Annotated in this window: 123 protein-coding genes, 1 tRNA gene and 14 pseudogenes (2 of these 138 cut by a window edge); 50 read left to right on the top strand and 88 right to left on the bottom strand. The window is 58.0% G+C overall.

Translation table 11 applies throughout. The features are described 5' to 3' along the window. The 8 genes from phaC to BLR63_RS16125 form a co-directional block, all read left to right on the top strand. A protein-coding gene (gene phaC, locus BLR63_RS16090; protein WP_042946539.1) for a class I poly(R)-hydroxyalkanoic acid synthase crosses the window boundary here: on the top strand, positions 1–385 show its 3' portion. 1316 nt of this gene lie to the left of the window's left edge; only the last 385 of its 1701 coding nucleotides appear in the window; its start codon lies beyond the left edge, outside the window; its stop codon occupies positions 383–385. A gap of 26 nt (positions 386–411) precedes the next feature. Further along, positions 412–1485 carry an HlyD family secretion protein gene (locus BLR63_RS16095; protein ID WP_003464255.1) on the top strand — a complete coding sequence of 358 codons (1074 nt, stop codon included), beginning with the start codon at positions 412–414 and terminating at the stop codon, positions 1483–1485. Continuing rightward, complete coding sequence (gene rbbA / locus BLR63_RS16100) at positions 1482–4226, top strand: ribosome-associated ATPase/putative transporter RbbA (protein WP_010563425.1); 2745 nt, start codon at positions 1482–1484, stop codon at positions 4224–4226. Before BLR63_RS16095 ends, rbbA begins: the two co-directional genes overlap by 4 nt. Position 4227: 1 nt before the next feature. Next, a complete protein-coding gene (locus tag BLR63_RS16105) occupies positions 4228–5343 on the top strand; it encodes an ABC transporter permease (protein ID WP_003464260.1) in 1116 nt (371 codons plus the stop codon). 65 nt (positions 5344–5408) lie between these two features. Further along, a complete protein-coding gene (locus BLR63_RS16110; RefSeq protein ID WP_003464262.1) occupies positions 5409–6860 on the top strand; it encodes a TolC family outer membrane protein in 1452 nt (483 codons plus the stop codon). After that, positions 6857–7072 carry a YgdI/YgdR family lipoprotein gene (locus BLR63_RS16115; protein WP_010563423.1) on the top strand — a complete coding sequence of 72 codons (216 nt, stop codon included), beginning with the start codon at positions 6857–6859 and terminating at the stop codon, positions 7070–7072. Before BLR63_RS16110 ends, BLR63_RS16115 begins: the two co-directional genes overlap by 4 nt. Positions 7073–7213: 141 nt before the next feature. Then, positions 7214–8641, top strand: coding sequence for an arginine-ornithine antiporter (gene arcD / locus BLR63_RS16120; RefSeq protein WP_010563422.1), 1428 nt, complete (start codon positions 7214–7216; stop codon positions 8639–8641). Between the two features lie 131 nt (positions 8642–8772). After that, the gene (locus BLR63_RS16125; RefSeq protein ID WP_003458619.1) at positions 8773–10146 is read left to right on the top strand and encodes an IS1182 family transposase; all 1374 of its coding nucleotides are present in this window, start codon (positions 8773–8775) and stop codon (positions 10144–10146) included. Between the two features lie 123 nt (positions 10147–10269). Here BLR63_RS16125 and BLR63_RS16130 read toward each other — a convergent pair. Next, positions 10270–10827, bottom strand: a pseudogene (locus BLR63_RS16130) (IS21 family transposase); the annotation flags it as partial. A gap of 311 nt (positions 10828–11138) precedes the next feature. Here BLR63_RS16130 and BLR63_RS16135 point away from each other — a divergent pair. Continuing rightward, positions 11139–11423: a helix-turn-helix domain-containing protein gene (locus BLR63_RS16135; RefSeq protein ID WP_010567750.1), complete on the top strand. Its 285-nt coding sequence runs from the start codon at positions 11139–11141 to the stop codon at positions 11421–11423. Between the two features lie 81 nt (positions 11424–11504). Here the strand turns inward: BLR63_RS16135 and BLR63_RS16140 are convergent, their stop codons facing one another. From BLR63_RS16140 to BLR63_RS16150, 3 genes and pseudogenes are all read right to left on the bottom strand, one after another. Continuing rightward, on the bottom strand, positions 11505–12059 hold the full coding sequence (locus BLR63_RS16140; protein WP_231998079.1) for a DUF6088 family protein: 555 nt from the start codon (positions 12057–12059) through the stop codon (positions 11505–11507). A 46-nt stretch (positions 12060–12105) separates the two neighbouring features. Further along, positions 12106–12267, bottom strand: coding sequence for a hypothetical protein (locus tag BLR63_RS16145; RefSeq protein WP_156791905.1), 162 nt, complete (start codon positions 12265–12267; stop codon positions 12106–12108). A gap of 166 nt (positions 12268–12433) precedes the next feature. Further along, positions 12434–12799 (bottom strand): annotated as a pseudogene (locus tag BLR63_RS16150) (group II intron reverse transcriptase/maturase); the annotation flags it as partial. Between the two features lie 650 nt (positions 12800–13449). On the opposite strand from BLR63_RS16150, the gene BLR63_RS16160 reads away from it, so the two are divergent. Next, positions 13450–13824, top strand: a complete 375-nt coding sequence (locus BLR63_RS16160; protein ID WP_130926154.1) for a hypothetical protein — start codon at positions 13450–13452, stop codon at positions 13822–13824. Between the two features lie 109 nt (positions 13825–13933). Here the strand turns inward: BLR63_RS16160 and BLR63_RS16165 are convergent. Beyond that, positions 13934–14188 (bottom strand): annotated as a pseudogene (locus tag BLR63_RS16165) (transposase); the annotation flags it as partial. Positions 14189–14393: 205 nt separating this feature from the next. Here BLR63_RS16165 and BLR63_RS16170 point away from each other — a divergent pair. The 4 genes and pseudogenes from BLR63_RS16170 to BLR63_RS16185 form a co-directional block, all read left to right on the top strand. Further along, positions 14394–14892, top strand: a pseudogene (locus BLR63_RS16170) (transposase); the annotation flags it as partial. Then, a pseudogene (locus BLR63_RS16175) lies at positions 14875–15162 on the top strand (ATP-binding protein); the annotation flags it as partial. The pseudogenes BLR63_RS16170 and BLR63_RS16175, both read left to right, overlap by 18 nt. A gap of 336 nt (positions 15163–15498) precedes the next feature. Beyond that, on the top strand, positions 15499–16515 hold the full coding sequence (locus tag BLR63_RS16180; protein ID WP_010567757.1) for a hypothetical protein: 1017 nt from the start codon (positions 15499–15501) through the stop codon (positions 16513–16515). 84 nt (positions 16516–16599) lie between these two features. After that, complete coding sequence (locus tag BLR63_RS16185) at positions 16600–17145, top strand: hypothetical protein (RefSeq protein WP_010567758.1); 546 nt, start codon at positions 16600–16602, stop codon at positions 17143–17145. A 187-nt stretch (positions 17146–17332) separates the two neighbouring features. Here the strand turns inward: BLR63_RS16185 and BLR63_RS16190 are convergent, their stop codons facing one another. Both BLR63_RS16190 and BLR63_RS16195 read right to left on the bottom strand, forming a co-directional pair. Further along, positions 17333–19126 (bottom strand): UvrD-helicase domain-containing protein, encoded by a 1794-nt coding sequence (locus BLR63_RS16190; RefSeq protein WP_010567759.1) that lies wholly within the window; start codon positions 19124–19126, stop codon positions 17333–17335. Next, complete coding sequence (locus BLR63_RS16195; protein WP_010567760.1) at positions 19126–21264, bottom strand: ATP-dependent nuclease; 2139 nt, start codon at positions 21262–21264, stop codon at positions 19126–19128. The genes BLR63_RS16190 and BLR63_RS16195 overlap by 1 nt, the downstream gene beginning before the upstream one ends. 631 nt (positions 21265–21895) lie before the next feature. Here BLR63_RS16195 and BLR63_RS16200 point away from each other — a divergent pair. The 3 genes and pseudogenes from BLR63_RS16200 to BLR63_RS16210 all read left to right on the top strand — a co-directional run. Then, positions 21896–22140, top strand: a pseudogene (locus BLR63_RS16200) (hypothetical protein); the annotation flags it as partial. A 66-nt stretch (positions 22141–22206) separates the two neighbouring features. Further along, positions 22207–22506 (top strand): MbcA/ParS/Xre antitoxin family protein, encoded by a 300-nt coding sequence (locus tag BLR63_RS16205; RefSeq protein ID WP_010567761.1) that lies wholly within the window; start codon positions 22207–22209, stop codon positions 22504–22506. Positions 22507–22675: 169 nt separating this feature from the next. Continuing rightward, positions 22676–23170: a hypothetical protein gene (locus tag BLR63_RS16210; protein ID WP_050901356.1), complete on the top strand. Its 495-nt coding sequence runs from the start codon at positions 22676–22678 to the stop codon at positions 23168–23170. A gap of 109 nt (positions 23171–23279) precedes the next feature. Here BLR63_RS16210 and BLR63_RS16215 read toward each other — a convergent pair. The 3 genes and pseudogenes from BLR63_RS16215 to BLR63_RS16225 all read right to left on the bottom strand — a co-directional run. Further along, positions 23280–23534 (bottom strand): annotated as a pseudogene (locus BLR63_RS16215) (transposase); the annotation flags it as partial. 186 nt (positions 23535–23720) lie between these two features. Then, on the bottom strand, positions 23721–24896 hold the full coding sequence (locus tag BLR63_RS16220; RefSeq protein ID WP_042947785.1) for a hypothetical protein: 1176 nt from the start codon (positions 24894–24896) through the stop codon (positions 23721–23723). Positions 24897–25177: 281 nt separating this feature from the next. Next, a pseudogene (locus tag BLR63_RS16225) lies at positions 25178–25900 on the bottom strand (SOS response-associated peptidase family protein). Between the two features lie 99 nt (positions 25901–25999). Here BLR63_RS16225 and BLR63_RS16230 point away from each other — a divergent pair. Then, positions 26000–26431 (top strand): LexA family protein, encoded by a 432-nt coding sequence (locus tag BLR63_RS16230; RefSeq protein ID WP_042947787.1) that lies wholly within the window; start codon positions 26000–26002, stop codon positions 26429–26431. Further along, positions 26418–27695 (top strand): Y-family DNA polymerase, encoded by a 1278-nt coding sequence (locus BLR63_RS16235; protein ID WP_010567767.1) that lies wholly within the window; start codon positions 26418–26420, stop codon positions 27693–27695. Before BLR63_RS16230 ends, BLR63_RS16235 begins: the two co-directional genes overlap by 14 nt. Positions 27696–27836: 141 nt before the next feature. Here the strand turns inward: BLR63_RS16235 and BLR63_RS16240 are convergent, their stop codons facing one another. The 3 genes from BLR63_RS16240 to BLR63_RS16250 all read right to left on the bottom strand — a co-directional run bounded on the left by BLR63_RS16240 (position 27837) and on the right by BLR63_RS16250 (position 29070). Then, positions 27837–28109, bottom strand: coding sequence for a hypothetical protein (locus BLR63_RS16240; protein ID WP_010567768.1), 273 nt, complete (start codon positions 28107–28109; stop codon positions 27837–27839). A 106-nt stretch (positions 28110–28215) separates the two neighbouring features. Further along, positions 28216–28497, bottom strand: a complete 282-nt coding sequence (locus tag BLR63_RS16245) for a hypothetical protein (RefSeq protein ID WP_010567769.1) — start codon at positions 28495–28497, stop codon at positions 28216–28218. A 339-nt stretch (positions 28498–28836) separates the two neighbouring features. Beyond that, on the bottom strand, positions 28837–29070 hold the full coding sequence (locus BLR63_RS16250; RefSeq protein WP_010567770.1) for a hypothetical protein: 234 nt from the start codon (positions 29068–29070) through the stop codon (positions 28837–28839). 202 nt (positions 29071–29272) lie between these two features. Here BLR63_RS16250 and BLR63_RS31900 point away from each other — a divergent pair. Then, positions 29273–29362, top strand: a pseudogene (locus BLR63_RS31900) (tyrosine-type recombinase/integrase); the annotation flags it as partial. 420 nt (positions 29363–29782) lie between these two features. Here BLR63_RS31900 and BLR63_RS32200 read toward each other — a convergent pair. The 18 genes and pseudogenes from BLR63_RS32200 to BLR63_RS16355 form a co-directional block, all read right to left on the bottom strand. Further along, positions 29783–30079 (bottom strand): BPSL0761 family protein, encoded by a 297-nt coding sequence (locus tag BLR63_RS32200; protein ID WP_081480409.1) that lies wholly within the window; start codon positions 30077–30079, stop codon positions 29783–29785. A 424-nt stretch (positions 30080–30503) separates the two neighbouring features. After that, positions 30504–31712 carry a tyrosine-type recombinase/integrase gene (locus BLR63_RS16260; RefSeq protein ID WP_010567771.1) on the bottom strand — a complete coding sequence of 403 codons (1209 nt, stop codon included), beginning with the start codon at positions 31710–31712 and terminating at the stop codon, positions 30504–30506. Continuing rightward, positions 31705–32184: a hypothetical protein gene (locus BLR63_RS16265; RefSeq protein WP_010567772.1), complete on the bottom strand. Its 480-nt coding sequence runs from the start codon at positions 32182–32184 to the stop codon at positions 31705–31707. The genes BLR63_RS16260 and BLR63_RS16265 overlap by 8 nt, the downstream gene beginning before the upstream one ends. Continuing rightward, positions 32177–34435 (bottom strand): helix-turn-helix domain-containing protein, encoded by a 2259-nt coding sequence (locus BLR63_RS31645; protein ID WP_170245521.1) that lies wholly within the window; start codon positions 34433–34435, stop codon positions 32177–32179. The genes BLR63_RS16265 and BLR63_RS31645 overlap by 8 nt, the downstream gene beginning before the upstream one ends. Beyond that, positions 34432–36513 (bottom strand): hypothetical protein, encoded by a 2082-nt coding sequence (locus tag BLR63_RS16285; RefSeq protein ID WP_010567776.1) that lies wholly within the window; start codon positions 36511–36513, stop codon positions 34432–34434. Before BLR63_RS16285 ends, BLR63_RS31645 begins: the two co-directional genes overlap by 4 nt. A gap of 71 nt (positions 36514–36584) precedes the next feature. Next, positions 36585–37489: pseudogene (locus BLR63_RS16290) on the bottom strand (IS30 family transposase); the annotation flags it as partial. A gap of 99 nt (positions 37490–37588) precedes the next feature. After that, positions 37589–38635, bottom strand: a complete 1047-nt coding sequence (recA, locus tag BLR63_RS16295; protein ID WP_010567777.1) for a recombinase RecA — start codon at positions 38633–38635, stop codon at positions 37589–37591. Positions 38636–38648: 13 nt separating this feature from the next. After that, positions 38649–38939, bottom strand: coding sequence for a recombinase A (locus BLR63_RS16300; protein ID WP_010567778.1), 291 nt, complete (start codon positions 38937–38939; stop codon positions 38649–38651). Between the two features lie 83 nt (positions 38940–39022). Next, positions 39023–39523: a CinA family protein gene (locus BLR63_RS16305; protein ID WP_010567779.1), complete on the bottom strand. Its 501-nt coding sequence runs from the start codon at positions 39521–39523 to the stop codon at positions 39023–39025. Positions 39524–39665: 142 nt separating this feature from the next. After that, positions 39666–40223, bottom strand: coding sequence for a glycoside hydrolase family 19 protein (locus tag BLR63_RS16310; RefSeq protein WP_010567780.1), 558 nt, complete (start codon positions 40221–40223; stop codon positions 39666–39668). Between the two features lie 21 nt (positions 40224–40244). After that, positions 40245–40841, bottom strand: a pseudogene (locus BLR63_RS16315) (hypothetical protein). A gap of 9 nt (positions 40842–40850) precedes the next feature. Next, positions 40851–41063 carry a tail protein X gene (locus BLR63_RS16320; RefSeq protein WP_010567782.1) on the bottom strand — a complete coding sequence of 71 codons (213 nt, stop codon included), beginning with the start codon at positions 41061–41063 and terminating at the stop codon, positions 40851–40853. Continuing rightward, positions 41056–41439 carry a phage tail protein gene (locus BLR63_RS16325; protein ID WP_010567783.1) on the bottom strand — a complete coding sequence of 128 codons (384 nt, stop codon included), beginning with the start codon at positions 41437–41439 and terminating at the stop codon, positions 41056–41058. Before BLR63_RS16325 ends, BLR63_RS16320 begins: the two co-directional genes overlap by 8 nt. Then, a pseudogene (locus tag BLR63_RS16330) lies at positions 41439–41930 on the bottom strand (hypothetical protein); the annotation flags it as partial. The gene BLR63_RS16325 and the pseudogene BLR63_RS16330, both read right to left, overlap by 1 nt. A 142-nt stretch (positions 41931–42072) precedes the next feature. Next, positions 42073–42217, bottom strand: a pseudogene (locus BLR63_RS16335) (phage baseplate assembly protein V); the annotation flags it as partial. Between the two features lie 3 nt (positions 42218–42220). After that, positions 42221–42736 carry a hypothetical protein gene (locus BLR63_RS16340; RefSeq protein WP_010567786.1) on the bottom strand — a complete coding sequence of 172 codons (516 nt, stop codon included), beginning with the start codon at positions 42734–42736 and terminating at the stop codon, positions 42221–42223. A 21-nt stretch (positions 42737–42757) separates the two neighbouring features. Further along, complete coding sequence (locus BLR63_RS16345) at positions 42758–43102, bottom strand: phage holin family protein (RefSeq protein ID WP_010567787.1); 345 nt, start codon at positions 43100–43102, stop codon at positions 42758–42760. Positions 43103–43696: 594 nt separating this feature from the next. Then, entirely contained in the window at positions 43697–44431 is a 735-nt protein-coding gene (locus tag BLR63_RS16355; protein WP_078833449.1) for a LexA family transcriptional regulator, read from the bottom strand. 1033 nt (positions 44432–45464) lie between these two features. Here BLR63_RS16355 and BLR63_RS31520 point away from each other — a divergent pair. Together BLR63_RS31520 and BLR63_RS16360 are read left to right on the top strand one after the other, a co-directional pair. Beyond that, complete coding sequence (locus BLR63_RS31520; protein WP_010567789.1) at positions 45465–45635, top strand: hypothetical protein; 171 nt, start codon at positions 45465–45467, stop codon at positions 45633–45635. Between the two features lie 15 nt (positions 45636–45650). Continuing rightward, complete coding sequence (locus BLR63_RS16360; RefSeq protein WP_010567790.1) at positions 45651–46154, top strand: type II toxin-antitoxin system death-on-curing family toxin; 504 nt, start codon at positions 45651–45653, stop codon at positions 46152–46154. Positions 46155–46346: 192 nt separating this feature from the next. Here the strand turns inward: BLR63_RS16360 and BLR63_RS16365 are convergent, their stop codons facing one another. The 50 genes and pseudogenes from BLR63_RS16365 to BLR63_RS32205 form a co-directional block, all read right to left on the bottom strand. Beyond that, a complete protein-coding gene (locus tag BLR63_RS16365) occupies positions 46347–46853 on the bottom strand; it encodes a lysis system i-spanin subunit Rz (protein WP_010567791.1) in 507 nt (168 codons plus the stop codon). Then, positions 46853–47260, bottom strand: coding sequence for a DUF6527 family protein (locus BLR63_RS16370; RefSeq protein ID WP_010567792.1), 408 nt, complete (start codon positions 47258–47260; stop codon positions 46853–46855). Before BLR63_RS16370 ends, BLR63_RS16365 begins: the two co-directional genes overlap by 1 nt. After that, the gene (locus tag BLR63_RS16375) at positions 47257–47790 is read right to left on the bottom strand and encodes a glycoside hydrolase family 19 protein (protein WP_010567793.1); all 534 of its coding nucleotides are present in this window, start codon (positions 47788–47790) and stop codon (positions 47257–47259) included. Before BLR63_RS16375 ends, BLR63_RS16370 begins: the two co-directional genes overlap by 4 nt. A 57-nt stretch (positions 47791–47847) precedes the next feature. Next, positions 47848–48234 carry a hypothetical protein gene (locus tag BLR63_RS31650; RefSeq protein ID WP_010567794.1) on the bottom strand — a complete coding sequence of 129 codons (387 nt, stop codon included), beginning with the start codon at positions 48232–48234 and terminating at the stop codon, positions 47848–47850. A gap of 2 nt (positions 48235–48236) precedes the next feature. Beyond that, entirely contained in the window at positions 48237–49697 is a 1461-nt protein-coding gene (locus BLR63_RS32565) for a phage tail protein (RefSeq protein WP_456239021.1), read from the bottom strand. A 33-nt stretch (positions 49698–49730) separates the two neighbouring features. Then, a pseudogene (locus tag BLR63_RS16385) lies at positions 49731–49994 on the bottom strand (hypothetical protein); the annotation flags it as partial. A gap of 63 nt (positions 49995–50057) precedes the next feature. Further along, complete coding sequence (locus tag BLR63_RS16390; protein WP_081480353.1) at positions 50058–50711, bottom strand: hypothetical protein; 654 nt, start codon at positions 50709–50711, stop codon at positions 50058–50060. 337 nt (positions 50712–51048) lie between these two features. After that, a complete protein-coding gene (locus BLR63_RS16400; RefSeq protein WP_010564205.1) occupies positions 51049–54681 on the bottom strand; it encodes a host specificity protein J in 3633 nt (1210 codons plus the stop codon). A 53-nt stretch (positions 54682–54734) separates the two neighbouring features. Next, positions 54735–55322, bottom strand: coding sequence for a tail assembly protein (locus BLR63_RS16405; protein WP_010564204.1), 588 nt, complete (start codon positions 55320–55322; stop codon positions 54735–54737). Beyond that, positions 55319–56101 carry a C40 family peptidase gene (locus tag BLR63_RS16410; RefSeq protein WP_010564203.1) on the bottom strand — a complete coding sequence of 261 codons (783 nt, stop codon included), beginning with the start codon at positions 56099–56101 and terminating at the stop codon, positions 55319–55321. The genes BLR63_RS16405 and BLR63_RS16410 overlap by 4 nt, the downstream gene beginning before the upstream one ends. 2 nt (positions 56102–56103) lie before the next feature. Then, positions 56104–56808, bottom strand: coding sequence for a phage minor tail protein L (locus BLR63_RS16415; RefSeq protein ID WP_010564202.1), 705 nt, complete (start codon positions 56806–56808; stop codon positions 56104–56106). Positions 56809–56856: 48 nt separating this feature from the next. Then, positions 56857–57207, bottom strand: coding sequence for a phage tail protein (locus BLR63_RS16420; RefSeq protein ID WP_010564201.1), 351 nt, complete (start codon positions 57205–57207; stop codon positions 56857–56859). Continuing rightward, positions 57207–60644, bottom strand: a complete 3438-nt coding sequence (locus BLR63_RS16425; protein ID WP_010564200.1) for a tape measure protein — start codon at positions 60642–60644, stop codon at positions 57207–57209. Before BLR63_RS16425 ends, BLR63_RS16420 begins: the two co-directional genes overlap by 1 nt. 56 nt (positions 60645–60700) lie before the next feature. Further along, complete coding sequence (locus BLR63_RS16430; protein WP_010564199.1) at positions 60701–61165, bottom strand: hypothetical protein; 465 nt, start codon at positions 61163–61165, stop codon at positions 60701–60703. 49 nt (positions 61166–61214) lie between these two features. After that, on the bottom strand, positions 61215–61424 hold the full coding sequence (locus BLR63_RS16435) for a hypothetical protein (protein ID WP_010564198.1): 210 nt from the start codon (positions 61422–61424) through the stop codon (positions 61215–61217). 41 nt (positions 61425–61465) lie between these two features. Further along, positions 61466–61795, bottom strand: a complete 330-nt coding sequence (locus tag BLR63_RS16440) for a hypothetical protein (RefSeq protein ID WP_010564197.1) — start codon at positions 61793–61795, stop codon at positions 61466–61468. Positions 61796–61834: 39 nt separating this feature from the next. Continuing rightward, positions 61835–62332 (bottom strand): hypothetical protein, encoded by a 498-nt coding sequence (locus BLR63_RS16445; protein WP_010564196.1) that lies wholly within the window; start codon positions 62330–62332, stop codon positions 61835–61837. A gap of 55 nt (positions 62333–62387) precedes the next feature. Next, on the bottom strand, positions 62388–62774 hold the full coding sequence (locus BLR63_RS16450; protein WP_010564195.1) for a DUF3168 domain-containing protein: 387 nt from the start codon (positions 62772–62774) through the stop codon (positions 62388–62390). Further along, positions 62767–63270 (bottom strand): HK97-gp10 family putative phage morphogenesis protein, encoded by a 504-nt coding sequence (locus BLR63_RS16455; protein WP_010564194.1) that lies wholly within the window; start codon positions 63268–63270, stop codon positions 62767–62769. The genes BLR63_RS16450 and BLR63_RS16455 overlap by 8 nt, the downstream gene beginning before the upstream one ends. Before the next feature lie 3 nt (positions 63271–63273). Further along, positions 63274–63444, bottom strand: a complete 171-nt coding sequence (locus BLR63_RS31525) for a hypothetical protein (RefSeq protein WP_010564193.1) — start codon at positions 63442–63444, stop codon at positions 63274–63276. A gap of 9 nt (positions 63445–63453) precedes the next feature. Then, on the bottom strand, positions 63454–63786 hold the full coding sequence (locus BLR63_RS16460) for a phage head closure protein (protein WP_042946600.1): 333 nt from the start codon (positions 63784–63786) through the stop codon (positions 63454–63456). After that, positions 63786–64085 (bottom strand): head-tail connector protein, encoded by a 300-nt coding sequence (locus BLR63_RS16465; protein WP_010564191.1) that lies wholly within the window; start codon positions 64083–64085, stop codon positions 63786–63788. The genes BLR63_RS16460 and BLR63_RS16465 overlap by 1 nt, the downstream gene beginning before the upstream one ends. Next, the gene (locus BLR63_RS16470; RefSeq protein WP_010564190.1) at positions 64086–64286 is read right to left on the bottom strand and encodes a hypothetical protein; all 201 of its coding nucleotides are present in this window, start codon (positions 64284–64286) and stop codon (positions 64086–64088) included. It abuts the gene before it with no gap. A 52-nt stretch (positions 64287–64338) separates the two neighbouring features. After that, positions 64339–65547, bottom strand: coding sequence for a phage major capsid protein (locus BLR63_RS16475; protein WP_010564189.1), 1209 nt, complete (start codon positions 65545–65547; stop codon positions 64339–64341). Then, entirely contained in the window at positions 65544–66185 is a 642-nt protein-coding gene (locus BLR63_RS16480; RefSeq protein WP_010564188.1) for an HK97 family phage prohead protease, read from the bottom strand. The genes BLR63_RS16475 and BLR63_RS16480 overlap by 4 nt, the downstream gene beginning before the upstream one ends. Further along, positions 66172–67380 (bottom strand): phage portal protein, encoded by a 1209-nt coding sequence (locus BLR63_RS16485; RefSeq protein WP_042946598.1) that lies wholly within the window; start codon positions 67378–67380, stop codon positions 66172–66174. Before BLR63_RS16485 ends, BLR63_RS16480 begins: the two co-directional genes overlap by 14 nt. A gap of 7 nt (positions 67381–67387) precedes the next feature. After that, positions 67388–68929, bottom strand: coding sequence for a terminase large subunit (locus BLR63_RS16490; protein WP_010564186.1), 1542 nt, complete (start codon positions 68927–68929; stop codon positions 67388–67390). After that, positions 68929–69405, bottom strand: a complete 477-nt coding sequence (locus BLR63_RS16495) for a hypothetical protein (protein ID WP_010564185.1) — start codon at positions 69403–69405, stop codon at positions 68929–68931. The genes BLR63_RS16490 and BLR63_RS16495 overlap by 1 nt, the downstream gene beginning before the upstream one ends. Positions 69406–69584: 179 nt before the next feature. Further along, the gene (locus tag BLR63_RS16500) at positions 69585–69899 is read right to left on the bottom strand and encodes an HNH endonuclease (protein ID WP_010564184.1); all 315 of its coding nucleotides are present in this window, start codon (positions 69897–69899) and stop codon (positions 69585–69587) included. Continuing rightward, a complete protein-coding gene (locus tag BLR63_RS31230; RefSeq protein ID WP_156791906.1) occupies positions 69899–70060 on the bottom strand; it encodes a hypothetical protein in 162 nt (53 codons plus the stop codon). The genes BLR63_RS16500 and BLR63_RS31230 overlap by 1 nt, the downstream gene beginning before the upstream one ends. After that, positions 70060–70284 (bottom strand): hypothetical protein, encoded by a 225-nt coding sequence (locus BLR63_RS16505; RefSeq protein WP_010564183.1) that lies wholly within the window; start codon positions 70282–70284, stop codon positions 70060–70062. The genes BLR63_RS31230 and BLR63_RS16505 overlap by 1 nt, the downstream gene beginning before the upstream one ends. Positions 70285–70286: 2 nt before the next feature. Next, positions 70287–70463, bottom strand: a complete 177-nt coding sequence (locus BLR63_RS31530) for a hypothetical protein (RefSeq protein WP_162830758.1) — start codon at positions 70461–70463, stop codon at positions 70287–70289. 54 nt (positions 70464–70517) lie between these two features. After that, positions 70518–70844, bottom strand: coding sequence for a phage holin, lambda family (locus BLR63_RS16515; RefSeq protein WP_010564181.1), 327 nt, complete (start codon positions 70842–70844; stop codon positions 70518–70520). Between the two features lie 35 nt (positions 70845–70879). Next, complete coding sequence (locus tag BLR63_RS16520; RefSeq protein ID WP_010564180.1) at positions 70880–71704, bottom strand: hypothetical protein; 825 nt, start codon at positions 71702–71704, stop codon at positions 70880–70882. A gap of 220 nt (positions 71705–71924) precedes the next feature. Further along, a tRNA-Tyr gene (locus BLR63_RS31235) sits at positions 71925–71999 on the bottom strand. 255 nt (positions 72000–72254) lie between these two features. Next, positions 72255–72638 carry an antiterminator Q family protein gene (locus BLR63_RS16525; protein WP_010564179.1) on the bottom strand — a complete coding sequence of 128 codons (384 nt, stop codon included), beginning with the start codon at positions 72636–72638 and terminating at the stop codon, positions 72255–72257. Beyond that, positions 72635–72922, bottom strand: a complete 288-nt coding sequence (locus BLR63_RS16530; protein ID WP_010564178.1) for a hypothetical protein — start codon at positions 72920–72922, stop codon at positions 72635–72637. Before BLR63_RS16530 ends, BLR63_RS16525 begins: the two co-directional genes overlap by 4 nt. A 158-nt stretch (positions 72923–73080) precedes the next feature. Further along, positions 73081–74517: a replicative DNA helicase gene (locus BLR63_RS16535; protein WP_010564177.1), complete on the bottom strand. Its 1437-nt coding sequence runs from the start codon at positions 74515–74517 to the stop codon at positions 73081–73083. Beyond that, on the bottom strand, positions 74514–75335 hold the full coding sequence (locus BLR63_RS16540; RefSeq protein WP_010564176.1) for an ATP-binding protein: 822 nt from the start codon (positions 75333–75335) through the stop codon (positions 74514–74516). Before BLR63_RS16540 ends, BLR63_RS16535 begins: the two co-directional genes overlap by 4 nt. Continuing rightward, positions 75322–76113, bottom strand: coding sequence for a helix-turn-helix domain-containing protein (locus BLR63_RS16545; protein ID WP_010564175.1), 792 nt, complete (start codon positions 76111–76113; stop codon positions 75322–75324). The genes BLR63_RS16540 and BLR63_RS16545 overlap by 14 nt, the downstream gene beginning before the upstream one ends. After that, positions 76110–76337 carry a hypothetical protein gene (locus BLR63_RS16550; RefSeq protein WP_083365956.1) on the bottom strand — a complete coding sequence of 76 codons (228 nt, stop codon included), beginning with the start codon at positions 76335–76337 and terminating at the stop codon, positions 76110–76112. Before BLR63_RS16550 ends, BLR63_RS16545 begins: the two co-directional genes overlap by 4 nt. Next, positions 76334–76858, bottom strand: coding sequence for a hypothetical protein (locus BLR63_RS31655; RefSeq protein WP_010564173.1), 525 nt, complete (start codon positions 76856–76858; stop codon positions 76334–76336). The genes BLR63_RS16550 and BLR63_RS31655 overlap by 4 nt, the downstream gene beginning before the upstream one ends. Further along, positions 76855–77160, bottom strand: coding sequence for a hypothetical protein (locus BLR63_RS16560; RefSeq protein WP_010564172.1), 306 nt, complete (start codon positions 77158–77160; stop codon positions 76855–76857). The genes BLR63_RS31655 and BLR63_RS16560 overlap by 4 nt, the downstream gene beginning before the upstream one ends. Then, positions 77157–77894 (bottom strand): Rha family transcriptional regulator, encoded by a 738-nt coding sequence (locus BLR63_RS16565; RefSeq protein WP_010564171.1) that lies wholly within the window; start codon positions 77892–77894, stop codon positions 77157–77159. The genes BLR63_RS16560 and BLR63_RS16565 overlap by 4 nt, the downstream gene beginning before the upstream one ends. Next, positions 77891–78397, bottom strand: coding sequence for a hypothetical protein (locus tag BLR63_RS31245; protein ID WP_130926082.1), 507 nt, complete (start codon positions 78395–78397; stop codon positions 77891–77893). Before BLR63_RS31245 ends, BLR63_RS16565 begins: the two co-directional genes overlap by 4 nt. Continuing rightward, the gene (locus BLR63_RS16575) at positions 78394–78684 is read right to left on the bottom strand and encodes a hypothetical protein (RefSeq protein WP_010564169.1); all 291 of its coding nucleotides are present in this window, start codon (positions 78682–78684) and stop codon (positions 78394–78396) included. Before BLR63_RS16575 ends, BLR63_RS31245 begins: the two co-directional genes overlap by 4 nt. Continuing rightward, the gene (locus tag BLR63_RS16580) at positions 78677–78970 is read right to left on the bottom strand and encodes a hypothetical protein (protein ID WP_010564168.1); all 294 of its coding nucleotides are present in this window, start codon (positions 78968–78970) and stop codon (positions 78677–78679) included. Before BLR63_RS16580 ends, BLR63_RS16575 begins: the two co-directional genes overlap by 8 nt. Beyond that, a complete protein-coding gene (locus BLR63_RS16585) occupies positions 78967–79272 on the bottom strand; it encodes a hypothetical protein (RefSeq protein WP_010564167.1) in 306 nt (101 codons plus the stop codon). The genes BLR63_RS16580 and BLR63_RS16585 overlap by 4 nt, the downstream gene beginning before the upstream one ends. A gap of 125 nt (positions 79273–79397) precedes the next feature. Further along, entirely contained in the window at positions 79398–79952 is a 555-nt protein-coding gene (locus BLR63_RS16590; protein ID WP_010564166.1) for a KilA-N domain-containing protein, read from the bottom strand. Continuing rightward, complete coding sequence (locus BLR63_RS32205) at positions 79952–80254, bottom strand: Cro/CI family transcriptional regulator (RefSeq protein WP_050901321.1); 303 nt, start codon at positions 80252–80254, stop codon at positions 79952–79954. The genes BLR63_RS16590 and BLR63_RS32205 overlap by 1 nt, the downstream gene beginning before the upstream one ends. 104 nt (positions 80255–80358) lie before the next feature. On the opposite strand from BLR63_RS32205, the gene BLR63_RS16600 reads away from it, so the two are divergent. The 14 genes from BLR63_RS16600 to fdxA all read left to right on the top strand — a co-directional run bounded on the left by BLR63_RS16600 (position 80359) and on the right by fdxA (position 89981). Continuing rightward, complete coding sequence (locus BLR63_RS16600; RefSeq protein WP_010564165.1) at positions 80359–81129, top strand: XRE family transcriptional regulator; 771 nt, start codon at positions 80359–80361, stop codon at positions 81127–81129. A 132-nt stretch (positions 81130–81261) separates the two neighbouring features. Continuing rightward, positions 81262–81585: a helix-turn-helix domain-containing protein gene (locus tag BLR63_RS16605; protein ID WP_010564164.1), complete on the top strand. Its 324-nt coding sequence runs from the start codon at positions 81262–81264 to the stop codon at positions 81583–81585. Positions 81586–81617: 32 nt separating this feature from the next. Beyond that, complete coding sequence (locus BLR63_RS16610; RefSeq protein WP_010564163.1) at positions 81618–81893, top strand: hypothetical protein; 276 nt, start codon at positions 81618–81620, stop codon at positions 81891–81893. Between the two features lie 23 nt (positions 81894–81916). Further along, positions 81917–82588: a Rha family transcriptional regulator gene (locus BLR63_RS16615; protein WP_042946597.1), complete on the top strand. Its 672-nt coding sequence runs from the start codon at positions 81917–81919 to the stop codon at positions 82586–82588. A gap of 76 nt (positions 82589–82664) precedes the next feature. After that, positions 82665–83264 carry a hypothetical protein gene (locus tag BLR63_RS16620; RefSeq protein ID WP_010564161.1) on the top strand — a complete coding sequence of 200 codons (600 nt, stop codon included), beginning with the start codon at positions 82665–82667 and terminating at the stop codon, positions 83262–83264. Between the two features lie 45 nt (positions 83265–83309). Continuing rightward, positions 83310–84044, top strand: coding sequence for a hypothetical protein (locus BLR63_RS16625; protein ID WP_010564160.1), 735 nt, complete (start codon positions 83310–83312; stop codon positions 84042–84044). Further along, on the top strand, positions 84041–84322 hold the full coding sequence (locus BLR63_RS16630) for a hypothetical protein (RefSeq protein WP_010564159.1): 282 nt from the start codon (positions 84041–84043) through the stop codon (positions 84320–84322). Before BLR63_RS16625 ends, BLR63_RS16630 begins: the two co-directional genes overlap by 4 nt. Further along, positions 84319–84486, top strand: coding sequence for a hypothetical protein (locus BLR63_RS31535; protein WP_010564158.1), 168 nt, complete (start codon positions 84319–84321; stop codon positions 84484–84486). The genes BLR63_RS16630 and BLR63_RS31535 overlap by 4 nt, the downstream gene beginning before the upstream one ends. Then, positions 84479–85156, top strand: a complete 678-nt coding sequence (locus BLR63_RS16635) for a hypothetical protein (protein WP_010564157.1) — start codon at positions 84479–84481, stop codon at positions 85154–85156. The genes BLR63_RS31535 and BLR63_RS16635 overlap by 8 nt, the downstream gene beginning before the upstream one ends. A 2-nt stretch (positions 85157–85158) precedes the next feature. Further along, on the top strand, positions 85159–85353 hold the full coding sequence (locus BLR63_RS16640; protein WP_010564156.1) for a DUF4224 domain-containing protein: 195 nt from the start codon (positions 85159–85161) through the stop codon (positions 85351–85353). Between the two features lie 11 nt (positions 85354–85364). Continuing rightward, entirely contained in the window at positions 85365–86363 is a 999-nt protein-coding gene (locus BLR63_RS16645) for a tyrosine-type recombinase/integrase (RefSeq protein WP_010564155.1), read from the top strand. Continuing rightward, a complete protein-coding gene (locus BLR63_RS16650; RefSeq protein ID WP_010564154.1) occupies positions 86364–86900 on the top strand; it encodes a hypothetical protein in 537 nt (178 codons plus the stop codon). A 35-nt stretch (positions 86901–86935) separates the two neighbouring features. Beyond that, positions 86936–89515, top strand: coding sequence for a DNA mismatch repair protein MutS (gene mutS, locus BLR63_RS16655; protein ID WP_010564153.1), 2580 nt, complete (start codon positions 86936–86938; stop codon positions 89513–89515). Between the two features lie 142 nt (positions 89516–89657). Beyond that, positions 89658–89981 (top strand): ferredoxin FdxA, encoded by a 324-nt coding sequence (gene fdxA, locus BLR63_RS16660; protein ID WP_010564152.1) that lies wholly within the window; start codon positions 89658–89660, stop codon positions 89979–89981. A gap of 497 nt (positions 89982–90478) precedes the next feature. Here fdxA and apbC read toward each other — a convergent pair whose 3' ends face one another. Beyond that, entirely contained in the window at positions 90479–91573 is a 1095-nt protein-coding gene (apbC, locus tag BLR63_RS16665; protein ID WP_010564151.1) for an iron-sulfur cluster carrier protein ApbC, read from the bottom strand. 172 nt (positions 91574–91745) lie between these two features. On the opposite strand from apbC, the gene metG reads away from it, so the two are divergent. The 8 genes from metG (at position 91746) to BLR63_RS16705 (ending at position 98570) form a co-directional block, all read left to right on the top strand. Beyond that, positions 91746–93797: a methionine--tRNA ligase gene (gene metG / locus BLR63_RS16670; protein WP_010564150.1), complete on the top strand. Its 2052-nt coding sequence runs from the start codon at positions 91746–91748 to the stop codon at positions 93795–93797. A 102-nt stretch (positions 93798–93899) separates the two neighbouring features. Then, positions 93900–94472 carry an Rnf-Nqr domain containing protein gene (locus BLR63_RS16675; protein ID WP_042946595.1) on the top strand — a complete coding sequence of 191 codons (573 nt, stop codon included), beginning with the start codon at positions 93900–93902 and terminating at the stop codon, positions 94470–94472. Beyond that, entirely contained in the window at positions 94469–95617 is a 1149-nt protein-coding gene (gene rsxB, locus BLR63_RS16680; RefSeq protein ID WP_010564148.1) for an electron transport complex subunit RsxB, read from the top strand. Before BLR63_RS16675 ends, rsxB begins: the two co-directional genes overlap by 4 nt. After that, positions 95604–96563 (top strand): RnfABCDGE type electron transport complex subunit D, encoded by a 960-nt coding sequence (locus BLR63_RS16685; RefSeq protein ID WP_010564147.1) that lies wholly within the window; start codon positions 95604–95606, stop codon positions 96561–96563. Before rsxB ends, BLR63_RS16685 begins: the two co-directional genes overlap by 14 nt. Further along, positions 96560–97129 (top strand): RnfABCDGE type electron transport complex subunit G, encoded by a 570-nt coding sequence (locus tag BLR63_RS16690; protein ID WP_010564146.1) that lies wholly within the window; start codon positions 96560–96562, stop codon positions 97127–97129. Before BLR63_RS16685 ends, BLR63_RS16690 begins: the two co-directional genes overlap by 4 nt. Further along, positions 97122–97616 carry an Rnf-Nqr domain containing protein gene (locus BLR63_RS16695; protein WP_010564145.1) on the top strand — a complete coding sequence of 165 codons (495 nt, stop codon included), beginning with the start codon at positions 97122–97124 and terminating at the stop codon, positions 97614–97616. Before BLR63_RS16690 ends, BLR63_RS16695 begins: the two co-directional genes overlap by 8 nt. A 25-nt stretch (positions 97617–97641) precedes the next feature. Beyond that, positions 97642–98280: an endonuclease III gene (gene nth, locus BLR63_RS16700; protein WP_010564144.1), complete on the top strand. Its 639-nt coding sequence runs from the start codon at positions 97642–97644 to the stop codon at positions 98278–98280. Positions 98281–98387: 107 nt separating this feature from the next. After that, positions 98388–98570, top strand: coding sequence for a PA3496 family putative envelope integrity protein (locus tag BLR63_RS16705; protein WP_010564143.1), 183 nt, complete (start codon positions 98388–98390; stop codon positions 98568–98570). Between the two features lie 84 nt (positions 98571–98654). On the opposite strand, the gene BLR63_RS16710 is transcribed toward BLR63_RS16705, so the two are convergent. The 3 genes from BLR63_RS16710 to BLR63_RS16720 all read right to left on the bottom strand — a co-directional run bounded on the left by BLR63_RS16710 (position 98655) and on the right by BLR63_RS16720 (position 102169). Beyond that, positions 98655–99287: a response regulator transcription factor gene (locus BLR63_RS16710; protein WP_010564142.1), complete on the bottom strand. Its 633-nt coding sequence runs from the start codon at positions 99285–99287 to the stop codon at positions 98655–98657. Between the two features lie 626 nt (positions 99288–99913). Then, on the bottom strand, positions 99914–101131 hold the full coding sequence (locus BLR63_RS16715; protein ID WP_010564141.1) for an argininosuccinate synthase: 1218 nt from the start codon (positions 101129–101131) through the stop codon (positions 99914–99916). Between the two features lie 129 nt (positions 101132–101260). After that, positions 101261–102169: a flagellar protein MotY gene (locus BLR63_RS16720; protein ID WP_010564140.1), complete on the bottom strand. Its 909-nt coding sequence runs from the start codon at positions 102167–102169 to the stop codon at positions 101261–101263. A gap of 156 nt (positions 102170–102325) precedes the next feature. Here BLR63_RS16720 and pyrC point away from each other — a divergent pair, with 156 nt between their 5' ends. Together pyrC and rnt are read left to right on the top strand one after the other, a co-directional pair. Further along, entirely contained in the window at positions 102326–103372 is a 1047-nt protein-coding gene (gene pyrC, locus BLR63_RS16725) for a dihydroorotase (protein WP_010564139.1), read from the top strand. Further along, on the top strand, positions 103369–104040 hold the full coding sequence (rnt, locus tag BLR63_RS16730; RefSeq protein WP_010564138.1) for a ribonuclease T: 672 nt from the start codon (positions 103369–103371) through the stop codon (positions 104038–104040). Before pyrC ends, rnt begins: the two co-directional genes overlap by 4 nt. Before the next feature lie 68 nt (positions 104041–104108). Here rnt and BLR63_RS16735 read toward each other — a convergent pair whose 3' ends face one another. After that, complete coding sequence (locus BLR63_RS16735) at positions 104109–104711, bottom strand: peroxiredoxin (RefSeq protein ID WP_003172097.1); 603 nt, start codon at positions 104709–104711, stop codon at positions 104109–104111. A gap of 243 nt (positions 104712–104954) precedes the next feature. Here BLR63_RS16735 and BLR63_RS16740 point away from each other — a divergent pair, with 243 nt between their 5' ends. Both BLR63_RS16740 and bfr read left to right on the top strand, forming a co-directional pair. Next, on the top strand, positions 104955–105173 hold the full coding sequence (locus BLR63_RS16740) for a bacterioferritin-associated ferredoxin (protein WP_010564137.1): 219 nt from the start codon (positions 104955–104957) through the stop codon (positions 105171–105173). Between the two features lie 200 nt (positions 105174–105373). Then, entirely contained in the window at positions 105374–105844 is a 471-nt protein-coding gene (bfr, locus tag BLR63_RS16745; RefSeq protein ID WP_010564136.1) for a bacterioferritin, read from the top strand. 171 nt (positions 105845–106015) lie between these two features. Here the strand turns inward: bfr and grxD are convergent, their stop codons facing one another. Together grxD and BLR63_RS16755 are read right to left on the bottom strand one after the other, a co-directional pair. After that, positions 106016–106354: a Grx4 family monothiol glutaredoxin gene (grxD, locus tag BLR63_RS16750; protein ID WP_010564135.1), complete on the bottom strand. Its 339-nt coding sequence runs from the start codon at positions 106352–106354 to the stop codon at positions 106016–106018. 86 nt (positions 106355–106440) lie between these two features. Further along, the gene (locus BLR63_RS16755; RefSeq protein ID WP_010564134.1) at positions 106441–108549 is read right to left on the bottom strand and encodes a molybdopterin oxidoreductase family protein; all 2109 of its coding nucleotides are present in this window, start codon (positions 108547–108549) and stop codon (positions 106441–106443) included. Between the two features lie 433 nt (positions 108550–108982). On the opposite strand from BLR63_RS16755, the gene argF reads away from it, so the two are divergent. Both argF and BLR63_RS16765 read left to right on the top strand, forming a co-directional pair. Next, complete coding sequence (gene argF, locus BLR63_RS16760; RefSeq protein WP_010564133.1) at positions 108983–109903, top strand: ornithine carbamoyltransferase; 921 nt, start codon at positions 108983–108985, stop codon at positions 109901–109903. Continuing rightward, a protein-coding gene (locus BLR63_RS16765; protein ID WP_010564132.1) for an ABC transporter ATP-binding protein crosses the window boundary here: on the top strand, positions 109900–110415 show its beginning. 591 nt of this gene lie beyond the right edge of the window; the window shows 516 of its 1107 coding nt (coding positions 1–516); the start codon lies at positions 109900–109902; its stop codon lies beyond the right edge, outside the window. The genes argF and BLR63_RS16765 overlap by 4 nt, the downstream gene beginning before the upstream one ends.

The following is a 110415-nucleotide window of genomic DNA, read 5'->3' on the forward strand; positions in this document are numbered from 1 at the left end:
GGTCAAGCTGGATCTGCGCTCCATAGAGGCGCCAGCCTACCTCCTCGGAACCCACGATGACCACATAGTCCCATGGCGCAGTGCCTATGCCAGCACGGCTCTTCTTGGGGGATCGAAACGCTTCGTCCTCGGATCTTCTGGCCACATCGCCGGAGTGATTAACCCACCAGCAAGCAACAAACGCCATTACTGGGTAAACGAGCACATCACGCCGATTGCTGACGACTGGCTACAAAGCGCTCAACAACACGCAGGTAGTTGGTGGGTCGATTGGTTCGCCTGGCTGGCCGGGCATGCCGGCGAGCTCCGGCCCGCCATCACGCGGATGGGCAATGCCGAATACCCTCCCCTAGAACAAGCGCCTGGGCGCTACGTGAAGCAATGACCGCCCGAAGTTTAGGAAAACCCTCGATGAAGCCACAACAGAAGAAAACCCTGATCCACACGGCCTCCGCCGTCGCCCTGGCCGCCGTGGCCGCACTGGTCTGGCTGGAACTGCGCCCGAGCGGCCTGGGTTCCGGTTTCGCCAGCGCCAATGGCCGGATCGAGGCAACCGAAGTGGACGTCGCCACGAAACTAGCTGGCCGTCTGCTGCAGATCGACGTCGACGAAGGCGATTTCGTCGCCGCCGGACAAGTACTCGCGCAAATGGACATCCAGGTGCTCACCGCCCAGTTGAGCCAGGCCCAGGCCCAGGTTCGCCAGGCGCAGAACGCCACCCGCACGGCCCATTCCCAAGTTTCCCTGCGCATCAGCGAGAAAGCCACCGCCGAAGCCGTTGTGCACCAGCGTCAGGCCGAGCTGACTGCGGCGCAGAAGCGCTACGCCCGTACCGAGACCCTGGTCAGACGCAATGCCTTGCCCCAGCAGAAACTCGACGATGACCTGGCCGCCCTGCAAAGCAGCCAGGCCGCACTCAGCGCCGCCCGTTCCCAGGTTCTGTCGAGCCAGGCCGCCATAGATGCTGCGCAATCGCAGGTGATCGAGGCCGAATCCAGCGTGGAGGCAGCCCAGGCCAGCGTCGAGCGGCTGCAAGCGGATATCGAGGACAGCCGGCTAAAGGCGCCCCGAAGTGGCCGTGTGCAGTATCGCGTCAGCCAGCCAGGCGAAGTCTTGGGTGCCGGCGGCAAGGTACTCAATCTGGTCGACCTCAACGACGTGTACATGAACGTCTTCCTGCCGGCGCAACAGGCTGGTCGAGTCGCCCTGGGCGCGGACGTGCGACTGATCCTGGATGCCGCACCGCAATATGTAATTCCAGCCAAGGTGACCTTCGTCGCCAGCGTCGCACAGTTCACCCCCAAGACAGTGGAAACCGCCAACGAACGGGAAAAACTGATGTTCCGGGTCAAGGCCCGAATCGATCCAGAACTGCTGCAAAAACACCTCGAACAGGTCAAGACCGGGGTTCCCGGCATGGCCTACCTGAAACTTGACGCCGCCGCCGAGTGGCCCGAAAGCCTGCACGTGCGAATCACACCATGACAGCGAACGACCCCAGCGTGGTGCAACTGATCGAGGTCAGCCTGCGCTACAACAAAACCTGCGCGGTGGACGCGGTCACCCTCGACATCCCCGCCAACCGCATGGTCGGCCTGATCGGCCCAGATGGCGTGGGCAAGTCCAGCCTGCTGGCCCTGATCGCCGGGGCGCGTAGGATGCAGGACGGCACGATACGGGTGCTCGACGGCGACATGGCCGATGCCGGCCACCGCCGCGACGTCTGCCCGCGCATCGCCTACATGCCCCAGGGCCTGGGCAAGAATCTCTACCCGACCCTGACCGTGTTCGAGAACCTCGACTTCTTCGGCCGCCTGTTCGGCCAGGATGAGCAGGAGCGCAGGGCGCGGATTGCCGACCTGACGCAAAGCACCGGCCTGGCGCCGTTTGTCGAACGCCCGGCGGGCAAGCTGTCCGGCGGCATGAAACAGAAGCTCGGCTTGTGCTGTGCGCTGATCCACGATCCGGATCTGTTGATCCTCGACGAACCCACCACCGGCGTCGACCCGCTGGCGCGCAACCAGTTCTGGGAATTGATCGAGCGCATTCGCAAGCGCCGCCCCGGCATGAGCGTGCTGGTCGCCACCGCCTACATGGACGAAGCCCAGCGTTTCGACTGGCTGGTGGCCATGGACGACGGCAAGGTGCTGGATATCGGAACCCCTGGCGAACTGCTCGAACGCACCGGCACCGACAATCTGGAAGAAGCCTTCATCGCCCTGTTGCCCGAAGCCAAGCGCAGCGGCCACCATACCCTAGTGATTCCACCGCGCCCGGCGGCCAGCGGCGAGAATGCGGTGGCCATCGAGGCGCACGGCCTGACCTGCCGCTTTGGTGATTTCGTCGCCGTCGATCATGTAGATTTCCGCATCGAGCGCGGGGAAATCTTCGGCTTCCTCGGCTCCAACGGCTGCGGCAAGTCGACCACCATGAAGATGCTCACCGGGCTGCAGCCGGCCAGCGAAGGCGAAGCCTTCCTGTTCGGCAAACCGGTCGACCCAAGGAACATCGACACCCGCCGCCGGGTCGGCTACATGTCCCAGGCGTTCTCGCTGTACAGCGAGTTGAGTGTGCTGCAGAACCTCGACCTGCATGCCCGGCTGTTCGAAATCCCGCCGCAACGGCGTCCCGCGCGCATTCAGGAAATGCTCGACAGGTTCGATCTTCAGGGAGTCGCCGAGCAGTTGCCGGAGGATCTGCCCCTGGGGGTGCGCCAGCGCCTGTCGCTGGCGGTGGCGGTGATTCACCAGCCGGAGATCCTGATCCTCGACGAGCCGACTTCCGGCGTCGACCCGGTAGCCCGCGACGGCTTCTGGGAGCTGTTGATCGACCTGTCGCGCAATGACGGCGTGACCATCTTCATCTCCACCCACTTCATGAACGAAGCGCTGCGCTGCGACCGCATGTCAATGATGCATGCCGGCCGAGTGCTGGACAGCGACACGCCTCAGGCACTGATGGACAAGCGCGGCCTGTCCACCCTGGAAGAAACCTTCATCGCCTACCTGCGCGATGCCACTGACGACAACGACACACCGACAGACACTTCGCAGGCGGCCCTGGAGGAGACGGCATTCGCCCAGACCAACGCAGTGAAATCACGTTTCAGCCCTAGGCGTCTGTACAGCTACGCCCAGCGCGAAGCCATGGAACTGCGCCGCGATCCTGTTCGCGCCACCCTGGCCTTGATCGGTACGGTTCTGCTGATGTTCATCATGGGCTACGGCATCAACCTGGATGTCGAGGACCTGAGCTACGCGGTGCTCGATCGCGACCAGACCACCACCAGCGCCGCCTATGCCGAGACCCTTACCGGCTCGCGCTATTTCCAGGAAAAACCGCCACTGCGCGACTACGACGAACTCGAACGGCGCATGCGCCAGGGCGATATCAGCCTGGCCGTGGAGATTCCGCCAGGCTTCGGTCGCGAGCTCAAGCGCGGTGACACACCACAGATCGGCTTCTGGGTCGACGGCGCCATGCCAACCCGCGCTAACACGGTCAAGGGATACGTACAGGGCATTCACCAGAGCTACCTGCAAGATCTCGCCGAACAGGCTCCGCAGGGCGCAGCAGGCACAGCGTTCGATGTCGCCCTGCGCTACCGATACAACCCCGATGTGCAAAGCCTGCAAGCCATGGTGCCAGCGGTGATCCCGATTTTGTTGATGATGATTCCGGCAATGCTCACCGCCTTGGGCGTGGTGCGTGAAAAGGAACTGGGTTCGATCACCAACTTCTACGTCACACCGGTGACCCGCCTGGAATTCCTGATCGGCAAGCAGTTGCCTTATATCGCCTTGGGCATGGCCAACTTTTTCATGCTGGTGGCATTCTCGGTCTGGGTCTTCGACGTGCCAATCAAGGGCAGCATGCTGACCCTGACACTCGGCGCACTGCTCTACGTGACCTGCGCCACCGGTCTCGGCCTACTGATCTCCTCGGTGCTCAACAGCCAGATCGCTGCAATCTTCGGCACCGCCATTGCCACTCTGGTGCCGGCCACGCAATTCTCCGGTCTGATCTACCCGGTATCGGCCTTGGAAGGCGCCAGCGCCTTGATCGGCAACCTCTACCCGACCAGCCATTTCCTGATCATCAGCCGTGGCGTGTTCTCCAAGGCGCTGGGCCTGGCCGAACTCTACCCCTACTTCATTCCCTTGCTGATCACCATCCCCACACTGACCCTGCTCAGCGTCGCCGGCCTGAAGAAGCAGGAGCAATAAGATGCGCAAACTGAACAACATCCTGCAGTTGGGCATCAAGGAACTGCGCAGCCTGTATCGCGATCCTGCCCTGTTGCTGCTGATCCTCTACGCCTTCACCCTGAGCATTTACTCCCAAGCCAACAGTGTGCCGGAGTCGCCGCACCGGGCCAGCATTGGCGTGCTCGACGAGGATCGCTCGCAACTGTCGACGCGCATCGTCGGCGGCTTCCAGTTGCCCTACTTCATCAAGCCCGCGGCCATCGACCTGGAAACCATGGACAGCGGCATGGACGCCGGGCGCTATACCTTCACCCTGAACATCCCGCCGCAGTTCCAGCAAGATCTGCTAGCCGGACGCCAGCCAACCATCCAGCTCAATGTCGATGCCACACAAGTCAGCCAAGCGTTCACGGGGGCTGGACATATCCAGCAGATCATTAATGACGAGGTCGGCGAGTTCCTCAGGCGCTTTCGTGGCGCCAACGCGGTACCCGTCGAAGCGGTGGTACGCATGCAGTACAACCCCAACCTGGTGCAATCCTGGTTCGGCTCCGTCAACGCAATCGTCAGCCAGATCACCATGCTATCGATCATCCTCACCGGCGCCGCACTGATCCGCGAACGCGAACACGGCACCATCGAGCACCTGCTGGTGATGCCCGTCACGCCGTTCGAGATCATGTCGGCCAAGGTCTGGTCGATGGGCCTAGTGGTGCTGGCCGCCACCGCCCTGTCCATGCGCATCATCATCGAGGGCTGGCTGGCCGTCCCCATTCCCGGCTCCGTGCTGTTGTTCCTCGGCGGTGTCGCCCTGCACCTGTTCGCCACCACCTCGATGGGCATTTTCTTCGGCACCGTGGCCCGCTCGATGCCACAGCTGGGCCTACTGATCATTCTCGTGCTGTTGCCTCTGCAGATTCTTTCCGGCGGCATGACCCCGCGCGAAAGCATGCCGGAAGTCGTACAGAACGTCATGCTGGCGGCACCCACCACGCACTTCGTCGAGCTAGCCCAAGCCATTCTCTTCCGTGGCGCCGGCCCGGCTGTCGTCTGGCCGCAAATGCTGGCCCTAGGCGCCATCGGTAGCGTGTTTTTCATCGGTGCCTTGTCGCGGCTGCGCAAATCCCTGCATTGAGAAGACCATCCACGCGGTGCCATTCGAATAGACATGCAAGACAGACCAAATAAGGAAACTAATACGTGGAGATAACCACAACCGCTAGGTTGGCCCTGGTGACAGCCATCTGCCTGGGCATCCCAGCACAGGGCTGGGCAACCTCCCTACCCACCCCGGCCAAAACCGACCTGGTCACCGTGTACAAACAAGCAGCGAAGAACAACGCCGATATCGCTGCCGCTCGCGCCGACTACCAGGCGCGTCGCGAAGTGGTGCCGCAGGCGCGTGCCGGGCTGCTGCCCAACCTGTCGGCGGGGGCCAATTATGGCGATACCCGCACCGAGCTCGATTCGCCGAGTAACACCCTGTCGCGCAGCGGTCTGGTGTATCAGGCCAACCTGAGCCAGCCACTGTTCCGTGCCGATCGATGGTTCCAGCTGCAGGCTGCCGAAGCGACCAGCGAACAGGCAGCGCTGGAGCTGTCGGCGACCGAGCAGAGCCTGATTCTGCAGAGCGCCGAAACCTATTTCGCCGTGCTGCGCGCGCAGGATACCCTGGCGTCGACCCGTGCCGAAGAGGCAGCGTTCAAGCGCCAGCTGGATCAGGCCAACGAGCGTTTCGATGTTGGTCTCTCCGACAAAACCGACGTGCTCGAGGCACAGGCCGGTTTCGATACCGCCCGGGCTAACCGCATTCTCGCCGAGCGCACTGTGGATGACGCCTTCGAGGCCTTGGTGGCGCTGACCAATCGCAGCTACACGGCAGTCGAAGGTATTGTGCATACGCTGCCGGTATTGGCGCCGACGCCGAACGACGCCAAGTCCTGGGTCGATACCGCCGCTGCGCAGAACCTCAATCTGCAAGCCAGCTTCTTCGCGGTCGATGCTGCCGAGGAAAACCTGCGCCAGCGCAAGGCCGGCCATGCGCCGACCCTGGATGCCGTGGCCAGCTATCAGAAGGGCGACAATGACAGCCTGGGCTTTACCAACTCTGCTGCGTCACCCACTACATACGGTGGCGATGTTTCGCAGCGCTCCATCGGCCTGCAACTGAATATCCCGCTGTACAGCGGCGGCCTGACCAGCTCGCAGGTGCGTGAGGCCTATCAGCGCCTGGGGCAGACCGAGCAGTTGCGCGAAAGCTTGCGCCGCCAGGTGGTGCAGAACACCCGTAACCTGTTCCGTGCGGTGAATACCGACGTGGAGACCGTGCAGGCGCGCCGCCAGTCGATCATCTCCAACCAGAGCGCGCTGGAAGCCACCGAGATCGGCTACCAGGTCGGTACCCGCAATATCGTCGATGTGCTCGATGCCCAGCGTCAGCTGTACAGCGCGGTGCGCAACTACAACGACGCGCGCTATGACTACATCCTCAACAACCTGCGCCTGAAGCAGGCCGCCGGCACCCTCAGTCCGGCTGACCTGGAAGCGCTGGACAGCTTCCTCAAGCCTGACTACAACCCGGACAAAGACTTCCTACCGGAAGAAACATTAGAAGCCAACTTTACTGACGACAACTTAGGAGCATCATCATGAAAAAAATCTGCCTTGTACTTTCCGCTCTGACTCTCAGCCTGCTTGCTGGCTGTTCTACCCCCTCGCTGATCGTGCTCAACAGCGGTCAGGAAATCCAGACACTAGACGAACCCAAATACGATGCAAAAAGTGGTTTCTACGAATTTAAGCAACCTGACGGGAAACCCCAACGTATAAATAAAGATCAGGTGAATACCATCAGGACGCTCTGATTCAGCAATGACAGCGGTTTCGTGATACCACCTTCAAACTTTCTAACCCCATTTATCACGACTGCATTGAACTTGTTAAACATTAGGAAAACTCCGAAAGAGTCTGCCCGGTAGTTATTACTAGACCAAGGAGGTCTCGCTATGTCTGACTCGACTCAAAAACTGCGCCTCGGCGCGTTGATCGCTCTGGTTGTTGGTTCAATGGTTGGCGGCGGGATCTTCTCCCTGCCGCAGAATATCGCCGCCAGTGCCAGTGCCGGCGCCACCCTTATTGGCTGGCTGATCACCGGTGTCGGCATGCTCACCCTGGCTTTCGTCTTCCAGACCCTGGCCAACCGCAAACCCGACCTCAATGGCGGGGTGTATGCCTACGCTAAGGCCGGCTTCGGCGACTACATGGGTTTCTCCTCGGCTTGGGGTTACTGGATCAGCGCCTGGATCGGCAACGTCAGCTACATGGTGTTGCTGTTCTCCACCCTCGGCTACTTCTTTCCGGTATTCGGCGAGGGCAACACCCTGCCGGCGATCATCTGCGCCTCTATCGTGCTCTGGCTGCTGCACTTTCTGGTGCTGCGCGGGATCAGGGAAGCGGCCTTCATTAATACCATCACCACCATCGCCAAGATGCTGCCGCTGGCGCTGTTCATCGTCATCGCCGCCGTCGCCTTCAAGATGGACGTGTTCACCTCGGACTTCTGGGGCAGCGGCAACAGCGAACTGGGCAGCGTGATGGATCAGGTGCGCAACATGATGCTGGTCACCGTCTGGGTGTTCATCGGTATCGAGGGTGCGAGCATCTTCTCCGCCCGCGCCGAGAAACGCAGCGATGTCGGCAAGGCCACCGTCATCGGCTTCATCGGCGTGCTCCTGCTATTAGTGCTGGTCAACATCCTCAGTCAGGGCATCCTCGCCCAGGCCGAACTGGCCGGACTGAAAAACCCGTCGATGGCTGCCGTGCTGGAACAGGTAGTCGGCCCCTGGGGGGCGCAACTGATCTCCATCGGCCTGATCATCTCGCTGGCCGGGGCGCTGCTGTCGTGGACACTACTGTGCGCCGAGATTCTCTTCGCCAGCGCCAGTGACCACACCATGCCGGAGTTCCTGCGCAAGGAGAACGCCAACCAGGTCCCGGCTAACGCGCTGTGGCTGTCCAACGGGCTGATCCAGCTGTTTCTGATCATCACCCTGTTCAGCGAGTCCACCTACCTCAGCCTGCTGTATCTGGCCACCTCGATGATTCTGGTGCCGTACTTCTGGTCGAGTGCCTACGCCGTGCTGCTGGCCTTGCGCGGCGAGACCTACGAAAACGCCGCCGGCGAACGCAACAAGGATCTGCTGATCGCGCTGATCTCCACGCTGTATGCGGTGTGGCTGGTGTACGCCGCCGGCGTGCAGTACCTGCTGCTCTCCGCGCTGCTCTATGCCCCTGGCGCAATCCTGTTCGCCAAGGCCAAGCGCGAGCTGGGCCAACCGGTGTTCACGGGCGTCGAGAAGCTGATCTTCATCGCCGTACTGATCGGCGCCGGCATTGCCGCATTCGGCCTGTATGACGGTTTCCTGAGTTTGTAAAAGTGCCGCCCCGGACCTTCCGGGGCCACGTTCCACGAGAAGGAGTTTGACATGTCCAAGAAAGCCCTAGCAGCCTGTCGGACTTTTCCCCTCGCCGGTAGAATTGCGCATCGCTCCTGGAACCTGACTGTATGAGCCGCTTTCGACCGATAAACCGCGAAATCGACTACTTGCTCCCGCCGTCGGTGCAGGACTGGCTGCCCGAGTCACATTTGGCGCGCTACGTGGTGGAGGTCGTAGAGGGCCTGGATCTGTCGAAGCTGGAGAGCGTCTATGCGGGCCGTGGCAGCGCTGCCTACCATCCGGCTATGTTGCTGTCGTTGCTGATCTACGGCTATGCCACGGGTGCGTATTCAAGCCGCAAGATCGAGCGAGCCAGCTATGACTCCCTGGCGTTCCGGTTTATCGCCTGCGACCAGCACCCGGATCACGACACCCTGGCCAGCTTCCGCCGTCGCCACGGAGAGCAGTTCGCCGCGACCTTTGTGCAGGTACTGCAAATCGCGCGCGAGAACCAAGTCTCGCGTTTTGGCACGGTCAGTCTGGACGGCACCAAGATCCACGCCAATGCCTCGCGGCACAGCGCCCTGTCCTATGCTCACGCCGAGAAGATCGAGGCCCAGCTAAAGGCCGAGGTCCAGGAGATGCTCAAGCTGGCAGAAGCGGCCGATCAGAGCGACCTCCCCGACGGGGTCAGTCTGCCCGACGAGATCAAGCGGCGCGAAGACCGCCTGGCCGCCATAGCAGAAGCCAAGACCAAGATCGAAGCGCGGGCCAAGGAACGCCTCGAGCGCGAGCAGGCCGAGTATCAAGCCAAGCTGGACAAGCGCGAGGCCAAGGAAAAGGCCAACGGCAAGAAGCCTGGAGGCAAACCGCCGAAGCCGCCGCAGGTGGGCCCGCGCCCGGACGACCAGATCAACCTGACCGACGAAGAGTCGCGCATCATGAAGGTGGCTGGTGGCGGCTTCGAGCAGTGCTACAACGCCCAAGCGCTGGTCGATAGCGAATCCATGTTGGTCATGGCGCCGCATGTGACCCAGGCGGGCAACGACAAGGAACAGGTCGTACCGATGCTGGCCAAGCTTCAAGCGCTTCCCGAGGAGCTGAACCAGCCGGAGAAATTCCTGGCCGATAGCGGCTACTTCAGCGAGAAGAATGTCGAAGCCTGCGAGGCCGCCAGGATCGAGCCCCTGATTGCCGTGGGCCGCGACGCCCACCATCGGCACTGGCGCGAGCGTTTCGAAGAGCCGGCAGCGTCATCGGAGCCGACCAGTCCGGTCGACAAAATGAAGCACCGACTCAAGACCAAGGCCGGGCGCGCGGCCTATGGGCAGCGCAAGCAGACGGTGGAACCGGTATTCGGAATCATCAAGTCGGTGATGGGCTTCCGTCAGTTCCTGCTGCGCGGTCTGGCGAATGTCCAGAACGAATGGACCCTGGTGTGCCTGGCGTGGAACTTGAAACGCATGGCCACGTTGCGCCCGCATTCCGTTCAAAATGCGTGAACAGAGGCTGAATCCGCTCGAATTCAGGAAATTCAGGGCAACAACCGGTTAAAAACGCTCAAATAGTGGGCAATTCGCTTTGTCTTTGTCGCGCTCTGTCCATTTATGAATTCAAGTCCGACAGGCTGCTAGCCAGTCCGGCAGCTGCTGCGACCAGGTGGCTTCGGCGAAGGTGTAGCTGGACGCGCCGAGCACCGCGACGAACACCTGCGCCTGGCGGATCTCGCCGCTGTGGCGATCGATAACCGGCACCGTCTGGCCGGCATAGTCGACGAACAGCTTCTCGCCGACGCGGTGCTCCTGACGCATCACCACGTCCAGCTTGCCCTGCCAGGCCCGGTAGTGCTCACAGAACCAGCTGTACTGAAAGCCCTGCGGCTGGCTCAGGCGGTACTCCTGCCAGAGCAGCGCCAGGGTCACCCCGGGGCGGCGCAGTTCGGCATGCACCCATGCCCAATCGGGTAAAGGCCGCTTCTCGCTGGCAACCGCCGGGGCCGGCGGGAACAGTTGCTGCTCCAACTCGGCATCGGACAACGAACAGGGCCAACTGAGACCACTGGCGGCAAAACGATTGAGGTAGTCGCCGACGGTGACACGACCGACCTGCACGCTGACCGCAATCTGGCGAGCTGATAGTCCGACCTCGAACTTGAGACGTAGTACTTCGCGAATCTTACGCATGGATAAACGCTCCACGACGACCTCTCTGCTTCGAAAAAGAGGTCGATGGTAGTGAAGAAATCCTGCGTAGCTGCCTGCCCGGTTGAGTGGCCGGATGGCCGTGGAATCAGTGGCCGGATGCGCGTGGAATGGGTGGCCGGATCAGCGTGGAATCGGTGGTCAGATGCTCATGGAATGGGTGGCCAGATGACCGTGGAATCCGCACCGGTACGTCATGAACATAGCAATCCCCTCAAAAATATTAACAATAGTTAATGGTTATCTGAGGTTCAAGGCGGCTTCATCATCTCTTTTGCGGGGAAGAAAAAGAGATGGAGCTGAAGCGCGCATTTGGCATCGCACTAAGAGACTCGAGAAAAGCTCGCCATCTCAAGCAAGAAGACTTCGGGGGCGTCAGCAGCCAAACGTACTTGAGCCAGTTGGAGGCCGGCGCAAAGGGACCTACCCTTGAAAAGACGCATGACCTTGCCTCTGTAATGGGCGTCCACCCATTGACGATCCTGGCACGCTGCTACCTTCTAATGGATGACACGCTCACGCTGGATCAACTGTTTGAGCGCGTGCGTGCAGAGATTGTCGGAAATTCACACAGTTGAGCGACTGGACGACAGAGAAAGGGGCCTTGAGGTTCTTCCAGAATGGGGTACAGGCCACTCCGGCTTCACTTGCGCAATTGACTACTCAAAGATTTCGCGCATCCATTTGGGTATATGACTTGCCATTAGCAGCTTCAGTTCTGCTGGCGTGAGCTGTTTCAGGATGGAGGAGCCAACTCCTGGACTGGTTGCCTCCTCCTTGCCCATGTAGAAGAGGGCAGTAATTACCAGCCCAACCTTCGTCCCCACATGCTGCAGATTCCTCATGGGCATATGGACAAGGCGAACTGTCGCTTGACCGATCTGAATGACACGACTCGGCCCACTAGTGTAATAAATCGGTGTCACCTGCATCTGCGTACTCAGCCCAAGCCTCCTCACTGCTTCAGCACCATGGAACTGGAGCTTGTGGCCGTTATCCTTGGCAAGCACACGTGCCACGGCTTCAGGGGATGCTCTTACTCGCCCCACGAGGCGTGAAGTCTTGGGACGCATATAGACACCCCGATACACCCTCTCCAACTCGCCAGACTCAACCATCCTAGCAATGGCTTTTTCAACACTTCCTCGCGCTGTCGCTCCGAGTATGACGAATCGCTTGAGGGTAAATGGGCACCCTTTCGGATAGCGCTTCACGCGCCTCCTAACCGACCCCGCAATGGTAATCCCAGTCCCCATACGTTCACCCAATCAACATGCGGAGGGCTTTCCAGGCATTGATCAGCGCATCATTCAGCTGGGCTTGCTGATTCTCTGCATGGATCAGATAGGCCAGCGTGGATGTCAGAAAATCGAGCGTGTCCTCGATGCTTTCCAGCAGCTCCAAGCATTGACTGTGAGTCATACCCTGCGATTCCGCACTCGGAAATAACATGACAATACCTCATGCAATCCTCAAGAAGCGTGCGTAATTGCATCGCACTTGACCAGTACGCGCCGAAAAGGTGCACGCAGTGACCATAGCCAAGGGAAATTGGCGGCCATGAGGATTACAATTTCGCAGCCAAGACGGGCTTGGGAATTTCGACGGCGCGTACACCTTGCGGGTGATACTCGTCGGCCAGCAACCGAGCCTTGAGGGTTGGCCAATACTGTTTCACGTAGCCCGCCAATTCGTCGACCGTCATGCCATCGGCACCCGGCGCGCCCTTGTTGCTGACCACGCGGTGATACGCACGCTTGAGGTTGGCCGGTGCAAGCACCCGCTCCATCAGCGTGTCCGGCTCCGCTTTCGTCCACGCCACAGACGCCATCGATGCCTGTGCACTGCCAGCCGTCATCCGCGGATTCTGTCCGGAACTAAGGGTCACAGTTCTCCCTCGGAGAAATTTCTGCTTTTCGACATTCGATGAGACTCTGACGCCTACTGGCGGCATAACCTGTTCGGCCCTTGGTGACGCGGTCATTCGTCACTTACTACGGCTTCGGCTGACTTCTGCACGTTCATCCCTTCGCCTCACGACGCTCGGTAGCCCAGTGGCAAACGTGCAGATCTCCCAGGGTAATTCGCGCGACCTTCCTGCTTATGCCTGTCGGATTTACGCCGTAGTGCTCCGTGCAAGTATTGGGCTTTGGCTGTCATTGCGACCTCACCCCACTACGACGCCTCTATCCGCTTCCTATACGTCAGGCCAGCATTTTGCCTCGGGCATCCTTCAGATTCGCGGTCACCCGCGACACCCTTGCCTCTGGCTAACACTTCCCCTTGCCGGGTGTGTAGAGGACTTTCACCTCCAAGTCACCAGCGAGGCCACCACAGCCAAGCTGGTTGCGCTTGCGCGCAACGCGCCATGCCTGGCGCACAATGACAAAGGCGGCCTCAAAGAGACCGCCTCAAACCATGTTTCGTCACCGGTAAAAACACCCGGGAGAGGAAGCTCATGGGCAGCCTGCACAGCATACCACTGACCGAGGCCGTACGGCGACGAGGTAGGCCTACGCCTACCGTTTCAATTCAAGTGCTCGACCAACTCGCCTGGCCAAGCCGGCACCCCTGGAGCAGCTCCATAGCGTGGTGCGCCCGCCGTTGATCATTAAGCAGCAGGGGGATGATCTAATGCTGTGGGGCGGCTGGGGCACGGTGGCCGGTTACGAACCACCTGGAGTGAATGCAGTTGAGATCCGCTGCAACCGCGGCAGCGGCAGATGCCTGGAGGCCTATGCCTCAATCCTCCACCACGACGAAGGGGAAGACCTGGAAGCCCAGGTGTTCAACTACGAGGTGGTGGAGTGGACGGAGCAGATTCTGCATGCCACCGGCGTGATGCCCCATGCCGACTGCGTGACGCTCAGCCTGGTGGTGGCGCTGCCGGATGGCTCCGCTTCCCTGGAGCTGTTGCCGAAAGGCGATGACTGCGAATTCGAAGCCAGCGCCACCATGTTGGTGGGTAACCCGCTTTAGCCCTGACAGGAAGCAGCCACCTTGAAAATCACCGTTGACAGGAGGCTCGGCGGATCAAAAAACGACCAATTATTATTGCTTTAATAATTCCAAATAATTTCAACAATCGCTGTCTTATGCGTCGGCTGGACTGGATGCGATTGATGTAACCGTGGATGTAGATCTTCAACAACACTGCGGGGTGATAGGACGGCCGCCCGGTTACAGCAGGGACCACCCCGTCGAACTCCAGGGTCGCCAGGTCGAGTTGTTCGACGAAGGCCTCAACCACCCGGATTGGGTTCTCTTCGGCGACGAAGTCATCCAGGCACTCTGGCAGCAAACTAACTTGTGTCCGGCTCGCCTCTTCGATGAATCGCTTCATTCGTCGCCCCAGCTGACGTTCCTTCAGCAACTCTAGGCGAGACTGGTGTTATCACACAGCCTGGGCTGTTACCTGCCAGTCGCAAATGGCCGAAGTCGACCCGGAGCAGGTGGTAGTCACCGGCAGAAATCGGCCCAGGCTGTGTAAAAACGTTGGCATCGACCTTGCTATGACTTGATGGATTCGAAATTAGCGGGGGACGCCAGTGAAGCGTTTTATCCAGGGAGAGCATCGAGGCCAAAGCGCGCTGCTTCCCGAGAGTCTGGATGACTATGTGGCGGACACCAACCCGGTGCGGGTGGTCGATGTTTTCGTCGATGAACTCGACCTTGGTCAACTGGGTTTCGACGGTGTCGTCCCGGCTGAAACCGGCAGACCGGCCTACCATCCTGCCGACCTCCTGAAGATCTACATCTACGGTTACCTCAATCGCATCCAGTCCAGTCGCCGTCTTGAACGCGAGGCTCAGCGCAACGTTGAGTTGATGTGGCTGATCGGACGTTTGATGCCGGACTTCAAGACCATCGCTAACTTCCGCAAGGATAACGGCAAGGCAATCCGCGGCGTCTGTAGGCAGTTCGTGGTGCTGTGCCAGCAGCTTGGCCTGTTCTCTGAAGCGCTTGTGGCCATCGATGGCAGCAAGTTCAAGGCGGTCAACAACCGCGACCGCAACTTCACCAGTGCCAAGCTTCAGCGGCGGTGCCCTGCTGTTTCACCTGCTGTCCAAGCTGTACGAGCACACCAGCGTCGTGATCACGACCAACCTGAACTTCGCAGAATGGTCGCGCGTGTTCGGCGACGCCAAGATGACCACTGCCCTGCTGGATCGGCTTACGCACCACTGCCACATCGTCGAAACGGGCAACGAGTCCTACCGCCTGCAACACAGCAGCTTGGCGGCTCAGGCAAAGATCAAGTCACGGGAACGAAAACGCAAGGACGATCAGAAGCCGGTGGACGACGAACCGTTTTGATTTTAGGGAAAGGATGGCCTGCTGCATGACGACATGTGGCAGGTCAACAGTCGCTGTTTTGGATGATCGAAAGGAAGGGATTCAAAAGCAGCTCCGTTGCTAAACTTATCCACAATTGCTGATGCTGAAATCAGCAATCCGCCCTGGGTCAAATTTCAATCGGCAGGGTGGGTCAATTTTCCATCAGCGCCAACAGCAAAGGGACTTTTTCAACAGAATCGGCCAGAAGCAGCCAGTCTGAAGTACCGAAACTGGATGCGCCAAAGCGGTAGACGGAAGTGATATGGTCGAAAACCGCGAAGAACGTGGCGCATAGCGTCGGCTACAGGAGAGCATATGGGACGCGAGCAATCCAGCAGTGACGATGCAGCTGAGCCTACCTCCACCGCTCCGCCTTCATTTTCAGTACAGGCTCGGGGATTTGTCGAGGCCGAAACGGCGACCCGACTTGCGACCCTCGTAGGCGAGATCATTCGAGCGCTTGGGAGGCACATAGGACTCCAGACGCTAGACGGAGTGACTGTTGCTTTTGACTACGATCAGGCACTTCTGGAACTCGATAGAGGCTATGACTCGCCCCACCAGTTGCAAGCTACCAAATCCCACGTATATGGCGTAGCCATGACGCCTTCGGTGATCCGTGAAGGTGAGCTGAAGTCACATATACTTGTGCGAGCGCCTATTTTGCTGCCTTTGCTTGATGACGCAGACGAGGAAGGCATCCGCATCGCCGTCCATGTACTCGCTCACGAATGCGGTCATGTGGAGGTTACGAAGCAGTTCGACCGATGCTTTCCCAATGTGATTTTGCAACGTCAGTTACCACTGCTCGATACCCTACGCTGGAACACCATTTTTGCCGTGTGGGATGAGTATGCGGTGACCTGGATTGCGGCCCCTTTTGGCGCCGATCAAACTGATGGATACAACCAGACTTTCCTTGCCGACCTCCAGACTCTGGATGACCGTAACAACGAGCTGATCCGCGCCTATCGCATCCACGGGAATGTTGAGCAAATTTTGTCAGAGATCTATCGTAGTTGTGGAAATCTCCTGAAGTTCGGCGGCTACTGCATAGGGAATTTGCGAGGCAGAGACATCCACTGGCGGGAGCGCGATGATTTGACCTCCGTAATAGTGGGCCACTGGTTTGAGCCATTTTTCCAAAGTCTCAGCGAGGCGTGCAGCGGGCTTGCCGACAGGTATGGTGAATGGACAGACATGGACGCCTTTTTATCCATCAGCAGCATTTTAGACGAGCTCGTTTGCCGAGCGGGATTGAATGTGACTGCGCAACCTGATGGAGGCGCTTATGTCGATATACCCTTTACCATTCAAACGATGCCTGAATAACCACGCTGACGATTAGGTGACGCATTGCCTCGGAAATTGTAGGTTAATCGACCCAAACGGCCTCTATCAGACGAAGGATTAAACATGGCGGACGATGACAAAGAAAGCTCGGAGCTTCCAGGTGCAGGCGAGCCTGCACGCAAGCCCAGCGGCACGGCAAACCTGCTTCACAACTACACCAATTACATGGCCATAGAAGAGGAGTACGACGCCGACGTGGCATCTGGTCTTCTGCGAAAGTCATTGGAGCGAAAAGGTGTGGAGCAGAGCCAGGAGGGCGTCAAAAGCTGGGCTGCGATCAGTAAAGCGATGGTCACGAGCGACGTAGATGTTGGCCAAGAATTCACGGACGCGAAGGCAAAAACTGACGCTCTCGTGGATAGAATGTTCACCTCCACGGTCAAGCAGGCTTCGAGTGAACCTGAGCTAAGCAGTTCGCTTGACGCTCGAAGCACGCCTGGTGGCGACACGGAAGAAGCTCATATGGATGATGACTTCGATGATGAAGAGGTTGAGGTCGAAGACGACGAGCTTGATACGCTCCAAGAGATCTTCGGCACTGACGATGAGGACGATGCGTCCGAGCAAGCCTACGATCACATTCTCAAAATGATGGAGAAGGTCGACTGAGCGCCGTGCCGAAGAGGGACAAATTTATTTGCTGCTGACCGGCTGCTTCTGGCCCAGGCTGTGTAAAAACGTTGGCATCGACCTTGCTATGATTTGTCCGCCAGCCTGACCTGCCTTGTTGGTTCAACTAACCACGTCAGTTCTGGTCGCGCGAGGGTCAAAGTCAACTCATTCTCTTTTCCGCGTCTCATACGTCGTCGTAGTTGAATACGCAGGCCGCTAGCATTCGCGTGGGCACATACACGTTGTATCTCCCCCTTTTACGGCCGGTCTCCGAAAAAAGATGTAGGTTCTTTCTGGCACGCGAGCCCACGACGTAGAGCAGCTTCTGCGCGCTCGTATCCCCGTCCGCGTCATTGAAGTGCGGCACCATTCCTTCCAGCAGCGCATACGCAATAACGACATCAAACTCGGCACCCTTCACACCATGAATAGTAGACACGGTGATTCCTGTGCGGTTTTGGAATACTTTCCTGAAGAAAGCAATGTCCCCAATTGCGTCAACCCCTTCCGCTTCGAGCTTCGCAATGCGCGATTCAGAGCTTTCGAAGAACGCTTGATGGTGCTCCTGCAACTGCGCGAAATCGCTGATCTGAATACCAAGTCGCTCGAACAAAGTTGCAAAGAAGCGCCGCAGGTAGGCCAAACCGTTGTCCTCGTCGATGGGAATCGCATTGCACTCCCTAAGGAAGGACTTTCGCGATAGTCGTGAGGTCTCAATGCCTGCGTCCTTCATCTCACTGATCACCTCTCCCGCCCAGCGAAGCCGGCGAACATAGAGGGACGGTGACGGCTCCGTAAGGGCAAGTCTCGACAGCTTGTACCAGAAGTTTTCGATGTCTCTGGCAAACGGCACCATACCTGGACCATCGAACTGGTAGTCAGGCATATTGACGACAAGCTGTCGGGTCATAGAGGCTAAATGGAGCCACTGCGGAGCAAGTACGCAAACCTCGCTCGGCGGTATTCCTAACGTCTCAACGTTGTGCCGAATGAGTCTGACAATTTCGTGTACCAGATCATCTCGGGTAACCCCACTGTCGTACGAAACAAGGCTCGGGTAGACGCGCCCGTCGCCTGCAGCCGCTATCGCCGTGCTGTACACATTGAAATTGCCGAAATAGTCGATGATGCGGCTGGACGACCGATAGTTCTGCGACAACTGCTGCTCAGCAATCCGAACTTCGGTCAGCCTCCTCAGCTCGCCAATTTCAATCGGGTAGCCACCCAACGAACCATAGATTGCCTGATTCGGGTCGCCCACCATGAAAAGCCGCGTTGCGCCTGCCCCCGCACGAAGAATTGACCCCAAAATACTGTACTGAATCTGCTTCGTATCCTGATACTCGTCGACAAGAATGAGTGCGAAGAGCTTCGACAACAGCACACTGATCGCCGGATTCAGGTCGATCAGCTGGCTGGCATGCCACAGGATCAGCTCAAAGTCTATTTGCCTGTTCTCGGCCAGAATCCTGAAATACTCAGCCAAAACCCGATGAATGATTGCGTGCTTTCCCGCGTTCGGGCAGCCCAGGTAGTAGCCGTCAGTGGTGAAGAAATAATCGCAATCGTAGTGAGAGACTCGTTGAGATGCGTATGGCGCGCATAACCGCTCCAGCAACTTCTCTCGTTCATGCTGATCGATTACCCGGTACCCGGGCGCAAGCTCAGGCGCATAGATGCCATATGGTTTGATGATCCATTCCAGGCAGAAAGAGTGAATCGTGCCGATCCAGAGCCGCGACGTATCCACCCCGAGATCTTCAATGCGCTCCTGGATTTCGTCCGCCGCCCGGTGCGTGTAGGTGATGGCAACGATGAATTGCCTGTCCGACTCCAGGCGTGAGAGCTCGTATGCAATCTTGTAGGTTAGGGCCCTCGTCTTTCCGCTGCCAGGACATGCCACCAGAAACACACTTCCGGGCAGCAGGACCGCCTCGCTCTGCTCGGCGTTCAGCTCCCGGCTCGTCCAGGTGAACATCACTCCACGTCGGCCAGGATGGCGTGAATCTGGTCGTTGCGGAGCGCAGGTCCCATAGCTGCCTTGAGCGCCACTAGGTCAAGCGTGCCCTGCCTATAAGCGTTGAGCCGTGCTGTCGCAACATCTGCCACAGCCTGCGGGATGTCCCCTCCCGAAAGCGCGCACTTGACTCTGTAGCTGTAGATATTGAAGAAGAGCTCCACGGTCAAGCTCTCCCGCGCAAAGAAGATGGCCTTACTTATGTACCCGGGAAGGACCGTCTTGTGATTGATGTGCTCGCCAAGAAGAATCGCGAACCAGCCTTTGCCCTGATTCGCCGCCATCGTAAGCACTCGCCTGCCGTACTGTGCCTTGTCCCCCGACATAAGCTCCGCAATGGCGGTCGCCTTAGTGGCCGCTTGCGTATAGACAAGCGGTACAATCGAAGCCATTTGACGTCCATTGCCGGCTGAAATGAAGTCGACCTCCAGCGTGTGGTCTGCGTAGTGCACCGAGAGCCAATCGTTGCCATTCGCGAACGCATCGAGCGCAACCTTGCGTGCAGCACCAACCACTTGTGATGCTAGGCATTTCGCTTTGAACTTTGCTTCAGCTTCTGGCTCGCCGGGAATGGGGGTCGTGTCCACAATCGCTGCGTCCAGGTCGGTGATGATGCTGCAGCGCTTCCTGATTCTCGTGTCGTGGAAGAGGACCGCTACGTTCTGGAAACCCGTACTGCGAATGTTGATCAAACTGACTCCGAGCTCATCCAAGCTTAGGCCGACAACTTTCTTGAACAGAATCGGGATTAGGATTTCCTCTGCGTCACCCTCAACTAGGACAACGCTTTTGGCAAACAGTAGGTTGCTACGAACGGCGTCGAGATAGCGCTGAATATTCCCGATCTCGCTAGGCGACAGGCCTGTTGCCGGCTGATAGGCCTCGCATGCAACGCCGCGACGACCAAGAATGTTCACGTTCTGGACGCTGCTGACCTCAGAGATATGCGTTGAATGCGTTGAATAGATGATCTGAGTGTCGTCGTAGGCAATGCGGTCAAAGAGCGTCTTTTGGATGTGGGTGTGGATATGTGCTTCCGGCTCCTCGATGACGAGAAAGTTCGCTATGGATTGGTGCGCCTTCTGATACTTGAACTCAAGCAGCTTCAGCGTCAGAAATATGAGGTTTGCGCCCCCCAGGCTCAGTTCGTGAATCCCGCCTTCGTAGCCCTCGGCCGACTCACCGACAAAGAGCTTGAGCGACTGAAAGAGCTTGTCCGCTTCGTCCGAAAGATCGGATTTGATCGACAGCGAACTCGGAGAGTAGGTCTCCCCTGCCGCATCTTTGATCGTGTCGCGAATGTCCGTCCGGACCGTTTGCACGTCCTCAAGTGCCTCAATCGAATTGTTCAACGCCAGCACTTGCGCCACTATCGGCGCCATTGTGGCGGGTGCTATCTCACCGCTCTTGCTCTTGAGCAGTGTGAGTAGTGGGTTCGTCCGATTGTTGTGGAACTCGGCGACGACGTCGCGGAGAGCCTGAATGAAGGTAAAGGAGACCTCCTGACTCACCGACAAGAACACAGGCAAACGCGATCCAATTCGAGGATCGTCAACCTCCCCACTGAATACGCAGTTATCAAAGTCGCCCACAAGACTCTTGTAGACTACCTCGTTACCGAAGTTAGCCTCGCTCCTGCCAGTGAAGAGTGTCTCATAGTCAGCAATAGTTATGGCCTGTCGGATAGCGGCCAATCCGGCCAAATCGCCATCATCCAGACTTGCCAGCTTTAGGCGCACTTCTTTCTTCGGCCGAAAGATAAGGTTGTAGGTTGCCCGGCCAACGGCAGCATCCCCTATAACCCCAGCGCCATGCAGGAATAGCGCCTGGATTGCCTCGTCAGGCCCTATTTCATCGAACTCCAGGCTGATGATGATCCAGTGGCCCCGCCACTGCTCGAGTCCCCGGTGAAAGTCCGACTCATCCAGCTTGAACGCCGCGCGGACCATGTTGTCATCCAGCAGCAGGCGTATAGCGCGAAAGAGATTGGTCTTACCAGATCCATTCTCGCCAATGATCGTGTTAACGCCTTTGCTGAGCACGAGTGTCGTATTGGCAAAGTTGCGGTAGTTGACTACCGACAGTTTCGATATGTGCATGGCGCGATGTCCTCCCGGTGTCCACTGCACTTCGCTACTGCAGGCTCCGCCCATGCTATCGAAACGCTACTCATGTTGAAACCTCGGGTTTGCCTTGTACCTCAGCGCTCGCTCGGTCGCCTTGCCTGCTCGTGCCTTATCGGTTCCAACTAGCAACGCTCGGGGCAACGCACCGAACTAGCATTGAGTCGCCGACATGACCTCCATCCCGCCCTCGGTCGCCTTCATCTACCTGGCTGTGGTCATCCACGGATGGAGCCGGCACGTGATCGGTTGATCGGGGACCGTTTTAGGCACAGCAGGCGGCGACGGAAGATAGTTTCAAAATTGCAAGTTGCCATCTGTGGAGTTTCTACTGCTCAACCTTCGCATCCTGCATGACCGACACAACGGAGAAAGTGAACAGCAAGCGTCAACTCACGGCTGAAAGCTGCTGATGGCGACAGGCAGCTTTTGGCCTGTTGTTGTCTGTCGCGACCGGCTGGTTTGGATCGGTTCCCGCCGGTCGCAGCGGACTGGTTCAGATCCTCTCCGGCCGATCAGAGATCGGTCGGGTGGTTCCTCGGTGTCAAGGGGGCAATCAGCGCTGCCCCGGTGTTTTTCACGTTACCCACCGCCATGCGGATCTGATATCCGCTGTTACAACCATGAGCACCACCACAGCCGCATCCGCTTCGTGACCCCGGCGCAGCAGCATCGCGATGAGGATCATCAGGTGCTGGCCAGGGATTATGCGCTGTACCAGCAAACTCGCCATAAACACCCGCATCGCTGGCAGGTGCAACGCGAAATTGGCAACCTGTCGGTGCCGTCACACTCAACCTAGAGAGGGAGCAAACGGCACTGAAAAGCACGACTGACGCGACACTACCTTGAGAAACACCGGGGACACGGGGCGATTCGTGGCGTATCTTTTCCCTGTTGCCCAGGGAGATCGCATCAGTGGATAAGCCGGCCGAAGATCGAAGCGTCACAGTACTCAAAGGGCTGATCAAGAAGCCCGAAATCCCGGTGTCTGTCGACTCTATGAATCCCATCAGCGCGACGGCACCAGACTGTCTTGCCCAAGTTGTCGTCTTAGCCGAAGAAGTTTTCGAAGACAAGGCCGTTGCCACCTCATGGATGACCACGGCTAACAATGCCTTGGGTGGGAAAACGCCCGTCTCTCTTTGCGAGACTGAGATTGGCGCTCACCAGGTGCTCAGGGTATTGCGTGCAATTGAGTGGGGCGGTGTAGCGTAACAGGCACTCAGCATGGCCAAGGTCTGGGTCGCAGCTAAGAGGTGTGAGCAATTGGAAGCCCCGGAGGTACTGCCTGCATGAAATTATGCCGGCCTTGGTCTAGAGTGATTTGCGGTATCCCAAACGGATAACTGGCTAGGACAGCCAACCTCTCGAAAGGAACTCGACCATGCCTATTCTTCGCTACCTATCCATTTCCCTCGCGTCTGCCCTGGTGGCTTCTTATGCGGCCCTCTGGCTGGCCAAGCCGGCACCCCTGGAGCAGCTCCATAGCGTGGTGCGCCCGCCGTTGAACATTGAGCAGCAGGGGGATGATCTAATGCTGTGGGGTGGCTGGAGCACGGTGGCCGGTTACGAACCACCTGGAGTGAATGCAGTTGAGATCCGCTGCAACCGCGGCAACGGCAGCTGCCTGGAGGCCTATGCCTCAATCCTCCACCACGACGAAGGGGAAGACCTGGAAGCCCAGGTGTTCAACTACGAGGTGGTGGAGTGGACGGAGCAGATGCTGCATGCCATCGGTGTGATGCCCCATGCCGACTGCGTGACACGCAGCCTGGTGGTGGCGCTGCCGGATGGCTCCGCTTCCCTGGAGCTGTTGCCGAAAGGCGATGACTGCGAGTTCGATGCCAGCGCCGCCATGTTGGTGGGTGACCCGCTTTAGCCCTGACAGGCAGCAGCCACCTTGAAAATCGCCGTTGACATGAGGCCCGGCGGATCAAAAAACGACCAATTATTATTGCTTTAATAATTCCAAATAATTTCAACAATCGCTGTCTTATGCGTCGGCTGGACTGGATGCGATTGAGGTAACCGTAGATGTAGATCTTCAACAACACCGCGGGGGGATAGGACGGCCGCCCGGTTACAGCTGGGACCACCCCGTCGAACTCCAGGGTCGCCAGGTCGAGTTGTTCGACAAAGGCCTCAACCACCCGGATTGGGTTCTCTTCAGCGACGAAGTCATCCAGGCACTCTGGCAGCAAACTAACTTGTGTACGGCTCGCCTCTTCGATGAATCGCTTCACGTCGCCCCCGCTGACGTTGCTTCAGCAACTCTAGGCGAGACTGGCGCTTTCACACAGCCTGGGCCGTTACCTGCCAGTCGCGAATGGCCGAAGTCGACCCGAAGCCGACGTCCGGGAAAATAAATTACGCCGACTCCTTTAATATTGGGTATGGCTCGTCGATTCTAGGGGCTCTCGTTGGAAGAGTTAGGCCTCATCGCAGGGTGCCAATGTAAGATCAACAACTTGAGCCAAGTACTCCATTTCTCTTTCGCCGGAGTCAACAAACGCGCAGTTGCTACCGAGCGTACTGGCGCGAAGATGACGTACTCCCGACTTAGTAATGTAGTCAATCTGTACCTTTACGGACTTTGTCGCCTGCCATAGGCCAAGGACAAACTGCGACGCGTGAATGCCTCGCGGCGTCGGCTCCCCGGTCGTGCAGTCTTTGAAGACTGCTATCGAGAGATCAGGTGATACTGAAAGGGAGGCCACCTCGAAGCCTTGCGAGGCAGCGCCGACCACGAACTGAAATTGCAGGTCACTGTCCTTGCGGCCAAAACCTTTGCAGTGGCTTGCCAAGATATTGCCATGATCCATGAAGAAGATCGTGTGCGACGTTCGTATGGCGAGCAGCATGGATAAGATGGAGAAAAGGGCCTTCCATAGGTCGGCGCGTGTGAACTGAATCGTGCGACTGTTCCCTTGGCCGTATCTACAAGTAATGATTGCGGCGCTGCTCTCAATAGAAAAATGCTGCGCGATGTTCCGCCATTGATTCAGCGGAATGTTCCAGGGCTGTGGACGTAGCGCGTTGGCACCCAACACGTGCTCTAAGCGGTTAACGACAGCGCCAAAGTGGAGGGCAAGAATGTCGACTTTGACCGATTGACTGCCGTTGCGCGATTCGTGAAGGTGAAGAAGTTCGCGAAGGTAGGGCAACATGGTCGCTTCAAGAAGGCTTCCGATGTTGCGGAACGCCTCATACGCGAACTCATCGATTGGAAGGTCGTCCTTGTTGACTTCCAGTCGGGCCGAGTTCCAGTAAAACCGAAGTCCTGCCGCAATTTCCTGCTCCCAATTTGAGCAGACTTGAGCGCAGCGATCATGGTCTTCGTCAAGCAGGGAAGACCGCACACTCATGCAAGACCGAAATAGTTCGTATGAGCTGGGGGTCTGTTTGAGTTTCGATACGTTTGTGGCTTCGACAGTCAGAAGGTCAATTCCGTATCGATCCAGCACTACTGTGTTTCGAAACTCTGGTTGCAGAGCTTCGAGAACCGCTGCTCGAACTTCTTCAATGGTGTAGCCGGCCTCAAAGGCCTGCAACAGAGGACTGAATTTGCGTACACCTTCCGTGAGATAGCGTGTGCGTTCTGTCATGAGAAGCGCCGATCTAATGAGGCCTGACTACCATTAGGCATTAGGCGATGTTGCTGTCGGATGACGTTCCATGTTCATACGTAACCCTTGATTCGGCTGAGACCCGAGCTGAAAACGCGACATTGTTGAGGAACAAAAGCGACATGGTTTTCGGGCACCTTACGGCGCGATGGGCATCGTGTCCACCGTCGACTATTGTCCGCAAGCAGACCTTCATGACCGGTCGCTCCTGGCCGCTTCCCGCCGGTCGCTGCTGACTGGTTCAGGTTGTCTCTGGCCGATCAACGCCGGTCGGGTGGTTCCCTGGAGTCAAGGGGGGCAATCAACGCTGCCCCGGTGTTTTTCACGTTACCCACCGCCTTGCTGACCTGGTACCACTCGAATGCCTCGGACTGCAGGCCCAGGTCCTGCACTATCTGCTCGGCCCGCTGCGAAGTTGTGTTCGGGTCTATCCACTCTCGGGCCAAGTCTACTGGTAGCACCACTGGCCTGCGATCGTGGATATCCAGCATGCCGCCCTGGGCGTCGGCGGTGATGATCACGAACCCATCATCCTCGCGAACATCGCTGCCGGCGTGGGGGAGTTGGCCGATGGCGGCGAAGAACATCGGCTCGCCGCTGCGTAGGTGGATGAAGTAGGGCTGCTTGTGCTTGTTGTTCGGATCGGTCTCGTCCTTCACCCACTCATACCAGCCGTCAGCGGCGACCAACGCGCGGTGCGGCCATATCTACTTGAAGAATTTGCCGCTCGCCACCGTCTCGACACGGGCATTGATCGGTGCCGGCATCTTCCCCTTCTTCGCCCAGTGCGGTGCCCACCCCCATCTCACCGCGGCGATCGTCAGGCCGCCTCCCTCCGCGTGCAGCAACTGCACGTTGGTCTGTGGCGCCACGTTGTAGCGTTCGATCGGCAGGTTGTCGTAGCCGCCGATCACTTCCTGCTCGCTGTTCAGCTCGCGGAGGTAATCCGCCATCCCCTGATACTGGGCAAATCGTCCGCACATGACCGTCCGCTCGTCATCGTCTTGATCAATTTGATTGTAGGCTGGCTGGTTTGTTCTGTACTGTACTGTATATGTATACAGTTTTATTACAGATGCACCATGTCCTGCACGATTCTCGGGCCACTGAGCAGCAGCTGTGTGACCCTACCTTTCTATTCCTTCCGCGTTCCGGCCGGGTTTCCCTCTCCGGCGCAGGATCACATCGAAGCCGAGATATCCCTCGACGAGCTGCTCGACCTCCGCGCACCGCATATGTACCTGGTGCGCATCAGCGGCGACAGCATGATCGACGCGGGGCTGTTCGATGGCGACCTGGCGATCGTCAATAAAGCGATGGAGGGGCGGCCTGGACTAATCGTCATCGCCGCGCTCAACGGCGATACGTTGGTCAAGCGCTTGGCCAAGGAAGGCGAACAGATCATTCTGCGGGCCGAGAACGAAGCCTACGCGCCGCGCTACGTACTCGAAGGGGATGAGCTACTGATCTGGGGCGTGGTCACTCACAGCGTGCACTGCCATGCCCCAGGCTGAGTCGGCGATTGCCCTGATCGACTGCAACTCGTTTTACGCCGCTTGCGAGCGGGTGTTCCGCCCAGATTTGCTGCGTACACCTATTGTCGTGTTGTCGAACAACGATGGCTGCGTGATTGCCCGCTCGGCCGAGGCTAAGACGCTAGGTATCAAGATGGGCGAGCCGTATTTTCAGATCAGACAAAAGCTGCGGCAGCACGGCATTTTGGAGTTCTCCAGCAACTACGCGCTTTACGGCGATATGAGTCAGCGGGTGATGACCATCCTTGAGGGGATGGCTCCGGTGCTGGAGGTGTACAGCATCGATGAAGCGTTTGCCGACCTGACTGGTATGCCCGGCAGCTTGGAGGCGCTAGGGCGGGAGATGCGTGCACGGGTGCTGCGCTGCACTGGTATCCCGGTGGGGGTGGGCATTGCCCAGACCAAAACCTTGGCCAAGCTGGCCAATCGTGCGTCGAAGCTATGGCAGCGGCAGACCGGTGGGGTCGTGGATATCCGCCAGCCCGAAAAGCGCGACAAGCTGCTGAAGGTGATGGATGTCAGCGAGGTCTGGGGTATCGGCCGGCAGATGACCGCCCACCTGGCCGACATGAACATTCGTACGGCCTGGGATCTTGCCCAGGCCGACGCCTGGACACTGCGCAGCAAGTTCTCGGTGGTGGTGGAGAAGACGGCCCGTGAGCTGCGCGGCACATCCTGCCTGGCGCTCGAGGAGCAAGTACCGCCGAAGCAAGAGATCTGCTGCAGCCGGATGTTTGGCAAACGCTTGCATGAGCTGTCACCGATCCGCGAAGCGGTGGCCACCTATGCGGCGCGGGCTTGTGAAAAGCTGCGCGCGCAGCGCTCCCTGTGCAAGAAGGTACGGGTCAGCATCCGCACCGGCATGTTCAACCCGGACGAGCCGAAGTTCGCCAGGGGCATTATCTGCGAGTTGCCCTACCCGACCGACGATACCCGGCTGATATCCAAGGCCGCCACCGAGGGGCTGAAACTGATCTACCGGGCCGGTTTTGCCTTCAGCAAGGCGGAGATCCTGTTGCTCGATCTGCGCCAGCGTGGCGAGTTCACCGACGACCTGTTCGTCGCGACACCGCCAGTGACTGCCGAGCGGGTGATGGGCGTGATGGATGCGATCAATGCACGATGGGGACGGGGAACCATGCGGCCTGCGGGGGTGCCGGCAAAACCGGACTGGGGCATGCGACGGGAGATGATGAGCCCGAGCTATACGACGCGGATCGATCAATTATGGACGGTAACGTAAGCGCTTGAGGCGGCCTACCCTGGAAGAGACAGATACCGGCCAAGAGCTGCCTGAGTGCGAACTGATTCGCTTTAGTTGATTCAAGCGTTCATTGCACCAGAGCAGTCAGCGAGGCTGGACTGACTGGCGGCTGTTGCGGCTCTATGATGAAACCTGCCTGATATCCAACACGACCCAGACCTCATACCCTTTCTCCCGTGCTGCTTTCTCGGCCTCGAGTTGGGCAGCGAGTGTACTGATGGAGCGGGAGCGGTGCTCGAAGCGGAACGGCGAGCCACCGTTCTTGCGCACGCTCAATTCAACGAGTGTGAAGGTGGAGTGCTGTTTGGGTATTGGCTGCTTCGATTTCGAAGGCGCGAGGTCTAGGCCAAGTGCGCGCCGCATCTCGACTTCAGTGAGTTTTGTGTCAGTCAAGCTAGATCCCTAGACGATTGCGGGTGACGCCATTGTAGCGAGGAGTCGTGCTGACATGGCCTGAGTTCGATGCTGGCGAGCCAATAACCTCATCTCTGCGATATGGCTACGAGTCGCCAAAGTAGTCATCACGGGCGACTAGTCCGAATGGGCGCTCCTCGCAGGGCTGCTCATCGCTGAACAGATTCTGCGTGCGGCGCTCCTGCTTCAAAAACGCTAGTGCCGCGAAAAAGCAACTTTCGCATAGATTGACTCGATAACGTTCGCCATCATGCCCTGCGCCATAGCCCCAGAGCGCCTGGAGCGTCCCGAACTGCTCGCCGTATCCCGGCACCCTCGTACTGGTAGCGCATACATCGCAAATGGTGTCTTTATGGGTCTCTGTCATCGGGCAGTCCTCGTGTTCGTATTAAAGAGGGTAACCGGGGGCACTGCGCAACGGAGCGCCTTTTGCCAATTTGCCAGCCCCGCTGCGTCAGCTCAAGCATGGTCTGGTGCGCCATGCCAGCGGTGGATGTGGCAGGTCTTCGACAACTGAACTGGGCTATCGAAGGGAGGATTCAAAAGCAGCTGCGCTGATAAACTTATCCACAGTTGCTGATGCAGAAATCAGCAATCCGACTGGGTCAATTTCCCATCAGTGCCAACACTTCAAGCTGTCCATCGACGACCTGTGCCATGATTTGAAGCGCGACGAGTGTCTGGAGATGCGGTTGGCATTGGTTTGTCATGGTTGTCCCCTGCACGTTTCTTGCGTTGCCGGCGGCGACCACTCCATTCCCTCTTCGAGGATCGGATGGCTTTCGCTCACGACGATCAACGGTTTGTTCCGATTCTCCAGCGCGAACATGGCGATGGAGCCTTCGACGTCCGCCACCGGCACCTCCCCCTGTGGGTCAAGCCTGCCAACCCAGACATATTGCCGGGTCTCCAAACATGCAAGGTAATACGAAATACCCATGTTTCCTCCGAATTCGAATCAAGTCTTTTGCTGCGCCAATCCGGAACAGGAGGCAGTACTGCCGCAAACATCAAAGGCAGCGTGACACGCTCACACGACAACTACCTTGAAAATCGCCGCAGCAGCCGACCCGAAGCTGCCTGTTAGGTTCTGACAATATCGTCCATAGACGGACTCAAGGGTCGAAAGATCCGGCCACATCGAGGACTTCTTGTTTCCGAGCCGATTACACGGTTCGGATCATCTCTCCACCAGGCAATACGCACGAACAGTAAAAGCCTGGGTTGCCGCTGGCCGTAGTCTTGTGAGCGTTGACCGGAATTTGGTGAGCGCTGCCGACCTGAAATGCCACCGATAATTAGTGAACGCCCCGATTTCCGTGGTCTCCCTGGCCATCGGCGTGTGCCAAACGCTCGAAAAACCCTGAAATCAGGGCACCGGAAACAGCTGAGCGCTGAAACAACGCTATTGGGTTCCCGAACCAGCTGCTAGCATCAAGCAAGCCATCAGCCACAAACCTGCCATTGGTTTCCATGAAATCCTCTAAACGCCAACCCAAAGCATTGATCGTTGCCCAGTTAGAGGCAGAAGCTCGAAGGCTGGCCGGCGGCATTTCAGAAAATGAACGCAGGTTCCTCAGAGTAGCACTGGAAAAAGGCAAAGAATTGGAGCCTACAGGTCGCTTAGCAGGGCCTTCTGCTTGAGATAGAAATCAATCTATCTCCGTGGTTGAGCTCGAGTTAGAGCTTTCATCACAGAACAGCGGGTCAGCTGCTAACCAGCAGCCCAATGCCGGATGTAGAGGCCCATGCTTGTCCGCCAACAGGGACAATTCCTCTCTCCGCCGCTCTTCAAGCCTGCCTGCGAGCCAGATATCAGCTGCTTTCGGGTAATGTCGTAGAAGGCGTTCAGCCTGGAGGCGTATGGATTCAGGCAGGGATGAATCCCTGGATAAGTCGCGCAAGAAGTCTCTTGTCTGCACCACACTACGGGTGCGCTCATGAACCATGGTCACGGCAACTCTCCTAAATTGTCCGTGGGGGGAGACGGTTTCCCGTCAACAAATCCCACGGCCCAGAGGGACAGTGTATCGAATGGAGAACGAACAGCCAAAATCGGAACCCCTGATCAACCGCTCCATCACTTCGATCCACTGTAAGTGCTCCATAAATCCCACCAGGGTGAGGTGGGGTTTATGGAGCGCTTACGTATGTACGGATTCAGGGTGCTCGTGCAGCGGTTGTGTGCAGACCGATCTGGGCTACGAGACATTCAACTATGGGCTGTCCCGCGCTTACCTGCATGGTGTCAACACGAGCCGTGACGGGACACGGTGATCTCCAAGGGATACTGGGATGGGTCGCACTGAGACGCATGATGTCCTCGTGAAGTGTGTAAACATCTGGTTCCAAGTCCCACCTCCGGAGCGAAATTTACACTTCTTTTGCGAGCGACCTCGCCGCTTCGATCTGGGAAGTGATCATCGAAAGCTGTGTTTGCAGAAGTATGCGACTCTCTTCGAGCGAGCTTATCCCAGAATCAGACAAAGTCATTGCGATAGCCATATCGACATACCATCTGAATGTTGTCGAAATTTTCTCATGACCCGCTTGCTGAGTTAGCCGCAATTCGATGCTACGCCTGTCTATTTCGGCGATCTCGCCGGCTTTGTAAAGCGACAGCTGAATGCGATACAGATACGCAGCATAACGTGTCAACGCATAGCGCCGCAGCCCGTGCGGCGAAATTTCACTATCTACAGAATCGAGCTGGTCGGTGATAGCTTGCGCAGTAAACCTTCCTCCGTTTGCATTATGAGTGCTTACAAACACAACGCCTGGATCATGGCCAGCATGGCACTTTCGGACTATTTCCGGGCGCTCATACGCAATGTAATCAAGGGTCTCTTGAAGCAGCAAGGACTCGACTTCAATGTCACGTACCTTTCTAAACTTTGTGCCTTTGGTCAAAGTGACCCTCACCATGGTTCCGGGCATGACCTCGGGTGGAATTGCACTCACAGGCAGGGATACAACCTCCAAGCGCCTCAGTCCTGCCTCCGCCATCCAACGAAGCATCAATTGATTGCGCACATTGATTTCTTCGGCGAGCGGGTGCCCGCATTCCAAAGTTTTATCAGCAATGCCATCTTTCAGGGCTGCAATTTCGTCTGCGGACGGAATACGCTTTCTTGCCTGCTGAACAGTTCCAAGCAAAAAAGGGATTTTATAGTTTGCACTACTCCCTTGCGTCGCCAGATTTACGACGATACGAAACACGCGACCGCTTAGCATGTCGTTAGAGCCGATCACTCCACGACACAAGCCCGTGTTTTCGGCATACCAATAGAAGGCGCAGACGGATGAAATTCGGTAATTAATAGCTTTGGCTTCAAGGTCGCCAGAGATCTTTAGCTCATCACGATACTTGCACAAAAGCCTGTCTGTGACATCGTAAATATCGCGTTCACCAAGCCAGTTCAACCACGCCTTGAGTCGATATGCGATCTGACGAACATAGGATTTCTCATGACACTGAACGCTTTCAAGATCAAGCAAATAATGCGTTACGTGACGCTGAAGCACCCCCGACCCATCAATAACGATGTGCTGTCCATTTTTAGTCGGCAACAGCTCAAACATTTGAGCCACCCTTGAGCTTGCTGACACTGAATTGCTTGTCTGCCCATTGGGCTTGTTGCAAGGAAATGCGCTGCTCAAGTTCACGCACCTGATCAAGCAAATCAACGATGGTTTGCGACAAGCCAGGCACTATCGTTTCATATTTTTTTACCTTCGCGTCAAGCTCGCTAATTCGCTTTGACTTGAGACAAATTCCCTGCTCAGCCCTGCCATTCTCCAGAACCGACTGTGCGCTCTCCAGTGACGAGATCACACGCTCGTGAGTGGCTGAGCCCGTCCTAAGTTGATCACCGGCCTTAGAGACGCTCTCGTAGGGCTCAGAAGCCAAGGCAGCAAACCAGTTGAGGGTGAATTTCTTCGGAACTGGAAAATCGGCCACCCCGTTTTCGATGTATTGCTTCAGACCGCTGAGCTTGCGCTGTATCTTCTGCTCTGTCTTTTGCCGGTTCACTTCACTAACATGTTTAGACATTGTGAGCCTCCTGCCTGTCGGCAAACGCTTTAAGCATCGGTGACGATGCAGGATCAAGAACCAGTCCGACATCTTCCGCACTGATGCCAGTCTCAAAGCCCAGCAAATTAGGGCATCCAATACACGACCCTCGGCAAGCCGAAGATTTTTGAACAGCATCATCCATGAGGCACTTACTGCGCTCTAACAAGGTCGGCGTCTGGCCGAAACATGCACCGTCAGGCACAAAGTTAAGAATGTAGCCAATTTCCTCAACCTTCCCAATCATTTTTTCAGCGCGACTCTCTGAAACAGCATCAAACGAACTGAAAAAATCACCCAGTTCTTTCTGCATATTTCCGCAGAGCGCTTCAGTTCTTTCATTAGCAGCAGACTGTGCAAATGACACAATGCGTTCTGCTTTGATCTCTTCAAAAGCTCTGCGGAAGTCTTTGTCCGTGATGTACTTGGCGGTCATTTCAAAATCTGTGTGACGCAAGTGCCAGGACAGCGTTGCAAGATCACCGGACTCAAACTTGTAGAAAAACATCATAGCGAAGAAGCGGCGGAACTGGTGCTCGCTAAACTGCCAAGGGGTTCCTTCATTATCTGGAACGCCGACGTACTCTGCGAATTCGTTGACTTTGCCGCTTGACCAATAATTAACCTCCCCACCTCCGAGCGTTGGAAAAGTAAGTAACGACTGGTTTTCTTCATTGCGAACCGGCTCAGTCAGGGCTTCAAGCACGCGAACCGCTTTAGCAACAAGCTTCGTGACCGGAAAATACTTGTGCTCTTGATAAACCTTGGCAGAGTACATGCGGATAACCGGGCCGTTCGGCGTCTCCACACAGCATCCTGCTTGAAGCGATTCGACTTCGCATTCCCTCCGAGCCGTAAAGCAATAGATAACCAGCAAACAGGCGGTTGGGAGTAAGTGGTGCAGACATTTATTAAGCGATGCACCGCTAACAGCACGCCCCTTAGTAATAAGCTTATGTGCTGTTGCTTTACTCACACCCAAACGCTCGCCTATTTCCTGATATGTCAACCCTTGAGCACGAAGTGCGTGACAATTTTGAATTTGCTCAGCAGGCAAGACCGATTCAAATTTTTTGGCAGAAGTATCTTTTGCAAACCCGCTTATGGGATAAGGACTCCCCGGATGTCCATCCAGCCACTCAAGTTGTTTGCTAAGCCACAAGCGCATTTTTTTCGACGCATAGTGCACCTTATGCACTTCTTTCCCGCCGCGCCCTACGTCATCAACATACTCTTCGTACTTCACCCGCGCCTGAGACTTAAGATCAATCAGCGGCTCGGCATAATCTACAACCCAGCGAATGGCCCGATCCATCAACTCAAAGAAAATAGGTTGCGGAATATCGCGCGTGCGCACGACGGCCCGCCCCATATTCTTAGATATTTTTTGGGGTTTGATATTATTTTTCTGAAAGAAATCCTTGGGTATCCGCTGGCTAACAGGAAAAAGGTCTTTAAATATCTGGCACTGACGATAGAGCCTTGAAATAGACGTCAACTCTTTACGAATTGTATCTTGCGAACTAGGGGTTGCACTCTGCTCGCTGTCAATACACAAATAGCGTTTGAGTTTTGGTTCAATATAAAAACCATTTTCATAGCGAAACTTGGTAAGCATCACCACCAATGGTGTGTCGGTATTGCTTAGAATCCGATCACTGACGCCAAGCGCCTTGGCAAGCATCGTTACATTGAAGTCAGGCTGAATCTTATTTCCGTATACCACCGCATACCGCTCAAGATCGGCTGAAGCACCCCGCAGCTCGACAAGTTCCCCACGTAGACGCTCTTCAAGATTCAAACGTACATACAACGGCTTCCCTATTGACCGTGTATAAATCGCAAATACTCCATCATTCACACTTGAAAGATGATTAACACCTTGGAGCCGGAGCCAGCGAACGTGGTTAATAATGTTATTGACGTATTTATACTGGGAGACACCGGACAAAAGGCCGCCTGTCTTTCTGTCATGAGTAATAGCGCGCGCAAGGTATGCCGAAAGCTTAACCGCATAACAGAGATCTTGATTATCCGTAAGCAGTTCATTCGGTGCCACGGCAACATTAAAGCGGATAATCTGTTGGCCTGTTTTATCCTCGACAACCCATTGATTATCTGCAAAACGCGACGCACCGACAAACCAAGAGGCGGAATAAGAGCCAAGATCATTTAGATCGCGTTCATCATCGAAGAAACTTCTGTACGCATTCAAGTTAATGACACTCATACACTAGCCTCTTCGATGACGAAAACAGGGATAACATCAACGTAGGGATTCTGATGGCTATTGCAATACTCTTCTGCTTGAGTAAGCAATCTGCGTTGTTCACGCGCACTGTAGAGCCTGTCGAGAACTGAACTCACGAACAACTTCCACAGACTCCACCTAGAAAACTGTTCTTCCCCTAAGCACTCTTCGGCTTTTGCCAGCACCTCGCGCCAGTGGATAACATTGGCGATATTTTCTTTTGTGGCAAGAAACAAACTACGGCGATTCGAGCAACTTACGCACTTATCAATGCGATGACAGACTTTCCCCTCTATCGTGCCAGGCTGTACGCCGGCCATGGGATCTGAGCAATGTATGCCGCCGAACTGCTGATTGAGAATCCTTTGTTTGCGTATATCATAAGCCTCGGGATCAATACCGACTTTCTCTGCAAACTGATCAATATTGACGGTCAATACTGTTTCAAACCAGTCCAAAAATTCGCGAACCTTTTTTTCACGGCGCAGTATTTCAGGCAGGTGGTGGGTATACTTCGCCGCCATCGTCAAGTCACTATGACGACCGACCTGCATTACCTGCATGGCATCTCGGGTTACAAGGCCAGTCAACAAAAGAACGCTGCCACGCAGCGCTTTTAGTGTACTCGACCAGCGCTCCCCGGAGACCTCTCGACAGAGCGATTTAAAACTCATATTGATTGTGTTAAGCGCGAGCTTTGACGGCACATGCACTCGCTCACCGCCAGTTCCTTTTGTATAGTTTTTGTAGAACCCAATAAACAAACTATTGCGATCTTCTTCGCGCGCAAAGTCGCGAATATTCTCAGTGCATACCCTCAGATATTCAACAACATCAACGGCTGTCAAGGTATCGCAACTAAGCGCCACCCCATCTATGCGCGAGCTTACAACTACTGACTCCTGATTTTCAGCCCCTTTGCGTAATTTATTCCAGACAAACTGATACTGCCCATCATTGCCAATCGGAATGAGGCAGTTCGTTGCTAGATTTAATAAAGCATCGGGGTTGATTGCGTAATTGATCGAGAGCCATACAAACGCAGCCACACGAGCTTCACGCGAATAACCGAGAGCACTTCGAACATCGGATATGGAGATACCGCTTTTTTGTATGCGGTTAGCCAAGAATGCGTAGGAAGCATCCTTATCAAAAGGATAAATTCCGCCATGATAGATATGGCAGTAAGTAACTATTACTTGCAGAGCACAGCCATCCATTATCATGGCGCATTCCGCACCCATAACTTTTGCCGCCTGACCACCAATTACCCCAACGGCAGGCTGTTCAAACATATCCCTCAAGCCTTTCGCCTTCCGTTGATATCCTTGATTACTCGCCCATCGCCTTGCGTCCTGAAGCAATTTATAGTGCTGTACGACCAAATCCGCACTGGCGCTTTTCAATGCTCCCAAGCGGCTATCTAAGACGCGAGTAGATGCCTCAACAATATCAAACGAATCTTCCAGCGAAGCACAGGCACCTGCCTCATTAAATAGATTTGAAAGGAGGCTTTCCATACCTTCGAGATCATCAAGCCCCTCGGAAATCAACGTATCCTGATGCTGAGAAATCAGCGCTTGGATGTCAACCTCTTTATGAATGGTCACATCAAGCAGAGTGGAGCCTATTCCACGCTCAAACTGGAAGCCTTTGATGTTCAAGCCATGCGGCACGACACCACGATTTGCAAGATGGCGAACGAACGCACGCACGCCGGCCGCATAGTTATTTTTTGTTCGATTTTCAATCTCTAGCTTATCAAGATTACTGCGATAGCCGCTCATCAGATTATGGAAAAGCACAACGATGTACGATTCGCCTGGGTCTGAGATCTCACCAGTTTTCAAGAAATTCCTGAGTTCTTCTTGCGAACCATCTTCGGCCAAGAAGTCCAAAAATTTAATGATGGGATAAAAATAAGAGACTTCAGTTGAGCTATTATCAGGCCAGAATATTTCGTATGCAGACACGAGGGCATTGCAAAAGTAATGACCGAGGCTTTCAGTATACTTACCGAAGTCGCGCTCGGTGTAGCCTTTCTTTAGCTTTAGCATAGTGCCTCCCTGCAATACTCATGGCGGTTGCAGAAGCTGAGTGCAACACGGTTATTGAATTGAAGCTGGAGCATCATGCATTGCAGTGCGATGGCATCCAACTCTTCTTGGCTGTATACCGACAAGTCCGTTCCTTTGGGCAGGTACTGGCGCGTTGCTGCCACATTGCCAAGGGCTGTGCGGTCAAAGAAGCAGATCGCCACGCCGGTCTTCTGGGTGATCTCCGCGTGTCTCGCCATCTCCCGGCCCTGGTCGTAGGTCATGCTCTTGTGCATCGCCAGCGGCATGCGATTGAGCGCCGGGCTGAAGCCTTCCAACGCCGAGGTGGCCGTCGCGTCGTTCATCTTGATCAGAACAGGTAGCCACTGGTGCGTCCCACCAAGGTACCTACCGCAGAGGCGTTGGCGTTGGCCTTGATCAGGTCACCCTCCCACTGGCCCGGCATCAGGCGGTCTTCGATCTCCGGCGGGCGTACTTGGATGCTGACTATCTCGGGAATCTGGCCGCACCGATCTACACCGCCAGAACGCGGCCTGCGTGTCGTCTTACCTTGGCGCAGACAGATGATCAGCTCCTTGCGCAGCTCACCGGCGGGCAGGGGATAGATCGCGCTGTAGATCGTCTCGCGACAGACGTAGGCATCTCTGAGGTCGGGTATGTTCATGCTGCGCAGCTTGCCGGCAATCTGCTCGGGAGACAAACGTTCACGCAGCATATGAGCGAACAGGTCGAAGCGCTCACTACCGGGCAGCAATTTGCGTCTGGGGAGGGAGGCTTGACGCCGGCGCAGCATCTGTTGCTGCTGGGCTCCGTGGGCCGAGTAGGTGCCGCAAACTTCGCGTTTACGACGCAGCTCTCGGCTGATGGTCGAGGGGGATCGGTTGATCACGCAGGCAATCCTTCTCTGACTGAAGCCTTTGGCATGACCGATTTGGATAGTGGCGCGCACTGCAACGCTAAGTTCGGAATAGGACATAGGGGCAGCACCGTACCGAAATGGTCAGGTGTTGCACTCAGTTTTTGCGGTCACCCATACTATCTAGGCAGCACCAGATGGTGCTGCCTTAAACGTCGATCAATATTCGACTTCTGGAACTTCAGAAATAGGGCTGGCAGTTGGTTTGGCTGCTGGAGTGACACTAAGCAACCTGTCCCGGATCTGCTTCTCAAGCTCTTGTGCGGCCTGCTCGTTATCTTTCAACCATTGCGCAGCGTTTGCCTTACCTTGGCCGATCTTGTTGCCTTGGTAGCTGTACCAAGCACCTGACTTTTCAACCAGTTTTTCTTGCACACCTAGATCGATAAGCTCGCCCATCTTGTAGATTCCAGCACCGTACATGATCTGGAACTCTGCCTGCCTAAACGGTGGGGCCACCTTGTTTTTTACGACCTTAACGCGGGTTTCGCTGCCGATCACGGTATCGCCATCCTTAACGGCACCGGTGCGGCGAATATCAAGTCGCACAGAGGAATAAAACTTAAGTGCATTTCCCCCAGTTGTAGTTTCGGGGTTGCCGAACATCACACCGATCTTCATGCGGATCTGGTTAATAAAGACCAGGATGGTATTGGTCTGTTTAACACTTGCAGTCAGCTTGCGCAGCGCTTGAGACATCAAGCGGGCTTGCAGGCCCACGTGCGAGTCACCCATTTCGCCTTCGATTTCAGCCTTCGGCACCAATGCAGCTACCGAGTCGATGATAATGACTCCGATAGAACCGGATCGCACGAGCATATCGGTAATTTCCAATGCCTGCTCGCCCGTATCCGGTTGCGATACCAACAAGCTATCGAGATCAACTCCAAGCTTTTCAGCATACAGTGGATCAAGCGCATGTTCGGCATCTATAAATGCACAGGCCTTTCCAAGTTTTTGTGCTTGTGCGACAATTTGCAAACACAAAGTGGACTTTCCGCTTGATTCCGGACCATAAATTTCAATTATACGCCCCTCTGGCACTCCACCAATACCAAGTGCAATATCAAGTCCGAGAGAGCCAGTTGAAACAGCCGGAATAGGTTCTCTTGGCTCTTCGCCCATACGCATCACTGCGCCTTTACCGAACTGCTTCTCGATTTGCGACAAAGCCGCATCCAGCGCCTTCTTTTTGTTGGCTTCCATCATTTGCCCTCGCCTAAGCTGATACCTGAACTGGTTTTGGTGTTATGACCGGCCTAGAGGCCAGTGTGAACAAGTCGTTCACACACATGAACCGATTTTGTGGGCGTGAATAATAAATTTCAACGATACGGCCTTTTGGCAGGCCGCCAATGCCGAGCGCGATGTCCAGACCCAGAGAGCCAGTGGAAATAGCCGGGATCGCCTGACGGTCGTGATCGCCCATACGCATTACGGCACCTTTGCCGAATTGACGTTCGATCTGACCCAGGGCCGCAGCCAAGGCTTTCTTCTTGTTGTCGTCCATTAAAGTCCTCACGTAATCAATAAGGCCTGGCGGCCAACACCTGTATAAGTAGACAGTATTGTTCCACAAAGATCGGAGATCGCCTACCCCTGATTTTCTATTTCTGCTGCAGCTCGTCGCAACAAGCCCTCTAGGGCGGCCGTTACCGTTTGTCGGCGGACCTCGTCGCGGTTGCCGGAGAAGTGCTGGCGCTCGGCCGTGACCTTGTCACCCACGCCAAACGCGAGCCATACCGTGCCCACCGGCTTGTCCGGCGAACCGCCATCGGGGCCGGCTACACCGCTGACCGCCACGGCGAAACGCGCCAGACTTTTTTCCTGGGCGCCCCGGACCATGGCCTCCACCACCTCACGGCTGACGGCTCCGACTTTGCCGAACAGTTCTTCGGGGACATTCAATTGGCGAGTCTTCTGCCGATTGGAATAGGTGACATATCCTGCCTCGAACCAGGCCGAACTGCCCGGTATGCGCGTGATGGCTTCGGCGATACCGCCGCCGGTACAGGATTCGGCGGTGGTGACATGGGCATTGAGCACCTGTAGACGGCGACCCAGTTCAGCGGCAAGTTGGGTGATTTCCTTCACGGTCGTCTCCTGGAGTGGGCGGGCATTTGCCTACCCTACAGGAGCCCACCGGCCATGCAAATCGATGGCGCCGAGCTGCTGCTCCAGGGCCTGCCGTTCATAGCCGCCATCAGCAGACAAATACCGACGACACGGAATGCGCCTAGGCAACGCATAGCGCCGCCTTCGCCCGCGCCCATAGCCGCAAGCGATCCTCCAGCCCATTCAGCCCACCGTTGATGCGCCGCGTGATAACGCTGAACTGATCCTTGTCGGCCAGTTCATTGAGGCCATTGCACTGCCAGAACCAGGCGGCAGACTCACATGCCCATTGCGGTTGCTCCAGCAGTTCCGGCCGCTGCAACAACCGCTCATCACCGAACAGCGCCTGACTGCACGCCTGGTAGTTGCGACGGCCGGTGATCTGGATGAGGCCCCTGCCCCGGTACTTCTGACCGTCGCCATCGGCCTCGACGGTATTGCCCAAGCGAGCGGCCAACACACCCGTGTCATATTTGCTCAAGTACTGCTCACTGCCCAGTTCGCGCACGTAGCGCAGTTCGGCGGATTCGTGGCCGACTTGGGCGAGAAAGGCGGCAGCGCGCCGGGGGCTGTTAATCCCGTAGCGCGCAAACGCCAGATTTAAAGTGGGCAAAAAAACACCCGCCTTAAGGCTGGCTCCCGGCATGATTTGAGTCAGTTGAGGCAGTGTGATCACCATCGGTTTCATCCTGAAAAAACCCTATGTCGACAACCCACCCGCCGTGATCGAACTGCGATACCCCGTCACCGGATCGCCCACATTCACCACTTTGGTAATTGACCAGCGCCCCTGCATGTACGACGGCCAGGTCTCGTCCAGCCGCAACAGCCCTTCGGCAGACAGCAGCGGATTACCGGGGCAATCGCAATCTCCTCCAGGGCGGGCGCCACCCGCGCAGAAAAACCGGGGCACTCGACTATCTGGCGAAACAGCGCCCCCAGGGTCGTCGGCCCGTAACTGGCGGATCGACGCTGGCGGTAGCCGCTGGGGTCCACCATGCTGAAAGGGGCAGCCGTCGCCACAATCATCAAGCGCATGGGAAACAGGACGGGGGTTCGTTGGGTGATCGCGAATTCGCCTTTTTCCACCAACCCCGACTCTTTATAACCGACACGCAAGCCGATCTTGCCGCTCATGCTGGGCAAGCCTTCAAGCCCCTCGATATTGCGGGTCAGCTCCAGACGATCAGACTCGATGCCCGCCGCATCAGTGTGGCGCCAGTGCATGATGCGCTGATTGAGTAACGCCGCGTTGGCGCCGTAAAACTCGACAATGGGGGGTAAATCCCTGTGCCATGCCGCCTCCTTAATCCCACGCCAGAACGGAGCGCACCGCCGTCGGGTGCGATTGCATTTCGGGCACGATCACCCATACGCAAGCCGGGAGTACCGGGCCGTACTCGGCAAGCGTGGGGTTCAAACGCCAAAGGTTTTCTTCCGCTGCGTCATCGCAACGATCCAACTCGCGGTACAGCAGCAGGTTCACCGAATCACCGGCGATACTTCGCACTCTACGCATTGGCGAACTCCTCGAGTTCCAGGGTCCAGGCAACCACCATGGCAGTGCCGTCATCAATCACGCTGCTCTGGGTTTCCGCCACCGCATTGATCCGCCAAAGGCCCCAGTTACGGCCGATGCCGTCGACCAGAGGCAACGGTAGCCGCAGGTTCTGCAAGGCGCGTAGTTCATCCAGCCGCTGCATACCCTCGGCGTACATGGCCGTTCCGCTGAAGGTGAGTTTTTCCGATTTCTGCCCGTTCTGCCGCGACTGGGGCTTGCTGGCGATAATCGCCAAGTCTGCCCAGCCGCCATCGCTATTGCGGGTCAACGAGGAGTAGGCAAAGCCCTGGGACAGACCGAATATAAAATCGCCCAACACCATTTGTTGTCGCATCAATCACCTCCAGAGTCGGCCAGGGCCGCGTTGCGCCGGATGCCCAGACTGTCCGTGAGCATCGGCATGCACTGAAATTGCAGGGCCTTGATCACCTGGTTGACGACCTGTTGAGCGTCGGCCGGGTTGACCCCGGTGATCTGAATACTCGGGGTAATCGTGATTTGGGCGTTGTCCGTCCGGGCGCTGTTGAGCTCTTTGCTCACGGCGCCAGGAGCGGGGAGGCGATCGGCTGAGCCGAACAGTTTGTCGCCTAGCCACGCGCCCGCCTCACTACCGAGCAAGCCTCCGATTGCGCCGCCGACGGCAGTGCCGACGCCGGGGAAAATCAGCGTACCGATGGCGGCTCCGGCGGAAGCGCCGGCCAAGGCTGCCCCTGCGGTGCTCAGCCCTATGCCGATGGCTTTTGCGTCGCCGTTGCGTGCGCCGTGGATCACGTCCATGGCGACGGCGGCATATTTCAGGGGGCCAAGCCTGCGGGCCGTAGCAGTAAACCCCATGGTTTTGTTACCACCAGTGGGGCATCAGCTTCGGGGTCTGGGGCTTTGATCGAACGGCTCGGGTTGGACAACGAACTGTTGAGCGTCTCCAACGTTTCCCGCAAGCGCACTTGTCCCTGCGTCAAGGCGTTGATATTGGTGGCGGCGTCGACCTCCTGGCATATGCCAATCCGACAGAAACTTTCCGCGCGTCGATACAGGTCTTCGAGCTGGGCGTCCATTTCCGCCAGGCGCTCGACGATCGGCCCCAGTTGCACACGTAGCAATGCGTCGAACATGGACTACTCCTGCAGGGGACGATATTGATTCGGATCGTCGATGTCCGAGACTTCCCAGGTGTGGGCAAACAGCGGGGTGCCTGTGGGATCTTCGAGCAACGACGGACCGAAATAGAGGTTTTGGGAGAAGAACACTGTCCACGCGTCGTAGTCCGTTTCGGCACCTGTGAGTGCGGTCGGTGCCGCGACGATGGCCGTGGGCAAATCGCATTGATCGGGCGGCAGGCCCCAACGGTTATCCAGCGTCAGGTCCATCAATTGGCTGGCCAGGTCGCAGGCGTCAAAAGGAGCAGCGCCGCCGGCAACCGTGACCCTGAGTGAAACGGACAAGGCGTGTGCCTTGCGTCCTTCCAAGGAGCGAACGTTGGGGCCGTTGCGCTCGACGCTGATCAATACGCCGGTTTTATCTCCGGTGCCGACAAAGTCCTGATGATTGCCTACGCGCAATTGTGGGAAGGCGCTCTTCAGCGCCTGCCCAATCGCCACAGGCAGTTGGGATGGCTTTTCGATAAGTGTCATTGCGTTGCGTCCTTGCAGCGGTTACTGCTGATCCGGGCGAGAGGTTGGGGGCTCGTTGACCCCGATGCGCTTGGCCGCCCAGCGTTCATAAAGACCGATGGCGACATCCGCGCCGGCCATGGCGGTCAGGCAACCAATGGCGCCGGCGGTCCAGATCGACATGCCGGCGGCGTAGCACAGCATCAAGGCCGAGACCCCGCAGACCATGCACGCCCCGGACCGCAGGGCCAGGCGCCGCACCAGCGACCAACCGCGGGCGCCCTCCTTGTCGGCACGCCACATTTCGCCGGATACACCGCCGATCAGGGCCAGTACGATCACCAGCCAGATAGGCATTTCCGCTAACGCTTGCTGCTCGTTTGTCATGTCACGCCTCCTGGCTGAGCAATGCCGGCAGAGTGCCGGTGTTGGGGTAACTTCCATGGGTAGGTAGGCATTCCAAAAAGCCCGGTTGCCCAGGCTTTTCAGTAATGATGTCCTCGATCTTTCGGCGCTACTGGCGCGGTACAGATCTTTCCTCGATGTTTTTCCGACCACGATCCCTGTCTGCCGGATAACTGCTTCTGGTGCTTTACGCTGCACACCCGGGTCAGTTGCCAACCCTCTGAACCGTTGAGGCCGGTTCATCGCTGCCTGTTCCTTGAAGCGGTGTCACTAAAGAGCGTCGGCATCCTTGCCGGTATTGCCTGGCCTCCCTGCCATCGCTCGGATGGCGTCCTTGCCGATGTTGCGTGCCGTCCTTGTCTTTCCTGGCAGCTTCCTTGCCGCCTCCACCAGACCTTGTTGGCTGGCTTGAGACGAAGAATATGCATGTATGCATATACAGTCAATGCGTAAATGCATTTATTTTTGCTCGATCAATGTACAGGTGCATTAAAGCCTTGCAGGCAAAGGGCCCGGCCATTTTCCCTAGGCGAAAAAAAGCCCGCTCATTGGCGGGCCGTGTCTTACAGAAGAAGGTTAGCGGGCGTACATGCCCCACCAGAACACATGACCGAGGATGCTGATTTGCTCATCCTGGATATCCTGGAAGCTGTAGTCCTCGTCGGGATGCTCATCGCGGTTGAAACTGCGCAGGCGAATCCCGGAAGGCAGGCGATAGAGCTGTTTGACCCGCAATTGGCCATTGTGATTGATGGCGTACAAGTCGCCATCGACGATGTCTCCAATTGCGCTCTTGCCTGCATTCACCCCTACCGTCGCGCCATCGCGCAACACCGGCAACATGCTGTTACCGCGCACCGTCACACACTTGGCCTGGTCGAACTGCACGCCGTTATGTCGCAGGCTGCGCTTACCGAACCGCAGGCTGGCCTTCTCGCTTTCCTCGATGACGAATCTTCCTGATCCAGCAGCCAATTCAACCTCGCGCAGAAAGGGGATCGACACCTCGTCGTCATTTACGGGGGTGTCGTCGTCCCACAGGCTTATGTCCTTGAGTTCCGAATGCATCGGGTCACGCCCGTCATCCCGCGAAACGCCCACCGCCGCGCGCCCGCGCAACTGGTCGGTGCTGACGCGGAAGTACTCGGCGATACGGGAAATGTGCTTGTCCGACGGATCAACGATCTTGCCGCTGAGGATCCGGGACAGCGTGGATTGAGGCACGCCGGTACGCCGATGAAGCTCCGTGGGGGAGATTCGGTCGCGATCCAGCAGTTCTCTTAAGACGATAGAAACGTTGCGTTTTTGCATAGCGGGGATAGTGACGGGAGTTTTGCGGATTGGCAAATGCTGATTTGCATATTTTATGCATCTTGAGCGCAGAGGCCTGCAATCATCCCTTGCAGCAATGGAGCCTCCAGCCAAAGCGATGTCAATTTGAAACACCCGCTTAGATTAGATCAAGCAGCGGCAGGCTGTTTCTTGATAAACCAAGGAAGATCGTGATGAAACTCGTGCTTGTGGTGTTGTTGATGTTCAGTGGTTACACCTTTGCGGCCAGTTGCGCCAACATCAGCAATAGCGATTTACGCGCTCAGTGCAACGCGATGACACCTTAAACAGCAGTGATGGAAACAGCAGATGTGATTCCATGAAGCTTTGATGGGCAAAAGCTAAAAGGGGGGCAGCGCATTTATTAAAATGCGCTGCCCCCCTTTTGCGTTTTACCTGTCCGTTAGCGACCTGTGTCCTCCCGACCTCGCGTGTTAACCTTGCCGCCATCGCAAAAAATGCTGGGCCAAGCGCCCCCTTTGCCCCATCACTTTCAACGAATTTGCCTACTATCCAATGAGTAAAAACACGTCCGATCTGTCCTCCCACACCCCAATGATGCAGCAGTATGGGCTTGAGAAGGTCGAACGCCTCTGACTGCGTGGCTTGCAGCGATCTGCTGTCTAAAACGAGTCAGCGAGATAGCGCCTGTTTCGACCAATGAAACCGGAATAGGTCGAGGTAGTTTTAGACAGAATTTTGCAGCGATTTGCGATCGCATCCTGATCACTGGGTCAATTTTACGAACTGCTTAGCGAGATTGCTGTCTGATGTCATGAATGGTTTCAACAAGGCATTTAGGTTCCGAAATTACGGCCGATACACACCGTGTGAAGGGGAGCAAAATGACGAACGGGCTTTCCGATAGTTATTTTTCATTGACTTCATGCGTTGACATATGAAGAATCGCCCCCCACTTTAAGTGGACCGTAAATTACGTTTTACGGCGCATGAAGACCATTTCTAGACCAGTTATGGCATTCCCTGGCACCGCCGGGACGAGGAGAAGACCGTGGGACACGCACTGAAAAAAACCGACCGCATCTACATCCCGCAGCGCGATAAAGCGCGCGTGGCGACTGCACGTCCGGCTGAAGGCGCATACCAGGCTCAAATCGAAAAGGCTTTCTGCACCGCATTCCATCGCTACGAAAAAGCGTTTGAGGATCTGGCTAAAGTCTGATCGAAGGTCAGCCTCATGCCGCCAATGGAACTGTCGGAAATCAGCGAAACTCAGGAGGGGATCAGGTATCTCACTCCTGAAGCGCTGATCTGGATCAACAAGCGTTTAATCCTCGCTCAGACTCCTGGCGAACCCATAGCGGTTATCAAGCCAAACGAACTGAGCTCATCTCAGCAGCGACCAGCACAGCATCGGTACTACACCGGCAATCAAGACATGTTCTGTCTGGCTGCACTGCTGATGCAAAGCCTTATCCAAAATCACCCATTTGCAAATGCCAACAAGCGAACCGCTGCGGCGGCCGGCTATATGTTTCTGTTGCTGAACGGGTATGAGCTGACGGCGCCAGGTGATGAGTTCGTAGAGATTATGGTTGGCGTCGCGCGCCACGAATATGATGAGGAAGATCTAGAGGATTGGCTCGCACATTGGTCTCGTCCTTTCGATGCTGGTGGCCTGAACGGACCTAGCGAATTTCTTGATATGTTTGGCCATATTGAAGCCATGCCTGCTTGCTGATCCCTCCCACGACGTCCTGCCAACTGAATACAATCAACCTATCGCAGTAGTGATTTGATGGCGCATCGCTGGTAATGTCCGTGCCACGTTCGCCGGCATTTAAAGGGATGGAGGCGGAAATAGAAGCCCTGGAGTTGCGAACCTCCGGGGCTTTGCTTTTTGGCGTGCTAATTTTTTGACCTCGGATGTAGGTCAGCGAGCTATCGCCCTAACATAAGCCTGGCACGCCCGCAGCGCGATCAGTCCTTGGTCGCCGGCGTCGGTGATGGCGATAATTCGTTGAGCATGCGCTGGGTCAAGTTGGGCTCGCGCGGCTCCATGAACCACGCCGACGGCGCCGGGGGAGGAAGGCACGTTGCTGCCACTGGCTGTATCCGCGGCGTCGAGAAGGACTGACAGCCGGACATCAGAAGTAGCAAGGCGATCGCGCAAAACAGCCTGGTTGCGTTGGGCATCGGATAATTCCTTGGTGTGTTGTTGGTCCTGGCCAGCGAGCTGCTGCTCCAGGGCCAGGCGCTTGTCGGTCTCGGTGCGCGCTTGGGCGGCGGCGGCATTGGTGATTTCCGCCAGGTCATCCTTGTGCAGGCCGGCCTGCTCGGCGAGCTTCTCGCCCATCCGCCAGTCCTGCACCTGCCAGGCGCCGGCGGCGCTGATAACCATCGCCAGCAGGATCGCGCCCAGGATCTGCCCGGGAGTCATCATTGCTCATCCTCCCAGTCAGGCAGGTCAACGGTCTGGCCGGCCAGCTTATGCGTGCAGTCGCCCAGATACTGGATACGACCATTGGTGACGAATGAGTGGCAGACCTTGCCGAAGCGGCTGGCAAAAACTGCCTCTCTTCCACCCTTGGCATAGATAGCGTCGTATTCAGCCTCATCCTCAGGCGTCATTACACTGCGCCCGTCAGGGGCGGCCGTGGTTCGAACCAGCACCGACGGCGTGAAGGTAGGTGCCTCGGCGTTGCCGTTGTAACCCCAGCGCGGGCCAGGCCCATTTCCAGTTGAGATGCCGTGCACCATGTCGCAACCCGGGCACTGGAAGAAGAGATCTCCCTCCTTGGCCTGAGCCAGCACTCGCGACAACCTGGTGAATCCCGTGCCGCTCATGCCAGCACCTTCAAGGCGTTGTCATACAGCGCCTGCCGATCAGCCAGGCCGTTCAGCCCCCCATTGATGCGGCGGGTGATTCTCACGAAATCACCCTGGTCCGCCAGCGTGTTCAGCCCTTTCGTAGACCAGAACCACGCCGCAGACATCGCGGCGTGCTGTGGCTGCTCAAGCAGTTCCGGCTTGCTGAGCAGGTCCAGGCCCAGGGCTTCACCGCACGCGGCGTAGTTGGCTCGACCGGTGATCTGGATCAGGCCACGGCCACGATACTTGGAGCCGTCGCCCTTCACGGTGTTGCCCAGATCGGCACGCCCTTCATAGCCGGCCTGCTGCGCCGTAGGCCCCCAGATCTCGCGCACCAGCCGCAACTGGCCCGACTCGTGCCCGACCTGGGCGATGAATGCTGCCGCACGCGGCGTGCCGACGATGCCGTAACGGTTCATGGCCGTGTTCAGGACGGGAACGAAAACGCCGGCATTGCGGCAGGCGTTCGGGAGAATCTGCAGCAGTTGCTGCTCAGTGATAGGCATGGCTTTCTCCAGGCAAAAATAAACCCGCTCATGGCGGGTGGTGGTGTTCAGGTGCTATCAGGCGGGAGCTACGGGACGCTTGGTGCTGTCGGGGAAATCAGGGTTGTCGGCGGTCCACTTGCGTAGCGCCAGCCAATACTTCTGCCACTGTTGGGCTGTTCCGGGAATTCCGTCCTCGCCGTACTCGATGGCAGTCACATTCTGCTGCGCCCTGGGCATTTCAGAATCGCGCCACGCGGCCTCAATCGGCGCCTGCAATTCCTGCCAGCTCGGCCCAGGGATAGGAACCAGCACCGGGCCCTGCGTGAGCGGATCAAGCTCAATTGTATTTCCCTGGCCCCGACCATCCAGAAGCTCACCGTAATACTCATCGGTAAGCACCCAGTAGCTTGGTGGCTCGGTATCCTGGGACTGAAACGTCATCGTTTGTGCGTCGAAGAACATGGCTAAACCCCTTCTGCCCACCAATTGAAATTAAGCGGTGTCGCTGATTGGCCGCTAGCGATCCGGAACTGGGAAACGCTTTCTGGCCGGCCGGTACTATTAGCTTCCGCCGCCCCAGCTCGACCGCTTTGATTTGGGGTAAAGCCAAAACTCCGCACTGCCGTGATGAAGGGTGTATTGAATGAAAAAACCGTCCCAGCCGTACCAGTGCTAGACACGCTGACAACCCCCCATTGCTTGATCGTCCCGTCGGAATATTTTGCCCACCCATTTAGGTCGGTCCCGCCCATGCTGACAACGGAAAGCTTTCCCGCGATCAGGGCTGATTGGTTCGAAACAGTGGTAGCTAGCGCCGTCACGTCTACAGCGCCGGGGTTTACGGACTTTCCTGCTCCAACAGTGCACCAGATGACCGTCTCGCCGGGGCCGCGCGTTTCAGCCCCTACGCGAGGCGTACCATTGACCCCATCGGCGACCTGTCGGCCGGTAGTTGCGACATAACCAGCACCAAATGCCGTCCCGTTAATGCTTTGGGAGTAGAGCTTGTCCGCGATGAACAAGAACTCCGGGTCCATTGACGCGGGTCTGGTTGCATTAGTGGAAGCCGTCACAATTGTAGCGTGACGCATCCCCTGCACCTGATCCGCCTGATGCAACCCGGGTGAGCCCGCCGAATTTTTCCCATCGCCGCGCAGGAACATTGCCGCAAGGGTGTTTCCGTCTGCGTGCTTCGCATTGGTATCTGGCATGCGGAACGTGGTCGTGCCATTACCGCTGGAATACTTACCGCGCTGATCATACGGCGCAGCCAGCCACACCGCGTCGGTCACTGCTGTTGCCGAGACCAGGGCCCAAAGGTCTGGCCAATCAGCCCGATTGAGCAACTGCCCATCACGGGTAATCCATCCGGCCGGTAGCGTCGTGCGTGAAACGGACCATGGCACGAGCGAGCCAACTGGCAAGCCTGCGCCCGCCTCCTTGTACGCCCCTCCAGCGGTTAGGAACTTATCCTGGTCGCCTGGCGCTCCCGGCGGAACAAGCCCCTTCTTGCCCGCCGTGGTCGCCGTCGCGCCAACCATCGGCGCAATGCCCTGCCGCAACCTGTCGAAGCCATCCGCGGTGAGCGCGCCCAGAGACGTGATGTCATTGTTGTCACCACTGGCGGCCTTGCCGAGCGTGACCTCCTCAGCGTGTTCAGCAGATGCTGCCGCAGCTGATGCAGATGCTGCGGCCGCCTGCTCCGATTGAATGATGGAGGTCTTGGCCGTCTCTGCTCGATCAGCCGCCGCGGCGGATGCCTGGGCAGATAAACCGCTTTGCTGAGCCGCCAGCTGCGCGGCATTCTTGTTCTCCGCAGATGCATCAGCCGCCGCGCTTGCGATGCCGGCCTGCTCGGCGGCCACCGTCTTGGATTGCCCTGCCGATGCGGCAGCCTCTGTCGCGGCCGCCACCTGATCCTGCATATCAGCAACACCGCTGGCAATCACCTGGGTAGCCGCCCGAAGGGCATCAGCCGAGTCCTTGACGTATCCCTGCATCGGCGCAAGCGAGTAACCGCCTGCTGCCAGAGTGGTGCCCTGGTAATTCGGTGCGATCGACAATGCCGTGTCGCTGGCAATGTTGGTGACTTCGTACCACTCACCGTCAGGACCACGGAACGCATCGCCAACGCGCGAATTCGCAATGAAGGATGTTCCCGTGCCAATCACGGCATTGCTGCCAGCCGTCACAGCAACTGTTCCTGTTTTGTACCAGGTCATATTTTCTCCAGGCGATAAAAAACCGCACATGGCGGCTATCGGTCTCTAATCGTTTTCCAGCAGTTAAGAAATCGGCTTGGCAAATACAACAGGCGTATAGTATGAAGTTGAGATATCAACCCCGACAACTTGCATAACAAGCCTATCATTACCATAGTCCCACACGGCATATTGATTTCCCTGCCGAGATGTAAGACCTGCAATATCCATTGCAATATTATTAAGGAGCATATAGTCACCAGAACCAAGTGGGCTATATGCTGTCCAGCTAAGTCTTGATGTACCTTGCCCTGTTGGGGACGAACCTAAATATGACCAGCCTGTAATCGTTCTTGTGAACTGAGCGCAGGCCGTACCACTATCAAACAGCAGTTTTGAATTACCATCCCATAATCTTAGCCCGAAGGTGGCTATCTCCTTGGATTGAAAAGCGGCAGCAAACCAGTTCCCAGAGGTTCCAACTCCGGCTATGCCGGTGAACGAAAATCCGGTCCAGGCTCCAGGGCCTCCCGATAGCTTGCAGAAACACAGTGTGTTTGACTGGCCTGGCCTCACGAAAACAAGCGGTGGCTCTTGGGTAGTGATTACGAACGGGAACGACGCCCCCGCGCCACCGACCCCGCTATATGTGCCGCTTGCTAAAACGACAAGCCTGGAAAATTCCGAGTCAAGCGTTACAACGTCATTATTATTTGTAAAGGTTAGCCCGTAAGACATTACCGATACCTCATAACAATAAGTCTCTGCGGAGCCAAGCCGAGAGATGACCCGGATGGTGCGCCAGGCTGCCCGAAATATATTGTCACTCCGCCAGAAGACAATATAGGGATATATTGGATAGCATACATACTTGTGCCGCCGGTATCATAGTTTGCAATTGGGACGCAGACAGCAGAATGGGTGGAAGGATCGACGCCCGGTATAGATATATACCTTGTATATCCCGGACTTGGTTGACCTGATTGAACTACCGCTGAATATATAACCCTTACTGTAAAGGAGTTCTCATCCAACTCAAGGGAGCCGGTCGGCCCCCATATTCTCATTCCGAAGCTCATGCCGTCAGATCCCCGAGTTGCACTCGCTTGACATTGTTTTCGTCGTAGACCTTGATCGCCCGGTTGGTCATCGTCAGGCGCCCGCCACCAGGTGCCGGCCCGTTGAACTCCAGATTCCCCGCTTTATCAAGGCGCCATCCCTGTACACCGGCGACGTAGTTGTCCGATTCCAGCGCCTGCCCGATCTTGAGCATGGTGATACTGCCGTCCTGGATGAAGGTAGAGCGCATGAAGACCTGACCGTTATCCACCGTGAACGGCGTGAATGCCTGTCCGCCGGACAGCGTGCTGACGATGGAGAAGCGATCAGCGCTCACCAGGAACTGACTCTGAAGTACGCCCTCCTCATCCTGCTCAATACCCAGTCCAAACCCGGCAGCGACCAGCTGGCCGTCAGCATTCACCTGCATCTTCACGGAGTACATCGTGGAGAACTTGCCGTCGGTGTCGGCCTGGGCCTGGCTCACGACCTGGACGGCCGCAGAGGTTTCACCGATCTCAGCCCTGACCTGCTGGATGGCCTGCGAAGTAGCCTCTCGGTCGGTGACCACCACGCTTTCGAGTTCGCTCACCGAGCCGCTTACCTCGCCCACCTCGGCGGTGAGTTCGGTCTGCCGTTGCACCATGGCTGCGTTCTGCGAGGCCCGCGTCTTCACCTCCTGTGCGAAGCTCGCCGATGCGTTATAGCCCTGGAGTGCGTCAGCGAGATCGCCCTCTCCTGTATCGTCCCGGTACGCCGACTGCAACGCCTGGAGGCTCGACGCCTGGGCCATGACCGCACCGTCGAGCTCGGTGATGATGGTGGTGTTGATCTCAACCTGGCGCGCCAGTCCGTTGGCAGTGACAAGCACCTGGCCCACGTCCACCCAGTACGCAGCGTTCGGCGGCGAAGTATCGACCGGCACTAACTGCGTGGCCTGGTAGATCCGCTTGCCAACCACCACCAGGTCGCCTTCGAGGTAGACAGACTCAGGGTCGTAGGCCGACAGCCCATCAAGCGCATCAATCTGCGCCTGCAAGCCTGGGATCTTATCGATCTCGTCATTGATGTCCTGGCCCAGCTCCGTGCGGCCTATCTGTCCAGCGATCAGCTCCAACACCGGTGCCGCGTCGGCGCTGGCCTGGCCCATCACGCCATTGCCGTGCGGGTAGAACGGGCCAACGTTGCCGGTGCGGTCCACGAGACGCGCCCAGAAGAAGAACTGCGCTCCAGCCTTGAGGGCCTGCATACTGTAATCAGCCTGCGGATACGCCAGGTCGGCTAGCTTGGTCGCCGCCGCCAGGTCATTTGCCGGGCCATACCACAGCTCGGTGCGCTGGGTGTCTTCGGCGCCAGCAGGAAAGCCCCACTTGATGCCGATGCCGAACAGTTCGCTGGTGGTGGACAGGAACGCCACCGCCGGCGGCAGGCCGACCTTCCCTTCCAGGTTGGTCAGGGCTGAGGCCGTCGGAATCGAGGAAACGTTGAGCGCGCTGACCGCTCGCACCCTGGCCATATACTGCCCGGAGTAGATTCCGCGCACGTCCACCATCAGTTCGGCGGTGCGTGGCACGGTGATCCACTCCCTTGCACCCCACTTCCATTCAACGTCATAAGCAACAGCACCCGGTGCTGCGTCCCAGGCAATGGACATGACCGTCACAGCAATACCCTGCTCAATCACCACGTTCTGGCTGAGCATCACGCGAGCCGGCGCTTCCTGGCTGCCAGCGGGAATACCGGTGATCGGCCTAATGTCGACCACGGCGCCGTTGTCGATCGCGTCAAACTTGCTCGGGTCATGCTGGATAACTTCGAATTGGAACTGGTGCCACTCCGGGCGCGTCACGTTGCGGACGTAGAACTGCATCAGCTTCAGGTCTTCATAATCCAGAATCCACCCGGCTTCCGCCTGAGGCTGTTCGCTGAAATCAGCCATCAGCGTCACGTCTCGGCCAGAGACCGACTTGACCACGCGGCCCTCTGACTTTCCGCTTGGCAGGTTGACCATCAGCCGCGCGCCCACCGGTACTACGGTATCGCGGTCCAGCGTGACCACGCGGCCAGCCGCCGCCGATATCCTGCCGCCGTTGTTGCGTCCAACCAGCATGGGGTCGGCCACAGCGATCACTTGTCCAGGCTTGGGGATATCCCCGTCGAGCCCTACACGAAAGACGGCACCCTGGGTTTGCAGTTTTTCTGTGAGCGCCGCCCACTGCCCGGCGCGCTGGGCCTGGCCCAGGGATGTGCAGCCAATGGCGTCAATCGATGTTTCGCGCACAATCCCGCCAAGCTCGACCATGGCCTCATCGTCGAAGACCGGCTCCTTGTCCGTCTCGAAGCCCTGATCTGGATTGTCCCAGGACACCGTATAAAGGCTGTGCCGGTCGCGGGCGCGGGTGCCTTCGTACTTGATGGCTCCCGAGTTTAGGATCTGCGTTTGGTTGTAGGTGTAGACCGGATCACCCGGCATATCGGCGTTTACCACGATCTGGCTGCCGTCCCAGTAGGCCAAGCCGTGAAAGATTGAGGCTAGGTCCTGCAGCACTGCGTAGGCCTCGGCCTGCTTCTGGAAGTAAAGGTTGCAGGTGAACCGAGGCTCTTGCCCCCCTTTGCCGTCAGGAATCATCTGATCGCAGTACTGCGCAATGCGGTACAGCGCCCAGCGATCAATCATGGTCGCATCGATTCGGTCGCCCAGGCCGTAATAGGGATGAAGCACCAAGTCATAGAAAATGAATGCTGGGTTGTTGGTGTAGGCCTCCTTGAAGGTGCCGTCCCAAATCCCGTTACTTGTGCCGGTCCCTGCTGTGGCGTACGTACGAGTGGCTGCGTCGTAGTTGGCTGGGACACGGATGATGCGCCCGCGCATCAGCACGGCAATCTTGGCGATATCGCCACCAAAGGTCTGCGCGTCGTACTCAATGCATCCTACCGACGTCAGCGGATATTCCTGATCGCTGTCCACAACCTCGGCGATGGCCTTGACGATCATCTGATCAACTACCAGGTCGGAGTTGGCGTTCGGAGTCAGCCGGCGAACCCGGATGGTCCAGCGGCTACCGGCCGGCAACTCGATGCGGTGGGCACGCTCGTACTCGGTGACGTTTTTGCGGTCCACAGCAGAGGCCAGCACCTGCACGTACGGCCCATTGTCGGTGGAGATGTCCACCGCATAATCGATACGGACGCCACTGATGTTGCCCGAGGAATCCTGGCTGCGCAGAGCCGGCCAGCTGAGACGCAGACGAACAGCATCGATCACCGAGTTGGTGATGGTGTGAAGCCATGGCGTGCCGTAGACAAGTTCAGTCTTGACGTCGATTTCGTTGCTTGATTCGGCGATTCCCTCGAGGCGAGTTTGGTTCAACTCACCGGGACGGAACTGCCATTTCACCGTGGGATAGTTGATCGTGCCGTCGGGAGCCTGCACGGGGGTGCCGTTCAGCTTTACGGAGCGCAGCCCATCAACCGGACCAACAATGGGGCCCCAGCTCCAGAGGTAGGTGATTCGCGCGGTGGAGATCGATGGCACACTATTGGAGGCGATGCTCGGCTGCTTCTGCTTGGCCTGGCCGCCCTTTCCGCCAATTACGGCCCGGCGCTTACGAGGTGCTGCGCGGCACGCCTTCTTTGCTACTGCGCTCATGCGCCCTCCAGAATGCAAAAACCCGCCGAAGCGGGTTTGTTGTGGTAACTGAATCAGATGTTGTCTTGGGTGTAGATCCCGCCAGACTCGACTGCCCCGCCGATCTCGCGCTCGCCGTAAAGCAGTGGGTACGGGTTGCCCTGCGCAATAGTCGTCACCGCCCCACCGAAGCCGTAGCTGGGGTTGTTGCCGTCGTCGTTCTTGCCTTCAGCATTGGCTTTTGTTGTAGGGGATAGCATCTGCACTACACCACCTAAGCCAACAGCGGCACCCGCGGCGAGCAGCCCCATACCGAGCGTGGTCGTACTGCCACCAGAAACCAGGCCCGCGACAATCAACACCACACCTAGCAGGGTCTGAAACATGCCCGCCTGTTTGCTCCCCTGAATGATCGGCTGAATACGAATGTCACCTTCGGTACGCCCGACCAGCTCGAGCTCTTGCTCGCTAACGTTGCGCTCGTCGACGAACACCGCGAAGACCATGCCGCGCTCGTGCGCTGTTCGCATGAACTTCTCAAAGCCCGGCTTCATCGCGCACAGTGCCGCTGTGGCGTCGTGAATGCCGTACAGGTCGAGCCGGTACTCCCTGCCAAACTTCTTGCCCAGCACGCCGCCGAGCTTGATGGTACGCATGGTCATGGGCGGTAGTCCTTGTGCCGGAGGATCAATTTCACGCGGTTCGCCATCGACCAACCGTAGATTTCACGAACAGCCAGGCGGCCAGGCATGTGGTGGTAAATGAACGGGCCGGACCCGCCAAGTTTTGGCGCCGGCTCGCTGATGAGCGCCGGCTCATCGCCCAGATAGATCACGGCGTGATTAGGGAAATAGCACTCCCGGCCCGGCGTCGGAATCTGCAACACAAGCATGTCGCCGCGCCGGGCCTCGTTGACCTGATAGAAACCGGTAGCCGCGAAGTTGTCCTCGTAGAGGCTTGGGCCGTCTTTCTGCTCCCACCACAGGTCGGAGCGCTCGAAGTTTGGTAGCTGCAGGCCCGCCTCGCGCGCGTACCAGTCGCGGCACGCGGCCCAGCAGTCAAGCAGCCCATGGGAGAAGTCTCGACCCAACAGCGGTGCCTGGAAACCCGAAGGCTTGAACCACTCAAAGTCACCGCCGGGCCAGCCGACAATGCCCCAGGGCAATTCATGCAGCTCACAGCTGACGCGGTCGGCCATGCTTGGCGCCGGCGCCTTGTCGGGGTGGCTGTGGATGATCGCCAGCACCTCGCCCCGATCTTCCGCCCGGGCCATGTCCTTGTGATCGATCTGGAAGTGTTCACGCGGAGTGGTGGCCAGGTTTCCGCAGGGCACGTATTCACGGCCGGAGGCGGACTTGATCAGCACACCGCAGGCCTCAGCCGGGTAGGCGCGCTCAGCGTGCGCCCGGACCTCATCCTGTAGCTTTTGATTGATGCGCATCGTTACCTCGAGCTTGCTATCAGGCTTGCGCCCATGGACCCACCAAACCGGCGGGTGTTGCCCCGAAGCTTGCAGCTGCTCCACCAGCCTCCGCAGCGGTCAAGAGCAGGGTTGTCCGTTGGCTGGTTCTTCTTGTCGAACATCGCCGTGCCGGTGTAGGCGCAGGCCTCTTGCCGGTACCCACCGCGGCAGGCCCACCGGCAAAGCTTGGTGATCTGCTGGGAAGGCAACATCTGCCCTTCCATGTCGGTGGGGCTCGACAGCGAGAACGTGACCGAGATGCTCGGCAGCGCCTCGGTCTTCTGCTCGATAAACCAGAGATTCGTTTTCGACTGGTTGCTGGCTTCCGGATTGCCGTCGGGAAAGTTGGCGGCATCCAGGAAGTGGCGGAAGGTCTCGATCACCTTGACCCTAGCCCCGGCCAGGTCGCGGAACTGGAAGCACAGGGCTGTGATCGCCCCGCGCACGCCGCCTAGCTCATCATCCACCTGCAGCGTGGGTGTGGCTGGCCGCCCATCGCCGCGGATGTCGAAGCCCTTGGCCTCGATCTGGAGCGGTGAGTAAAGCTGTCCCTGCCAGATTATATCGCCTTCGTGAGCGTGGCCGTGGAAACGCCAGAGCAGGCCGCCAAGGCGCGTAGCGTCCAGCTCGTACAGCCTGATCTGGTTGCCCGGCTCAAGCTTTTGAATGTCGGTGTTGTAATTCATAGGGCCCCAGAAACAATAAACCCCGCACTTGGCGGGGCTTGGTGAGGGTTAAGGTCGGGGATTGAACACTTGTTTGACGGTGAAGGTGACGGTGTAGATCTCCTCGCCAAGGGCTTTTTTCTTGTAGCCGTTGGTGCGGTACCATCCTTCAGGCTCGCCCGGCGGTGCGTACCGGAAGGCCTTGTAGCCTTCGTGCCGATCCAGGAACGCCAAAAGCTCGGGCAATTCCTCGCCCGGCAGATTCTCGCCAGTGTGCACCAGGTTCCAGACCTGACTCTTGGTGTTAAGACCTATGCCGCCGGCCTGAACCATCCCGTCACCGAACTCATTCTCCCAAGTGCGCTGGCTGATATCGCCGTCGGTGCCCACCTCAACATCAAAGGTAAATGTCTCGGCCATCATCGCCTCCACAGCCGGCCACCCTGACGCATCTCCGCGTCCAGGAATTTGCCGAACTGCGTTTCCAGGCCGGCAGACACCGCCTGCCCTTGGCGCGCCGCATCCTGATCACTCATGCCGGGCTGAGCCTGTACGTTGATTGGTGCGTTGAACACGATTTGTGTAGGACCGCTCGGCGCAGAATCAGCGCCGCCGCCAATCATTGCCGCGCGCCCGTTGCCAAGTGACTCCAGGCTGCCCACGCCGATCTGGGCTTGTGGCTGTGCGCCACTCAGGCTGTTGTCGATCCTGGACAGCATTGCATCAAGCTTCGCGCTGGTTTGAGCAGTAGTTACACGCTCGCCCTTTTGCAGAAACCAACTGCCATCTTCGGGAACCGAATCGATACCGTCGTGCGCCATACCCGCCAGCGCGGTCATGCCCACCGCCGATGCCAGGGGGCCGGTGACGGTAAGCGCCGCCGCCATTGCCGCCGGCGCGGCTGCTGGACCAATGATCGGAATTGCCGCAGTCGAGGCGTAAGCGTTCAGGCCAGCCTGCAAGGACATAGCCTGAGCATTGGCACCCAACGTAGTGGCGGCGCCAGCCTGAGTTGTTTTGCCCACCAGCAACTGCACGCCCTGGTAGATCAGCCACTGCGCCGCCATATCACCCAAAGCCTTGAGCATCGACTTGGCGAAGTTGCCAACCATATCGCCCAATGCGTCACCGGCACTCTCTGCGCCACTGGCAACATCCGAAAAGAATGTGCCAAGCCCGCCAGTGGCCTCGCTCAATGCGGTATTGGTGATATCCGTAGCCTGGGCCGAATAGTCCCGCGCCGCGTCTGCGTAATTGGCCCAGGCCTCGTTGACGCCATTCATCCAGTTGGCTTGCTGCTCATCCGTCGCAGCGTAGAAATTCTCCTGCGCCAGCAGACGCTTGTTCAGCTCATCCTGCAGGACCTGGGTCTCATTGGCATAAAGCTCAGGCGTGATCTGCCCGGTGTTGCGCTGCTCATTGAGGCTCGCAACGTCAGCCGCGTACTTCTGCCGCATAGCCAGATCAGCGCGCATCCGGTCCCGGGCCTTGTCGCCCATACCGACGCCAGCCAACTCCTGGTCGAAGCCATCCTTCGTGGTTTGGGTAGTCAGGGCTTGGGCATTCTTGAACGCCGTGAGCTTCAGGTCGTCCTCGTTGGCCTTCTTCAGCTTGTTCAGCGCATCCAGCTCAGCGGCCATGCCCTGGAGTTTTTTCTTTTGCGCCTCGCTCAGCTTGCCGAGCTTGCCCTCCTGGAGTTCGAAGGACAGCTTCATCACCTCCGTGGCTTCGTTCTGCTTGTTGCCGGTGGTGTTGATAAGCTCGATCTGGCGCTTGTAGCCTTCCTCGGCAGTAGCAAAGTCCTTTACCTGCTTCTTTGCTGCCGATTCAGTAGCGCTGGCGTTCTTCTGCTTGGCCTTCGTCGCGGCGTCGTCCGCTGCCTTTTGCTCATCAATAGCTTTAGCTCGGGCGCGAATAGACGCTGCGACAGCACTTTGAGTGTCGATATTCTCTTTAAGAATTACACGCTCCGCTGCCTCAGCGGCCGTCTTGTCCTGCAGGGTTCCAAGCTGCTTATCTAGCTGTTCAAGGTATTTTTCACCGGCAGCCGTCGCGGCGGCAGCAGCGGCTGCATTCTTGCCAAGCCCATCTGCGGACTTGTTGTTCTCGGCAGAGAATGCAGAAAGTGCAGCCTGGTTAGCGGTAAGCGTTGCCGTGAGTTTCTCGACATCACCAGCGCTCTCCTCAATCCCTTGCGCCATGGATTCAGAGACAACAGCGGGGAAGGCGCGAACCTTGTTCGCAACAGCAGCCCAGTCAACTGCGACGCCGCTGGCCGAATCCTTGGATGCCTTCTTGACGATATCTAGTGCAGCTTGAGCATCCTTCGACAGGCTGACGAAACCTGCGGCAAGGCCCCCGTCCTGACCGGCAGCGCCAGCATCGCGAAGGCTGTTTTCGAATTTATCCGCAATCGCGCCAGAAGTTTCTTCGACCTTGCGCTGAGTCTTATCGATTTCAGAGCGCAGTTCACGCAGTGTGACAGCCTGAGTCGCCCTCCCAAGTTCGTTAAATTTCTTGATCAAAACGTCAAGAGGCGCTGATAGGTCCCCCAGCTTTTTCTCAAGAAATCCGGTGTTGTCGCGAAGAGTTAGAAACGCAGTGGCCGCACCGATTGCCAGCATTGCAATGCCGGCCGGCCCTCCGAGGACACCCAGTAGAGTTGTCGACGCGCTTCTCACACCCGCTTGAGCGATGGCGACGGCATTAGTTGCGCGGGCCTCGACCGTCCTGGCTTCGGCCAGTTGCAGAGACATCTGCGTTTGAACCGCAGTACCCCGGGCGGCGAGTGCTTCTTTCTCTGCCAGAAAAACGGTGGTTTGTGCCTTCTGCTGTTCGGCTTGAGCGACGAGCAACACAGATGCGGCCTGGGCTTTGCGCGCGGCAGCGTCCTGAATCGCCGATTTAACTGCAACGGCCGCATTTCCTGCGGCGGCGCGACCGTACCCGGCAAGCGCCCCGATTGCGGCGAGAATCGCGACATCTGCGAGCGTTTCAAAGTTATCGCCAACAACCCCGATGCCGCTCGCCAGAATGCCTGTAGCGTCTGTAGTTTCGTTCAGTTTTCCGACGTAAGTAGTGAATGCGTTTTGTAGGTTTTGCACTGCGTCTCGTACCGCTACACTCATTCCATCAGCAAGAACGCCGTTGGCATCGGCGGACTTTTGCAACCCCTCAGTCAGGATATCCAGGCTGAGCTTCCCTTGCGCGCCGAGGCTCCGGATTTCTTCAGCTGTTTTGCCAGTCGATTTGGCAATCGTATCTACTACCGTGGGCATCGCCGCGAGAATTGACTGCCAGCCGTCAGCCTCAACCTTGCCGGTCTGAAGCGCCTTCGAATAGGCATCGATTGCTGAACTGGCTTTATCTGCCGACGCCGAGTTGGTCACTAACAGAAAGCTGAAACTATCCATTACATCCAGCGCCTGGCTGGTGTTGTAGCCCATCGACTTCAGGCTGTCTGAAGTTCGGATGTAAAGCTCTTGCGCCTCAGCCAGAGGACGGTAGGTGCGCTTGGCAGTGTCCAGCAGTCGCTGCTGAACCAGCTCATACTCGCCAACACTGCTAGTCGCCATGCCGATACGATCGGACATTTGGCCGTAAGAGTCAGCCGCCTCAATTATCTTGCCAATACCAGCTGCGCCGATTGCCGTCGCCAATGCAGTCTTGATCAAGCCGGAAGCGTGCTGGGCTCGCTCGCCTGTCCGGTCAAAAGCATCATCAATCCGACCTAAACTCTTATCGATCTTGGTGGATGCCTGGCCGACGCTGGAGTCTGCGCGAGCCATCTCTTGGCGCAACTGGGCAGTTGTTGCTTCGATTCGAACCAACATACCCTGGACATCAGTATCGGCCATGCCATTCTCCAAAAACAAAAAACCCGCCGAAGCGGGTTCTTAGAAAACAAAAAATATTACTGAATATTTAGCTCAGTCGCGCGCCACATTTTCGAAGCCCTGTCATACGACATTTTGACGGTGTATCGACTTCTGATCGCTGCACCGAAAGCATTCTGAGCATCAACATATGCTGATACGCCGAAAGAGCAGTCCGGTATCACGTCTACCATCACGCCTCGGTCGGTTATGTACGGGAATTCAGCAGTGCTTGGAGCTTTCAGCCTTTGCTTTACGAAATTCTGAGACATGACAAAAGCCATTGTTGTGTTATTGCAATCCTTCTCGGCCTGCTCCCTGTCCCGGTCAGGGCTTGAACTCCAGTTAAAGTACCAACCCCAAACCATTGCAGCAGCGATAGCACCTGCTACCAGCGTAATTCTAATGTTTGTTTCAGAACCTCTTTTGGCAGCCATCGCAGTACAAACAATAAAAACGACAAATACTATCGCGCCGGTCAACAGCACCATTAGAAAGGCCATAGCCAACTTCCATATTGGGGATTAATTGGCGATTGTACACGCCACCAGATCACGTAGCCTGCCTCCCTGTGAGCGCCTGCCGCAGCTTATCGGCCACAGTCGACGCTGATGGCTTGTCAGCCTTGGCTTTCGCCTTTCCGCCACCAAAGGGGTTGGTCATCTGCGCCCATTCGATCTTGGCATCCATGGCCAGAAACAGTTCGGGCATCGGCGTGGACCAGGCCAGGTCAGGCGGCCAGCCCAGCCAGCCGGTGGCCACTGCGTAGAGCCGGTCGACGTAGCTGCCGTTCTCGACAGCACTTACGCCGCCGCCGGCTTTTCCTTTCCCGCATCAGGGCCCTTCGGGTTGTACAGCGCGACCAGATAGCCGTTGAGCTGCACGGACACGTCCAGCACGCCAGTCTGCCAAACCTGCTCAGCGACAGCCTCGGCAGCCTTGCCTTTCAAGCCAGCACCGCCCGCGATGATCACGGCGCAACCGTCGATGCTCAGCGCATTGACGGCCTGTGATGCCCCGCGCAGGCCGCCGAAGTGCGCCTCGATGGCGCGCACCGCGCCGAGGGTCGGCGTGAGGGTGTAGGTCTCGTCGCCCAGCTTGATTTCGACGGTACCGTAAAGGGTCTTGCTCATATCGAGAATCCTTGAGTTTCGGGGCCGAAGCCCCGCAGGTTAGGCGGCGGCAGCCGGGAGAATTTCCAGGATGTCTGAGTTGATGCCGATCGTGACGTTGCGGCGAACCACGTTGTCAGCAGCGCCGGCGGCGACGGTGTTGTTCATCACCTTGCCACGCAGGTAGAAGGTGGTCGGCAGCAGCGCCGGGGTGGCATCAGGATCGCCATCGTTCAGGGTGATCTTGATGTTGTAGTCGCCCTTGCTGCGATCCTTGTGAGCGATCTTCAGCTTGGCCTGGCCCAGGTCGCCGTTGTCCAGGCCGACGGCCAGGGTCAGGTCGCCGGCATCAGCGGTGCCCTTGTACTTGCGCACGCGACCATCGCGCAGCGAAGTGAAGGTCACCGAACTGAAGGTGTCGCCGAACTCGCCCAGGTCTTCCACTTCGCCGATCTCGACGTAGGTGTCTGCTTTGTAGAGCGCTTCAGTGTCCGCGCCGTTCTTGCTGCCGATGCTGATCCGGCAGCCGGCGGCTGTATTGAGGTTGTCGTCGGCCATGGGGGTTCCTCCAAAGGCTCATTGGATAAAGCCGCGGTGCGGCCGGTTTTTGGGTTTAGTGTGTGGTGATAACGCGGACCGTGATTGATCCATGGTACGTGACGCCGTCAGCATCGCGCTGTGCGTCGGCTTGCTCGACCCGGACCGAAACTGCCCGGCCAACTTCCAACGGCAACCGGCGCTCGTCCAGGGCAGCCATAACCTCGCCGATGATGCGTTTCACCTCGGCCTGGCCGTGAGCGTCCGACCAAACCGACAGGTAAATCAGGCGCTGCTCGCGCTTCCTGCCGGCGATGGGTGTGATGTTGGTGGATATCTCCCTATCAATCGAAACATAGGGCATATCCGTGTCCATGGGCGCGCCGTCGCAGATCGGGCAAGACACCTCGGCCTCCAGCCTGGCGAACAGCGCCTCCTGCAGCGCAACAGACGGATCAGCCATTTGAAAGCCCCTTGCTTGCCTTGCTCAAGGTCCGGCCAATGGCAGCGCGGATATTTGCGATCACATACTCGCGATTGACGTCTTTCGCCGGCCTGAGCCATGGATGTGCCGGACGCGCTGGGATGTCCGGGTACTTGCCGTAGAAGGTGGCTCCGTCAGATTTGTTCTTAGTGCTACGAGATCGCCCACCTGAACGCTTATTTCCCGTGTAGCCCTTGGTTCCGTACTCTACGAACTTCAGGTAGAAGAACCGGTCGCCATCCCTTTTCCCGCGGATGCCAATCTGGGCATCCAGACCGCTCTTGGAAACAAATACCTTCAGAGCAGCAGCAGCCGCGCCCGTGTCCTTCGGGATCAGACTCTTCATCGTGGAAAGAATGCGCTCCGCACTGTCGCGCATCACCGGTGCCAACTCGTTATCCATGGATTGGTGGATGTTCCGCAGGGTGCGGCGCAACTTGAAGTCACCGGACATCCTGGAGCGGCGGGCAGCCATGGCCTACTCCTTGGTCTTGGCCGGTTTATCAGTGGCCGGCGCTGTTTCGGGCGCCAGCTCAACCAAGCCACGCGCGACAAGATCGGCGCCGAGCTTGGCGTCGACCACAAAATCCTCACCCTTTTCCCGGTCGCCAGTAGCGCCGGACAGGGTTCCCAGGGCAATAACTCTCATGATTCACCTTTAAGGGTTGGGTACGTTTGAACACAGCAATCGAAGCATGTCGCGCTCGTTGTTGGGCAGCGCCGCACCGATCAGGTAAGTGGTGGTGATTCCCTTCGCCGTATGTACGATGCGATTGCCGGCGACAGCATTGGCCCGGGGGCGGATGCGGATTTCGGCAGTGATCACGACCTTAAGCTGCTCAGCCACTGGGGCGATGCGACCTGTCGGCATGGTGATCTCCGCCCACAACTTGCCGACTTCGGACCAGGTGACATCTTGTCCACCTGATTTGTTCTTGGTCAGCACCGGCTTGTACATCGTGCAGTGGTGACGCATTGGGCCGGCTCTCATCAGAAACGCTTCCTTGGCCAGAGAAGTCGGTCAACGGCCAGAGGAACAGCCGATGAGATAGTGCCGATCACCACGGCCTCGCGATTGGCGTACCAGTGGCCAACGAGTAGAAGCACTGCCTGCTCAACGTCAGGGGTGAACCCCATCTGCTCTGGCCCGACCGGCGTTCCTTCGACCAGCTCCCGGTCACAGTGCATGGCAACGTGCGATTTGGCGGCGTCTAGGTAGCCAGTGATAAGCATGTCTTCCTCGTCGCCGTCCACCTTCAGGTGAAGCTTCACGCGCGCCAGGTCGATCATTTACTTGGTCTCGTTGGGCTTGGACTGCTTATTGGCTTTAGGAGCGGCACCGTCATCAAGCGCGGCAAGCCCCTTACCGATCAAGCGATGGCCGTACTCTTCGTCGTCCAGTTCAATGATCTCACCTGCGGATACTCGGCCGTTGTTCACTTTGACCTTGTCAGGATCGCCTTCGAAGCCCCACAGAACTTTGATTTTCATAACCTTCTCCACAAAAAAGGGGCCGCCAGGCCCCAGGATCAACTCGACACAATCAAGCTTGAGGCTTGAAGCGGCCCTTCACGAACGCGTAAGGGCGGCGCACGGCCAGACCCAAGCGTTCCTCGACCAAGATGGCACGCTTGTTCTTGATGAAGTCGTCGTTGATCATGCCGACCTTGATGGTGAACGCCATACGGTCATAGATCCGCGCGCCTTGGGCGAAAGAACCCGTCAGGAACTCGCCGCCGGTGGTGGAGCCATCGCCTTCGTCCATGCTATCGGAGGCCACAACCGGCCGCCCCCACAGGATCGGGGTAACCAGGCCCTGCAGGTTGGCGAACAGATAGCGGTTCTGGGCGTCCTTTTCCAACTCGATGTTCATCCAGTCCAGATCAGTCATCACCACGGCATCAGCCGAACGCTTCGATTGCTTGCCAACCTGATAAAGGGCGCGGCGGACAGTGTCGATAGCCGTATCATTCGCCTTGCTCAGCGCCGCGTTGAACGCTGTCGCCTGAGTCATGATGCCATTCATGTTCTTGCCGATACCGTCGCCCTTGAGGATTTGGCCTTCCTTCTTCAGCTTCAGGTCGTAGCGCAGCAGCTCCTGAATGTAGCTGTAGAGCTGCGGCACGTCGTCCAGTGCCTCGTCGGTTACCGGCATCCAAACAGCGATCTTCTTGATGGTGTCGGTGGCTTCTTCGAAAGTCACGTCGCTGGAAGGCTTCGCCTCACCTTCACCGACCATGCCTGCGCCCAGGGTGTGGAGCAGTTCCTTGAAGTAAGTGAAGGAGGTTCCGGTGACCGGCGTCGAAGGGATCAAGTCTTGAATCACCAGGTTCTGCCGTGGCTTGTCCTGAATGACTGGATCGTACTGAGGCGCTACCAGGCCGGCGCTGGTCACCTTGACCTCGGACATGGTCGCCATCGCCGACTTGGTAACTTCGATTTCGGCGCGGTCCTGCTTCTTGTCGAGCAGCGCTTTGTAATCGTCGTTGCCTTTGACGAAGTCGATGAAGCCCTTCTGCTCGCCACCCGGGGAACGCAGACGAACACCCTTTTCTTCGAGCTTCTGCACCTGCTCGATGACGCGCTCGATCTCACCCTTTTGGTTTTCGATCTGAGACTTGATGTCCTTGGTTGCAGCGTTGCCCTTTTCGAGCTCCGCCGAGACATGGTCATATTTTTGTTGCAGCCCACCGAAGCCCTCGGAGAGTTGTTTTTCCAGGGCTTCGCGAATTTCTTTAACATCAGCGGTCATGGCTGAACTCCAAATTGGTTTTTGAACAGGTTGGATATTTCTTTCAGCTCATCCACGATCGCCGTGGCCGCCGTCCCACCATCACGGTGTACGGCGGAATAGCCGAGCGAGGCGACTGCTGCCGCCTCCTTTTGCGAGAGCCCCATGCGTTCGCGCAGGGCTGCTTCAAAAAGTCTGATATCCGACTTCACGTCGGTGACCTTTGCCTCTGGATTCATACCAAAGGGCACGATCGAGGCTTCCCACAGCTCGGCGGCGCTGATCAGTCGCACAGTGCGACCATCGCGCTCTTCGAACGTGGCTTTGATGGTGTTGAAGCCGATGGACATACTGTCCAGCGTCTCTTCTTTCATGAGCTCGTATGCGTCGCGCGCATAGCTCACGGCCAGGTTGATCTTGCCTTTGAGGTAAAGGCCATGATCGTCTTGAGTGAACGCTGCAGAGCCGACAAGTCGGGTCAGATCATGGAACAGCGCCAGCTTCAGGCGCCCCCCGCGAGTCGTCTTCACCTTCGTGAATGCGCCTGGCAGAATCACGTCGTCACCCAGATCGATGTTATTGAACACCGCGGCATAGCCTTCGAAGTTGCCCGCGTCGTCCATCCCTTTCAGCTCAAACGGGACTTCAATCTTTGACATTTGTTTGCATCTCCCACCGGGTGACCCGGTCGTATTCTTCGCCAACCAGAGGAGGAAGGTTTTCTTTGCGTCGAACTTCGTTGATGGTCATCCAGCCAGAGCCACCTGAACCGCCCAAGGCGCTGCCGTAGTAGGTGGCGCGACCAGCGCTGTCGGCGCGCAGAATGCCTTCCACCACAAACTCGACGAACTGAGTCGTACCGCCAAAGAGCTTGTCGTTGATCTCGTCCTCGATCGCCTTGATGTAGGGACTGAGGCCGAAGGTGATGAAGCCGCTGGTTTGCTGCTCCAGGTTGGAACCCATGATCGAGGTCTTTCCGGCGCGGTTGGCCAGGTACAGCGGCACGCCCCAGATACCCGCGAGGGCTTCTTCCTGGAACTGCTGGGATTCAATGAACTGGCTGTCTTTCTGCGTCATGCCGGCAGGGACAATCTTCGGGCCACCCTGAAGCAGTCCCATCTTCCCGATGTCCTCAACGTCACCGTCGCGGATCTTCGGGAATTTTTCGAGCACCTGCGCCTGCTGCTCCGCAGTTAAGAAGTTGTCATAGATGACATACCCGCCGGTGAACCCGCCTTTACGCATGAACCGCGAGGACCAACTCTGAGCCGCCTTGGCCAGGCCCATCGCTTCCTTCTGAAACTCGACCGGAGACAAACCGTTGATTCCGTCGGCGCTGAATATTTTGAAGTGCAACATGAACTCGGGAGATACCGGGAATCGCTGACCTTTCAAGGTCACCCAGTAAATCAGGTCATCGTCTGTGTTCACCTCGACACAGTCAGCGCTCAGAGGGATAAAACCGATGAACTCCCCTGCGTCGTTACGCTCGATCAGCGCGAAAGCATTCCCGCGTAACGCCATGTTGACGATGATCGCTTTGATGAAATTGAGCATCGTCATGTACGGGTTTGGCTTGGCCAGTAAGCGCGCCGCACGGCTGTTACCTTTGGCAAGTGCTCGACCTGCCGGGAGATCGTCGTAAAGCTTCAAGGGAAGCCCAGATACAGTCTCACTCAGTATCTTTACGCAGGACCAGACAATGGGAATCGCCATTGCCTTCTTGGGTGTAACAACTTCACCCGAGCGCGTCTTGCCGCCGATCTCGTTATTGACCTCGATGTACTGGCCTGTTTTGGGATCGTTGAAGCCGAAGAAACTCCAGCTCATCGGGTTGTACCAGCGAGAAGCCATAGTGAGCCTATAGAAGTCCGGAGAATCCGTTTTTGAGATAGTGGTCGATGTCGCCCTTGACCTCTTCGGGAGCGCCAAGAGTTGCGCCGAACGCCATTGCCAAGGCAGACATCCCATCGATGCGGCCGGTGGCTTTGTCCTTTGCAAACTTGCGGTTACCCGCCGGGTCTTTCTGGATCACCGCATTTGATGCGCACATGGTCAGCACCGGGTGCATACCGTGGCTTAGCCTTCCGTTGAGCAGCTCCGACTCCAACGCATCGATGGCCGGGGTCATGTCCTTGTAGCCTTGGCCGTACTCGACCAGAGGCAGCGTTACGCCCTGAGCCTCGGCGTCCCGCTTGAAGAGGTCGATCCGATATCGGTCGAACGCAATAGCCTGGATGTCGCCACCGAGCTCGGCAAGAATTCGAGCAATGTCAGCAGCAACATAGGCGTAGTCCACGGTCGCCCCTGGAGTGGTCAGTAGCAGGCCTTCGCGTGCCCACACCTCGTATGCCTCTCGGTCACGCTTGGCGCGCTCGGCGAGGCCCTGTTCAGGCGTCCAGAAGAACGGCCATACGTTCCAATTACCGTCGCGCTTGCCGATGACGACGAAGGCCGTGAGGTCAGTCCTGAACGAGAGGTCAAGGCCGCCGTACAGGTCCATGCCATCCGGGCTATCCGGATCATCGCCGCAGCTGACCCAAACACCTTTCGAGACGAAGACGGAAACTGTCGACACCCGCTGATTCAGGCAGAGGTTTCGGAACGTGTTCTCCGACGCTGGCATCCGATTAGCGCGCTCGGCCTGCTTCTCCAGGTCTGCCAGCGACCGGAATGATCCAAGCGCCGGGTTTGCAGCCTTCCATCCAGTAGGGTCAGTGACCTTGCAGTCCTTCGGCGCCTGGTAAACATGGCTGACGATGTGCGGGTCTTGAGACTTCTCCGCGTCGTCGAGCCAGATGCTGAAAAGGTCACTGTCCTGTGCGGCCTGAGTACTGATCGCAATCAGTAGCGGCGCAGCGTGAGCACCCTGAGCCGTGGTGATCGCGTCAATGAAATCGCTTTGCGGGCCGCGCACCTGACCAATCTCATCGAGGATGGCCAGGATCGGAGACAGCCCGTGTGCGGTTTTCCCTTCGGCGGAAAGCGCGCGGTACTCAACGTTCAACGGCGTGCCAATCAACGTCTTGCTGCTCGGCACGATGTGGATCAACGATTGCAGCTCAGGGTTGAGCTGGATCATCTTCACCGCCAGCTTGAACACCAGGCCGGCCTGCTCTCGACTCATGGCGCCGGAAACGATCTGTGAATTCTGCACCGCCTCCGGCCCGACAATATGTGCCAGCAGGATGCCGGCGATTAATCCTGTCTTGCCATTCTTCCGAGCGATGCTGAGGTAGGCGGTGCTGGTTCCTGCCGGGTTGTCGTATACCGCGAGGATGAAGTCCTTCTGGAACTGGTCCAGCACCAGAGCCTTGCCGACGTGCTGCCCCTCTGGCACGCGGCAATATTTCTCGATGAATGCGATGACCTTCTCGCCGCGCGTTCTGCGCCGGGCAGCCATCAGTGCATCGCTCTGGGAATCAGGTCATCGTCATCCTGGTTCGCCAGGACCTTCTCGGCGGCGCGTTGCTTGGTTGCCTTCTTGCCCTGGTCGCGGGATTCGCCCTGGGTCGCCTGGGCGTGTACCTGCAGCGTGCGGCTCAAGGCCACGGCGCGGCGGCTCAATGTCTCCAGCAGGTTGTGCTTCGGGTTGATCACCTGGGTGCCGCGATCGTTGGTGAGCACGTCGCCCTCGACATCGATCTCCTTCTGGAGCCGCTCAATGTCGGAAAGGCATCGAGCGAGATTGCCCGCCAGGACCAGGTCGGAGTCTGTCCAGCTATCTCGCGTGCGCGCGCGCACAATGGATTCCCAAAATGGCTTGTCGGCTTTGCGGATGTTGACGAAACTTGGTGGCTTGATCGGACCGGCGGCAGCGGCCTGCATAGCAGCAACCGCCGATGTCGCGCTATCGGAGCGGGTGCGCTTGGCTGTCATAGGTTTTCTCAATACTTGCCGCGATGTGTTTTGGCGGCGTTTTCCGGGTTAGGAATGAAGAAGAGGGTCGAGGGCGGTCCTACTAGACGAGAATCGCTATATTTTGACCGCCCCCTGGGGCACTGACGTGCTTCAATCGGGGCTTTGACGTGCTTCACCGCCGATTTCAATAGATTCGGTCAATCGCGATTCCAGTGGTGGTTCGGGTCGACCGGTATGCCAGACACGTCATGACCAGGCAGGATGCCGGTCCTCTCCTGCCTCTGCTTGGCTCCGTCGTGACAGGGCTTGCAGAGGCTTTGCAGATTCGAAGCGTCGAAGAACAAATCCTCGTCACCCTTGTGCGGTTTGACGTGGTCGACAGTGTTAGCAGCCTCGACCGTACCTGGCGCACGACACAAGCGACAGGTAGGCTCGACCTGTAGTTGGTGCCATCTCAACCGATACCATCGCTTGGTCTTGTAGAGGTGGTGCCACGGTGATGTGCTCGCCATCACTCAACCTCGATGGTGAGGCCGTGACGCACGAGCCAGTCAATGAAACCTGGCGCGATCTCGTTTCGACCAGTGATCCAGTACCACGCCGCCGCACAGTTGAGCAGCGGCATCAACCACCAGCGCCGCGTGGCCTTCAGCTTCAGTTCGATTCGAGCCATCACCAACCTCCCGCCATCTTGGCACCTACCGCAACACCTGCAATGAACACCAGTACCACCAGCATTGAGCCAGTGGTTGGAATGATCGATGTCGGCGGCGGGCGACGCATGGGCGGTGGCGCTGGTGGGTCGGGCTTGTTGATGATGCAGCGAGCACACTTGCCGCAGGCTGTGCCGAGACGCCAATCACCGCGGCAAACCGGATTGCTGTAGCCAGGGTCCATGGTCACGCCTCCAGCGAAAGCTTGATTGAGCCCAAAATCACACCGAGCGCGGCAGCCTGGGACGACTTGGCCAACTCCACCACCAAGGCTTCGACCCGTGCGACCTCAGCCTGCTCTTCAGCTGGCATATCACTGACCATGCCTTTGATCTGGTAGTACTCGGCGCTTACTGTGCTCATGGTGCGGTCCTTGTTACGCGCCACGATTTGGCGCATTAGAAAACGTGGCGCGGATTACAGCGAGTCAGCCTTGCGACCAATAAACCTGTCTGAGTAGTCGCGCAGCTTCTCAACACCTACGAACCCAACCGCACCACCGGCGAAGGTAGCCATGCCCTGAGGTAGCCCCATCCACTCCAGTAGCGGCACCAGAGCCAGGGTAATCAGCCCGCACAGGGCACCCTCAAGGATCATCTGGCGACGAGTGCCGCCGCCATACACAACCCGCAGGATGGCAATGAGCACCGATAAGCCAGAGGCATAGAGTTGCGGCTGGTGCGCTGCAAGCCAGGCAAATGCAGCGGCCCACAAGTTAGGGTCTTTTTCGGGCATGGGAGCCATCTCAGTTCCTCCCCATCAGGGAGTTAGGGGGTTGATTAGCGTGAACGGTGAAGCAGGCCGCCGGGCATGAGTTCCTTGCGGATCACAGCCTTGACCTGGTCAGCGAGGTTCCAGCCCTGCAGGTCAATCTGCTCTTTCAGCTCATACCCAAGCTTGGTATCACCGATCTTTCCGGCGAGAGCGTCAAGCACCGCATTCACGCCTCCCGCCAGCTTCCGCTCGAATTCCGTCGGGTACTTGATCGCGAACTTTTCGGACGCTACTAGGAACTGCGATTTAAGCGACGCGCTCAAGGCCGCCTCAAGCGTTCCTGCTTGAGTGACGCTAGCGGCATCGATGAATGCCTGGTTGATGTAGGGCTTGCAGCCATCAAGCTTGAATGGCTGCTCTGGCTCTGGCTCGGGCTGGTCCAGATTGCCGAACCTGGCCCGCACAACACCATCGCAAACTATCGTAGTGCAACCGCCCGCGCTCACGATCCGCGCACCGGAAGCCTTAGCCTTCTCCAGGCGATCGGCCAGCTCTTCCTCGGTTTCGAGTCGGGAGTAGCTCAGGAACAGGCGAGAGTTGAACGAATCATCGCCGTAGCTCGCATCGAACTCTTCGAACTCGGCGGCGTGGCGATACTGCTCCGGAACCCGTTGCAGCTCGGCCTGCATGAACTGGAGTAGGTTGGCGGCATTCTTGGGCAAGTCGTACTTGCTCCAGCTGGCAACCTCTACCGACACCATCTGGCGCTCTGGCGCATTGGCCGTGATGCCGAGGGTGCAAGAGTTAATCTCGAACTCGCCCGTCTTCAGGTCGATCTTCAGGCCGGATTTGCCCGGCACGTAGTCATGGGATTGAAACGAACCGGACATTTGCTGTGCTCCAGATGCAGAAAAGGCCCGCCGATATGGCGAGCCTTGAAATAGGTGAGGATCTTTCTCCCCTGTCCGCCAACACCACCCCGCAAGCACAACTGAGGACTAGGGTGTGCTGACTGCCGGTGTTCTACCGTAACGCGTGACTTCCGGCTATACCGCGTCCAGGCCCTGCCCGAAGGCCCACCCTGGCTGTGGCTAACGCCCACATCAAAACTGGTGCTGCCTGATGGAATCGAACCACATAGCACTCGGCGCAGGATTTACAGTCCCGTGTGCGTCCCAGCGCACATTCAGTCAGCGAAAACTTGGCGGAAGGCGGAGGAGTCGAACCCCTACCGTTTCCAGCAGCTCCGGGTTCAAACCGGATTGCCCACCACTGAGCGCCACCTTCCAGGAACGAAAAAGCCCAGCGGGTTAGGCTGGGCTTGACGAAATTCGGTCATAAAAAAGCCCGACGCAATGGCCGGGCTTTGTTTGTTGTGTCGCGCTTGAAAAGCTGAACACGGTGCCATGAAAACAAGGCTATTCCGCGAGTGCAAGTTTTTTATGCGGCTTCGATAAATCGCTCCAATGAGCAATCAATCCAGCCGACGCCCGTCTTGATGATCTCCCTGGCCTTGGCCTCGCTCATGTCGTACTTGTTGCCAATCCGCTTGGCCGGCCACTTGGCTGCGTAGTACAGCCAAACGAAGTCGCCCATCTCAGGTGCGCGCTTGCACAGCCTGGCGACAGCACCATCAACCACGCTGGCCAACTCATCCGTGATGACATAGGACTTGCTGGTCGATGGGACCATGTCCCGCATGATCGCCCAGGATGGCGACACATAGCTCGGGACGCCCATGCCATCCATGCGCCAGAAGCCCCATTGCTCAAGCATGTACTCGGTATCCCCCAAAGGGAGGCGTGCTGGTTTTCTGGTATTCATGCGGCTTTCCTCGGATCTGGATCACTCAGGCCAAACAGGTCACGTAGCAACCGGTCGGCGGGCTTGTTCTTTGCATTCCCTTCGATCAGCCAGCGCTGCCCGAAGTCGTGGAAGCCGATCTGTGCGCGGTTGCCGTGCCAACTGGCGACCATATCCAGCAGGTACGCCAATGCGGTCGGGCCTCCCACCTTGACCTTGGCCAGCTCCTCGCCGGCGATTCTCAGAAAGCGCCGCTCCAGGTCACTCATGCTTTTGCGCGGCAATGCCGCTGTGACGTTACTCATTTGCGGCACTCCCGAGGCTTTTACAAACCTCCATAATCACAATTTGTGGATGCGGGGTGCAGGCCCTGCAATCCGTGGGCTGTAGCGAAAAGCGCGAATATTGGAATCTAACGCCTGTCTGCTTGACATCAGCGCTTACCGCGGTCCGGTCTATCAGATCAGAACTTTTCATCGTTCCTCCTCCCCTTGTACTTGTTGGAGAGAGGCCGCCCCATCTCGACCTCCTCTTCCGACGGATATGAGTTGCCAATAAGCTCGACAAACCGGTGGTAGGCACCCTGGTGCTGAACGCGACAGGAGCCCGTGGGCCCGTGGCGGTTTTTGTCGACGATCAGCTCTGTGACGCCGGCCTTCCCAGCGTCGGATTCACCATCGCGATGCACCAGGATCACCACGTCGGCGTCGGCCTCGATCTGCCCTGAGTCACGCAGGTCACTTTTGGTGGGGCGCTTATTGGGCCGGCTGCTAGGTCCGCGGTTGAGCTGGGCAAGCACCACGATGGGCACCGCCAGCTCCTTCGCCAGGCGCTTCAGGCCTTTACTGATCTCGGTGACCGTTTCGTATCGGCTCGACGACTTGTTTTCGCCGTTGACCAGTCCGATGTAATCCAGGGCGACGAATGCAAGGCCGTGCTCGCGCTTCACTGTCCGGCAGATCTGCCGAATGTCCCGAAGCGTCAGCGATGAGTCATCGCATATGATCAGCGGGGCATCCATCAGCTTGTTCACTGCCGAGGTTAGGCCCGGCCAATCAGCGTCGGTCATCGAGTGACCTTCGCTGATGTGTTTGAGTTGGACGCTGCCGACCGAGGCCAGCGACCTGTTGGTCAGCTCCACATCCGTCATTTCCAGCGAGAAAACCAGCGCCGGCTCGTTCTTGACCAGGGCGACACGTTCGGCAATGCCAAGGCCCAACGTGGTCTTGCCGCTGCCGGGCGTTCCCGCCACCACCACGACGTGACCAGGACAGATGCCTGGGATGAATTCGTCCAACGACGGCAGGCCCGTATCAAATCCAAGGCTTGCGGTCCGATTGAACCGGCGGTCAACGCCATCGATTGCCTCGGGCAGAATGTCCTTGATGAACCGGTACCGGCGGCGCGAGTCGAGCCCTTCCGCCTCAAGCGACACCCAAGCCTGCTGGCCCTGGCTCATCACCTCGTCAAGCGGTTCGCCGTCGATCAGGCGCTGACTCATGATTCTCGCAGCAGCGATAACCCGGCGGGCGACAGAGCGCTGCTTGACGACCCGGGCGTATTCGTCAAAGTTCGCGGCGCTCGGTGTGTTCTGCACCAGCAGCCCCACAACGGCCACTGAGCTTTGCCCGTCAGCAAGGAAGGGGCGAGCCTCGCAGATGGTCACAACGTCCACCGCGCGACCTCTGGAGCGCAGCCCCAGCACCACTTCGAACAACTCGGCGCAGGCGGGATGGTGGAAATCCGCAATGGACAGCTTCCCCCCGGCCTCATCGATCAAGTCAGATTGCTGGATCATGCTGCCGATCAGGGCGTATTCAGCCTCATGGCTGTATAGCGCCGAGTCGGGAACCTGCTGGTAGGACGATGAAGAGTCGTCAATTTCAGGGAAATCCATCATGCCAAGCCTCCCGACCGCGCCGAATTCCAGGTGAATGGCGCCAGCAGCCCACCATTTTCACGCAACCGGTCAGCTGCGCGTGGACCGATGAAGCTGTGCAGATCCTCAGGTTTCTGATTGCTCACCAGGATGGTCGGCTTGATCAATTGGTAGCGGCGGTCGACCACCTCATGCAACAGGCTTGGCGTGAAGTCCTTGCCAGCGCGAACGCTATGCACGCCAACCTCATCGATCACCAGTAGATCGACAGATGCCAGCTCGTTGATCAGATCCGTCTTGGATGGCCCCGAGTTATTGCGGAAGCTATCGGTCACGGCCTGTGTGATCGACTCCGCGGTGACGATCAACCCGGTATACCCACCAGTGTGGACAACGTGCTGCAGGATCGCGCAGGCCAGGTGCGTCTTGCCGGTACCGATCTCGCCCATCAGCATCAGGGCGCGGCCGGCGGTCAAGTGCTCCCCGAAGCCCTCGGCGTACTTGCGGCAGATGCTCAAGGCGCGCTGCTTGTCCTTGTCGTTGCCAGTGACGTAGCTGTCGAGGCTGCACTTGCGAAAGCGCGGAGTGATGCCGGTGGCCATGAGGTCGCTGTTGAGGCGATCAGCTTCGACTTGGGCCACGGCCTGCAAATGTTCCTCGCGATCCTTGGGCGTGTTGTACAGCGCTTGCCAGCGGCAGGCCGGGCAGGTGTTGAGCTTCCACGATCCGTCGAACTGCTCCACCAGCGACTGCTTGAACGCGTTGTGCCCAGGAGTACCGCACGACTTCTCGCGAGTTTCAGCCAGTTCCGGCTCCAGGATGAATTTAGAAACGGTCATTTGGGTACATCTCCTGGGTGTGTGTTGGCACGCTGAGGACGGCGCTCTGTTGATTGCCGGCTTTGGCGCCAGCCCCTGGCAGCACTGACTCGGGGTATATGTCCGACCAACTGCTGGTGGTGGACTTATCCAGTACGGCGTCGGGCTCTGGGTGGTTGGCCAGCTTCTTGGCGATCAGTTCGCAAGCGCGCAGGGTCAGCGGTGCCCGTTTGGCTTTTCGCATTTCACAGAAGTCAGCCCAGGCTTGATCGGATGCATTTGTAGGCTTGGCAGCCAACGGATCGAACTTGCTCGACTTCCCTCGTGAGCCAGCAGACTTGCCTGCGCCTTCTTTTGGTTTATTAACGGATAGATGACGGATAGATGACGTATTGGGTGCAGCTGCTGCACCCCGTTCTGTCTTCATTTGCACCCCGTTCTGTTCTGAGCTGCACCCCGTAGCGTTTTCATTTGCACCCCGTTCTGAGCGGGGTGCATCTGGTGCACCCCGTTTTTCGATGAGGTCGTACACCACCGGGCGCCGGTCGTGACGATCAATGTAAGCCGCCGCAATTGACTGGTTCCCGCGTTTGATCAGGCCTGCTGCCTCAAGGGCGTCCAGCTTGTAACGCACGGTGCGCTCAGATAGGCCGGTGTCATTGGCAAGGGTCAGCGCCGAAGGAAAAGCACCGCGCCCGTCACTGCCGGCGTAATTGGCCAGGCAGAGCAGGACGTGGCGGCAGGTGGAATCCTTTATCACCTGCTGCTCCAGAGCCCACACCATGGATTGGATACTCATATGTCGAGCTCCCGCGTTACCCGGCGCACGAAGTCGTCATAGGCCTCACTCATGACGAAACCTGCTTGCTCCAGCATCTCGCGATGGGCCTTGGCGCCGCTGTACATCACCCAGCGCTCGCGCTCGGGCAGATCCTTGAAGTGGTCGTAGGTTGGCCAGGGCCCGACGATTACCGGCGCTGTACGGGCGTCCTGGGGGGGGGCATGAGGGTTGATGATGGTCATTGCAAAGTCTCCCCTGCCGGACGGACGAACAGTTCCTCGTCCGGCTCGCCCGGCATCTTGCCGCCGGACAATCGCATGATCAGCACGGTGAGGGCGTTGCACGAATTGATCATCGAGGCGTGCGCGTTCCAGATGGTGTCGTCATCGGGATCTGTACAGGCGAGCGACTCATGAGCGAAGTTCGTTCCGTTGCTCGCCATGCAGGCCAGCGTCAAGTCATCGAACTGCTCAAAGTGCGGCTCATTGAGGATCGCGAGCCGCTCAACGGCGACAGGCGGGACATCACCAGGGAACTCCAAGGGGAATTTGGAAGCGGTTATCCCCTGGACCAAAGTTTCGCGAGGGATGCCCTTGGCTTGCAGGACCGTGCTCAAGGAGAGGAAGCAGGCGAGCGCAACCATCTCGGTGGGATGCCCTTCAGCCTTGGCGTGACCAACCACCAGCGGCAGCAGGTCACCCAGCACGAACACTTCATGGGTAGCCATGTCGTTGGATGCGCCTTTCTGGATTGGCTTTTTCATAGCGAACGCTCCAGGCGCTCGACGAGCATGCGCATCTTGCGTTTTAGCTTGGTCGTGAGATCTCGTTGGGTTTTCCAGCGTGTGTAAGCGACATCCGTGAAAGCAATCACCCCCGAGAACTCTTCGTCGTATGGGTTCACGCGCTTATTGGTATCGGCGAAGGGCCGCCCGTAGGCATCGAAGTACACGCGGTACATGGTGTTCAATTCGCGGCGCAGCGAGTTGCGCTTGGTCTCGGCCAGTTGATACTCAACCGCCGACTCGGCGATCTTGGTCATGAGCTGCTCTTGGGAAATCTTCATGCTTGTTCTCCGTCGGCGCCAAACAGGTCAGCCAGGTCAATTTGGTAAACGTCCATCCAGGCAGCGGCGGGCCAGGCGATGACCGAGCCGAAGGTGGGATGAATTACGTGAGGGGCGTTGATGCCACGTGCCTGGCACCACTTCTTGAGTGGGCGCCAACCGCTCCTGCCGAACTCGCGGCCGAGGGCCTTCTCTACGGCGACGATGGTTGCCTGGGTGACACCCATGCCAAGCAGCTCCCTGAGTTGGCGAGCCTCACGGACGGCGGCACTTGCCGTGGCCATCGCCGTTGCCTCACGGCGCGAACCGATCTCGGCTTTGGTTTCGATGGCGTAGTCACGCTGCTCAATTGCCAGTTTTTCTGAGCGTTTGGATTCCAGCAGGTGTTCCAGGGCACTGATGTAGTCGCCGGGCAAGGCCGGCGCAATTGGCTGCTGCTCAAGACGGTTGAGCTTGGTTGTGACCCGACGGCGAACAGCCTTTGACTCGCGCATCAGTACCCACATGCATTGATCGCGGGTCATGCGAAGTTCTACAGACTCGGTTTTGTTCAAATTTTGAACTACGAAAGTTTCGTAGTGCTCGCCGGCAAGCTCGTCCCGGCAGCGAGCGGTGAAGTCGTTGCGGCGGACATCCCCTTCGCCAAACTCAGCGCGGGCTTCGTTGACCAGCTCGAGCAACTCGATGCTGGTCATGGTGACGGCATCGCCGCCTTGGAATTTGGCGATGGTCATGGATTCACCTTTGAGTTGATGGCGGCATGGAAGGCTTCGTCCGTACGCTCCAGGCTTTCATTTGCCTGCAGGACAAGCGAGCGCTCAGGGATGGCGTCGAAACAAGACCCGAGCCGTTCAGCTGCGGATTCCAGCCAGTAAGCGATCTCGCCGATGAAGCCGGCACGCTGACCATCGAGAGACAGCTTTTCCTCATCAGTGGTAGTCACTTTGGCGTCCATGGAAGCGAGCACGCTTCGCAGGCTGCTGCTGCCGAGCCTTGTAGGGTTCTCGCGCTCGTCACGCAGGTATTTCAGGAACATGCGTCCAGCGATGCGCCCGACCTCGATTCCACCGAAGAAGCCACCAGTGAGTGGAACATCCCAATTCGAAGAACTCTTGCTGTGATCCTTTCCAACAAATGGCAGGCGATCCCATGCGCACTTACCATCCGGCTTCGAGCGAAGGCCTACCGGCTTGCGCTTAGGTAATGGACGCTTGGATTTAGGGATGGATACCTTCACTGGACACCCCCTACATGTACAGCATCATGCGCCGCGCCGGCATGACGGCTCTTCCAGAAGAAGTTGCCGGTTGCTAAAGTGATCGACTCCAGACGGCTTTCGATCTCAGTGGCAATAGGATTGCTCCAGCCGCCGTCGAGCGATGGGACGATCTGAGCCAAAAGGATCGTTCGCAATTCGTTGAAGGTGGCGCGGGCGGCATTCATCCGAGCCATTTGCTCGGCGGTGACAACGGCGTCATCCAACAATTCGCCATATATTTCCAATACGGCCGGAAGGTTATTCATGCTGATCTCCGACTTCCCGCGCCACGTTTTCGGTATCCGCGTTTTGTGGCGCGAGTTCGTCAAGCTGGCGGCTAATGGTTTCGTAGCTGCACGACGCGTTATTGGCGGCATCCGCCACAAGGTTCCAGGCGATCTCGATCAGATTGCTTACGTGCGATGGATGTGCCGAGCCAGTGGTCATGGAAAACAGCAGGCTCTCCAACTGGTTAAGTGCTGTCTTGGCGGTTTCGAGATCGAGTAAAGCGCCGTGGGCGACGACAAGGGCGGTCTGGTGGAGGGCGGTCATCGGGCACCACCTTGGGCAAAAGCCCCGTTGCGGCGGAGAAGATCGCGGCAAGCCTCGCCATTGTCAGATAGCTTGCTGCCAATGATTGAAAGACCTGCCGCGAGACCGTCGGTAACGGATGCTGGCAGTAGCTCTTGCTCGACTTCATGGGCGTAAATGCCGCGAAGCAAGGCCCCCAGCGCCCAAACAAAAGCGCCGGCCTCCTGCATATCCTGCGAGCAATTCGCGAGCTGGCTTTCGTAGTCCGGACGCGGCAGTGCTTGCGCCTTTGGTGGTTTGTTGCTATTTTTTGGGTGTGACATATCGTCTTCTCCGACGAAAGATTCAAAGAAGTCCCTTGCAGGGGACTGATTAAGAAGCCAGCCTCGACAGCTGGCTTTTTGCTGTCTGGTTTAACCTGACAGCAAATACAGGGATGGGCAGACCTTCATGGCAAGGTCCGCAAGCGTGGTTTATCAGGACGATTCAGTTCGAGCGCCATCTGGATAGAGTTGATCTTGCGCTCGACTTCGAGACTAAGAGTGGGCTCGTCACGCTGCCACTCCCACAGGCCGCGACCGCAAGCACTAGCAAGCGCCTTGCGATCATTGAAGTTTTTGCAGGTGCGATTTAGGTCTTCAAGGGCAGATGGCACGCGGTGCAAAATTTCCTCGATGCGCGTGTCACACCACACCGAAAACTTAGCGCTGAGCCAGCGGGCAAAGTGAATGGCGAGTTTCGGATGCAGCCATGTACCGCCACCCCGATCAGCCCGAGCCTTACTGGTTTTTACATACCCGGAATTCCGGGTATCTAGAATTTTCGACTCGGCGCCGGTCAGATGCTCATCAAGCGCCTGGATGTACTCAAGGGTGTCTGCGTTATCCAGCCAGTGGTCGATACGCTTGCCGAAACGGTCAGCCAGCTTTGTGGCATGAAGCCAACCATCTGCGCTGAAGCGGACCGGCTTGCCCTGATATTCGAAAGGGATGACGTTGTTCATCACGCCACCTCCGCAGCACTGGACAAAACACCAGCACCGTCAGTGGACTGACCATGGATCGGGTTTGGGCGTACATTTGCGTTCAAGGTCGGGCCGCAGCCTGACCTGCATTTGCGTTCAATGCGAGCGGGGAAGGCGCGGCGCTCTTCGGCAGAGAACGTGCCATCCAACTCTTGGGTGACGATAATATTTCGACCGATGCGTATTGCCTTGCTGAGCGCGCCCTGGGTGACGCCTAAAAGCATCGCTGCTTCAGGCTGCCCTCGCTCTTTTGCAAAATCTTTTAAATGAACGTTGCTCACGGTTCTTCTCCGAGGAGTCATGCCCGGATAGTACCTATGGCATTATTCAAAGTAAATACTTTTGGCATTTGTCAAGATATTACCAAAAGGAATATTCTCAGCGAATGAGCAAACGACACCTACCCGATGACAGACAAGCTGAGTGCCTTCGGTTGAAGAGCATCTTCAATGCGAAGAAGCGTGACCTCGGCCTGACCCAAGAGAAGCTCGCTGAATATCTGGGGATAAATCAGAGTTCGGTTAGCCACTACCTGAATGCTGTAAATCCTCTTAACGCAACTGTTGCAGTTGCATTCGCTAGAATATTGGAGGTCAAGGTCTCAGACTTCAGCCCCCGTCTTGCAACCGAAATTGAGCTTCTGACTTCGCCCTCTGTTGAAGCAACTCGAGAATTTATCTCCAACCGAGTGGGGGCCCACAAAGCCAAAGGGGTCGTCCCGCACGAAGAGTACGTGCTGATCCCCCAATACATGCCTGAGGACCGCTTCGTCAAAGGAGTTAACGACGATCACGTAGGCCTGACTGAGGGCCTAGTCTTCAGGCGCGGGTGGTTGCGAAGGATGGGGGCATGGCCTGACAACTTGTTCGTTGTTTATGCAGATGGAAATGATATGGCGCCGCACATATGCGCCATGGACGTGATTCTGTTCGACACCTCAAAAAAGAATCCAGAGGATAGGCAGATATACGTGGTTAAGCGAAGAGATGGCGGGATTACCGTGAAACGCATGATTCAGCAGCTGTCTGGATCGTGGATTCTCCGAAGCGAGAACGCCGATAAAAATCTTTTTCCAGACGAAATAGTCCCAGAATCGGAAGCTTCTGCATTACCAATCATTGGAAAGGTAATCTGGAGGGGTGGTAACGCAAGCTAGTTTCTCAATACCAAAAGCCGCCCGCGAGGCGGTTTTTTTTCGCCGATGCAAAATAATAGTGCCAAAGGTATTTACATCTAATATTGCCATAGGTAATGTTTAGCCATCGCATCCCGCCATGGAGTCCACAGCATGAACGCACCAACCACAATCACAGCGCACGGCCTAACCGGTTTTCTCGGTCGTGGCGCAGCTCCGCGTGAGCTGGAGTGTCTGCTGGCGATTGCTGGTGGTGCTAGCGGCAAAGAAGCCGCGCGTGCTCTTGGAGTGACCGAGGACACCGTTAAAAAGCGCATCCTGTCGCTGACTACGAAACTTGGCGTCACTCGCCGCGCAGCTCTTGTAGCGAAAGCGTTCTCGCTTGGCTTGATCAAGGTGGCGGGCGTAATCGCTCCTAACCCCGAGCCGCAACATCAAGAAGACAGCGACCAGTTCCAGGGCGTCTTCATCGCCTAACCCAACCTGATTTTCTGAGACAGGACCAACCCATGATCAGCGTAACCATCTCGATTGAATCCGAAGTTGGCGAACTGGCCGTGTCCAGCACGCACGTTGAGAGCTCAGTGCCGAAGTTGACCACGCTCAAAGAGCTGGCGGACAAGATCAAAATGGATCGCAGCGCGGCCCGGCGTTATGTGCTGCGCCTGGGTTTCGAGCCTAAACGTGCGCGTACCGCATCAAGCGGCTTTCAGTCAGCGCTGGTGTTCACCCCTGATCAAGTACGCCAGATCGTCAAGGCCAGAACGGCAGACGGTTACTGCTAACCATGCTCACAGTCGGAGGCAGCATGAATCTTCAAGTGACCACATTTCGAGGCGAGCCACGGATTGATAGCCGCCTGATCGCCATGGACCTGGGCAACAATCACAAAAGCACGATTGAGCTGATCGAGAAGTACGAACCGAAGTTTCAGCGGTTCGGGGTTCTTCCGTTTCAAACGGATAAACCTAAAGCTGGTTCTGCTGGTGGTCGACCAGAGAAATTCGCGCTGCTCAACGAAGATCAGTCGTACTACCTGTTGGCACTTTCCCGCAATACAGAAATAGTTGTCGACCTCAAGGCCGATTTGGTCATGGCCTTTCGTGAGGCGCGCAACAAGGAAACTGTCAGCAACTTGCAGTACTTGCCGCTGTACCGGGAAATGCACGACGAAGTTAAGGCCCTGGCACTTCGCGCAGAAGAGCGCGGAAGCACCACGCCAGAAAAGATTTTCCATATCAACGCCAACAAAGCGATCAATTCGGCAATGGGTATTGCCGCTGGCCAGCGTGAAAGTCTGACCCTTGATCAGCAACTACTGCTGACAACTTTGCAGGCAGTGTTCCGTAATCAGCTCAAGGTCAGTCTCGATGCTGGCGAGGGCCACAAGGAGGCAGCCAAGAAGGCAAGGGACGCAATAGTAGAGTTCGTCAAGTACGCCGGATCGCTACTTATCGGTAGTTCCAGCACGCAACACTAGCTCCACCAAGTAATACATCAACTTCCATTGATTGCCAAGTTAATCGGCACGCCCTCGGCTTGCCTGGAGAAAGTAAATGAAAGCACCACTGCTCAACATCCGAACCTTGAACCTGACGGTCAACATTCTTGAGGCCGAGGCGCCGGCCGTTACCATCTTGCCGAGCGTAAAAGATCAATTCACCGAGGCGCTCAAGAAGTTCGCACCGGATTCACTCACCCCGCCAGCCATCGGCGAATACTGGATCGGCCAAGGCGGGATCTACGCCGGTCGCCGCGAGTACCCCGAAGGCCTGTGCTACGTGATCTTCGCCGCTGCCGATGTCGGCAAGCATGCCTATGGCGAGCACGGTACCGAGGTAGAAGCCATAAGCCGCCACGATGGACGCGAGAACACTGCCATCCTGGTCAACCGCGACGGTTCGCACCCAGCGGCCGACGCTGCATATGCCTACACCTGCGATGGTCACAACGACTTCAGCCTGCCTTCGATTGGCGAGCTGAATCACGCCTGGCAGTTCATCCACGAGTCGTTCGAGAAGGACTGGTACATCAGCAGCACGCAGCGCTCAGCCTACTACGCATTCGGCATGGTCTTCGGTGATGGCATTCAGGGCTACTACGGCAAGAACTGCGAGCGCCGTGTCCGCCCCGTCCGCAGACTGCCTATTCAATAATTCATTTATTGCTTCTGCGGCTTTGGCCGCACTGGAGAACGCGTGATGAAACGCCGCCAAATATCACCCGCCGCCCTGCCCGCCATTGGCCAGCCGTTCGCCGGCGGCTTCTACGCAGGCCGGATCTACTTCGACGGCGCCGAGTTCGCGCTGATCGATGCAGGTCAGGAATTTGAGACCGCCGCCCACTGGTGGGACCACGCAGGACCACGTCCACGTATCCGTGGTGCAACACACCGATTTGACGGGATGGCGAACACCCTGGCCATGAGCGCCGAGGGCAGCACCATCTCCACCAAGGTGCTGGGCATGAACATTCGCGGCTCGTGGGGCTGGCACATTCCTTCTATCGAAGAGCTGCAGGTGATTCGCGCCAACCTGCTCCAACTGCCGGATTGGAATCACCGCATGTGTGAGGCCGCGCCGCAGGCGTTCCGTGGATCCCATCAATATTGGTCCAGCACCCAGAAAGAGAACGCGGCTACGGCCTGGCTGATGGGCATGTATCCGTGGGCGATACCTGATACCAACTGGGTCAGTGGGTGCAACGGCATCCGCCCGGTGAAGGTCCTGCAGATCAAGGCTGACGCCTTTGTGCATGAGCCCTCGACCGATATTGCTACGAACGTAGCGGTTTGCGACCTGAGCGGATTGACCGCCAGCCCAGCGGTGGCCGAGGTGCTCGGCCAATTCATCAACGAGGACACCGGCCGCTTCTATGGCCGTACTGATGACCTGCTGGCAAGGCTGGCGATGATCGCCGGGGAGGCGCGCCCATGAAAACCATCATCACCATGATCCTGCTGCTGATCGTTGGCCAGGCCGCCGCCGGCGAGCAGTTGATCGACGTACAGCACGACAGCGCCCGCGGCGTCACCTGCTGGATATTGAATAATACCGGTATCAGCTGCTTGCCGGACAGTTCGCTCATACAGACGCCCGCCAGCACCACCACCGACGAAAGCCAGCCTGCACGGGCTTCTCTGGCAACTTCCATGTGCCAAAGCGAGCAACTGACCGCCGCCCCACCCCCACGGCAAAATGGGCTCCAGTTATGAGCCGCCGCAACGGTACAAAGGGCCAGCGCCTGATCGAGCTGTTCAACGCCCTGCAGCGCCGAGAAACCACGTTCGGCCAGATCTACGCGATGTCGGCATCGTGCGGAATCGACGCACGCAGGGTGCTGGCTGATCACTTTCAGAGAGGTGACAGCCATGACTGACCTGATCTGTCGTAAATCAATGACCAACTGCCTGACGCCGGGAATGTGTTCGCCGCACGGTGGTTGCCAAACGCCAGAAACGGCGCCTGCATTTCGCGCTCTGTTGGCCGAGCGTAACGCGCTGGCCTTCCTGCTCAAGCGCTTCGTGGATGGCGAACACGATCAGGACGAGAATCAGGCAGAGCGCCACATGTACCACGACGAGGCGCAGACCTTGCTGGCGTACCTGGGCGGCGAGTTGCACGGCCATACCCTGGTGCCGGACGAGAGCTTGCGGAAGCAGAGCGACGAGAGCGAGCGCCTGCAAACCCTGGCGCAGACCGAGATCGACAAAGCTTGCGAAAGTGCAAAGGAGGTTATGGGTGCGCGCATGACGCTCCACACGCTGGATAGGGAGCGCAATCAACTGAGAGCGTTCGCCGTTGACATGATCAACGCCAGTTTTGAGGGCGGCAGCTTCGACGGCGGCGACATTCAGGACATTGCGGTGAAGCATGGCCTGTTGGCGATTGAGCGGCGCGAGGTCGAGTGCGGCGAGGCCTGCGCCTGCCGTGAGTACGGATTCCCGGCTGAGTGCTATCGCAAGACGCCGATCCTTGGCGCCGTGACTGATGAGGTCGCGACACCATCCGCGAATACCGAAGACGTGTCGCGACACGAAAGGAGGTAGGTATGTTTCTGACAGCAGAGGAAGTTGCCGACCTGACCGGCTACAAGAAGCCAGGGGCACAGATAAAGTGGCTGACCGCCGAACGCTACGGGTTCGCGGTAGGTGGTGATGGTCACCCAAAGGTGCTGCGACAGGTTGTTATCGGGCGGCTGGGTGGTATTCAATCAAGGAAGGGGCCGGAGCTTCGGCTGGGTTGAGGTGAAGATCGATGCGTCCGCGCAAGAAGGACCGGCACCTGCCGGCGTGCATGTACCAGAAGCATGGCGCTTATTACCTGGTCCGCAAGGGCAAGTGGAAACGCCTAGGCACTGACTTTCAGGCATCCCTGGCCGAGTACGCCAAGTTGCTGGACAAGGGTAGCCAGGGCGGAATGCCCAAGCTGATCGATGACGCGCTCGATCACATGCGCACCCGGACGAAGCCGGCGCTGAAGCCGAACACGCTCAAGCAATACGAGGCAGCGGCCGAGCGACTGAAGGAAAACTTCGCCGACTTCGAACCGCGTGAGGTGCTTCAGCGGCACGTCGTCGCGCTCAAGCTGCACATGGCAGACACGCCGAATATGTCGAACCGTGTGATCTCAGTGCTACGGGCGGTGTTCACCTACGCACTGGAGCAGCAGATCGTCGATTCGAATCCCTGCATTGGCGTGCGCCGGCACCTGGAACACAAGCGCGACCGATACATCACCCACGGTGAATTCCAGGCCATCTGCGCCAACTCCAGCGCCAACATGCGGGTGATTTACGAGATGTGCTATCTGACCGGGCAGCGGATTGGTGACGTCCTGGCTATCCGCCTGGCGGACATCAGCACCGAAGGGATCGCCTTCAAGCAGGAAAAGACCAACGCAAGGCTATTGGTACAGATGACACCCGACCTCGAGGAGCTGATTGCCCGGGTCAAGGCGCTACCACGGAAGATCCGGGGCCTTACACTATTCTGCTCCCCGCGCGGCGGCAAACCAGTGCATTACAGCTCGGTAAAGGATGCCTTCGCCATAAGTTGCCGGAAGGCCGGCGTGGAGGACGCCAGCCTTCACGACCTGCGCGCCAAATCCCTTTCCGATACCGACGACCAGGGCAACGATGCGCAAAAACTGGGTGGGCACACCGACGCCAAGATGACGCAGCGTTATCTGCGCCTGCGCAAAATCAACGTGGGCCTGCCGCCGACAATGCCGAAGAAGAAAGAGGTCGAACAGTAAATGGAAGCTTTACCGAAGTGCGTTTACTTCAAGCACGGCAGCTACTACCTCGTTAAGCAAGGCAAGTGGCACTTCCTGACCAAGGATGTCGACCAGATCAGCAACCAGTTGCAACTCAGGTTCGGGTTCGCAGATGGAAAAGTCCCCCACGGGTGGAAGGAGCCGATGGCGCGATCAGCCCTGGAGACTCACCTGCTTTCCGTTCTTGGTAGGGCCAGGCAAAACGCCAAAGGCCGAAAGATCAAAGAGTTCGAGATCGATCAGGACTACGTGCTCGGTCTGCTGAAAGAGTGCGGTTACCGGTGCTCCGTCACTAACACTCCGTTCTCGCTCGAGGTGATTTCTCACGACGGGCGCAAGCCATTTGCCCCAAGTATCGACCGGATCGACAGCGCTGCCGGGTACGTCGAGGGCAACTGCCGCATCGTCTGTTTGGCTGCAAATATCGCGATGAACACGTGGGGAGACAGCATCCTCCTGACCATGCTCAAATACGCCCGCAAGCGGCCGAGTATTGGACAACGTCAAATACTCTAATACTTTTTATTAGATGAGCAATCGTAAGTACCTGAATGGAAAGCCTTTCTAGCCACACGCCGATGATGCAGCAGTACTGGCGCCTGAAAAACCAGCACCCTGATCAGTTGATGTTCTATCGCATGGGCGACTTCTACGAGATCTTCTACGAAGACGCGAAGAAGGCCGCCAAGTTGCTGGACATCACCCTGACCGCGCGCGGGCAGTCGGCGGGGCAGTCGATTCCGATGTGTGGCATTCCTTACCATTCGCTCGAAGGCTATCTGGTCAAGCTGGTGAAGCTGGGCGAGTCGGTGGTGATCTGCGAGCAGATCGGCGATCCGGCCACCAGCAAAGGGCCGGTGGAGCGTCAGGTGGTGCGCATCATCACGCCGGGGACGGTGAGCGATGAGGCGCTGCTGGATGAGCGTCGCGATAATCTGATCGCCGCTGTGCTGGGCGACGAGCGTTTGTTCGGGCTTTCCGTGCTGGACATCACCAGCGGCAATTTCAGCGTGCAGGAGATCAAGGGCTGGGAGAACCTGCTGGCGGAACTTGAGCGTATCAATCCCGTGGAATTGCTGATCCCCGATGATTGGCCCAAGGATCTGCCGGCGGAAAAGCGTCGTGGGACCAAGCGTCGCGCGCCGTGGGATTTCGAGCGTGACTCGGCGCTGAAGAGTCTGTGCCAGCAATTCTCGGTGCAGGACCTCAAGGGTTTCGGCTGCGAAACCCTGACCCTGGCCATCGGCGCCGCCGGCTGTCTGCTCAGCTACGCCAAGGAAACCCAGCGCACCGCCCTGCCGCACTTGCGCAGCCTGCGCCATGAGCGCCTGGACGACACCGTGGTGCTCGACGGCGCCAGCCGCCGCAACCTGGAGCTGGACACCAACCTGTCCGGCGGACGTGACAACACCCTGCAATCGGTGGTCGACCGTTGCCAGACCGCCATGGGCAGTCGCTTGCTGACGCGTTGGCTGAACCGCCCGTTGCGGGACTTGACCGTGCTGCAGGCACGTCAGACATCCATTACCTGCCTGCTCGACAGCTACCGTTTTGAAAAGCTGCAGCCACAGCTCAAGGAAATCGGCGACATCGAGCGCATCCTGGCGCGGATCGGCCTGCGCAATGCGCGGCCTCGTGACCTGGCGCGCCTGCGCGATGCCCTTGGCGCCCTGCCGCAGTTGCAGGTGGCGATGACCGAACTGGATACGCCGCACCTGCAACAATTGGCTAAAACCGCCGGTACCTACCCGGAACTGGCGGCGCTGCTGGAAAAAGCCATCATCGACAACCCGCCGGCGATCATCCGTGATGGCGGCGTGCTGAAGACCGGCTACGACAACGAGCTGGACGAACTGCAATCCCTGAGCGAGAACGCCGGGCAGTTCCTGATTGATCTGGAAGCCCGTGAAAAAGCGCGTACCGGCCTGGCCAACCTGAAAGTCGGCTATAACCGCGTGCACGGCTACTTTATCGAGCTGCCAAGCAAACAGGCCGAACAGGCCCCCATCGATTACCAGCGCCGCCAGACCCTCAAGGGTGCCGAGCGCTTTATCACCCCGGAGCTCAAAGAATTCGAAGACAAGGCGCTGTCGGCCAAGAGCCGCGCCCTGGCCCGGGAAAAGATGCTCTACGAAGCCTTGCTCGAAGACCTGATCGGCCAGTTGGCGCCCCTGCAGGACACAGCTGCCGCCCTGGCGGAGCTGGATGTGCTGAGCAACCTTGCCGAACGAGCACTGAATCTTGACCTGAACTGCCCGCGCTTTGTCAGCGAGCCGTGCATGCGCATCGTGCAGGGTCGCCACCCGGTCGTTGAGCAGGTGCTGACCACGCCGTTCGTCGCCAACGACCTGTCGCTGGACGACGATACCCGCATGCTGGTGATCACCGGTCCCAACATGGGCGGTAAATCCACCTACATGCGCCAAACCGCGTTGATCGTGTTACTGGCGCATATCGGCAGCTTTGTGCCGGCGGCCAGTTGTGAGTTGTCCCTGGTGGATCGCATTTTCACCCGGATCGGTTCCAGCGATGACCTGGCCGGTGGCCGTTCGACCTTTATGGTGGAGATGAGCGAAACCGCCAATATCCTGCATAACGCCACCGAACGCAGCCTGGTGCTGATGGATGAAGTGGGTCGCGGCACCAGCACCTTCGATGGACTTTCCCTGGCCTGGGCGGCGGCCGAGCGCCTGGCGCATTTGCGCGCCTATACGCTGTTCGCCACTCACTATTTCGAGCTGACCGTTCTGCCGGAAAGCGAGCCGCTGGTCGCCAACGTGCACCTCAATGCCACCGAGCACAACGAGCGCATCGTGTTCCTGCACCACGTGTTGCCGGGGCCCGCCAGCCAGAGTTATGGCCTGGCGGTGGCGCAACTGGCCGGCGTGCCAAACGATGTCATCGCCCGCGCCCGCGAACACCTCAGCCGCCTGGAAGCCACGGCCCTGCCCCACGAAAACGTGGTCGTCAGCCCGAAAAAAACCCAGAGCAAACCCAGCGCGCCACACCAGAGCGATATGTTCGCCAGCCTGCCTCATCCGGTGCTGGATGAGTTGGCAAAGCTTGACCTGGACGACTTGACACCGCGCAAAGCGCTGGAATTGCTCTACTCACTGAAGACACGGGTCTAACGCAGACGCGTGCAAGCTGATAGAATCTCGCGCGGTTTGGGATGCTGCTGGCCTTTAGCCTGGCCCGCAGACTATCGCTCCCAAACTTCGCGAGCCCTGCTACAAAGGGTTTCGCTGCCGCCGCCTGAGGAGAAAATTAGAAATGACCTTCGTCGTCACCGACAACTGCATCAAGTGCAAGTACACCGACTGCGTAGAAGTGTGTCCGGTGGACTGCTTTTACGAAGGCCCGAATTTCCTGGTCATCCACCCGGACGAGTGCATTGACTGCGCCCTGTGTGAGCCTGAATGCCCGGCCGTCGCCATTTTCTCCGAGGACGAAGTCCCCCAAGGGATGGAGTCATTCATCGAGCTGAACGCAGAGTTGGCGGAAATCTGGCCGAATATCACCGAGAAAAAAGACCCGCTGCCGGATGCCGCGGAGTGGGATGGCAAAACAGGGAAGATTGCAGACCTCGAACGCTGATTGCGTCGTTGTTCCCTGAAAGGCCCCTTGCGGGCCTTTTTGCGTTTCTGGAGAACGGGTTGCACTTTTCTGCAGGCAAAAAAAAGGGGCGGTATGACCCGCCCACATTTTATCCCTAGTCCCTGTATTCCTTTTCATCATCCTGATGAATCGCATCCTGCGACGTTCCTTCAAACCATCGTTCCGTGATGGCTGTGCCAATCCTTGGACACGGGGCTGATGTTAAAGCGTTCCAAAGGAAGTTCAACGGGATGCAACCGACGCACCACCAAAAACATGCGCTGAATAATCGATAAATAATTGTTATTTTTCAACAACTTAGAAAACACTTTCGAGCATTCGAGACGTCCGTGCCCAATAAAAAAACCATTCGCTTACGAAAAAGTAAGCGAATGCTTACACACACCATTGCCTAAAAGCGTAGCCGGACACCATTGACCGCCCCACGGGCAAGAAAAAGCCCCGACACAGTCGAGGCTTCTTTCCCTCCAGACGGATCAGTCGTCGCTGACCGTAATGGTCGGCATCGCAGGCGTAGCCGCTTCTTGCAGAACGATACGCGCGCCCACATGACGGGCCAGCTCCTGGTAGATCATGGCAATCTGGCCATCAGGCTCTGCCGCCACGGTGGGCTTGCCGCCATCGGCCTGCTCACGAATCTCCATCGACAGCGGCAACGAGGCCAGCAATTCGACGCCGTACTGGGTGGCCAACTTCTCACCACCGCCCTCACCGAACAAATGCTCGGCATGACCGCAGTTGGAGCAGATGTGCACCGCCATGTTTTCCACCACGCCCAACACCGGAATATTGACCTTGCGGAACATCTCCACGCCTTTCTTCGCGTCCAGCAGCGCCAGGTCCTGGGGCGTGGTCACGATCACCGAGCCGGCTACCGGGACTTTCTGCGCCAGGGTCAGCTGGATATCGCCGGTGCCTGGCGGCATGTCGATCACCAGGTAGTCCAGGTCGCCCCAGGCGGTCTGGGTAACCAACTGCAGCAACGCGCCGGAAACCATCGGCCCACGCCAGACCATTGGTGTGTTGTCATCGGTCAGGAAAGCCATGGACATGACTTCCACGCCCATGGATTCAATCGGCACGAACCACTTCTGGTCCTTGATTTTCGGGCGCGTGCCCTGCGCAATGCCAAACATCACGCCTTGACTCGGGCCGTAGATATCGGCGTCGAGAATGCCGACCCGGGCGCCTTCACGGGCCAGGGCCAGGGCCAGGTTGGCTGCCGTGGTGGATTTACCCACGCCGCCCTTGCCGGAGGCCACCGCCACCACATTCTTGACATTGGCCAGGCCCGGGATCTGCGCCTGGGCCTTGTGCGGTGCGATCACACATTGAATGTCGACCTTGGCGCAAGCCACGCCGTCGATGCCTTCGATGGCCATTTGCAGCATCTGCGCCCAACCACGCTTGAACAGACCGGCCGCATAACCCAGTTCCAACTGGACCGACACCCGATCCCCCTGGATCTCGATGGCGCGAACACAGCCGGCACTGACCGGGTCCTGGTTCAAATAGGGGTCGGTGTACTGGCGAAGAACGGCTTCCACCGCTGCGCGATTGACGGCGCTCATGGGCTACTCCCGAAAAAAGACTGACTGAAACAGGCGGCTATCCTAACCGTTCCAGCGGCATTACGGCATGCTTTCGCTGGTGAGGAAGATGCTGAAACAGCGCCACGGGGTGAAATATATTTCGCGGCGCTTTATAGTGGCCGACCTCCGTTTCATCAAGTAGCCGAGCCCCATGTCCGAGCCACGCAAGATCCTCGTCACCAGCGCCCTGCCCTATGCCAATGGTTCCATCCATCTTGGCCATATGCTTGAGTACATCCAGACCGATATGTGGGTGCGCTTCCAGAAGCATCGCGGCAATCAATGCATTTATGTCTGCGCGGACGACGCCCACGGTTCGGCCATCATGTTGCGCGCCGAAAAGGAAGGCATCACCCCGGAACAACTGATCGCCAATGTACAGGCTGAACACAGCGCCGACTTTGCCGAATTCCTGGTGGATTTCGACAACTTCCACTCGACCCACTCCGATGAAAACCGCGAGTTGTCGAGCCAGATCTACCTACGGCTGAAAGACGCCGGGCACATTGCCACGCGCTCGATCACCCAGTATTTCGACCCGGAAAAGAAAATGTTCCTGGCCGACCGCTTCATCAAGGGCACCTGCCCGAAATGCGGCACCGAGGACCAGTACGGCGACAATTGCGAGAAATGCGGTGCCACTTACGCACCGACCGACCTGAAAGATCCTAAGTCGGCCATTTCCGGCGCCACCCCGGTGCTCAAGGATTCCCAGCATTTCTTCTTCAAACTCCCGGATTTCCAGCAGATGCTGCAAACCTGGACCCGCAGCGGCACCCTGCAGGACGCCGTGGCGAACAAGATCGCCGAATGGCTGGATGCCGGCCTGCAACAGTGGGATATCTCCCGCGATGCGCCGTACTTCGGCTTTGAAATCCCAGGCGAACCGGGCAAGTACTTCTATGTGTGGCTGGATGCGCCGATCGGCTACATGGCCAGCTTCAAGAACCTGTGCAGCCGCACGCCGGGGCTGGACTTCGACGCGTTCTGGGGCAAGGACTCCACCGCTGAGCTGTACCACTTCATCGGCAAGGACATCGTCAACTTCCATGCCCTGTTCTGGCCGGCCATGCTCGAAGGTTCGGGCTACCGCACGCCGACCGGCATCAACGTACACGGCTACCTGACCGTCAACGGCCAGAAGATGTCCAAGTCCCGTGGCACCTTTATCAAGGCGCGCACCTACCTGGATCACCTGTCGCCCGAATACCTGCGCTACTACTATGCGTCCAAGCTGGGCCGTGGCGTCGACGACCTCGACCTGAACTTGGAAGACTTCGTACAGAAGGTCAACTCCGACCTGGTCGGCAAAGTCGTCAACATCGCCAGCCGTTGCGCCGGTTTCATCCACAAGGGCAACGCCGGTGTGCTGGTGGCAGAGAACGCCGCGCCGGAGCTGACTGAAGCCTTCCTGGCCGCCGCGCCTGGCATCGCCGACGCCTATGAAGCCCGCGATTTTGCCCGCGCCATGCGCGAGATCATGGGCCTGGCCGACCGTGCCAACGCCTGGATCGCCGACAAGGCGCCGTGGTCGCTGAACAAGCAGGAAGGCAAGCAGGCTGAAGTCCAGGCGATCTGCGCCACCGGCGTCAACCTGTTCCGCCAGTTGGTGATCTTCCTCAAGCCAGTGCTGCCATTGCTGGCCGCCGATGCCGAGGCGTTCCTCAACGTCGCGCCGCTGACCTGGAACGACCACGCCACCTTGCTCAGCAACCATCAACTGAACGAGTTCAAGCCGCTGATGACCCGTATCGATCCGGTCAAGGTCCAGGCCATGACCGACGCATCGAAAGAAGACCTGGTCGCCAGCCAGACCGATACCGGCGAATCGCAACCCGCGGGCAACGGCGAATTGGCCAAGGACCCGCTCTCGCCCGAGATCGACTTCGACGCCTTTGCTGCCGTGGACCTGCGCGTTGCGCTGATCATCAAGGCCGAAGCCGTTGAAGGTGCCGACAAGCTGCTGCGCCTGACATTGGATATCGGTGACGAGCAACGCAATGTGTTCTCCGGGATCAAGAGCGCTTATCCGGACCCGTCCAAGCTCAATGGTCGCCTGACCATGATGATCGCCAACCTCAAGCCGCGGAAAATGAAGTTCGGTGTTTCCGAAGGCATGGTGATGGCGGCTGGCCCTGGCGGCGAAGAGATCTACCTGCTGAGCCCTGACAGCGGCGCCAAGCCGGGCCAGCGTATCAAGTAAGCCCGCAAGACAGCCCTGTCGTCACGGCGACAGGGCTTTTCAGCTAGTACCCCCTTCTCGCTTGCCGGATAATCAGGCCCTGTTTGCTTAACCGGCATGCCCATGACCGATATGCTCTTCACCGTTCTCAGCGCCGCCCTTGTCAGCAACCTCGTGTTGCAGATGCCGCTGGCTATCGGCTCGACGCTGGCCACTGAGTCACGCCCGCAGTTGCATGCCATGGGGCTGGCCACCACCGTGGTGGTGGTATTGAGCGGCATAGCGGGTTATCTGCTAGACCACTATGTGCTGCGGCCACTGGAACTGACTGCCCTGCGGCTGTGGGTATTTCTACCGCTCATCGCGCTGCTGATCAGCCCGGTGCTCAGCCTGTTGACCCGCCTGCGACCGAACATGCATTGGCACGGCCTGTGGCTATTGCTGCTGGGCAACGCGGGCGTCCTGGGTGTGGTGCTGCTGGACACTAGGGACGATCAGGGCCTGGCGCACATGACCGCGCTGAGCCTGGGTGCCGGGCTCGGTTTCTGGCTGGTGCTGAGCCTGTTCAGCGACCTGCGCGAGCGCATCGCCGAAAACGATATCCCCCCGCCCTTTCGCGGTCTGCCGGTCGAGCTGATCAGTGCCGGACTGATGGCGCTGGCTTTCCTGGGTTTCAACGCAATGATCAAAGCATGAACCTGATTCAACGTATCGACGCACTGCTGCCGCAGACCCAATGCGGCAAGTGCGGACACCCTGGCTGCAAGCCTTACGCCGAGGGCATTGCCCAGGGCGAGGCTATCAACAAGTGTCCGCCGGGCGGGCAGGAAACCATCGTCGGGCTGGCCCGGTTGCTGAACGTGCCGGTCCTGCAGGTAGATACCAGCCGCGGCGAGGCCCCGGCGCAGATCGCTTATATCCGCGAGGCCGAGTGCATCGGATGCACCAAATGCATCCAGGCTTGCCCGGTGGATGCGATTGTCGGTGCCGCCAAGCTCATGCACACCGTGATCGCCGACGAATGCACCGGCTGCGACCTGTGCGTCGCACCCTGCCCGGTCGACTGTATCGAGATGCGTCCATCGCTTGTGGGGGGCCTGGCCGCCAACGAACGTGAACGCCATGCACGCGACCTCAAGCGTGACCGCGCGCGGCGCCGCTACGAGCAACGCAATGCGCGCCTGCAACGGGAGGAAGAACACAAGCTCGCCGAACGCCTGGCACGGGCCAAGCGCGCGACACCGGTACAAGCGCCACAAACCGATCCCCACCAGGCGGCTCGGGATGCGGCGATCAAGAAAGCCAAGATCGGCGTTGCAATGAGCCGCGCCCAGTTGCACAAATCCTTGAAGGCATTTGGTCATCCCCCGACCTTTGAACAGCAGTCGCAACTGATTGTGCTGCAACAACAGTTCGAAGCCGCAGAGCAGGCGCTCGCTACGCTGGAGATCAACTCCCCGCCATCACCGCCGATCTACAAAGACCCGGAACTCAAACGCGCGAAAATCCAACTGGCCATGCGCCGCGCCGAGTTGAAAAAAGCCCAGGACCTGAATGCGGATGCTCAGCAACTGGCCACCTTGAGCGCGGCGCTGGCCGCCGCCGATCAAGCCTTGCATGACGCCGAAGCCGTGTCCGAACAACCTCGCCCCAACTTGCAGCGCGTGGAAAAACGCCCCATCGACAGCCAGTTGCGCCAACTCAAAACCGCCCTGGCATATGCGCGTGCCGATGTCAGTAAACTGCAACGCCAGCCAGGCGTCAGCCCGGATGAACTGAACGCCGCACAACGCAAGCTCGAAGAAGCCCAGCGCCAGGTGGACGCCCATGTCGATAGCTGACCCACAGCAAGCGCTGCGCCGCGTATTGCTGGCAACGCTACCGGGTGTGGCGGCGATGTTCTGGCTTTATGGATGGGGCGTGCTGATCAATCTATCCCTGGCGACAGCAAGCGCACTGCTGGTAGACACACTCGTCCATCGCCTTAGGGGCCGGCGCGTCAGTGATCTGAGCAGTCTGGTCAGCGCAGTGCTGTTGGCGCTGGCGCTGCCCCCCTATTGCCCCTGGTGGCTCAGCGTCGCGGCCGTTACCGGCGGGTTGCTGTTGGGTAAACACCTGTATGGCGGCAACCGTAACCCGTTCAACCCGGCAATGGTCGGTTATGCCCTGATGCTGGTGATGTTTGCGCAGCCGATGAGCCAGTGGCCGGGCATCCACGGCCTGGACCTGCTCACCGGGTTGCAGCGCGTATTGGGCCTGCACGGCGATGCGCCGGATGCCTGGGCCCAGGCCACCGCACTCGATACATTGCGGACCAATAAGAGCCTGACAATCGACGAGCTGTTTTCCGGCAACCCGGCGTTCGGTTATTTCGGTGCCAGGGGCATTGAATGGGTGAGCCTGGCGTATCTGGCAGGCGGCCTCTTGCTGCTACGCCAACGGGTGTTCAGTTGGCATGCGCCCGTCGGCATGCTGGGCAGTCTCTTCGTGGTCAGCTTGCTTTGCTGGAACGGCTCCGGGTCCGACTCACATGGCTCGCCGTTATTTCATCTGCTGAGCGGCGCCACCCTGCTCGGCGCGTTTTTCATCGTCACCGAGCCGGTGTCCGGTCCTCGAACGGCACGGGCTCGCTTGCTGTTCGGCGTAGGGGTCGGCTTGCTGACTTATCTGATTCGTACGTGGGGCGGCTACCCGGACGGTGTAGCCTTTGCGGTGCTGCTGATGAACCTGGCGGTCCCCACGCTGGAGCGCCTGGTGGCGCCAAAACAAACTGCGGTGACGCCATGAAGGGTTGGCCGCTGGTGCTGCTGATTGCACTTCTGGGAATCGCCTTGCCCCTCGGATTTCAACACCTGACCGCTGATCGCGCCGCCCACCAGGCCCAGATGCTGCAACGCCAAGCCTTGCTTGACCTGCTGCCCGCCGAGCGCTACGACAACCTTCCCATGGACCACCCCCTGGCAATCCCTGCGCAACCGTTGGCGTCCAGCCAATTGCAGGGCGGCTATCTCGCGACGCTGTCAGGCCAACCCAGTGCCGTGCTGCTGCACGTACAAGCCAGCGGCTACGCCGGGCCGATCGAGTTGCTGATCGCCATCGACCGCGATGGCAGGTTGCTAGGGCTCAAAACCCTGGAGCAAACCGAAACCCCGAGCCTCGGCGGCCATATCGGTGAACCGGGCAACCCTTGGATGGCGGCGTTCAAAGGCTATTCCAGTAATGACCCGCCCCGTTTCGATCAAATAGCAGGCGCCACGGTGACGTCCCGTGCCGTGATCAACGCCGTTCACGACGCGTTGCGCTATTTCGATGAACATCGGCCGACTCTGCTGGAGCCTGGTCCCCATGCGTAAACCTTCTGGCCTGGTGACCTCGTTGATGCTCGCACCGTTGCTTGGAGTAACGGACACGCTGCCCAAAGCCTTGAGTTTCCTCGGGCTGTCGACCTTGATCGTGGCGCTTTACGCTGGCGCCATGCATGTCGTGCGCGCGCGTCTGAGTCCGCCAATGCGCTTAATCGCCAGCCTGATGCTGGCCGCTACGTTGGTCGCCAGCGCACAGGTCCTGCTGACGGCTTTCGCGCTGTCTCTGTGCCTGCAATTGGGGGGGTATCTGGCGCTGATCAGCGTGCAATGCGTGGTACTGGAATATTCCGGCTTTTTTGACGCCGGCCAGCATCAGGGCCGCCTGCAGTTGTTCGGCCTGTTTGGTGCATCAATGCTGATCCTGGGGTTGTTACGCGACGTGACTGACATCACATTAGTGCCTGCCGGGTTTATCCTGCTCGGCTTATTGCTCGCAGGGTGCCAGGCCTGGACCCAATATTTGAAATCACGCTGACTGCCTGCAAGGAAACCACCGCACCATGAACGCCGCAAAACGCCTGGAAATTTTCCGCAGGCTTCACGAAGACAACCCGGAACCCAAGACGGAACTGGCCTACTCCTCTCCATTCGAGTTGCTGATTGCGGTCATCCTGTCGGCCCAATCCACGGATGTTGGCGTCAACAAGGCCACGGCCAAGCTGTATCCCGTGGCAAACACACCTGAAGCGATCTATGCCCTGGGCGTGGAAGGCTTATCGGAATACATCAAGACTATCGGGCTGTATAACAGCAAGGCCAAGAACGTTATCGAAACCTGCCGCTTGCTGATAGAACGGCATGGCAGCGAAGTACCGCAGACCCGCGAGGCCCTGGAGGCGTTACCGGGAGTCGGCCGTAAAACCGCTAACGTGGTGCTCAACACCGCATTCCGCCAACTGACCATGGCCGTGGACACCCACATTTTCCGGGTCAGCAACCGAACCGGCATCGCCCGAGGCAAAAACGTGGTGGAGGTGGAAAAACAGCTGATGAAGTTCGTGCCCAAGCAGTACCTGCTTGACTCGCACCACTGGCTGATCCTTCACGGGCGCTATGTTTGCCAGGCCCGCAAGCCACGTTGTGGCAGCTGTCGCATCGAAGACCTGTGTGAATACAAGAACAAGACGTCCGACGATTGAGAGATCATCAGTTTTCCCGGGCAGTCGATTGAAAAAATCTTTTTTACCCACTCGAGGAATATCGTTATAAGGGGCGCCAACGGCAGTCTTAGCCTGGAGTTAGCCTTATGAGCACTGACAAAGAACAATTGGAAGTGGAAGACGACCTCGTTGAGTCGGATGACGATGGGACAGAAGTCCCTGTCGCAGAGGTGGCCAAGACCAATCTGAGCAAACGTCGCACTATCGACAATCTCCTGGAAGAACGACGCTTGCAGAAACAACTGGCCGATTACGACTTCGATCTCTGATCGAGCAGTCCACGGCCGGAAGCCTCCCTGACGGAGGCTTTTTTATGCCGGTTAGCCTGGCTATGCGCGATGCTGCGCCTTCCTCTATACCAAGCCGTTACGCTGGGCCAGTTCGATGAGATCCACGAGCGAGCGTGCATTGAGTTTGAGCAACAGGCGGGTCTTGTAGGTACTGACGGTCTTGTTGCTGAGAAACATACCGTCGGCAATCTCCTTGTTGGTCTTGCCGCGAGCCAATTGCTGCAGCACCATCATTTCCCGCCCCGACAGGCGCTCGACCATATCGGCCTCGCTGGCATTGCCCATGGTGGAGCGCACCGAGTTGAGAGCCTGGTTAGGGAAGTAGCTGTAGCCCGACAGGACGGCCTTGATCGCGCTCAGCAACTCGGTCAGGTCCTGTTGCTTGCACACATAGCCTGCGGCCCCCGCCTGCATGCAGCGCATGGAAAAATGCCCCGGCGCCTGGGACGTGAGCACCAGCACCTTGAAGGGTACCGGTTGTTTGGTCGATGACAGCCGGCAAATAACTTCCAGCCCATCGAGTTTGGGGATTCCAATATCCAGTATGACAATGTCCGGCATATGCTCACGCGCAAGTTGCAACGCATCGACACCGTTATCGGTCTCGGCAACGACCTCATAACCATGACGCTCCATTAGCATACGCACAGCAAGACGAATGACAGGATGATCATCCACGATCAGCACTTTATTCATGAGAAAGTCCAATTTCGCTGTTCGAATTATTTAGAGCAAGCACAATAGCCTAGTCGTTTCCTAGTTGGCATAGCATTCCCCCCAAGCAACAGCAAGCAGAGACCCAACCCACAACGATAAAGGAATTGCCCTACAAAAATAGGCCAACTCGGATGTATCCAGTTTTATGGAGCCTTTCAGACCTTTCCGGGGGATTACATATTTTGAGTGATATTTCCCCAGTCCAGGGGGTGGGTAGTAAACGTGCCGCACACAACTTTCAGGAAATGCCCCTTGCTTGCTGGCCTCCAGCGACGAAGCCAAGGTAAAAAAATCGACTGTTTTAGTTCCATTTAACATATTTATTTACACCCATAAGTCCTACAGACCATTCAGCGATTTTCGCCTTAGCTGTACTTTCATGAGTGAATTTTCTGTAAGACTAGTTCCTACACAGGTGTAAAAAATTCATTCACCCTACGAGGCTTTAATAACAATTCATTCCAGAGCTTCACAACGGAGCGCTTTTATTCCATCGACATCAACAGATGTTTAATACTTATAAACATTACCTCTTCGCGCTAATAGCGCAGGCAAAAAAAATGGCCCCTTGAACAAGGGGCCATTTTTCATAACCGTTTAAACACTCAGAACAACGAGCGGCCTTTGTTGGCGGCGATGCGCATGCGCAGTGCGTTCAACTTGATAAAGCCCGCTGCGTCCGCCTGGTTGTAGGCGCCGCCATCTTCTTCGAAGGTGGCGATATTGGCGTCGAACAGCGAGTCATCGGACTTGCGACCGGTCACAATCACGTTGCCCTTGTACAGCTTCAGGCGCACAACGCCGTTCACGTGGGCCTGGGAAGCGTCAATCATCTGTTGCAGCATCAGACGCTCAGGGCTCCACCAGTAGCCGGTGTAGATCAGGCTGGCGTACTTGGGCATCAGCTCGTCTTTGAGATGAGCCACTTCGCGGTCCAGGGTGATGGACTCGATGGCGCGGTGAGCGCGCAGCATGATGGTGCCGCCCGGGGTTTCGTAGCAGCCACGGGACTTCATGCCCACGTAGCGGTTCTCGACGATGTCGAGGCGGCCGATACCGTGTGCGCCACCGATACGGTTCAGGGTCGCCAGCACGGTGGCCGGGGTCATTTCGACGCCGTCCAGTGCGACGATGTCGCCATTGCGGTAGGTCAGCTCCAGGTACTGCGGTTTGTCGGGAGCGTTCTCCGGGGAGACGGTCCAACGCCACATGTCTTCTTCGTGCTCGGTCCAGGTGTCTTCCAGCACGCCGCCTTCATAGGAGATGTGCAGCAGGTTGGCGTCCATCGAGTACGGGGACTTTTTCTTGCCGTGACGCTCGATCGGGATACCGTGCTTTTCAGCGTAATCCATCAGCTTCTCACGGGACAGCAGGTCCCACTCACGCCAAGGGGCAATCACTTTCACGCCCGGCTTGAGGGCATAGGCGCCCAGTTCGAAACGTACCTGGTCGTTACCCTTGCCGGTGGCGCCATGGGAAATGGCGTCAGCACCGGTTTCGTTGGCGATTTCGATCAGGCGCTTGGCGATCAGCGGACGTGCGATGGAGGTACCCAGCAGGTACTCGCCTTCGTAGACGGTGTTGGCGCGAAACATCGGGAAAACGAAATCGCGGACGAACTCTTCGCGCAGGTCGTCAATGTAGATCTCTTTCACGCCCATGGCTTGCGCCTTGGCACGTGCAGGTTCGACCTCTTCGCCCTGACCCAGGTCAGCGGTGAAGGTCACCACTTCACAGTTATAAGTATCCTGCAGCCACTTGAGGATCACCGAAGTGTCCAGGCCGCCGGAATACGCGAGAACGACCTTGTTTACGTCGGCCATGCCATCACTCCACGGGGTTGTACGGAAAGGCGTCGATTCTACCGACCAAAACCGTGAATTTACAGGGGCGCGACAGCAAATGAAGATAAAGCGACAGATTATGTCGAGCGCGCGACCCTGGGGGACGCGTTACGACGTGTGCGCCGGATTGCTCGGTACAGCAGCCTGGGGCGCGGGTTTCTCGGGGGCGGCCACCCGCTCGAGCTGAACATTCACGCGGCGGTTGCGGGCGCGATTGGCCGCATTGGTGTTGGGCGCCAAGGGGTAGCTTTCGCCGTAGAAACGCAGGGTGATCTGCGACTCGGGGATACCGTTGGCCTTGAAGTAGTCCATCACCGCCAGTGCACGACGGCGCGAGACATCGCGATTGGTCAGGCGGTTGCCGCTGTTGTCCGAGTGCCCGTTCAACTCGATATGGTTGACCGTGGGATCGGCTTTCATGAAGGCGAGTATGACTGACAGCTTCTTCTTGGCCGCCGCGTCCAGCTCAATGCCTCCCCCTGGGAAGCCGACTTCGGTCTGTTTGACCTGGTCATAATTCATCGGCAGCAGCTTGGTAGTGCACAACTGATAGTCGCTATACGCCTTGTTGAACTTCACCGGCAGCAGGCGGATTTCCGAATAGCCGCCCTCACGCCCGTAATGCCGCACGGTCGGGCTGCGCCCTTCGAGCAAGCCATTGAACAAGCGTCCGGCCTGGGCCTGGGAGCTGTTGAACAGCACATCCCCGCTGCCGGCGCGCACGGCGCCGAGGTTGATATCACCTCGACCCGGTTGCCACGGGGCAGCCGCCGCCAACAAGGTGGCAGAGCCTGCGCCCAGCGCGCCGCCATAGGCTTTCAGACGAAACGTTGCCTGCTCACCGGCCCGGCGCACGAACTCACCCGAACCGAAATCGGTGATCGGCTGGGTCAGGCGGCACTCGAACTGGTCGCCTTCCACCTTCCACTCAATATTCTCCAGACGTGTCTGGAACGTGAGGGCCATCGCAGGCAGGCTGGCGAACACACTGAGCAGGGCTAAATAATGCTGGCGCACGGGAGGCTCCACTGGTTTCTACAACACTTCAAAGCGTCATACATCGTTAAGGCATACAAAAGGCTATCGGATGCATCCTGCAAAACTTGATAGCGAGTGCCTGCAAGAGTCTTTTCCGGTAGCATTCCCACCAGATTGACCCGCCTGGAATCCCCAATGTCCGACCGCCTGACCCTGCTGCGTCCCGACGACTGGCATATTCATCTTCGCGATGGTGCTGCGTTACCCCAAACCGTGGCCGATGTGGCGCGCACGTTCGGCCGCGCCATCATCATGCCTAACCTGGTACCTCCGGTGCGTAATGCCGCAGAAGCCGATGCCTATCGCCAGCGTATCCTCGCTGTACGGCCGGCCGGCAGCCGCTTCGAACCGTTGATGGTGCTCTACCTCACCGACCGCACTCAGCCCGACGAGATTCGCCAGGCGAAGGCCAGCGGTTTCGTGCATGCCGCCAAGCTGTACCCGGCGGGCGCAACCACCAACTCCGATTCCGGCGTGACCAGTATCGACAAGATCCTGCCGGCCATCGAAGCCATGGCTGAAGTCGGCATGCCGCTGCTGATCCACGGCGAAGTAACCCGTGGCGATGTGGACGTGTTCGACCGCGAGAAGATCTTCATCGACGAACACATGCGCCGCGTGGTCGAGCTGTTTCCGACCCTCAAGGTGGTGTTCGAACACATCACCACGGCCGATGCGGTGCAGTTCGTCACCGAGGCCCCGGCCAACGTCGGTGCGACCATCACCGTCCATCACCTGCTCTACAACCGCAACCACATGCTGGTGGGCGGGATTCGGCCACACTTCTATTGCCTGCCGATCCTCAAGCGCAACACCCACCAGGTGGCCTTGCTGGATGCCGCGACCAGCGGCAACCCGAAGTTCTTCCTCGGCACCGACTCGGCCCCCCACGCCCAGCATGCCAAGGAAGCCGCCTGCGGCTGTGCCGGTTGCTATACCGCGTTTGCCGCCATCGAGTTGTATGCCGAAGCGTTCGAACAACGTAACGCCCTGGACAAACTCGAAGGCTTCGCCAGCCTCAACGGCCCGCGTTTCTATGGCCTGCCGGCGAATACCGACCGCATTACCCTGGTCCGTGAAGACTGGACCGCCCCTGCCAGCCTGCCGTTCGGCGAGCTGACTGTTATCCCGCTGCGCGCCGGTGAAACACTGCGCTGGCGCCTGCTGGAGGAAAGCAAGTGAGTGAAGACCATTACGATGACGAACACGAGCACAGCGGTGGCGGTTCCCGTCACCCGATGGCCGAGCGGTTTCGCGGCTATCTGCCGGTGGTCATCGACGTAGAGACCGGTGGCTTCAACTGCGCCACCGACGCGCTGCTGGAAATCGCCGCGACGACCATCGGCATGGACGAGCAGGGTTTTGTGTTCCCGGAACACACCCACTTCTTCCGCGTCGAACCGTTCGAAGGCGCGAACATCGAAGCAGCGGCCCTTGAATTCACAGGCATCAAGCTTGACCACCCACTGCGCATGGCCGTCAGCGAAGAAGCGGCGCTGACCGATATCTTCCGTGGCGTGCGCAAGGCGTTGAAGGCCAATGGCTGCAAACGCGCAATCCTGGTGGGTCACAACAGCAGTTTCGACCTGGGCTTCCTCAATGCCGCCGTCGCGCGGTTGGACATGAAGCGCAACCCGTTCCACCCGTTCTCCAGCTTCGACACCGCCACCCTTGCGGGCCTGGCTTATGGCCAGACCGTATTGGCCAAAGCCTGCCAGGCCGCCGGTATCGACTTTGACGGCCGCGAGGCCCACTCGGCACGCTACGACACCGAGAAGACCGCCGAGCTGTTCTGCGGCATCGTCAACCGTTGGAAGCAGATGGGCGGCTGGGAAGACTTCAACGACTGAGGTCGAACTCCCGCGCATAAAAAAACCGGCCTTCTCAGGCCGGTTTTTTTGTACCGCGAAACAGGCGCTTACAGCTTGCCGGCGTTCTCGGTCAGGTAAGCCGCAACGCCTTCTGGCGAAGCGTTCATGCCTTTGTCGCCTTTTTTCCAGTTGGCTGGGCAGACTTCACCATGCTCTTCGTGGAATTGCAGGGCGTCGACCAGGCGGATCAGCTCTTCCATGTTACGGCCCAGCGGCAGATCGTTGATGATCTGGGAGCGTACAACGCCCTTGTCGTCGATCAGGAACGCGCCACGGAAAGCCACGCCGCCTTCGGACTCAACGTCGTAGGCCTTGGCGATGTCGTGCTTCATGTCGGCAGCCATGGTGTATTTGACTTTGCCGATGCCGCCATCGTTGATGGCCGTGTTGCGCCAGGCGTTGTGGGTGAAATGGGAGTCGATGGAAACGGCGACCACTTCAACATTACGCGCCTTGAAATCGTCCATGCGGTGGTCCAGGGCGATCAGTTCCGAAGGGCAGACGAAAGTGAAGTCCAGCGGGTAGAAGAACACCAGGCCGTATTTGCCTTTGATGGCTTCGGACAGTTTGAAGCTGTCAACGATTTCGCCATTGCCGAGGACGGCTGGGACGTCGAAATCCGGGGCTTGTTTGCCGACGAGTACGCTCATGGGGTATCTCCTGATGTAAGGGTGACGATTGAAGTAAAAGGACCGGCCTTGAGTCTGCCGCATTCAAACGACAGACCTGTGACGCAGTCACGCTTCGTGAAGACCGACCATCATACACGGAAAAAACCGTTCGTCAGCGCACGGGCGGTGCCCGACAATTCCCTGCGATTCTACTTTGACAATCATTCTCGTTAACATTAAGATCCACCGCACTCAAGCCTTAAACCGCGACGGTTCTCCCTTATGTATGTGTGCCTGTGTACCGGCGTCACCGACGGACAAATCCGCGAAGCAATCTACGAAGGTTGCTGCAGCTACAAGGAAGTGCGTGAAACCACTGGCGTTGCCAGCCAGTGCGGCAAATGTGCTTGCCTTGCCAAGCAAGTGGTACGGGAAACCCTGACGCAGTTGCAAACAGCTCAGGCCGCGCTCCCCTATTCAGCAGAATTTACACACGCTTAAATAGACGTATTTTGAAGAACCGGACTTATGTCCGGTTTTTTTATGCCCGCAATTCAATCAGTTAGCCCCAAGACGCGGAATACAAACATTCTTATTCCGATTAATTTCCATTTACTATTCAATAACTTAGGTTTGACACTCGAGTGTGCGCCGCTCAAACTCCGGCCTATATACAGCTATTACAGGGCAGGACCCCAGTCATGAAAGGCGACATCTCAGTCATCCAGCAACTCAACAAAATCCTTGCCAATGAACTGGTCGCGATCAATCAGTACTTCCTGCATGCGCGCATGTATGACGACTGGGGCCTGGAAAAGCTCGGCAAACGTGAATACAAAGAATCCATCAAGGCCATGAAGGACGCCGACGCGCTGATCAAGCGCATCCTGTTCCTGGAAGGCCTGCCGAACGTGCAGGACCTGGGCAAGCTGAACATCGGCGAGCACACCCAGGAAATGATCAGCAGCGACCTGGGTTTTGAGCGCAAGAGCCACAGCGACATCAAGGCCGCCATTGCGCATTGCGAAACCAAAGCCGACTTCGGCAGCCGCGAACTGCTGGAAGATATCCTGGAAGACCAGGAAGAACATATCGACTGGCTGGAAACCCAACTGGGCCTGATCGACAAAGTCAGCCTGGAAAACTACCTGCAATCGCAGATGGGCGAATAACCCCTATTCATTGTAGGAGCGAGCTTGCTCGCGAAGAGCGTCAACGATAACGCGTGCATTCAGGATGAACGCGGCGTCTTTGAGTATTTCGCGAGCAAGCTCGCTCCTACATTGAAAGCATGAAAAAGCCCCGCTCTCGGATGAGAAGCGGGGCTTTTCATTGCAGGTCGATCAAGCTTCAGTCTTGGCTGCCGCTTTTGCTGCTGCGTCTTTGACCAACGTCTGCAACTCACCGTTCTCGAACATTTCAGTGATGATGTCGCTGCCGCCGACCAGTTCACCGGCTACCCACAGTTGCGGGAACGTCGGCCAGTTGGCGTACTTCGGCAGGTTGGCGCGAATTTCCGGGTTTTGCAGGATATCCACATAAGCGAATTTCTCGCCACATTTCATGATGGCTTGGGACGCCTTCGCGGAGAAACCGCACTGCGGGGCATTGGGAGAGCCCTTCATGTAAAGCAGAATGGTGTTGTTGGCAATCTGCTCTTTGATCGTTTCGATGATATCCATGGAACACCTCGGCTGGAACTTTGCGACTCACAGGTCGGCACGGTGGCGCATTGTAACGCAAAATCCCAGCGCGGTGCTCAGGCGCCTTAAGCGGCCGCTACCTGTACCGGCACGCCATTCAACGCCGCGTTGCCCGACAATTCGTCCAATTGCCGCTCGTCGGTCAAGTCGTTGGCGCTCGCCCCCGGCTGACCGCTGGCGATGGTCATCTGCACCCCAGGGCGACCGTGGCCCCAGCCGTGAGGCAGGCTGACCACACCGGGCATCATGTCCAGGCTGGCCACGACTTCCACCTCGATCATGCCGATCCGCGAACTCACCCGCACCCGCTGGCCATCACTCAACTGCCGATGGGCAAGGTCATCGGGATGCATGTGCAACTGGTGCCGAGGCTTACCTTTCACCAGCCGGTGATAGTTATGCATCCAGGAATTATTGCTGCGCACATGCCGCCGACCGATCAATAGCAGTTCGTCGACCAGTGGCAACGGTTGCGCCGCAAAGCGCGCGAGGTCCGCCAGGATCACCGCCGGCGCTGCCTGCACTTTGCCATCGGCGGTTTTCAAGCGTGCGGCCAGATTGGGCTTGAGCGGCCCCAAATCCACGCCATGGGGGTATTCGGCGAGCATCGCCACCGACAATTTGTGGCTGGACGCATCGCCATACACGCCAGCGCGCAGCCCCAAGTCGATCATTTGCGCCGGTGACAGGGTCGGCTTGAGCGCAATCCCTGTGTGCGCGGCAAACGCCTCGGCCAAGCCGACGAAGATTTCCCAGTCATGCAACGCGCCCGCAGGTTTGGGCAAGATCGCACGATTGAAACGGGTTACATTGCGCACCGCGAACATATTGAAGGTGGTGTCGTAATGATCGTTTTCCAGCGCCGACGTGGACGGCAGGATCAGGTCGGCATAACGCGTCGTTTCGTTGATATAGAGGTCGACGCTGACCATGAATTCCAGCCCGTCCAGGGCCTGCTCCAACTGGCGACCATTCGGCGTCGACAGCACCGGATTGCCAGCCACAGTGATCAGGGCGCGGATCTGCCCTTCGCCATCGGTGAGCATTTCTTCAGCCAAGGCCGACACCGGCAACTCGCCACCATACTCCGGACGCCCCGACACACGGCTCTGCCAGCGATTGAAATGCCCGCCGCCGGTCGACGCCACCAAGTCCACCGCCGGCGTCGTGCATAACGCGCCGCCGACCCGATCCAGGTTCCCTGTCACCAGGTTGATCAACTGCACCAACCAATGACACAAAGTGCCAAACGCCTGGGTCGATACCCCCATGCGTCCATAACACACCGCTTTGTCCGCTGCGGCAAAGTCACGCGCCAATTGGCGAATCTGCTCGGCAGGCACCGCACACTGGCGGCTCATGGCCTCGGCGGTAAACCCGGCGATTGCGCGGCGCACGTCCTCCAGGCCGTCGACTGGCAAGTGACTGTCACGGGTCAGGTTTTCGGCAAACAATGTGTTGAGCACCCCGAACAGCAGCGCCGCATCGCCGCCAGGTCGCACGAAAAGATGCTGATCGGCAATCGCGGCCGTCTCGCTGCGCCGTGGATCGACCACTACCACTTTGCCGCCACGGGCCTGAATGGCCTTGAGGCGCTTCTCCACGTCGGGCACGGTCATGATGCTGCCGTTGGATGCCAGCGGGTTGCCACCCAGGATCAGCATGAAGTCGGTATGGTCGATGTCCGGGATCGGCAATAACAGGCCATGACCGTACATGAGGTGGCTGGTGAGGTGATGGGGCAACTGGTCGACCGACGTCGCGGAAAACCGGTTACGTGTCTTGAGCAGGCCAAGGAAGTAGTTGCTGTGGGTCATCAACCCGTAGTTGTGCACGCTGGGGTTGCCTTGGTACACCGCCACCGCATTCTGTCCATGCCGCGCCTGAATGCCGGCCAGTCGCTCGGCGACCAGTGCAAAGGCGTCCTCCCACGGGATCGGCCGCCATTCGCTGCCCACCCGCAACATGGGTTGGTGCAGGCGGTCGGGATCATTCTGAATGTCCTGCAGCGCCACGGCCTTGGGGCAGATATGCCCGCGGCTGAACGTATCCAGCGCATCGCCCTTGATCGAGGTGATCGCCAGGCTGCCGTCGTCGGCTTGGGTGGTTTCCAGGGTCAGGCCACAGATGGCTTCACACAGATGGCAGGCACGGTGATGGAGAGTCTTGGTCATGGCCAGTCTCTTTATAGGGGCTTTGGCCCAACTATGGCCTGCGACTGACAGGGGCGCCAGTAAGGTTCGTCCCGTGAATCCATGGGCATCAGGCCAGGCCATGGGTAAGGGTTAGCAAATGTTTCAAAAGCGCCCACACCCGCCATCAAACCGACGCGATCCAGCCTGGGCTCGCCTCCGCGCATTGCAAAAGGTTGCGACGCCAGTGTACAAATGACCCGCTGCTGTCTGGAAATCGTCTTCAAAAGCGCTTTCGCGCCCTTCTTGAACGCCCCCGAAACCGTAGCCCTATTGGTAAGACGCGACATTTAATTATAAGATCGCGCCTTCCCCCATTTCGTCGCCCCGTGCGGCTTTCGCCGCAGGTCTCGCCCGTTTTCACAATAAACAAGGCTTTGAGTATCTGCGGTCTGTTGCAAAAAGGTAGTTAATGATGAGCGCAAGGCACTTTCTCTCCCTGATGGATTGCACGCCCGAAGAGCTGGTCAGCGTGATCCGTCGAGGCATTGAGCTTAAAGACCTGCGTAACCGCGGCGTACTGTTCGAGCCGTTGAAAAACCGCGTACTCGGCATGATTTTCGAGAAGTCGTCGACCCGCACCCGCTTGTCCTTCGAGGCCGGCATGATCCAGCTGGGCGGCCAGGCGATTTTCCTGTCGCCCCGTGACACCCAACTGGGCCGTGGCGAGCCGATCAGCGATTGCGCGATCGTCATGTCGCGCATGCTCGATGCGGTGATGATCCGTACCTTCGCCCACAGCACCCTGACCGAATTCGCCGCCAACTCCCGCGTACCGGTGATCAACGGCCTGTCCGATGACCTGCACCCCTGCCAGTTGCTGGCCGACATGCAGACCTTCCTCGAGCACCGTGGCTCGATCCAGGGCAAGACCGTGGCCTGGATCGGCGACGGCAACAACATGTGCAACAGCTATATAGAAGCGGCGATCCAGTTCGACTTCCACCTGCGCATCGCCTGCCCGGAAGGCTTCGAACCGTCCGCCGAATTCCTCGCCAAGGCAGGTGCCCGCGTGCAAATCCTGCGCGATCCAAAGGATGCAGTGGTGGGCGCGCACCTGGTCAGCACCGACGTCTGGACCTCCATGGGCCAGGAAGACGAAACCGCCAAGCGCCTGAAGCTGTTTGCGCCGTTCCAGGTCACCCGCGCCCTGCTCGACCTGGCCGCGCCGGACGTGCTCTTCATGCACTGCCTGCCTGCCCACCGTGGCGAAGAAATCAGCCTCGACCTGCTCGACGATCCGCGCTCGGTAGCCTGGGACCAAGCGGAAAACCGCCTGCACGCGCAAAAGGCCCTGCTCGAATTTCTCGTCCCGCCTTCATACCACCACGCATGAGCCAGCCGTTACTGCTGAATCTGCGCAATCTGGCATGCGGCTATCAGGACCAACGGGTGGTGCAGAACCTCAATCTGCACCTCAACGCCGGCGACATCGGCTGCCTGTTGGGCTCATCGGGATGCGGCAAAACCACGACCTTGCGCGCGATCGCCGGATTCGAGCCGGTGCACGAAGGCGAGATCAGCCTGGCCGGTGAAGTCATCTCCAGTGCCGGATTTACCCTGGCACCGGAGAAACGTCGTATCGGCATGGTGTTCCAGGACTACGCACTGTTTCCCCACCTCAGCGTGGCCGACAACATTGCCTTCGGTATCCGCAAACACCCGCAAAAAGATCGAGTGGTCGCCGAACTGCTGGAACTGGTCAACCTGAAGAGCCTGGGCAAGCGTTTCCCCCATGAGCTTTCCGGTGGCCAGCAGCAACGCGTCGCCCTTGCCCGTGCATTGGCACCGGAACCACAACTGCTGCTGCTGGACGAACCGTTCTCCAACCTCGACGGCGAACTGCGA

Source organism: Pseudomonas extremaustralis, from assembly GCF_900102035.1.
In the GTDB taxonomy this organism is placed as follows: Bacteria; Pseudomonadota; Gammaproteobacteria; order Pseudomonadales; family Pseudomonadaceae; genus Aquipseudomonas; species Aquipseudomonas extremaustralis.

Bases quoted from the DNA above. Each gene is read 5' to 3' on its own strand.
- BLR63_RS16095 (WP_003464255.1), top strand. From the start codon at position 412: ATGAAGCCACAACAGAAGAAAACCCTGATCCACACGGCCTCCGCCGTC.
- rbbA (WP_010563425.1), top strand. From the start codon at position 1,482: ATGACAGCGAACGACCCCAGCGTGGTGCAACTGATCGAGGTCAGCCTG.
- BLR63_RS16105 (WP_003464260.1), top strand. From the start codon at position 4,228: ATGCGCAAACTGAACAACATCCTGCAGTTGGGCATCAAGGAACTGCGC.
- BLR63_RS16115 (WP_010563423.1), top strand. From the start codon at position 6,857: ATGAAAAAAATCTGCCTTGTACTTTCCGCTCTGACTCTCAGCCTGCTT.
- arcD (WP_010563422.1), top strand. From the start codon at position 7,214: ATGTCTGACTCGACTCAAAAACTGCGCCTCGGCGCGTTGATCGCTCTG.
- BLR63_RS16125 (WP_003458619.1), top strand. From the start codon at position 8,773: ATGAGCCGCTTTCGACCGATAAACCGCGAAATCGACTACTTGCTCCCG.
- BLR63_RS16135 (WP_010567750.1), top strand. From the start codon at position 11,139: ATGGAGCTGAAGCGCGCATTTGGCATCGCACTAAGAGACTCGAGAAAA.
- BLR63_RS16145 (WP_156791905.1), bottom strand. From the start codon at position 12,267: ATGACTCACAGTCAATGCTTGGAGCTGCTGGAAAGCATCGAGGACACG.
- BLR63_RS16180 (WP_010567757.1), top strand. From the start codon at position 15,499: ATGGGACGCGAGCAATCCAGCAGTGACGATGCAGCTGAGCCTACCTCC.
- BLR63_RS16185 (WP_010567758.1), top strand. From the start codon at position 16,600: ATGGCGGACGATGACAAAGAAAGCTCGGAGCTTCCAGGTGCAGGCGAG.
- BLR63_RS16190 (WP_010567759.1), bottom strand. From the start codon at position 19,126: ATGTTCACCTGGACGAGCCGGGAGCTGAACGCCGAGCAGAGCGAGGCG.
- BLR63_RS16195 (WP_010567760.1), bottom strand. From the start codon at position 21,264: ATGCACATATCGAAACTGTCGGTAGTCAACTACCGCAACTTTGCCAAT.
- BLR63_RS16210 (WP_050901356.1), top strand. From the start codon at position 22,676: ATGCCTATTCTTCGCTACCTATCCATTTCCCTCGCGTCTGCCCTGGTG.
- BLR63_RS16220 (WP_042947785.1), bottom strand. From the start codon at position 24,896: ATGACAGAACGCACACGCTATCTCACGGAAGGTGTACGCAAATTCAGT.
- BLR63_RS16230 (WP_042947787.1), top strand. From the start codon at position 26,000: ATGTCCTGCACGATTCTCGGGCCACTGAGCAGCAGCTGTGTGACCCTA.
- BLR63_RS16235 (WP_010567767.1), top strand. From the start codon at position 26,418: ATGCCCCAGGCTGAGTCGGCGATTGCCCTGATCGACTGCAACTCGTTT.
- BLR63_RS16245 (WP_010567769.1), bottom strand. From the start codon at position 28,497: ATGACAGAGACCCATAAAGACACCATTTGCGATGTATGCGCTACCAGT.
- BLR63_RS16250 (WP_010567770.1), bottom strand. From the start codon at position 29,070: ATGGGTATTTCGTATTACCTTGCATGTTTGGAGACCCGGCAATATGTC.
- BLR63_RS32200 (WP_081480409.1), bottom strand. From the start codon at position 30,079: ATGGTTCATGAGCGCACCCGTAGTGTGGTGCAGACAAGAGACTTCTTG.
- BLR63_RS16260 (WP_010567771.1), bottom strand. From the start codon at position 31,712: ATGTTTGAGCTGTTGCCGACTAAAAATGGACAGCACATCGTTATTGAT.
- BLR63_RS16265 (WP_010567772.1), bottom strand. From the start codon at position 32,184: ATGTCTAAACATGTTAGTGAAGTGAACCGGCAAAAGACAGAGCAGAAG.
- BLR63_RS31645 (WP_170245521.1), bottom strand. From the start codon at position 34,435: ATGAGTGTCATTAACTTGAATGCGTACAGAAGTTTCTTCGATGATGAA.
- BLR63_RS16285 (WP_010567776.1), bottom strand. From the start codon at position 36,513: ATGCTAAAGCTAAAGAAAGGCTACACCGAGCGCGACTTCGGTAAGTAT.
- recA (WP_010567777.1), bottom strand. From the start codon at position 38,635: ATGGAAGCCAACAAAAAGAAGGCGCTGGATGCGGCTTTGTCGCAAATC.
- BLR63_RS16300 (WP_010567778.1), bottom strand. From the start codon at position 38,939: ATGGACGACAACAAGAAGAAAGCCTTGGCTGCGGCCCTGGGTCAGATC.
- BLR63_RS16310 (WP_010567780.1), bottom strand. From the start codon at position 40,223: ATGGTGATCACACTGCCTCAACTGACTCAAATCATGCCGGGAGCCAGC.
- BLR63_RS16320 (WP_010567782.1), bottom strand. From the start codon at position 41,063: ATGCGTAGAGTGCGAAGTATCGCCGGTGATTCGGTGAACCTGCTGCTG.
- BLR63_RS16325 (WP_010567783.1), bottom strand. From the start codon at position 41,439: ATGCGACAACAAATGGTGTTGGGCGATTTTATATTCGGTCTGTCCCAG.
- BLR63_RS16340 (WP_010567786.1), bottom strand. From the start codon at position 42,736: ATGACACTTATCGAAAAGCCATCCCAACTGCCTGTGGCGATTGGGCAG.
- BLR63_RS16345 (WP_010567787.1), bottom strand. From the start codon at position 43,102: ATGACAAACGAGCAGCAAGCGTTAGCGGAAATGCCTATCTGGCTGGTG.
- BLR63_RS16355 (WP_078833449.1), bottom strand. From the start codon at position 44,431: ATGCAAAAACGCAACGTTTCTATCGTCTTAAGAGAACTGCTGGATCGC.
- BLR63_RS16360 (WP_010567790.1), top strand. From the start codon at position 45,651: ATGCCGCCAATGGAACTGTCGGAAATCAGCGAAACTCAGGAGGGGATC.
- BLR63_RS16365 (WP_010567791.1), bottom strand. From the start codon at position 46,853: ATGACTCCCGGGCAGATCCTGGGCGCGATCCTGCTGGCGATGGTTATC.
- BLR63_RS16370 (WP_010567792.1), bottom strand. From the start codon at position 47,260: ATGAGCGGCACGGGATTCACCAGGTTGTCGCGAGTGCTGGCTCAGGCC.
- BLR63_RS16375 (WP_010567793.1), bottom strand. From the start codon at position 47,790: ATGCCTATCACTGAGCAGCAACTGCTGCAGATTCTCCCGAACGCCTGC.
- BLR63_RS31650 (WP_010567794.1), bottom strand. From the start codon at position 48,234: ATGTTCTTCGACGCACAAACGATGACGTTTCAGTCCCAGGATACCGAG.
- BLR63_RS32565 (WP_456239021.1), bottom strand. From the start codon at position 49,697: ATGCAGGATCAGGTGGCGGCCGCGACAGAGGCTGCCGCATCGGCAGGG.
- BLR63_RS16390 (WP_081480353.1), bottom strand. From the start codon at position 50,711: ATGTCTTACGGGCTAACCTTTACAAATAATAATGACGTTGTAACGCTT.
- BLR63_RS16400 (WP_010564205.1), bottom strand. From the start codon at position 54,681: ATGAGCGCAGTAGCAAAGAAGGCGTGCCGCGCAGCACCTCGTAAGCGC.
- BLR63_RS16405 (WP_010564204.1), bottom strand. From the start codon at position 55,322: ATGACCATGCGTACCATCAAGCTCGGCGGCGTGCTGGGCAAGAAGTTT.
- BLR63_RS16410 (WP_010564203.1), bottom strand. From the start codon at position 56,101: ATGCGCATCAATCAAAAGCTACAGGATGAGGTCCGGGCGCACGCTGAG.
- BLR63_RS16415 (WP_010564202.1), bottom strand. From the start codon at position 56,808: ATGAATTACAACACCGACATTCAAAAGCTTGAGCCGGGCAACCAGATC.
- BLR63_RS16420 (WP_010564201.1), bottom strand. From the start codon at position 57,207: ATGGCCGAGACATTTACCTTTGATGTTGAGGTGGGCACCGACGGCGAT.
- BLR63_RS16425 (WP_010564200.1), bottom strand. From the start codon at position 60,644: ATGGCCGATACTGATGTCCAGGGTATGTTGGTTCGAATCGAAGCAACA.
- BLR63_RS16430 (WP_010564199.1), bottom strand. From the start codon at position 61,165: ATGGCCTTTCTAATGGTGCTGTTGACCGGCGCGATAGTATTTGTCGTT.
- BLR63_RS16440 (WP_010564197.1), bottom strand. From the start codon at position 61,795: ATGAGCAAGACCCTTTACGGTACCGTCGAAATCAAGCTGGGCGACGAG.
- BLR63_RS16445 (WP_010564196.1), bottom strand. From the start codon at position 62,332: ATGGCCGACGACAACCTCAATACAGCCGCCGGCTGCCGGATCAGCATC.
- BLR63_RS16450 (WP_010564195.1), bottom strand. From the start codon at position 62,774: ATGGCTGATCCGTCTGTTGCGCTGCAGGAGGCGCTGTTCGCCAGGCTG.
- BLR63_RS16455 (WP_010564194.1), bottom strand. From the start codon at position 63,270: ATGGCTGCCCGCCGCTCCAGGATGTCCGGTGACTTCAAGTTGCGCCGC.
- BLR63_RS31525 (WP_010564193.1), bottom strand. From the start codon at position 63,444: ATGAGAGTTATTGCCCTGGGAACCCTGTCCGGCGCTACTGGCGACCGG.
- BLR63_RS16460 (WP_042946600.1), bottom strand. From the start codon at position 63,786: ATGAGAGCCGGCCCAATGCGTCACCACTGCACGATGTACAAGCCGGTG.
- BLR63_RS16465 (WP_010564191.1), bottom strand. From the start codon at position 64,085: ATGATCGACCTGGCGCGCGTGAAGCTTCACCTGAAGGTGGACGGCGAC.
- BLR63_RS16470 (WP_010564190.1), bottom strand. From the start codon at position 64,286: ATGAAAATCAAAGTTCTGTGGGGCTTCGAAGGCGATCCTGACAAGGTC.
- BLR63_RS16475 (WP_010564189.1), bottom strand. From the start codon at position 65,547: ATGACCGCTGATGTTAAAGAAATTCGCGAAGCCCTGGAAAAACAACTC.
- BLR63_RS16480 (WP_010564188.1), bottom strand. From the start codon at position 66,185: ATGTCAAAGATTGAAGTCCCGTTTGAGCTGAAAGGGATGGACGACGCG.
- BLR63_RS16485 (WP_042946598.1), bottom strand. From the start codon at position 67,380: ATGGCTTCTCGCTGGTACAACCCGATGAGCTGGAGTTTCTTCGGCTTC.
- BLR63_RS16490 (WP_010564186.1), bottom strand. From the start codon at position 68,929: ATGGCTGCCCGGCGCAGAACGCGCGGCGAGAAGGTCATCGCATTCATC.
- BLR63_RS16495 (WP_010564185.1), bottom strand. From the start codon at position 69,405: ATGACAGCCAAGCGCACCCGCTCCGATAGCGCGACATCGGCGGTTGCT.
- BLR63_RS16500 (WP_010564184.1), bottom strand. From the start codon at position 69,899: ATGGCGAGCACATCACCGTGGCACCACCTCTACAAGACCAAGCGATGG.
- BLR63_RS31230 (WP_156791906.1), bottom strand. From the start codon at position 70,060: ATGGCTCGAATCGAACTGAAGCTGAAGGCCACGCGGCGCTGGTGGTTG.
- BLR63_RS16505 (WP_010564183.1), bottom strand. From the start codon at position 70,284: ATGGACCCTGGCTACAGCAATCCGGTTTGCCGCGGTGATTGGCGTCTC.
- BLR63_RS31530 (WP_162830758.1), bottom strand. From the start codon at position 70,463: ATGAGCACAGTAAGCGCCGAGTACTACCAGATCAAAGGCATGGTCAGT.
- BLR63_RS16515 (WP_010564181.1), bottom strand. From the start codon at position 70,844: ATGGCTCCCATGCCCGAAAAAGACCCTAACTTGTGGGCCGCTGCATTT.
- BLR63_RS16520 (WP_010564180.1), bottom strand. From the start codon at position 71,704: ATGTCCGGTTCGTTTCAATCCCATGACTACGTGCCGGGCAAATCCGGC.
- BLR63_RS16525 (WP_010564179.1), bottom strand. From the start codon at position 72,638: ATGAATACCAGAAAACCAGCACGCCTCCCTTTGGGGGATACCGAGTAC.
- BLR63_RS16530 (WP_010564178.1), bottom strand. From the start codon at position 72,922: ATGAGTAACGTCACAGCGGCATTGCCGCGCAAAAGCATGAGTGACCTG.
- BLR63_RS16535 (WP_010564177.1), bottom strand. From the start codon at position 74,517: ATGATGGATTTCCCTGAAATTGACGACTCTTCATCGTCCTACCAGCAG.
- BLR63_RS16540 (WP_010564176.1), bottom strand. From the start codon at position 75,335: ATGACCGTTTCTAAATTCATCCTGGAGCCGGAACTGGCTGAAACTCGC.
- BLR63_RS16545 (WP_010564175.1), bottom strand. From the start codon at position 76,113: ATGAGTATCCAATCCATGGTGTGGGCTCTGGAGCAGCAGGTGATAAAG.
- BLR63_RS16550 (WP_083365956.1), bottom strand. From the start codon at position 76,337: ATGACCATCATCAACCCTCATGCCCCCCCCCAGGACGCCCGTACAGCG.
- BLR63_RS31655 (WP_010564173.1), bottom strand. From the start codon at position 76,858: ATGAAAAAGCCAATCCAGAAAGGCGCATCCAACGACATGGCTACCCAT.
- BLR63_RS16560 (WP_010564172.1), bottom strand. From the start codon at position 77,160: ATGAAGATTTCCCAAGAGCAGCTCATGACCAAGATCGCCGAGTCGGCG.
- BLR63_RS16565 (WP_010564171.1), bottom strand. From the start codon at position 77,894: ATGACCATCGCCAAATTCCAAGGCGGCGATGCCGTCACCATGACCAGC.
- BLR63_RS16575 (WP_010564169.1), bottom strand. From the start codon at position 78,684: ATGAATAACCTTCCGGCCGTATTGGAAATATATGGCGAATTGTTGGAT.
- BLR63_RS16580 (WP_010564168.1), bottom strand. From the start codon at position 78,970: ATGACCGCCCTCCACCAGACCGCCCTTGTCGTCGCCCACGGCGCTTTA.
- BLR63_RS16585 (WP_010564167.1), bottom strand. From the start codon at position 79,272: ATGTCACACCCAAAAAATAGCAACAAACCACCAAAGGCGCAAGCACTG.
- BLR63_RS16590 (WP_010564166.1), bottom strand. From the start codon at position 79,952: ATGAACAACGTCATCCCTTTCGAATATCAGGGCAAGCCGGTCCGCTTC.
- BLR63_RS16600 (WP_010564165.1), top strand. From the start codon at position 80,359: ATGAGCAAACGACACCTACCCGATGACAGACAAGCTGAGTGCCTTCGG.
- BLR63_RS16605 (WP_010564164.1), top strand. From the start codon at position 81,262: ATGAACGCACCAACCACAATCACAGCGCACGGCCTAACCGGTTTTCTC.
- BLR63_RS16610 (WP_010564163.1), top strand. From the start codon at position 81,618: ATGATCAGCGTAACCATCTCGATTGAATCCGAAGTTGGCGAACTGGCC.
- BLR63_RS16615 (WP_042946597.1), top strand. From the start codon at position 81,917: ATGAATCTTCAAGTGACCACATTTCGAGGCGAGCCACGGATTGATAGC.
- BLR63_RS16620 (WP_010564161.1), top strand. From the start codon at position 82,665: ATGAAAGCACCACTGCTCAACATCCGAACCTTGAACCTGACGGTCAAC.
- BLR63_RS16625 (WP_010564160.1), top strand. From the start codon at position 83,310: ATGAAACGCCGCCAAATATCACCCGCCGCCCTGCCCGCCATTGGCCAG.
- BLR63_RS16630 (WP_010564159.1), top strand. From the start codon at position 84,041: ATGAAAACCATCATCACCATGATCCTGCTGCTGATCGTTGGCCAGGCC.
- BLR63_RS31535 (WP_010564158.1), top strand. From the start codon at position 84,319: ATGAGCCGCCGCAACGGTACAAAGGGCCAGCGCCTGATCGAGCTGTTC.
- BLR63_RS16635 (WP_010564157.1), top strand. From the start codon at position 84,479: ATGACTGACCTGATCTGTCGTAAATCAATGACCAACTGCCTGACGCCG.
- BLR63_RS16640 (WP_010564156.1), top strand. From the start codon at position 85,159: ATGTTTCTGACAGCAGAGGAAGTTGCCGACCTGACCGGCTACAAGAAG.
- BLR63_RS16645 (WP_010564155.1), top strand. From the start codon at position 85,365: ATGCGTCCGCGCAAGAAGGACCGGCACCTGCCGGCGTGCATGTACCAG.
- BLR63_RS16650 (WP_010564154.1), top strand. From the start codon at position 86,364: ATGGAAGCTTTACCGAAGTGCGTTTACTTCAAGCACGGCAGCTACTAC.
- mutS (WP_010564153.1), top strand. From the start codon at position 86,936: ATGGAAAGCCTTTCTAGCCACACGCCGATGATGCAGCAGTACTGGCGC.
- fdxA (WP_010564152.1), top strand. From the start codon at position 89,658: ATGACCTTCGTCGTCACCGACAACTGCATCAAGTGCAAGTACACCGAC.
- apbC (WP_010564151.1), bottom strand. From the start codon at position 91,573: ATGAGCGCCGTCAATCGCGCAGCGGTGGAAGCCGTTCTTCGCCAGTAC.
- metG (WP_010564150.1), top strand. From the start codon at position 91,746: ATGTCCGAGCCACGCAAGATCCTCGTCACCAGCGCCCTGCCCTATGCC.
- BLR63_RS16675 (WP_042946595.1), top strand. From the start codon at position 93,900: ATGACCGATATGCTCTTCACCGTTCTCAGCGCCGCCCTTGTCAGCAAC.
- rsxB (WP_010564148.1), top strand. From the start codon at position 94,469: ATGAACCTGATTCAACGTATCGACGCACTGCTGCCGCAGACCCAATGC.
- BLR63_RS16685 (WP_010564147.1), top strand. From the start codon at position 95,604: ATGTCGATAGCTGACCCACAGCAAGCGCTGCGCCGCGTATTGCTGGCA.
- BLR63_RS16690 (WP_010564146.1), top strand. From the start codon at position 96,560: ATGAAGGGTTGGCCGCTGGTGCTGCTGATTGCACTTCTGGGAATCGCC.
- BLR63_RS16695 (WP_010564145.1), top strand. From the start codon at position 97,122: ATGCGTAAACCTTCTGGCCTGGTGACCTCGTTGATGCTCGCACCGTTG.
- nth (WP_010564144.1), top strand. From the start codon at position 97,642: ATGAACGCCGCAAAACGCCTGGAAATTTTCCGCAGGCTTCACGAAGAC.
- BLR63_RS16705 (WP_010564143.1), top strand. From the start codon at position 98,388: ATGAGCACTGACAAAGAACAATTGGAAGTGGAAGACGACCTCGTTGAG.
- BLR63_RS16710 (WP_010564142.1), bottom strand. From the start codon at position 99,287: ATGAATAAAGTGCTGATCGTGGATGATCATCCTGTCATTCGTCTTGCT.
- BLR63_RS16715 (WP_010564141.1), bottom strand. From the start codon at position 101,131: ATGGCCGACGTAAACAAGGTCGTTCTCGCGTATTCCGGCGGCCTGGAC.
- pyrC (WP_010564139.1), top strand. From the start codon at position 102,326: ATGTCCGACCGCCTGACCCTGCTGCGTCCCGACGACTGGCATATTCAT.
- BLR63_RS16735 (WP_003172097.1), bottom strand. From the start codon at position 104,711: ATGAGCGTACTCGTCGGCAAACAAGCCCCGGATTTCGACGTCCCAGCC.
- BLR63_RS16740 (WP_010564137.1), top strand. From the start codon at position 104,955: ATGTATGTGTGCCTGTGTACCGGCGTCACCGACGGACAAATCCGCGAA.
- bfr (WP_010564136.1), top strand. From the start codon at position 105,374: ATGAAAGGCGACATCTCAGTCATCCAGCAACTCAACAAAATCCTTGCC.
- grxD (WP_010564135.1), bottom strand. From the start codon at position 106,354: ATGGATATCATCGAAACGATCAAAGAGCAGATTGCCAACAACACCATT.
- BLR63_RS16755 (WP_010564134.1), bottom strand. From the start codon at position 108,549: ATGACCAAGACTCTCCATCACCGTGCCTGCCATCTGTGTGAAGCCATC.
- argF (WP_010564133.1), top strand. From the start codon at position 108,983: ATGAGCGCAAGGCACTTTCTCTCCCTGATGGATTGCACGCCCGAAGAG.